At 65.1% G+C, this 115,343-nt stretch carries 96 protein-coding genes, 4 tRNA genes, 1 other RNA gene and 1 pseudogene (2 of these 102 running past the window's edge); 47 read left to right on the plus strand and 55 right to left on the minus strand.

Annotated elements, in window-relative coordinates; genetic code table 11:
• From rpoB to APT59_RS20175, 15 genes are all read right to left on the minus strand, one after another.
• Positions 1 to 1,046: the 5' end (the start) of a DNA-directed RNA polymerase subunit beta gene (gene rpoB, locus APT59_RS20105; protein WP_059316465.1), read on the minus strand. Its footprint begins 3,028 nt before the window's first position; the window shows 1,046 of its 4,074 coding nt (coding positions 1-1,046); it begins with the start codon at positions 1,044 to 1,046; its stop codon lies beyond the left edge, outside the window.
• Positions 1,047 to 1,271: 225 nt separating this feature from the next.
• On the minus strand, positions 1,272 to 1,640 hold the full coding sequence (gene rplL / locus APT59_RS20110; RefSeq protein WP_059316466.1) for a 50S ribosomal protein L7/L12: 369 nt from the start codon (positions 1,638 to 1,640) through the stop codon (positions 1,272 to 1,274).
• 79 nt (positions 1,641 to 1,719) lie between these two features.
• The gene (rplJ, locus tag APT59_RS20115) at positions 1,720 to 2,220 is read right to left on the minus strand and encodes a 50S ribosomal protein L10 (protein WP_059316467.1); all 501 of its coding nucleotides are present in this window, start codon (positions 2,218 to 2,220) and stop codon (positions 1,720 to 1,722) included.
• A 208-nt stretch (positions 2,221 to 2,428) separates the two neighbouring features.
• Positions 2,429 to 3,124, minus strand: coding sequence for a 50S ribosomal protein L1 (gene rplA, locus APT59_RS20120; RefSeq protein ID WP_007163094.1), 696 nt, complete (start codon positions 3,122 to 3,124; stop codon positions 2,429 to 2,431).
• Positions 3,124 to 3,555: a 50S ribosomal protein L11 gene (gene rplK / locus APT59_RS20125; RefSeq protein WP_007163095.1), complete on the minus strand. Its 432-nt coding sequence runs from the start codon at positions 3,553 to 3,555 to the stop codon at positions 3,124 to 3,126. The genes rplA and rplK overlap by 1 nt, the downstream gene beginning before the upstream one ends.
• A gap of 112 nt (positions 3,556 to 3,667) precedes the next feature.
• Complete coding sequence (gene nusG, locus APT59_RS20130) at positions 3,668 to 4,201, minus strand: transcription termination/antitermination protein NusG (protein ID WP_007163096.1); 534 nt, start codon at positions 4,199 to 4,201, stop codon at positions 3,668 to 3,670.
• A gap of 11 nt (positions 4,202 to 4,212) precedes the next feature.
• On the minus strand, positions 4,213 to 4,581 hold the full coding sequence (gene secE / locus APT59_RS20135) for a preprotein translocase subunit SecE (protein WP_059316468.1): 369 nt from the start codon (positions 4,579 to 4,581) through the stop codon (positions 4,213 to 4,215).
• A 35-nt stretch (positions 4,582 to 4,616) separates the two neighbouring features.
• A tRNA-Trp gene (locus APT59_RS20140) sits at positions 4,617 to 4,692 on the minus strand.
• Between the two features lie 54 nt (positions 4,693 to 4,746).
• A complete protein-coding gene (tuf, locus tag APT59_RS20145) occupies positions 4,747 to 5,940 on the minus strand; it encodes an elongation factor Tu (protein ID WP_059316463.1) in 1,194 nt (397 codons plus the stop codon).
• An 83-nt stretch (positions 5,941 to 6,023) separates the two neighbouring features.
• Positions 6,024 to 6,099, minus strand: a tRNA-Thr gene (locus APT59_RS20150).
• Positions 6,100 to 6,119: 20 nt separating this feature from the next.
• Positions 6,120 to 6,193 (minus strand) — tRNA-Gly (locus APT59_RS20155).
• 23 nt (positions 6,194 to 6,216) lie between these two features.
• A tRNA-Tyr gene (locus tag APT59_RS20160) sits at positions 6,217 to 6,301 on the minus strand.
• Positions 6,302 to 6,521: 220 nt separating this feature from the next.
• Complete coding sequence (locus APT59_RS20165; RefSeq protein WP_059316469.1) at positions 6,522 to 8,063, minus strand: phosphoenolpyruvate carboxykinase; 1,542 nt, start codon at positions 8,061 to 8,063, stop codon at positions 6,522 to 6,524.
• Between the two features lie 104 nt (positions 8,064 to 8,167).
• The gene (gene hslO / locus APT59_RS20170; RefSeq protein WP_059316470.1) at positions 8,168 to 9,061 is read right to left on the minus strand and encodes an Hsp33 family molecular chaperone HslO; all 894 of its coding nucleotides are present in this window, start codon (positions 9,059 to 9,061) and stop codon (positions 8,168 to 8,170) included.
• 106 nt (positions 9,062 to 9,167) lie between these two features.
• Complete coding sequence (locus APT59_RS20175) at positions 9,168 to 9,551, minus strand: RNA-binding S4 domain-containing protein (RefSeq protein WP_059316471.1); 384 nt, start codon at positions 9,549 to 9,551, stop codon at positions 9,168 to 9,170.
• A gap of 118 nt (positions 9,552 to 9,669) precedes the next feature.
• Between APT59_RS20175 and APT59_RS20180 the strand changes: the two genes are divergently transcribed.
• From APT59_RS20180 to rimK, 3 genes are all read left to right on the plus strand, one after another.
• The gene (locus tag APT59_RS20180) at positions 9,670 to 10,446 is read left to right on the plus strand and encodes an EAL domain-containing protein (RefSeq protein WP_059316472.1); all 777 of its coding nucleotides are present in this window, start codon (positions 9,670 to 9,672) and stop codon (positions 10,444 to 10,446) included.
• 81 nt (positions 10,447 to 10,527) lie between these two features.
• On the plus strand, positions 10,528 to 10,938 hold the full coding sequence (locus tag APT59_RS20185; protein WP_231356116.1) for an ATP-dependent zinc protease: 411 nt from the start codon (positions 10,528 to 10,530) through the stop codon (positions 10,936 to 10,938).
• Entirely contained in the window at positions 10,935 to 11,840 is a 906-nt protein-coding gene (gene rimK / locus APT59_RS20190; RefSeq protein ID WP_017639501.1) for a 30S ribosomal protein S6--L-glutamate ligase, read from the plus strand. Before APT59_RS20185 ends, rimK begins: the two co-directional genes overlap by 4 nt.
• Before the next feature lie 116 nt (positions 11,841 to 11,956).
• Here the strand turns inward: rimK and APT59_RS20195 are convergent, their stop codons facing one another.
• Positions 11,957 to 13,276 carry a HAMP domain-containing histidine kinase gene (locus tag APT59_RS20195; protein WP_059316473.1) on the minus strand — a complete coding sequence of 440 codons (1,320 nt, stop codon included), beginning with the start codon at positions 13,274 to 13,276 and terminating at the stop codon, positions 11,957 to 11,959.
• 137 nt (positions 13,277 to 13,413) lie between these two features.
• On the opposite strand from APT59_RS20195, the gene uppP reads away from it, so the two are divergent.
• Positions 13,414 to 14,286, plus strand: a complete 873-nt coding sequence (gene uppP / locus APT59_RS20200; protein ID WP_059316474.1) for an undecaprenyl-diphosphatase UppP — start codon at positions 13,414 to 13,416, stop codon at positions 14,284 to 14,286.
• Between the two features lie 40 nt (positions 14,287 to 14,326).
• Here uppP and ompR read toward each other — a convergent pair whose 3' ends face one another.
• Positions 14,327 to 15,061: a two-component system response regulator OmpR gene (gene ompR / locus APT59_RS20205; RefSeq protein ID WP_059316475.1), complete on the minus strand. Its 735-nt coding sequence runs from the start codon at positions 15,059 to 15,061 to the stop codon at positions 14,327 to 14,329.
• Between the two features lie 175 nt (positions 15,062 to 15,236).
• On the opposite strand from ompR, the gene APT59_RS20210 reads away from it, so the two are divergent.
• From APT59_RS20210 to gshA, 3 genes are all read left to right on the plus strand, one after another.
• The gene (locus tag APT59_RS20210; RefSeq protein WP_059316476.1) at positions 15,237 to 17,555 is read left to right on the plus strand and encodes a Tex family protein; all 2,319 of its coding nucleotides are present in this window, start codon (positions 15,237 to 15,239) and stop codon (positions 17,553 to 17,555) included.
• Complete coding sequence (locus APT59_RS20215) at positions 17,552 to 17,941, plus strand: PaaI family thioesterase (protein WP_167348571.1); 390 nt, start codon at positions 17,552 to 17,554, stop codon at positions 17,939 to 17,941. The genes APT59_RS20210 and APT59_RS20215 overlap by 4 nt, the downstream gene beginning before the upstream one ends.
• A gap of 211 nt (positions 17,942 to 18,152) precedes the next feature.
• A complete protein-coding gene (gshA, locus tag APT59_RS20220; RefSeq protein WP_059316478.1) occupies positions 18,153 to 19,730 on the plus strand; it encodes a glutamate--cysteine ligase in 1,578 nt (525 codons plus the stop codon).
• A 778-nt stretch (positions 19,731 to 20,508) separates the two neighbouring features.
• Here the strand turns inward: gshA and argA are convergent.
• Both argA and argE read right to left on the minus strand, forming a co-directional pair.
• Positions 20,509 to 21,807: an amino-acid N-acetyltransferase gene (gene argA / locus APT59_RS20225; RefSeq protein ID WP_059316479.1), complete on the minus strand. Its 1,299-nt coding sequence runs from the start codon at positions 21,805 to 21,807 to the stop codon at positions 20,509 to 20,511.
• Positions 21,808 to 21,970: 163 nt separating this feature from the next.
• Complete coding sequence (gene argE / locus APT59_RS20230) at positions 21,971 to 23,131, minus strand: acetylornithine deacetylase (protein ID WP_059316480.1); 1,161 nt, start codon at positions 23,129 to 23,131, stop codon at positions 21,971 to 21,973.
• Between the two features lie 171 nt (positions 23,132 to 23,302).
• On the opposite strand from argE, the gene APT59_RS20235 reads away from it, so the two are divergent.
• The 4 genes from APT59_RS20235 to APT59_RS20250 all read left to right on the plus strand — a co-directional run bounded on the left by APT59_RS20235 (position 23,303) and on the right by APT59_RS20250 (position 31,400).
• Positions 23,303 to 24,652, plus strand: coding sequence for an inorganic triphosphatase (locus tag APT59_RS20235; protein ID WP_059316481.1), 1,350 nt, complete (start codon positions 23,303 to 23,305; stop codon positions 24,650 to 24,652).
• 184 nt (positions 24,653 to 24,836) lie between these two features.
• Positions 24,837 to 26,618, plus strand: a complete 1,782-nt coding sequence (locus APT59_RS20240) for a GspE/PulE family protein (protein ID WP_059316482.1) — start codon at positions 24,837 to 24,839, stop codon at positions 26,616 to 26,618.
• 44 nt (positions 26,619 to 26,662) lie between these two features.
• Complete coding sequence (locus APT59_RS20245; protein ID WP_059316483.1) at positions 26,663 to 31,012, plus strand: PAS domain S-box protein; 4,350 nt, start codon at positions 26,663 to 26,665, stop codon at positions 31,010 to 31,012.
• A 73-nt stretch (positions 31,013 to 31,085) separates the two neighbouring features.
• Complete coding sequence (locus APT59_RS20250; RefSeq protein WP_017639490.1) at positions 31,086 to 31,400, plus strand: DUF2388 domain-containing protein; 315 nt, start codon at positions 31,086 to 31,088, stop codon at positions 31,398 to 31,400.
• 80 nt (positions 31,401 to 31,480) lie between these two features.
• On the opposite strand, the gene gcvH is transcribed toward APT59_RS20250, so the two are convergent.
• A complete protein-coding gene (gcvH, locus tag APT59_RS20255; protein WP_059316484.1) occupies positions 31,481 to 31,864 on the minus strand; it encodes a glycine cleavage system protein GcvH in 384 nt (127 codons plus the stop codon).
• Between the two features lie 77 nt (positions 31,865 to 31,941).
• Positions 31,942 to 32,985, minus strand: coding sequence for a glycoside hydrolase family 5 protein (locus APT59_RS20260; RefSeq protein WP_059316485.1), 1,044 nt, complete (start codon positions 32,983 to 32,985; stop codon positions 31,942 to 31,944).
• 453 nt (positions 32,986 to 33,438) lie between these two features.
• On the opposite strand from APT59_RS20260, the gene APT59_RS20265 reads away from it, so the two are divergent.
• The 4 genes from APT59_RS20265 to APT59_RS20280 all read left to right on the plus strand — a co-directional run bounded on the left by APT59_RS20265 (position 33,439) and on the right by APT59_RS20280 (position 37,677).
• On the plus strand, positions 33,439 to 34,773 hold the full coding sequence (locus APT59_RS20265; RefSeq protein WP_059316486.1) for a PQQ-dependent sugar dehydrogenase: 1,335 nt from the start codon (positions 33,439 to 33,441) through the stop codon (positions 34,771 to 34,773).
• Between the two features lie 133 nt (positions 34,774 to 34,906).
• Complete coding sequence (locus APT59_RS20270) at positions 34,907 to 35,581, plus strand: response regulator (protein ID WP_059316487.1); 675 nt, start codon at positions 34,907 to 34,909, stop codon at positions 35,579 to 35,581.
• Positions 35,578 to 36,954, plus strand: coding sequence for a sensor histidine kinase (locus APT59_RS20275; RefSeq protein WP_059316488.1), 1,377 nt, complete (start codon positions 35,578 to 35,580; stop codon positions 36,952 to 36,954). Before APT59_RS20270 ends, APT59_RS20275 begins: the two co-directional genes overlap by 4 nt.
• A 108-nt stretch (positions 36,955 to 37,062) precedes the next feature.
• Positions 37,063 to 37,677, plus strand: a complete 615-nt coding sequence (locus APT59_RS20280; protein WP_059316489.1) for a glutathione S-transferase family protein — start codon at positions 37,063 to 37,065, stop codon at positions 37,675 to 37,677.
• A 7-nt stretch (positions 37,678 to 37,684) separates the two neighbouring features.
• On the opposite strand, the gene APT59_RS20285 is transcribed toward APT59_RS20280, so the two are convergent.
• Positions 37,685 to 38,905, minus strand: a complete 1,221-nt coding sequence (locus APT59_RS20285; RefSeq protein ID WP_059316490.1) for an HD-GYP domain-containing protein — start codon at positions 38,903 to 38,905, stop codon at positions 37,685 to 37,687.
• A 106-nt stretch (positions 38,906 to 39,011) separates the two neighbouring features.
• Here APT59_RS20285 and APT59_RS20290 point away from each other — a divergent pair, with 106 nt between their 5' ends.
• Both APT59_RS20290 and mdtD read left to right on the plus strand, forming a co-directional pair.
• Positions 39,012 to 39,899 (plus strand): acyltransferase, encoded by an 888-nt coding sequence (locus APT59_RS20290; RefSeq protein ID WP_059316491.1) that lies wholly within the window; start codon positions 39,012 to 39,014, stop codon positions 39,897 to 39,899.
• 71 nt (positions 39,900 to 39,970) lie between these two features.
• Positions 39,971 to 41,404, plus strand: a complete 1,434-nt coding sequence (gene mdtD, locus APT59_RS20295) for a multidrug transporter subunit MdtD (RefSeq protein ID WP_059316492.1) — start codon at positions 39,971 to 39,973, stop codon at positions 41,402 to 41,404.
• Positions 41,405 to 41,490: 86 nt separating this feature from the next.
• Here the strand turns inward: mdtD and APT59_RS20300 are convergent, their stop codons facing one another.
• The gene (locus tag APT59_RS20300) at positions 41,491 to 41,700 is read right to left on the minus strand and encodes a cold-shock protein (protein ID WP_017639480.1); all 210 of its coding nucleotides are present in this window, start codon (positions 41,698 to 41,700) and stop codon (positions 41,491 to 41,493) included.
• A 390-nt stretch (positions 41,701 to 42,090) separates the two neighbouring features.
• Here APT59_RS20300 and APT59_RS20305 point away from each other — a divergent pair, with 390 nt between their 5' ends.
• Complete coding sequence (locus APT59_RS20305) at positions 42,091 to 42,783, plus strand: HAD family hydrolase (protein WP_059316493.1); 693 nt, start codon at positions 42,091 to 42,093, stop codon at positions 42,781 to 42,783.
• Positions 42,784 to 42,825: 42 nt separating this feature from the next.
• Here APT59_RS20305 and APT59_RS20310 read toward each other — a convergent pair whose 3' ends face one another.
• Entirely contained in the window at positions 42,826 to 44,043 is a 1,218-nt protein-coding gene (locus APT59_RS20310) for an NAD(P)-dependent oxidoreductase (RefSeq protein WP_237140629.1), read from the minus strand.
• Positions 44,044 to 44,330: 287 nt separating this feature from the next.
• The gene (locus APT59_RS20315) at positions 44,331 to 45,824 is read right to left on the minus strand and encodes a lipid II flippase MurJ (RefSeq protein ID WP_059316495.1); all 1,494 of its coding nucleotides are present in this window, start codon (positions 45,822 to 45,824) and stop codon (positions 44,331 to 44,333) included.
• A 317-nt stretch (positions 45,825 to 46,141) separates the two neighbouring features.
• Between APT59_RS20315 and APT59_RS20320 the strand changes: the two genes are divergently transcribed.
• Together APT59_RS20320 and APT59_RS20325 are read left to right on the plus strand one after the other, a co-directional pair.
• Positions 46,142 to 46,396 (plus strand): YebG family protein, encoded by a 255-nt coding sequence (locus tag APT59_RS20320; protein ID WP_059316496.1) that lies wholly within the window; start codon positions 46,142 to 46,144, stop codon positions 46,394 to 46,396.
• A 56-nt stretch (positions 46,397 to 46,452) separates the two neighbouring features.
• Positions 46,453 to 47,406: a nucleoside hydrolase gene (locus tag APT59_RS20325; RefSeq protein WP_059316497.1), complete on the plus strand. Its 954-nt coding sequence runs from the start codon at positions 46,453 to 46,455 to the stop codon at positions 47,404 to 47,406.
• 141 nt (positions 47,407 to 47,547) lie between these two features.
• Here APT59_RS20325 and fba read toward each other — a convergent pair whose 3' ends face one another.
• From fba to epd, 5 genes are all read right to left on the minus strand, one after another.
• The gene (gene fba / locus APT59_RS20330; RefSeq protein ID WP_059316498.1) at positions 47,548 to 48,612 is read right to left on the minus strand and encodes a class II fructose-bisphosphate aldolase; all 1,065 of its coding nucleotides are present in this window, start codon (positions 48,610 to 48,612) and stop codon (positions 47,548 to 47,550) included.
• 118 nt (positions 48,613 to 48,730) lie between these two features.
• Complete coding sequence (locus APT59_RS20335) at positions 48,731 to 49,060, minus strand: MliC family protein (RefSeq protein ID WP_059316499.1); 330 nt, start codon at positions 49,058 to 49,060, stop codon at positions 48,731 to 48,733.
• A complete protein-coding gene (locus APT59_RS20340; protein WP_059316500.1) occupies positions 49,057 to 49,254 on the minus strand; it encodes a hypothetical protein in 198 nt (65 codons plus the stop codon). The genes APT59_RS20335 and APT59_RS20340 overlap by 4 nt, the downstream gene beginning before the upstream one ends.
• A 5-nt stretch (positions 49,255 to 49,259) precedes the next feature.
• Positions 49,260 to 50,423 (minus strand): phosphoglycerate kinase, encoded by a 1,164-nt coding sequence (locus APT59_RS20345; protein ID WP_059316501.1) that lies wholly within the window; start codon positions 50,421 to 50,423, stop codon positions 49,260 to 49,262.
• Positions 50,424 to 50,450: 27 nt separating this feature from the next.
• On the minus strand, positions 50,451 to 51,494 hold the full coding sequence (gene epd, locus APT59_RS20350) for an erythrose-4-phosphate dehydrogenase (RefSeq protein WP_059316502.1): 1,044 nt from the start codon (positions 51,492 to 51,494) through the stop codon (positions 50,451 to 50,453).
• 452 nt (positions 51,495 to 51,946) lie between these two features.
• Here epd and nrdH point away from each other — a divergent pair, with 452 nt between their 5' ends.
• The 7 genes from nrdH (at position 51,947) to tssI (ending at position 60,354) form a co-directional block, all read left to right on the plus strand.
• Positions 51,947 to 52,171, plus strand: coding sequence for a glutaredoxin-like protein NrdH (gene nrdH, locus APT59_RS20355; RefSeq protein ID WP_017639470.1), 225 nt, complete (start codon positions 51,947 to 51,949; stop codon positions 52,169 to 52,171).
• A gap of 10 nt (positions 52,172 to 52,181) precedes the next feature.
• A complete protein-coding gene (nrdI, locus tag APT59_RS20360) occupies positions 52,182 to 52,586 on the plus strand; it encodes a class Ib ribonucleoside-diphosphate reductase assembly flavoprotein NrdI (protein WP_027598230.1) in 405 nt (134 codons plus the stop codon).
• Positions 52,587 to 52,627: 41 nt separating this feature from the next.
• A complete protein-coding gene (nrdE, locus tag APT59_RS20365; protein ID WP_059316959.1) occupies positions 52,628 to 54,709 on the plus strand; it encodes a class 1b ribonucleoside-diphosphate reductase subunit alpha in 2,082 nt (693 codons plus the stop codon).
• Between the two features lie 10 nt (positions 54,710 to 54,719).
• Complete coding sequence (gene nrdF, locus APT59_RS20370; protein WP_059316503.1) at positions 54,720 to 55,700, plus strand: class 1b ribonucleoside-diphosphate reductase subunit beta; 981 nt, start codon at positions 54,720 to 54,722, stop codon at positions 55,698 to 55,700.
• Between the two features lie 629 nt (positions 55,701 to 56,329).
• The gene (locus APT59_RS20375; protein WP_059316504.1) at positions 56,330 to 57,865 is read left to right on the plus strand and encodes a DNA-3-methyladenine glycosylase 2; all 1,536 of its coding nucleotides are present in this window, start codon (positions 56,330 to 56,332) and stop codon (positions 57,863 to 57,865) included.
• Positions 57,862 to 58,371 carry a methylated-DNA--[protein]-cysteine S-methyltransferase gene (locus tag APT59_RS20380; protein WP_420480529.1) on the plus strand — a complete coding sequence of 170 codons (510 nt, stop codon included), beginning with the start codon at positions 57,862 to 57,864 and terminating at the stop codon, positions 58,369 to 58,371. Before APT59_RS20375 ends, APT59_RS20380 begins: the two co-directional genes overlap by 4 nt.
• A 117-nt stretch (positions 58,372 to 58,488) precedes the next feature.
• Complete coding sequence (tssI, locus tag APT59_RS20385) at positions 58,489 to 60,354, plus strand: type VI secretion system tip protein TssI/VgrG (protein ID WP_059316506.1); 1,866 nt, start codon at positions 58,489 to 58,491, stop codon at positions 60,352 to 60,354.
• Between the two features lie 68 nt (positions 60,355 to 60,422).
• Here the strand turns inward: tssI and tkt are convergent, their stop codons facing one another.
• The 5 genes from tkt to APT59_RS20410 all read right to left on the minus strand — a co-directional run bounded on the left by tkt (position 60,423) and on the right by APT59_RS20410 (position 66,009).
• Positions 60,423 to 62,420 (minus strand): transketolase, encoded by a 1,998-nt coding sequence (tkt, locus tag APT59_RS20390; protein WP_059316507.1) that lies wholly within the window; start codon positions 62,418 to 62,420, stop codon positions 60,423 to 60,425.
• 83 nt (positions 62,421 to 62,503) lie between these two features.
• The gene (locus APT59_RS20395; RefSeq protein ID WP_059316508.1) at positions 62,504 to 63,103 is read right to left on the minus strand and encodes a PqiC family protein; all 600 of its coding nucleotides are present in this window, start codon (positions 63,101 to 63,103) and stop codon (positions 62,504 to 62,506) included.
• A complete protein-coding gene (locus APT59_RS20400; RefSeq protein WP_059316509.1) occupies positions 63,100 to 64,746 on the minus strand; it encodes an intermembrane transport protein PqiB in 1,647 nt (548 codons plus the stop codon). The genes APT59_RS20395 and APT59_RS20400 overlap by 4 nt, the downstream gene beginning before the upstream one ends.
• Entirely contained in the window at positions 64,730 to 65,371 is a 642-nt protein-coding gene (locus tag APT59_RS20405) for a paraquat-inducible protein A (protein WP_059316510.1), read from the minus strand. The genes APT59_RS20400 and APT59_RS20405 overlap by 17 nt, the downstream gene beginning before the upstream one ends.
• The gene (locus APT59_RS20410) at positions 65,368 to 66,009 is read right to left on the minus strand and encodes a paraquat-inducible protein A (protein ID WP_059316511.1); all 642 of its coding nucleotides are present in this window, start codon (positions 66,007 to 66,009) and stop codon (positions 65,368 to 65,370) included. Before APT59_RS20410 ends, APT59_RS20405 begins: the two co-directional genes overlap by 4 nt.
• 215 nt (positions 66,010 to 66,224) lie before the next feature.
• Between APT59_RS20410 and APT59_RS20415 the strand changes: the two genes are divergently transcribed.
• The 5 genes from APT59_RS20415 (at position 66,225) to APT59_RS20435 (ending at position 72,841) form a co-directional block, all read left to right on the plus strand.
• Positions 66,225 to 67,223, plus strand: coding sequence for an ArsR/SmtB family transcription factor (locus tag APT59_RS20415; protein WP_059316512.1), 999 nt, complete (start codon positions 66,225 to 66,227; stop codon positions 67,221 to 67,223).
• Positions 67,224 to 67,339: 116 nt separating this feature from the next.
• Positions 67,340 to 68,530 (plus strand): methionine adenosyltransferase, encoded by a 1,191-nt coding sequence (gene metK / locus APT59_RS20420; protein WP_059316513.1) that lies wholly within the window; start codon positions 67,340 to 67,342, stop codon positions 68,528 to 68,530.
• A gap of 170 nt (positions 68,531 to 68,700) precedes the next feature.
• The gene (locus APT59_RS20425; protein WP_059316514.1) at positions 68,701 to 69,330 is read left to right on the plus strand and encodes a phosphatase PAP2 family protein; all 630 of its coding nucleotides are present in this window, start codon (positions 68,701 to 68,703) and stop codon (positions 69,328 to 69,330) included.
• 153 nt (positions 69,331 to 69,483) lie between these two features.
• Positions 69,484 to 70,530 carry a polyamine ABC transporter substrate-binding protein gene (locus APT59_RS20430; protein ID WP_059316515.1) on the plus strand — a complete coding sequence of 349 codons (1,047 nt, stop codon included), beginning with the start codon at positions 69,484 to 69,486 and terminating at the stop codon, positions 70,528 to 70,530.
• Complete coding sequence (locus tag APT59_RS20435; protein WP_059316516.1) at positions 70,517 to 72,841, plus strand: putative bifunctional diguanylate cyclase/phosphodiesterase; 2,325 nt, start codon at positions 70,517 to 70,519, stop codon at positions 72,839 to 72,841. Before APT59_RS20430 ends, APT59_RS20435 begins: the two co-directional genes overlap by 14 nt.
• A 59-nt stretch (positions 72,842 to 72,900) precedes the next feature.
• Here the strand turns inward: APT59_RS20435 and APT59_RS20440 are convergent, their stop codons facing one another.
• The 4 genes from APT59_RS20440 to thiI all read right to left on the minus strand — a co-directional run bounded on the left by APT59_RS20440 (position 72,901) and on the right by thiI (position 79,362).
• Positions 72,901 to 74,838, minus strand: coding sequence for an autotransporter domain-containing SGNH/GDSL hydrolase family protein (locus APT59_RS20440; RefSeq protein ID WP_059316517.1), 1,938 nt, complete (start codon positions 74,836 to 74,838; stop codon positions 72,901 to 72,903).
• 560 nt (positions 74,839 to 75,398) lie between these two features.
• On the minus strand, positions 75,399 to 75,788 hold the full coding sequence (locus APT59_RS20445; RefSeq protein WP_059316518.1) for a lysozyme inhibitor LprI family protein: 390 nt from the start codon (positions 75,786 to 75,788) through the stop codon (positions 75,399 to 75,401).
• A gap of 145 nt (positions 75,789 to 75,933) precedes the next feature.
• Positions 75,934 to 77,751 (minus strand): translational GTPase TypA, encoded by a 1,818-nt coding sequence (gene typA, locus APT59_RS20450; protein ID WP_059316519.1) that lies wholly within the window; start codon positions 77,749 to 77,751, stop codon positions 75,934 to 75,936.
• 156 nt (positions 77,752 to 77,907) lie between these two features.
• Entirely contained in the window at positions 77,908 to 79,362 is a 1,455-nt protein-coding gene (gene thiI, locus APT59_RS20455) for a tRNA uracil 4-sulfurtransferase ThiI (RefSeq protein ID WP_059316520.1), read from the minus strand.
• A gap of 385 nt (positions 79,363 to 79,747) precedes the next feature.
• Between thiI and glnA the strand changes: the two genes are divergently transcribed.
• The 5 genes from glnA (at position 79,748) to ntrC (ending at position 85,148) form a co-directional block, all read left to right on the plus strand.
• The gene (gene glnA / locus APT59_RS20460) at positions 79,748 to 81,154 is read left to right on the plus strand and encodes a glutamate--ammonia ligase (RefSeq protein WP_059316521.1); all 1,407 of its coding nucleotides are present in this window, start codon (positions 79,748 to 79,750) and stop codon (positions 81,152 to 81,154) included.
• Positions 81,155 to 81,312: 158 nt separating this feature from the next.
• Positions 81,313 to 81,831, plus strand: coding sequence for a DUF4124 domain-containing protein (locus tag APT59_RS20465; RefSeq protein WP_059316522.1), 519 nt, complete (start codon positions 81,313 to 81,315; stop codon positions 81,829 to 81,831).
• Entirely contained in the window at positions 81,831 to 82,469 is a 639-nt protein-coding gene (locus APT59_RS20470) for a DUF4124 domain-containing protein (RefSeq protein WP_059316523.1), read from the plus strand. Before APT59_RS20465 ends, APT59_RS20470 begins: the two co-directional genes overlap by 1 nt.
• Positions 82,470 to 82,640: 171 nt before the next feature.
• Positions 82,641 to 83,705, plus strand: a complete 1,065-nt coding sequence (glnL, locus tag APT59_RS20475) for a nitrogen regulation protein NR(II) (RefSeq protein WP_059316524.1) — start codon at positions 82,641 to 82,643, stop codon at positions 83,703 to 83,705.
• Between the two features lie 12 nt (positions 83,706 to 83,717).
• Entirely contained in the window at positions 83,718 to 85,148 is a 1,431-nt protein-coding gene (gene ntrC / locus APT59_RS20480) for a nitrogen regulation protein NR(I) (RefSeq protein ID WP_059316525.1), read from the plus strand.
• Between the two features lie 1,309 nt (positions 85,149 to 86,457).
• Here the strand turns inward: ntrC and APT59_RS20485 are convergent.
• A complete protein-coding gene (locus tag APT59_RS20485) occupies positions 86,458 to 87,015 on the minus strand; it encodes a hypothetical protein (RefSeq protein ID WP_059316526.1) in 558 nt (185 codons plus the stop codon).
• Between the two features lie 72 nt (positions 87,016 to 87,087).
• Between APT59_RS20485 and APT59_RS20490 the strand changes: the two genes are divergently transcribed.
• Together APT59_RS20490 and APT59_RS20495 are read left to right on the plus strand one after the other, a co-directional pair.
• On the plus strand, positions 87,088 to 87,555 hold the full coding sequence (locus APT59_RS20490; protein WP_059316527.1) for a tRNA (cytidine(34)-2'-O)-methyltransferase: 468 nt from the start codon (positions 87,088 to 87,090) through the stop codon (positions 87,553 to 87,555).
• Between the two features lie 76 nt (positions 87,556 to 87,631).
• Positions 87,632 to 89,971: an FdhF/YdeP family oxidoreductase gene (locus APT59_RS20495; protein ID WP_237140545.1), complete on the plus strand. Its 2,340-nt coding sequence runs from the start codon at positions 87,632 to 87,634 to the stop codon at positions 89,969 to 89,971.
• 45 nt (positions 89,972 to 90,016) lie between these two features.
• Here the strand turns inward: APT59_RS20495 and APT59_RS20500 are convergent, their stop codons facing one another.
• From APT59_RS20500 to APT59_RS20520, 5 genes are all read right to left on the minus strand, one after another.
• Positions 90,017 to 91,390, minus strand: a complete 1,374-nt coding sequence (locus APT59_RS20500; protein ID WP_237140546.1) for a TolC family outer membrane protein — start codon at positions 91,388 to 91,390, stop codon at positions 90,017 to 90,019.
• Between the two features lie 2 nt (positions 91,391 to 91,392).
• On the minus strand, positions 91,393 to 92,718 hold the full coding sequence (locus APT59_RS20505) for an HlyD family type I secretion periplasmic adaptor subunit (protein ID WP_059316528.1): 1,326 nt from the start codon (positions 92,716 to 92,718) through the stop codon (positions 91,393 to 91,395).
• Between the two features lies 1 nt (position 92,719).
• Positions 92,720 to 94,471: a type I secretion system permease/ATPase gene (locus APT59_RS20510; RefSeq protein ID WP_059316529.1), complete on the minus strand. Its 1,752-nt coding sequence runs from the start codon at positions 94,469 to 94,471 to the stop codon at positions 92,720 to 92,722.
• A 201-nt stretch (positions 94,472 to 94,672) separates the two neighbouring features.
• Positions 94,673 to 98,641: a trifunctional transcriptional regulator/proline dehydrogenase/L-glutamate gamma-semialdehyde dehydrogenase gene (gene putA, locus APT59_RS20515; protein WP_059316530.1), complete on the minus strand. Its 3,969-nt coding sequence runs from the start codon at positions 98,639 to 98,641 to the stop codon at positions 94,673 to 94,675.
• Between the two features lie 270 nt (positions 98,642 to 98,911).
• Positions 98,912 to 99,901 (minus strand): LLM class oxidoreductase, encoded by a 990-nt coding sequence (locus APT59_RS20520; RefSeq protein WP_059316531.1) that lies wholly within the window; start codon positions 99,899 to 99,901, stop codon positions 98,912 to 98,914.
• A gap of 557 nt (positions 99,902 to 100,458) precedes the next feature.
• On the opposite strand from APT59_RS20520, the pseudogene APT59_RS23055 reads away from it, so the two are divergent.
• Together APT59_RS23055 and APT59_RS23060 are read left to right on the plus strand one after the other, a co-directional pair.
• Positions 100,459 to 101,430: pseudogene (locus tag APT59_RS23055) on the plus strand (methyl-accepting chemotaxis protein); the annotation flags it as partial.
• A gap of 198 nt (positions 101,431 to 101,628) precedes the next feature.
• Positions 101,629 to 102,333: a methyl-accepting chemotaxis protein gene (locus tag APT59_RS23060; protein WP_420480530.1), complete on the plus strand. Its 705-nt coding sequence runs from the start codon at positions 101,629 to 101,631 to the stop codon at positions 102,331 to 102,333.
• Positions 102,334 to 102,376: 43 nt separating this feature from the next.
• On the opposite strand, the gene APT59_RS20530 is transcribed toward APT59_RS23060, so the two are convergent.
• The 5 genes from APT59_RS20530 to yrfG all read right to left on the minus strand — a co-directional run bounded on the left by APT59_RS20530 (position 102,377) and on the right by yrfG (position 107,993).
• Positions 102,377 to 102,937 carry a nucleotidyltransferase family protein gene (locus APT59_RS20530; protein WP_059316533.1) on the minus strand — a complete coding sequence of 187 codons (561 nt, stop codon included), beginning with the start codon at positions 102,935 to 102,937 and terminating at the stop codon, positions 102,377 to 102,379.
• A 177-nt stretch (positions 102,938 to 103,114) separates the two neighbouring features.
• Entirely contained in the window at positions 103,115 to 105,439 is a 2,325-nt protein-coding gene (locus tag APT59_RS20535) for an FdhF/YdeP family oxidoreductase (RefSeq protein ID WP_059316534.1), read from the minus strand.
• 16 nt (positions 105,440 to 105,455) lie between these two features.
• Positions 105,456 to 106,271, minus strand: a complete 816-nt coding sequence (gene fdhD, locus APT59_RS20540) for a formate dehydrogenase accessory sulfurtransferase FdhD (RefSeq protein ID WP_059316535.1) — start codon at positions 106,269 to 106,271, stop codon at positions 105,456 to 105,458.
• 94 nt (positions 106,272 to 106,365) lie between these two features.
• Positions 106,366 to 107,259: a LysR family transcriptional regulator gene (locus tag APT59_RS20545; RefSeq protein WP_059316536.1), complete on the minus strand. Its 894-nt coding sequence runs from the start codon at positions 107,257 to 107,259 to the stop codon at positions 106,366 to 106,368.
• 74 nt (positions 107,260 to 107,333) lie between these two features.
• Positions 107,334 to 107,993: a GMP/IMP nucleotidase gene (yrfG, locus tag APT59_RS20550; RefSeq protein WP_059316537.1), complete on the minus strand. Its 660-nt coding sequence runs from the start codon at positions 107,991 to 107,993 to the stop codon at positions 107,334 to 107,336.
• A gap of 63 nt (positions 107,994 to 108,056) precedes the next feature.
• Here yrfG and nudE point away from each other — a divergent pair, with 63 nt between their 5' ends.
• Both nudE and cysQ read left to right on the plus strand, forming a co-directional pair.
• Positions 108,057 to 108,623 (plus strand): ADP compounds hydrolase NudE, encoded by a 567-nt coding sequence (nudE, locus tag APT59_RS20555; RefSeq protein ID WP_059316538.1) that lies wholly within the window; start codon positions 108,057 to 108,059, stop codon positions 108,621 to 108,623.
• Positions 108,620 to 109,462 carry a 3'(2'),5'-bisphosphate nucleotidase CysQ gene (cysQ, locus tag APT59_RS20560; RefSeq protein WP_059316539.1) on the plus strand — a complete coding sequence of 281 codons (843 nt, stop codon included), beginning with the start codon at positions 108,620 to 108,622 and terminating at the stop codon, positions 109,460 to 109,462. The genes nudE and cysQ overlap by 4 nt, the downstream gene beginning before the upstream one ends.
• A gap of 32 nt (positions 109,463 to 109,494) precedes the next feature.
• Here the strand turns inward: cysQ and APT59_RS20565 are convergent, their stop codons facing one another.
• The 4 genes from APT59_RS20565 to APT59_RS20580 are packed head-to-tail and all read right to left on the minus strand — an operon-like array spanning position 109,495 to position 113,822.
• Entirely contained in the window at positions 109,495 to 110,724 is a 1,230-nt protein-coding gene (locus APT59_RS20565; protein ID WP_059316540.1) for a 2-octaprenyl-3-methyl-6-methoxy-1,4-benzoquinol hydroxylase, read from the minus strand.
• Positions 110,725 to 110,743: 19 nt separating this feature from the next.
• Positions 110,744 to 111,925, minus strand: a complete 1,182-nt coding sequence (gene ubiH, locus APT59_RS20570) for a 2-octaprenyl-6-methoxyphenyl hydroxylase (RefSeq protein ID WP_059316541.1) — start codon at positions 111,923 to 111,925, stop codon at positions 110,744 to 110,746.
• Positions 111,912 to 113,261, minus strand: coding sequence for a Xaa-Pro aminopeptidase (gene pepP, locus APT59_RS20575; protein WP_059316542.1), 1,350 nt, complete (start codon positions 113,259 to 113,261; stop codon positions 111,912 to 111,914). Before pepP ends, ubiH begins: the two co-directional genes overlap by 14 nt.
• Before the next feature lie 6 nt (positions 113,262 to 113,267).
• A complete protein-coding gene (locus tag APT59_RS20580) occupies positions 113,268 to 113,822 on the minus strand; it encodes a UPF0149 family protein (protein ID WP_059316543.1) in 555 nt (184 codons plus the stop codon).
• 98 nt (positions 113,823 to 113,920) lie between these two features.
• On the opposite strand from APT59_RS20580, the gene APT59_RS20585 reads away from it, so the two are divergent.
• The 4 genes from APT59_RS20585 (at position 113,921) to APT59_RS20600 (ending at position 115,336) form a co-directional block, all read left to right on the plus strand.
• Positions 113,921 to 114,151 carry a TIGR02449 family protein gene (locus APT59_RS20585; protein ID WP_007161334.1) on the plus strand — a complete coding sequence of 77 codons (231 nt, stop codon included), beginning with the start codon at positions 113,921 to 113,923 and terminating at the stop codon, positions 114,149 to 114,151.
• Positions 114,148 to 114,456: a cell division protein ZapA gene (locus APT59_RS20590; protein ID WP_017639427.1), complete on the plus strand. Its 309-nt coding sequence runs from the start codon at positions 114,148 to 114,150 to the stop codon at positions 114,454 to 114,456. Before APT59_RS20585 ends, APT59_RS20590 begins: the two co-directional genes overlap by 4 nt.
• Before the next feature lie 57 nt (positions 114,457 to 114,513).
• Positions 114,514 to 114,691, plus strand: a non-coding RNA gene (gene ssrS / locus APT59_RS20595) — 6S RNA.
• Between the two features lie 9 nt (positions 114,692 to 114,700).
• Positions 114,701 to 115,336: a 5-formyltetrahydrofolate cyclo-ligase gene (locus APT59_RS20600; RefSeq protein ID WP_059316544.1), complete on the plus strand. Its 636-nt coding sequence runs from the start codon at positions 114,701 to 114,703 to the stop codon at positions 115,334 to 115,336.
• Here the strand turns inward: APT59_RS20600 and APT59_RS22600 are convergent.
• A protein-coding gene (locus APT59_RS22600) for a hypothetical protein (protein ID WP_167348572.1) crosses the window boundary here: on the minus strand, positions 115,303 to 115,343 show its 3' end. Its footprint extends 127 nt past the window's final position; 41 of the gene's 168 nt are visible here — the last part of the coding sequence; the start codon falls outside the window, past its right edge; its stop codon occupies positions 115,303 to 115,305. The genes APT59_RS20600 and APT59_RS22600 overlap by 34 nt on opposite strands.

Raw genomic sequence — 115,343 nt, forward strand, 5'->3', positions numbered from 1 at the left:
CCACAGTCGATGTCGTTGGTGTACAGCGTCTCGAACCGCACGACATTGGCCTTGGCCATCTTGGCCAGAATGTCCAGGGTCAGTTCGGTGTTGCACTCGGCGATGATCTCGCCAGTGGACGGATGCACGACGGCCTTGGCGGTGGTACGGCCAATGACGTAATCGAAGGGTACTTCCAGCTCGCTCAGACCGGACTTTTCCAGCTGATTGATGTGGCGAGCGGTCACACGGCGGCCCTGCTCCACGATCACCTTGCCGCTGCCATCCTTGATGTCGAAGCTGGCAATGTCGCCGCGCAGACGCTGGGGTACCAGCTCGAACGTCAGCATTTCACCTTTGATATGGAAGGTGTTGGTGTCATAGAACGCATCCAGCACCTCTTCGGTGCTGTAGCCGAGCGCGCGCAGCAGTACCGAGGCCGGCAGCTTGCGGCGACGGTCGATACGGACGAACACGGCGTCTTTGGGATCGAACTCGAAGTCCAGCCAGGAGCCGCGGTAGGGGATGATGCGTGCCGAGTACAGCAGCTTGCCCGAGCTGTGCGTCTTGCCGCGGTCGTGATCGAAGAACACGCCCGGGCTGCGGTGCAGCTGGGACACGATGACACGCTCGGTACCATTGATGATGAAGGTACCGTTCTCGGTCATCAGGGGGATTTCCCCCATGTAGACTTCCTGCTCCTTGATGTCCTTGATCGCCTTGTTCGACGACTCACGGTCGAAAATGATCAGGCGAACCTTGACTCGCAGCGGGACGGCGAAGGTCACGCCGCGCAGGACGCATTCCTTCACATCGAAAGCCGGCTCGCCCAGGCGATAGCCGACGTATTCCAGGGCCGCATTGCCGGAATAGCTGATAATCGGGAAAACGGACTTGAAGGCCGCATGCAGGCCGATATCGCGGAACTGGTCTTTGCCTGCGCCCGCCTGCAGGAATTCGCGGTACGAATCCAGTTGGATAGCCAGCAAATAGGGCACGTCCATGACGTGCGGCAACTTGCTAAAGTCCTTGCGGATACGTTTTTTCTCAGTGTATGAGTAAGCCATCAGCGTTCCCCAGCTTGGTCACCAGCTTGTTTGGCCTCTCCGACGGGAGCAGCCGGAAAATCGTGCAAACCCTTTGGTTTGCCGCACCCCGAGAGCGAGGTGGATACAGCGCATCTTGTCAGGCGGATATGCTCGCTCTGTACAAAACGGCAAAAGGCCGGTGGCGTTCGCCACCAGCCATCAGCCGAACGTGAAACGTTGCGGCTGTAGACGCAAGAACCGAACTTACTTGAGCTCGACCTTGGCGCCTGCTTCTTCCAGAGCCTTCTTGGCAGCTTCGCCTTCCTCTTTGGAGACGCCTTCCTTGACCACGCCCGGGGCGCCGTCAACGACAGCCTTAGCTTCTTTCAGGCCCAGGCCGGTCAGTTCACGAACGACCTTGATGACGTTCACTTTCTTGTCGCCGGTCTCGGTCAACATGATGGTGAATTCGGTCTGCTCTTCGACGACGGCAGCGGCAGCAGCCGGGCCAGCAGCGGCGGCGGCAGCAGCGGTCACGCCGAACTTCTCTTCCATCGCCTTGATCAGTTCCACCACTTGCATGACGGACATTTCGGATACGGCGTTAATGATGTCTTCGTTGGTCAGAGCCATGACTCTAGATTCCTATAACAGGGTGCGGCTTCAGGCCGCAAATAATAAGAAAGACTTGCAGGAAACGCAGCACGCACGATTAGGCGGCGGCAGCTTCCTTTTGGTCGCGAATGGCGGCGAGGGTACGAGCCAGCTTGCTGGTAGCGCCCTGGATGACACTCATCAGCTGGGACACAGCTTCGTCGTAGGTCGGCAGGGTTGCCAGTACGTCGATCTGGTTAGCCGGGATGAGCTTGCCTTCGAACGCGGCGGCCTTGATCTCGAACTTGTCCTGACCCTTGGCGAAATCCTTGAAGATACGGGCGGCGGCGCCCGGATGCTCCTTGGAGAACGCGATCAGGGTCGGGCCCTTGAAGGTGTCGTTGAGAACGTCGAAAGACGTGCCTTCAACGGCACGACGCAGCAGGGTGTTACGTACGACACGTACATAGACACCAGCCGCGCGGGCCTCTTTACGGAGTCCGGTCATGGCACCCACAGTCACGCCACGGGCATCGGCCACGACAGCGGACAGGGCACCTTGGGCAGCCTCGTTGACTTCAGCGACGATAGCCTTCTTGTCTTCGAGTTTGATTGCCACGGGTTTAACTCCTGGATGTTACCGTTTCGCCCGATGGACTGGGCGGCGTTTTGGTGTCTGACTCGGTAACCGAATCGGGAGCACCATCTGCGTAGGCTGGGGTTTCCCCGGTTTAAGACTTGCGTCCCCTACGGTCTTGGACAGCCCCCGCCAGGCAGGGACCCCAATCTTGACGCCGCGCCCGAAGGCACAGCGACTTGTATCTTGCTTAGGCTTCCAGGGAAGCCTGATCGATCTGCAGACCCGGGCCCATGGTGGAGCTCAGGGTGATGCGCTTGACGTAGATGCCCTTGGAGGTCGAGGGCTTCAGGCGCTTCAGGTCGGCCAGCAGAGCTTCAACGTTCTGCTTCAGCTTCACGGGCTCGAAATCGATCTTGCCAACGGAAGCGTGGATGATGCCGTTCTTGTCGGTACGGAAACGCACCTGACCAGCCTTGGCATTCTTGACGGCGGTAGCGACGTCCGGGGTCACGGTGCCAACCTTGGGGTTGGGCATCAGACCACGCGGGCCGAGCAGCTGACCCAGCTGGCCGACGACACGCATGGCATCCGGCGAGGCGATGACGACGTCGTAGTTCAGGTCGCCAGCTTTCATTTCAGCAGCCAGTTCGTCCATGCCGACTTTCTCGGCACCAGCGGCCAGAGCAGCTTCGGCATTGGCACCCTGGGTGAAAACGGCAACGCGAACCGACTTGCCAGTGCCGTTGGGCAGCACGGTGGCGCCACGGACGACTTGGTCGGATTTACGCGGATCCACGCCCAGGTTCACGGAGACGTCGATGGACTCCTTGAACTTGATGGTGGACAGCTCGGCCAGCAGGGCTGCAGCTTCTTCGAAGCCGTACTGCTTGCCAGCCTGGATTTTTTCGGCGATAGCCTTTTGACGCTTAGTGAGCTTGGCCATTACACGCCCTCCACATTCAGACCCATGCTACGAGCGGAACCGGCGATGGTACGCACGGCGGCGTCCATATCGGCGGCGGTGAGATCGGCATTCTTGGTCTTGGCGATCTCTTCCAGCTGGGCGCGGGTGACGGTACCAACCTTCTGGCTGTTGGGACGAGCGGAACCGCTCTGGATGCCAGCAGCCTTCTTGAGCAGCACAGAGGCCGGGGTGCTCTTGATTTCGAAGGTGAAGCTGCGGTCGCTGTACACGGTGATGATCACCGGAGTGGGCAGACCGGGCTCCATGCCCTGGGTGCGGGCGTTGAACGCCTTGCAGAATTCCATGATGTTGACGCCGTGCTGACCCAGCGCCGGGCCGACCGGCGGGCTCGGGTTGGCTTGGGCGGCCTTAACCTGCAGCTTGATGTAAGCCTGAATCTTCTTAGCCATGTGCTACTCCAATGATGGGTTCAACGCCCCGTGGGGCTCCCCAATTACTTGCTATATCCCAGTGACGACAAAACCCCGCAGCCTGGGCTACGGGGTGAGGGATGCGGACAACCTAGACCTTTTCGACCTGGCTGAACTCGAGCTCCACCGGGGTCGACCGACCAAAGATCAGTACCGCCACGTGGATACGGCTCTTTTCGTAATTCACTTCTTCGACGACACCGTTGAAGTCGGCGAACGGACCGTCCACGACTCGAACTGTCTCACCCGCCTCGAACAAGGTTTTCGGCTTGGGCTTGTCGCTGCTATCGGAGACACGACGCAGAATCGCATCCGCCTCACGATCAGTGATGGGTGCCGGCTTGTCGGCGGTACCGCCGATGAAGCCCATGACACGAGGGGTATCCTTGACCAAGTGCCAAGTCCCTTCGTTCATCTCCATCTGCACCAGGACATAGCCCGGGAAAAACTTGCGCTCGCTTTTACGCTTCTGGCCATTACGCATTTCCACCACTTCTTCGGTGGGCACCAGAATGTCGCCGAACTGGTCTTCCATTTCGTGCAGCTTGACGCGTTCGATCAACGAACGCATGACATGCTTCTCGTAACCCGAGTAGGCATGCACGACGTACCAACGCTTAGCCACGGCGAACCCTTTCAACCAACAATCGTGGAAACTAGCCAACCGAGCAGGGAGTCGAGCCCCCACAACAACAAAGCCATCACGAGCACCACGGCGACCACGATCAGCGTGGTCTGGGTGGTCTCTTGCCGAGTAGGCCAGACAACCTTGCGAATCTCGGTACGGGCGTCTTTCAGCAAACCGAAGAAGGCTTGCCCTTTGGCAGTCTGCAGGGCAACAAAGGCAGCGATAGCTGCCAACACCAACAGACCTACCACTCGATACAGGATGGACTGAGCAGCGAAGTAATGATTGGCAACAACACCGATCACCACCAGAACGACAACCACCAGCCACTTCAGCGCATCGAAGCGCGACTCTTTGGCTTCCGCCTTGATGCTCATTGCATGAATCCTGTAAGGAGTGCCAGATATAAATCTGGCAGGCCAGGAGGGAATCGAACCCCCAACCTGCGGTTTTGGAGACCGCCGCTCTGCCAATTGAGCTACTGGCCTGTAACTTGAATCAGGCCGACCATTATGCCGGCCTAACAGCCCAAGATCAATCGATTACTCGATGATCTTGGCAACCACGCCGGCGCCGACGGTACGACCGCCTTCGCGGATGGCGAAACGCAGACCGTCTTCCATCGCGATCGGAGCGATCAGGGTGACAACCATCTTGATGTTGTCGCCCGGCATCACCATCTCGACGCCTTCCGGCAGCTCGCAGTTACCGGTCACGTCAGTGGTACGGAAGTAGAACTGCGGACGGTAGCCCTTGAAGAACGGGGTGTGACGACCGCCTTCTTCCTTGGACAGCACGTACACTTCGCACTCGAACTTGGTGTGCGGCTTGATGGTGCCCGGCTTGGCCAGAACCTGGCCACGCTCGACGTCTTCACGCTTGGTGCCACGCAGCAGGACGCCGACGTTCTCACCGGCACGACCTTCGTCCAGCAGCTTGCGGAACATTTCAACGCCGGTGCAGGTGGTCTTGACGGTGGCCTTGATGCCCACGATCTCGACTTCTTCCTGGACCTTGACGATGCCACGCTCGACACGGCCGGTCACCACGGTGCCACGACCGGAGATCGAGAACACGTCTTCGATCGGCATCAGGAACGGCTTGTCGATGGCGCGCTCGGGCTCGGGGATGTAGGAGTCAAGGGTCTCGACCAGCTTGCGCACGGCAGAAACGCCCATCTCGTTGTCATCCTGGCCGTTCAGGGCCATCAGCGCGGAGCCGATCACGATCGGAGTGTCGTCGCCCGGGAAGTCGTAGGTGTTCAGCAGATCGCGAACTTCCATTTCGACCAGTTCCAGCAGCTCGGCGTCGTCAACCATGTCGGCCTTGTTCAGGAACACGACGATGTACGGAACGCCTACCTGACGGGACAGCAGGATGTGCTCACGGGTCTGCGGCATGGGGCCGTCAGCAGCCGAGCAAACCAGGATCGCGCCGTCCATCTGGGCAGCACCGGTGATCATGTTCTTCACGTAGTCGGCGTGGCCGGGGCAGTCGACGTGCGCGTAGTGACGGGTCGCCGAATCGTACTCAACGTGGGAAGTGTTGATGGTGATACCGCGAGCCTTTTCTTCCGGCGCGTTGTCGATCTGGTCGAAACCACGAGCGGAACCGCCCCAGGTGTCGGCACAGACTTTGGTCAGCGCTGCGGTCAGAGTGGTCTTGCCATGGTCAACGTGACCGATGGTGCCCACGTTCAGGTGCGGCTTGTTACGTTCGAACTTTTCTTTAGCCATCGACACTCTCTCCCTTCACGAATTGAGCAAAGCAATGCCGCCATTAAAACAAAGGCAGATATTTTCATATCTGCCTTTTAAGATGGAGCTCATGAGCGGATTTGAACCGCTGACCTCACCCTTACCAAGGGTGTGCTCTACCAACTGAGCTACATGAGCGAAACATTTGCCAGTCAAACTGGAGCGGGTAGCGGGAATCGAACCCGCATCATCAGCTTGGAAGGCTGAGGTTCTACCACTGAACTATACCCGCAGAGCCTAAGCGCTCTAGCAATCTGGTGGAGGGGGAAGGATTCGAACCTTCGAAGTCTGCGACGTCAGATTTACAGTCTGATCCCTTTGGCCACTCGGGAACCCCTCCAAAGTGAGGCGGCATTTTCTTCATCTGCCCTCCTCTTGTCAAGGATCTTTTTAAAATCTCCTTAACAATCAGTGCTTTCCCTTCGCTCGTTAGCGTTATCAGCGAAAGCGGGCGCAGTTTATGCAACCTCAGCGAACTACGCAACCCCAAACCGCAAAAAAAGCTTAAAAAACAAAGGCCGCCCTAGCGGCGGCCTTTGTCTGCAGACGATAGCCCCGAATTACAGCTGGGGACCGGCCGCCACGATGGCCTCGGAGACGCCGGAGAACTTCTTGAAGTTCTCGACGAACTTGCCGGCGAGCTCGCGTGCCGCCGCATCATAGGCCTCGCCTTCCTGCCAGGTATCGCGCGGATTGAGCAGGACGGTATCCACGCCAGGCACGGCAACCGGGACATCGAGATTGATGACCGGTACGTGGCGGGTTTCGGTACCGATCAGGGCGCCGCTCTGGATGGCGGCGATCACCGCGCGGGTGGTGGGGATGTTGAAACGCTTGCCCACGCCGTAGCCGCCACCGGTCCAGCCGGTATTGACCAGATAGACCTTGGAGCCGAAGCCCTGGATACGCTTGATCAGCAGATCGGCGTACTCGGCTGCCGGACGCGGGAAGAAGGGCGCGCCGAAGCAGGTGGAGAAGGTCGACTTGATGCCCGGGCCGGAGCCCATCTCGGTCGAGCCGACCAGGGCGGTATAGCCGGACAGGAAGTGGTAGGCCGCCTGCTCATTATTAAGGATGGAAACCGGGGGCAGCACACCGGTGAGGTCGCAGGTCAGGAAGATGACCGCATTGGGCTCGCCGCCCAGGTTGTGCTCGGCACGCTTGTCGATCAGCTCGCGCGGATAGGCTGCACGACTGTTCTGGGTCAGGCTGTCATCGGCATAGTTGGGCTGACGGGTCTGCGGATCCAGGACCACGTTTTCCAGCACGGCGCCGAACTGGATGGCTTTCCAGATGACCGGCTCGTTCTTTTCGGACAGGTCGATGCACTTGGCGTAGCAGCCACCTTCCATGTTGAAGACGGTGCCTACGCCCCAGCCATGCTCGTCGTCACCGATGAGGTAGCGGCTCTGGTCGGCGGACAGGGTGGTCTTGCCGGTACCGGACAGGCCGAAGAACAGGGTGACATCACCCTCCTCGCCCACGTTGGCCGCGCAGTGCATCGGCAGCACGTCCTTCTCCGGGAGCAGGAAGTTCTGCACGGAGAACATGGCCTTCTTCATCTCGCCCGCATAGCGCATGCCGGCGATCAGCACCTTGCGTGCCGCGAAATTGATGATGACGGTACCGTCGGAGTTGGTGCCGTCACGCTCGGGCTCGCAAACGAACTCGGGCGCGTTGATGATCTCCCAGGCCGGCTTGGACTGGGGATTGTATTCGGCCGGATTGATGAACAGGCAACGGCCGAACAGGTTGTGCCAGGCCGTCTCGGTACGCATGACGACGGGCAGGTAGTGCTCGACATCAGCACCTACATGAACGTGGGAGACGAATTGATCACGCTCGTCCAGGTAGGCGCTGACGCGCTCCCACAGCGGCGCGAACTTCTCCTCCGGGAAAGGCCGGTTGATCGGCCCCCAGTGAATGGCAGCGCGCGTGGAGGCTTCCTCGACAATAAAGCGATCAACCGGCGAACGCCCCGTGCGATGCCCCGTCTTGACGACCAGCGAGCCATTGGCGGCCAGCTCTCCTTCGCCACGTCGCAGGGACTCTTCCACTAACTGCGCGACGCTGATATCGGTATACACGTTGGCTTTCGTCATTTCGTTCCCCATGGCCCTGGGCCTTTCCTTATGCTTGTAGCTCTTACACGGCAGAACTACACGTTGCGGGATTATGCCAGAAAGCCTTCGGGCATTTGCAACGGCTAGTGGCGGGTATTTCCCGGGGTTTGCGTGCCACCGCCCGCAAAAATCTGTGCGATATCGGCGGCGTCGAACACCTGTTGCTCATTGCAAAACTGACAATCGACCTGAATTTCTCCCCGCTGTTCGTCGAGCAGCGTCTCGACTTCCGAACGGCCCATGCTGACCAGCGCATTGGCTGCCCGATCACGGGAACAGCTGCAGTTGAACGCCACCCCTTGCTCGTCGAACAGGCGCACCGTTTCCTCGTGGAACAGGCGATGCAGGATCACTTCGTTGTCGAGGCCCAGCAGTTCTTCGGCAGTGAGGGTATCGGCCAGGGTGACCACGTGCTCCCAGCTGTCCTGACGCGCCTGGGCATCCTTGATTCGCGCCGGCGGCAGTTGCTGGAGCAGCAGGCCACGGGCACGTCGCCCATCGGCGTTGAGCCAGAAGCGGGTGGGCAGCTGTTCGGACGTGGCGAAATAGCCGGACAGGCACTCGGCCAGATTCGCCCCCTCCAGCGGCACGATGCCCTGATAGCGCTGACCATGGCGGGGATCGATGGTGAGGGCCAGGATGCCGTCGGGCATGAGTTCGCCAAGAGAGGCGGACCCCGTGAGCGCCGCCTCGTCGTAGCGAGCGATGCCGCGTACCTCGCGCTCGCTGGAGCATTCGACCATGAGCAGCGGAACGGGTCCGCTGGAGCGCGCCTGGAGCACGAGCAGGCCGTCGAACTTCAGGGTGCCGCACAGCAGGGCGGCGGCGGCCAGCATCTCGCCGAGCAACTGCGCCACGGGCTCCGGATAGGGATGCTTGGCCAGCACCTCGGCATAACTGCGATCCAGGGTGGCCAGCTCGCCACGGACATCGGTTTCGTCGAACAGGAAGCGCTGGGTGAAATCGTGGGAAGTCATGAACTACCTATATAAGGAGGAAGGTCGCGAACCTTGGCGTTCGCGACCCAGGCCAGGACCATCGGGCGGACCTGGCCATTGAGAGGATCCAGCGAGTGGCGACGACTCAGTCGTCGAACGGATGGACGTACTCGCGGAACTGGTGGATCTGCCGGCGCTGCTTCTTGGTGGGACGGCCATCGGTCTGCAAGCCGAGATTGCCCGCCTTGCGCGCCGCCGCTGCCTGCTCGCGCGCCTTGATGCTTTCTGGCGTCTCGGTATAGAGCTGCTGGGCCTCGGGCGCTCCCCGGCGGTTCTGCGACAGGGCGACGATCACCACGGTCTTTTCGTCATAGCCCTGACGGATGGTGAGGACGTCGCCGATGCGCGGCTCCTTGCTGGGCTTGCAGCGCTCGCCGCGGCACTGGATCTTGCCGCCTTCGAGAGCAGCCTTGGCCAGCGCGCGGGTCTTGAAAAAACGTGCGGCCCATAGCCATTTGTCGAGGCGCATCCGTTCTTCAGTGTGATCTACTGCATACATCGAATAAAAGGTCCCCTGTTGGGTCTTAGACTCTTCTCAAGAACTCTAAACCATCGGACCGACGCTGCAAGCGTGCCTCTGGAGAGCCATGACCACATTCTTTCCTTCCGACCTGACCGGCCAGACCCGTTGCGCGGGTTGCCAGCAGTCGGAACCTCTGGGCTTCGACTTCGACTTTGCCTATCAGCCCATCGTGGATCTGGGCAAAGGCGCGGTCTTTGCCCGCGAAGCGCTGGTGCGCGGCCCTGCCGGCGAAGGCGCCCTGTCGGTGCTCAACCAGGTCACCGACAGCAACCGCTATCGCTTCGACCAGCTCTGCCGCACCAAGGCAATCGCCACCGCGGCCGCCCTGGGCCTGCGGGAGAGCTTGTCGATCAACTTTCTGCCCAATGCCGTCTATCGCCCAGAGCTGTGCATTCGCAGCACCCTGGCCGCCGCCCGGGAGCATGGCTTTCCGCTGGAACGCCTGATCTTCGAAACGGTGGAAACCGAGCATGTGGCCAGCAATCATCTGACGCATATCCTGCGTGAGTATCAGCAGTTCGGCTTCAAGACCGCCATCGACGACTTCGGTGCCGGCCATTCCGGCCTGACCCTACTGGCCGAATTTCAACCGGACCTGGTCAAGCTCGACATGGCGCTCATCCGTGACATCGACCGGGATCAGGTCCGCCGCACCATCGTGCGCAACGTGATCGTCATGTGTCGCGAACTGGGCACCCAGGTGGTGGCCGAAGGTGTGGAAACGACTGCGGAACGGGACTGCCTCCGGGACCTCGGCATCGACCTGATGCAGGGCTACCTGTTCGCCAAGCCCGCCTTCAAACAGCTCGTCGATCCGCAACATTTAGGCGGAGGCCACTGATTTCAAGGAGCAGCGATGAGCAATTCCGCCGAACCGGTCATTATCGGCCTGAGTGAGTGGGTGGCCCTCCCCGAATTGGGGGTGGTGGGCCTGAGAGCCAAGATAGATACCGGTGCCAGCACCTCGGCGCTGCACGCGACGGAAGTCCAGCCGTTCATGCGCGGCAAGGAGCGCTGGGTGAGGTTCACCGTGCACCTGGGGACGCTGGTCCAATCTCGGCATCGGCACTGCGAGGCGCCCCTGGTGGCGAAGAAGACCATCCGCAGCTCCAACGGCATCGCCCAGACGCGTTATGTCATCCGTACCCTGCTGGCCCTGGGCGAATGCCAGTGGCCGGTGGAATTTACCCTGGCCTGTCGTAAGAGCATGCGCTATCGCATGCTGCTCGGCTCCAAGGCGCTGATCGATGGTGGTCTGCTGGTGAATCCGGCCGTCTCCTATGCACAAGACAAACCCCAGCTGTCCCTCACTCCGGCTTCCGGTGCCCCATGAAAATCGCCGTTCTCTCGCGTAATCCCAATCTGTATTCCACCCGACGCCTGGTCGAGGCCGGGGTCAGCCGAGGCCATGAAGTGGTCGTGGTGGACACCCTGCGCGCGTACATGAACATCGCCAGCCACAAGCCGCAGATCCACTACCGTGGCAAACCCCTGGAGGGCTTCGATGCGGTCATCCCGCGCATCGGTGCCTCGGTGACCTTCTATGGCTGCGCGGTGTTGCGCCAGTTCGAGATGCAAGGGGTTTTTCCGCTCAACGAGAGCGTGGCCATCAGCCGTTCGCGCGACAAGCTGCGCTCCCTGCAGCTGCTCTCGCGCAAGGGCATCGGCCTGCCGGTGACCGGCTTCGCCCATTCGCCGGATGACGTGCCCGACCTGATCCGGATGGTCAACGGCGCCCCCCTGGTGATCAAGGTCCTGGAAGGTACCCAGGGTATCGGCGTGGTGCTCTGCGAGACCGAGAAGGCGGCCGAATCGGTGATCGAGGCCTTCATGGGCCTCAAGCAGAACATCATGGTGCAGGAGTACATCCGCGAGGCAGGCGGTGCGGATATCCGTTGTTTCGTGGTCGGCGACAAGGTGATCGCTGCCATGAAGCGCCAGGCGGCGCCCGGGGAGTTCCGCTCGAACCTGCACCGTGGCGGTACCGCCAGCCTGATCAAGATCACCCCCGAGGAACGCATGACCGCCCTGCGTGCGGCCCGGGCCATGGGCCTGAGCGTCGCCGGCGTGGACATCCTCAGATCCAATCACGGGCCGCTGGTGATGGAGGTCAACTCTTCGCCCGGCCTGGAAGGCATCGAGCAGACCACCGGCAAGGACGTGGCCGGGATCATCATCGAGTACCTGGAAAAGAACGCCGAGCCGGGTCTGACGCGAACCAAGGGCAAGGGCTGAGGCGCCAGCTCCCGAGTGTTGGGCTTCGCTGCGCTCAGCCCAACCTACGCACTATCGCGGCCGTGGCGGTCCGCCGATGCGGCCGCTCCTACAGGTTGCCGAAGCGCAACTCTGTGTCAGCTGGCGCTACGCGGCAGCAGCAGGCCCAGGGGCAACAGCACCCGGGCCTCCACCCCTCCTCCCTCGCGATTGCGCAGTTCGGCGCTACCGCCGTGCTGGGCGGCGATGCGCTTGACGATGGCCAGGCCCAGCCCGGAACCGCTGACGGTGCGGGCGCGATTGCCGCGGGTGAAGGGATTGAAGATGTCCTGCAGGTCCTTGGGATCGATGCCGGGGCCGCGATCCATCACGCTCAGGGCGACATAGGGCGCGGTGGCTGAGCCCGCCACCTGTCCGACCACCTCGACGCCTCCACCGCCGCCGTGGCGCAGGGCGTTTTCCACCAGGTTGGTCAGCAGCCGCTTGAAGGAAATGCGCCGCACCGGCAAGGGCGGCAGCACGTCCAGCATCAGCCGTACCCGCTCCTCCTCCTGGTTGTAGGGCGCCACCACCTGGCGGGCCAGCTCGTTGATATTGGTGAGCTCCTGCGGCTCGTCACGGCCATCGCGAACGAAGGCGAGGAACTGGTCGAGGATGGCGTTCATGTCCTCGATGTCGCGAATCATGTCCTCGGCCTCTTCGCGCTCGGCCGGTGGCATCAGCTCTACCGCCAGGCGCAGCCGGGTCAGGGGCGTGCGCAGGTCGTGGGACACCCCGGCCAGCATCAGCTCGCGCTCGCGTCCGGCCTGTTCGACGTCCTCGGCCATCTGGTTGAAGGCATGGTAGACGTCTTGGATCTCGCTGGGCGCATCGGTTTCCGGCAGGCGCACGCTGCGGCCCTTGCCCAGCTCGCGCGCCGCATGCACCAGGCGCCGTAGCGGCTGGTTGAGCTGTCGGACGAAGACCCAGGCGGCGCCGGTGGACAGCAGGCCGATGGCGAAAAACCAGCCAAGCACGCTCCAGATGTGCTGCCCGCGCAGGGGATGGGCCATGAGCGGGATCTTGATCCAGTCCGGTCCCAGGGACGGCGCCAGCACCCACATTGCCGGACCATGCTGGACCCGCACCCGCACCTCGGTCTCCTCGCCCAGCTCCTGCTTCATCTGGCGCTCGAAGATCTCGCTGTAGGGCCAGTGGTATTCCCCCGCAGGCACGGTCTCGGGTGATTCGTAGCGCAGGCCGGCGGCCTGGGCGATGCGTGGCCGTTCGGCTTCCGGAGTGGCCCAGTAGGCCCTGAGCGTCAGGGCCGCGCCATGGCTGTACTGACGATCGACCAGGACGTCCTCGTTGAGTAGCAGATAGACCAGGGTCAGCGCCTTGGAAAACAGCACCGCGAGTAGAACCATCCACAGCGAGCGGGCGAAGAAACTCTGGGGAAACCAGCTGGGCGCCTTCATTGGCCAGACTTTCCGCGCAAAACGGCGCGAAAGCCATCACAACCTCTGGGATTGCAAGGTCCAGATAGGCAACCTGGCGTGGACACATTCGGATACATTTGCTCGTCCATTTCTTCCCTTCAACCTGGAGTTCTCTCGTGTCCGACATCTGCCAGACCGGCCTGGACATCGGCTTCGCCTCGCTCAGCTACGCGCAGATCGCCTTTCTTGGCGTCGTGCAGGGTATCACCGAGCTGCTTCCCATTTCGTCCACGGCGCACATGCGGGTAGTCCCCGCCCTGCTCGGCTGGCGCGATCCCGGCTCGGCCTTTTCCGCTGCCATGCAGATGGCGGCGCTGGCGGCGGTGATCAGCTATTTCTGGCGCGATGTCAGTGGTGTGACCCGGGGCAGCCTCGCCGCGGTGCGGCAACGCAACTTCGACAGTCCGGACTTCCTGCTGGCGGTGATGATCGTGCTGGCGACCATTCCCATCTGCATCGCCGGCCTGCTGCTGGCGCCCCTGCTCAACGCCTGCGGCTCGCCACTGCGGGGCCTCAGCGTCATCGGCTACGCCTGCCTGGCCATGGCCGCCCTGCTGGCCCTGGCGGAGCGCATCTGCCGGCACAACAGAGACATCTCGCAGATGCGTCTGCGCGATGCCCTGATCGTGGGGATCGCCCAGGTCGGCGCGCTGATTCCGGGCGTGTCCCGCTCCGGCTCGACCCTGACCGCCGCCATGTTCCTCAATCTGCGCCGCGAGGAAGCCGCGCGCTTTTCCTTCCTGCTGGGCCTGCCGGCCATTGCCCTGGCCGGACTCAAGGAGCTGGTGGTGCTCTGGCACGCGCACATCCCGGCCGAAGCCTGGTCGCTGCTGCTGGTGGGCTTGCTGGTGGCGAGCCTGTCGGCCTTCGCGGCGATCTGGGGCCTGATGCGCTTTCTGGAACGCTTCTCGACCTGGCCCTTCATTATCTATCGCGCGCTACTGGGGATCTTTCTGCTGGTGGGCGTGCATCAAGGCCTGTTCGCCTGAGCCACCCCCTAGCCGGGGCGCGATGCCCCGGCTACCTGCCTTACTTGCCGGCGCCATCCGGCACGAAGACGTAACCCACGCCCCAGACGGTCTGGATATAGCGCGGCTTGGACGGATCGGGCTCGATCATCCGGCGCAGGCGCGAGATCTGGACGTCGATGGAGCGCTCCAGGGCGTCCCATTCGCGACCACGGGCCAGGTTCATCAGCTTGTCGCGGGTCAGCGGTTCACGGGCGTGATCGACCAGCGCCTTGAGCACGGCGAATTCGCCAGTGGTGAGCATGTGGGTCTCTTCGCCACGCTTGAGCTCGCGGGTAGCCAGGTGCAGGGCGTAGTCACCAAAGGTCACGATCTCGTCGGTACCAGCGGGCGCGCCGGGTACCACCGGGGCCTGGCGACGCAGCACGGCCTTGATCCGGGCCACCAGCTCCAGCGGGTTGAAGGGCTTGGCCAGGTAGTCGTCGGCGCCCTGGTCCAGACCCTGGATCCGGCTGCCTTCGTCGCCCTTGGCGGTCAGCATGATGATGGGGATGCGGTTGCCGCTCTCACGCAGCCGGCCGCAGGCGGACAAGCCGTCTTCACCGGGCATCATCAGGTCGAGAACGACCAGGTTGAAGACTTCCCGCGCCAACAGGCGGTCCATCTGTTCGGCGCTTTCGACGGTGCGCACGCGGTAACCCTGTTCGGCTAGAAAACGCTCCAAGAGGCGGCGCAGCCGGGCGTCGTCATCGACGACCAGGATCTTTTCACCTTCTGGGGCAGCAGGGGTGCTCATAATATCTCCTTGTGATCTAGCACTGGATTATGCCGTAGGCCATCCGACCGCGGCGTTGGGCCATTGTTAGCAGATTTTGCCTGGTCTTGGGCGGTGACGCTGGCGCAGGGCGTGGCAGCCAGGCGGGCTCGGGTATACTGCGGCCCGCTTTTTCTTGTGCCAGCCAGGTAGCCCGATGGATATCAATAGCCGCATCGCCGAGGAGCTCGGCGCCCGCCCGCAACAGGTCGCCGCCGCCGTGGCCCTGCTCGACGAAGGGTCCACCGTGCCCTTCATCGCCCGTTATCGCAAGGAAGTCACCGGCAGCCTGGACGATACCCAGCTGCGTCATCTGGAAGAACGCCTGCGCTATCTGCGCGAGCTGGAGGAGCGCCGCCGCGCGGTGCTGGCCTCCATCGAGGAGCAGGGCAAGCTGACCCCCGAGCTGGCCCGCGAGATCAATCTGGCCGATACCAAGACGCGGCTGGAGGACCTCTATCTGCCCTACAAGCAGAAGCGTCGCACCAAGGGCCAGATCGCCCTGGAGGCCGGCCTCGGCCCGCTGGCGGAGGCCCTGCTGCAGGACCCGACGCTGACCCCGGAGACCGAAGCGGCCGCTTACGTGGATGCGGACAAGGGCGTTGCAGACGTCAAGGCCGCGCTGGAAGGCGCCAAGTACATTCTCATGGAGCGCTTCGCCGAGGACGCCGACCTGCTGGCGCGGCTGCGCGGCGTCCTGCAACAGGACGCCATCCTCAGTGCGCGCCTGGTGCCCGGCAAGGAGACCGAAGGCGCCAAGTTCGGCGACTACTTCGAGCACGACGAAGCCTTCCGGGCCGTGCCCTCGCACCGTGCCCTGGCGATCTTCCGTGGGCGCAACGAAGGCATCCTCAGCGCCGCGCTCAAGCTCGGTGAAGAAGGCCCGGGCATCGCCCATCCCTGTGAAGGGCTGATCGCCGCGCATTTCGGCCTGAAGAACGAAGGCCGCGCCGCGGACAGGTGGCTGGCCGAGGTGGTGCGCTGGACCTGGAAGGTCAAGCTCTATACCTCCCTGGAAACCGACCTGCTCGGCGAGCTGCGCGAGAAGGCCGAGGAAGAGGCCATCGCGGTCTTCGCCCGCAACCTGCATGACCTGCTGCTGGCCGCGCCGGCCGGTCCGCGCACTACCCTGGCGCTGGACCCGGGCCTGCGCACCGGGTGCAAGATCGCGGTGGTGGATGCCACCGGCAAGCTGCTGGCCACCGACACGGTCTATCCCCATGCGCCGCGCAATCAGTGGGACCAGACCCTGGCCACCCTCGGCGTGCTCTGCACCAAGCACGGCGTGGACCTGATCGCCATCGGCAACGGCACCGCCAGCCGCGAGAGCGACAAGCTGGCGGGCGAACTGATCAGCAAGTATCCGGGCCTGGGCTTGACCAAGGTGATGGTCAGCGAAGCCGGTGCCTCGGTGTATTCCGCCTCGGAACTGGCCGCCCGGGAATTCCCGGAGCTGGACGTCTCCCTGCGCGGCGCCGTGTCCATTGCCCGGCGCCTGCAGGATCCGCTGGCCGAGCTGGTGAAGATCGAGCCCAAGTCCATCGGTGTCGGCCAGTATCAGCACGACGTCTCCCAGCTCAAGCTGGCGCGCAGCCTGGACGCCGTGGTGGAAGACTGCGTGAACGCCGTGGGCGTGGACGTGAACACCGCCTCCGCAGCCCTGCTGGCGCGGATTTCCGGCCTCAACGCCACCCTGGCGCAGAACATCGTGCAATTCCGCGACGCCAACGGCGCCTTCGCCACCCGCGAGGCGCTGAAGAAGGTGCCGCGGCTGGGCGAGAAAACCTTCGAGCAGGCCGCCGGCTTCCTGCGCGTGATGAGCGGCGCCAATCCGCTGGATGCCTCGGCGGTGCACCCGGAAACCTATCCGCTGGTACAGCGCATCGCCGCCGATACCGGCCGCGATATCCGCTCGCTGATCGGCGACTCGGCCTTCCTCAAGCGCCTGGACCCGAAGAAATTCACCGACGAGAGCTTTGGCCTGCCGACGGTGACCGACATCCTCCAGGAACTGGACAAGCCCGGCCGCGACCCGCGTCCCGAGTTCAAGACCGCGGTGTTCCAGGACGGCGTCGAGAAGCTTTCCGATCTCAAACCGGGCATGGTGCTGGAAGGCGTCATCACCAACGTCACCAACTTCGGTGCCTTCGTCGACATCGGCGTGCACCAGGACGGCCTGGTGCACATCAGCGCCCTGTCGGAGAAATTCGTCAAGGATCCCTACGAGGTGGTCAAGGCGGGCGACATCGTCAAGGTCAAGGTGATGGAGGTGGACGTGCCGCGCAATCGCGTGGGGCTGTCCATGCGCATGGGCGACACGCCCGGCGAGAAGGTCGACGGCAAGCCCGGCGGTCAGGCCCGCGGCAATGGCGGCAAGCCCCGCGCCGACAAGGGCGCCCCGCGCCAGACCCAATCGGCCCCGGCCAACAACGCCATGGCGTCATTGTTCGCCAATGCCAAGCAACTGAGGAAATGAGCATGAGTGGTTCTCCCGTAGGCAAGGACAGCGCCTTCAGCACCCTGCTGGGCATGACGATCCACAAGGCCGAGGCCGGCGAGTCCGAGGTACGCATGAGCGTGCAGGACAAGCTCATCAACCTGCACGGCAAGCTGCACGGTGGCGCCGTCTTCTCGCTGATCGACACCGCCCTGGGCCAGGCCAGCCACAGCCTGTTCGACGGCCAGCCCGGCAGCGTGACCCTGGAATGCAAGGTCAACTACGTGCGTGGCGTGAGCGAAGGCGAACTGGTCTGCCGCGCCCGGGTGATCCATCCGGGCCGCAAGACCCACGTACTGGAAGCCCAGGTGCATCAGGGCGACAAATTGATCGCCCTGGCCCAGGCGACCTTCGCCTGTCTGTGACCGGCCAGCTTGGGCGGCAGCGAAGCGGCGCATATCGCCCTTTGCCGCTGCCTGAGCTACGCTGGGAGACAACTGAGCGGGTTGCGGTCTGAGGCTTGAACCCGGACCGCAGCAGTGACTGCTGCCCCCCGCGTCGGCCCTGGCCGGCAACCCTCATTTCAGTCGGTTTCTTCTACCCTGTCCGGGGCGAGTACCGCCATAGGAAGTCAACTTGAGCGATATCCTGTCCCGCCGCCTGGCCCTGCTCGGCGCTGATCCCACCCTTCTGGCCGAATGCCTGCACGGTATCGAACGCGAGACCTTGCGGGTGGACGCCCATGGCCAGCTGTCCCGGCGCCCTCATCCGCAGGCCCTGGGATCGGCCCTGACCCATCCGCAGATCACCACGGACTACTCCGAGGCCCTGCTGGAATTCATCACCCCCACCGGCACCCGCACGCCCGAGGTGCTGGCGGCCCTGGATCGAGTGCACCGCGCCGCGGTCGCCGAGCTCGACGGCGAGCGCCTGTGGAGCGGCTCCATGCCCTGCGCGCTGCCGGCCGAGGACGAGATCCCCATCGCCGATTACGGCAGCTCCAACATCGGTCGACTCAAGCACGTCTACCGCCGCGGCCTGGCCCTGCGCTACAGCCGCACCATGCAGTGCATCGCCGGCATCCACTACAACTTCTCGCTACCGGAACCGGCGTGGGAACTCCTGCGTCAGCACGAAGGCGATTCCAGCGACGCCCGTGACCATCAGTCGGCGCGCTACATCGCCCTGATCCGCAACTTCCGGCGCTACAGCTGGCTGCTCATGTACCTGTTCGGCGCTTCGCCAGCGCTGGACGTGGGCTTCCTGCGCGGCCGGCCGCACCAGTTGCAGACCCTCGACGAGCGGACCCTGTATTTGCCCTATGCCACCAGCCTGCGCATGAGCGATCTGGGCTACCAGAGCAACGCCCAGGCCAGCCTGACGCCGGACTACAACGACCTGACCACCTACACCGAGAGCCTGAGACGCGCGGTGGGCACGCCCTACCCGCCCTATGCGGAGATCGGTACCCACCAGAACGGCGAGTGGGTGCAGCTCAACACCAACATCCTGCAGATCGAGAACGAGTACTACGCCACCATCCGCCCGAAGCGCGTCACTCGCAGCGGCGAGCGGCCGGTGCAGGCGCTGATGGCCCGTGGCGTGCAGTACATCGAGGTGCGCTGCCTGGACATCGATCCCTTCCTGCCACTGGGCATCGACACCACCGCTGCGCTGTTCCTCGACGCCTTCCTGCTCTATTGCGCCCTGGAAGGCAGCCCGCCGCTCAACGGCGAGTGCCGCGAATGCACCGACAACTTCGCCAGCGTGGTGCGTGAAGGCCGCAAGCCCGGCCTGCGCCTGCAACGCCATGGCGCTTCGGTGACCATGATCGACTGGGCGGCGGAGATGCTCGACCAGATCGAACGCTGCGCCGAGACCCTGGATGCCAGCCTGGGTGGCGATGCCCATCGCCAGGCGGTGGCAGTGCAGCGGCAGAAGCTGGCCGATGTCCGCCTCACCCCCTCGGCGCGGGTGCTGCAGGAACTGCGTGAGCGCGGCGAAAGCTTTGCCGACTTCGGCCTGCGCCAGAGCGAGGCCCATGCGGCCTATTTCGCCAGCCACCCGCTGAGCGAAGGCGAGCAGGCCTGCTATGCCCAGATGGCACGCCAGTCGCTGGACGAGCAGGCGGAGATCGAGGCGGCGCCCCAGGGGGATTTCGATACCTTCGTGGCGGCCTATCAGGCCAGCATTCTGGCGACGATCGGGGTGTAGGGTGGCGTAGGTTGGGTTGAGACGGCTTCATCGTCGAAGCCCAACGCTTTGGGTTATTGGTGCGCTAGCCGGTTACCGAGTTTTGCTGGCACTTCTTGTTTCGCTCCCCCGAGCGACTCACTTTTGCCAGTCGCGGCAAAAGTAAGCAAAAACGCTTGCCCCGGACATCCGGCCCTGCGCTTCGCTCCGGGTGACTCGCGTTGCTCGCCCTTCGGGCCAGCCTGCGGCTGTTACTTCGCTGCGCTACGTTGCGCTCACGCCAGCGCCGTTCCGGGGTCGGCCTACACGGGCCATCATGGTCCGTGTAGGCCTCTCGCCGCATCCCTGCGGCTCAACCCCTCCAGGACACTGGCGTTCGCCCTTCTGAACGGGGCGATTCGCCAGCCTGGAAATTCTGGTTGTAAAGCCGTGAATAGCCCGTAGCCCGTAGCCCGTAGCCCGTAGCCCGTAGCCCGTAGCCCGTAGCGTGGACAACGGCTAAGCCTTGTCCACTGATAGCAGCGGTGCCCCACCAGTGGAAAACGCTGCGCGGTTTTCCACGCTACGTCTCCAGACGCCAGCGGACGAATCGATGGTTGATGAGGGCGCCTTCCGATATCGATGCAGGAAGTGCCAGCTGCGCCTTGGAGCGGTTTCAGTTCGGACTGGAGCTAGCGCGGCCATGGGCCGTTCCTACAGGTGTGCCTAGAATGTGTAGGAGCGGCCCATGGCCGCGATGACGAGCGGCTTGGTAGCGTTGGGCTTCGCTCCGCTCAGCCCAACCTACGCTCACGTTCGCCTACAGGCTCTTCTCGAAGATCTTCGAATTGCGCTGGAAGTTGTACAGCGACGCCCGCGCGGCGGGCAGCCGCTCCACGCCGCTCGGCTCGAAGCCGCGTTCGCGGAACCAGTGGGCGGTCTTGGTGGTGAGCACGAACAGGGTGCCGAGGCCACGCTCGCGGGCGCGCTGTTCGATGCGCGCCAGCAGGGCGTCGCCACGGCCGCCGTGGCGGTAGTCGGGATTCACCGCCAGGCAGGCCAGCTCACCCGCGGCTGATTCGGCGATGGGATAGAGCGCTGCGCAGGCGATGATCAGGCCTTCGCGTTCGACGATGCTGAATTGCTCGATCTCGCGCTCCAGCACCTCGCGGGAGCGGCGGACCAGGATGCCCTGCTCTTCCAGCGGACGAATCAACTCCATCAGGCCGCCGACGTCGGCGATAGTCGCCTCGCGCAGGGTCTCGAAGGGTTCCTGAGCCACCAGGGTGCCGCTACCAGCGCGGGTGAAGAGCTCAGTGAGCAGCGCGCCATCCTCGGCGTAGCCGACGATGTGGCAGCGCCGCACGCCACCACGGGTGGCCTGGGCGGCGGCGTCGAGCAATTCGGCCTGGTAGGAGCTGCCCAGGCGCGCCAGATGGGTGGGGATCTGCTGCGGACCGATCTCGCGGATCAGGGCGCCATGCTCGTCCAGCAGGCCCGGTTCGGCGCCGTAGAGCACCAGCTTGTCGGCGCCCAGGTCGATGGCGGCGCGCATGGCCACGTCTTCGCAGGCCAGGTTGAAGGTCTCGCCGGTGGGGGAATAGCCCAGGGGCGAAAGCAGCACGATGGTGCGCTCGTCGAGCAGGCGACCGATACCACGCCGGTCGATGCGGCGGACTTCACCGGTGTGGTGGAAGTCGACGCCGTCCTGCACTCCTACCGGCCGCGCGGTGACCAGGTTGCCGCTGGCCACCCGCAGGCGCGAGCCCTGCATGGGCGAGGCGGCCATGTCCATGGACAGCCGTGCCTCTATGGCGCTGCGCAGGCTGCCGACCGCGTCGATCACCGCTTCCAGGGTCGGGCCATCGGTGATGCGCAGGTCGTTGTAGAAGCGCGGTTCGATGCCACGGGCGGCCAGGCGCGATTCGATCTGCGGGCGCGATCCATGCACCAGCACCAGGCGTACACCCAGGCTGTGCAGCAGGACCAGGTCGTGGACGATGTTGCCGAAGTTGGGATGGGCGACGCCGTCACCGGGCAGCATGACGACGAAGGTGGCGTCGCGGTGGGCGTTGATATAGGGCGAGGCGTGGCGGAGCCAGTTGACGTATTCGTGCATCGAGACGAAGACCCTTGGTGGATAGGCGTGAGGGTGAACGAGGGCAGGCAGGGCGTTCAGCGTCGTCGCAGCACGGAGGTTCCTCGACAGGGAGCGGATGGGCAGGCAGGGTCAGTAGACCGCCTGGAGTTTACAAAAAGTCACGTTGGGCGCGCGGGTCTGTTCATCGGACAGCCGCCGCCTCGCCCAGGCAGTAGTGGCCGATCAGTTGCTGCAGCAGCTTGACGGTAGGCGCGATCCGCGCCAGCGCCAGATGCTCCTCGGGCTGGTGCGCGCAACTGATGTCGCCGGGGCCGAGCACCAGCACCTCCTGGGTGATCGCCTGTAGATAGGGCGCCTCGGTGGCGAAGGCCACGGCGTCGGCGGTATGGCCGGTGAGGCGCTCGGCCAGGCGCACCAGCTCGGCCTCGGCCGGCTGCTCGAAGGGTGGCACGGCGGGAAACAGCGGCTGGTAGTCGATCCGTACCCCGAAGCGCTCGGCGAGCGGCAGGAGCCGCCCACGGATGGCCTGGCGCAGGGCTTCCGGCTGCATGCCCGGTAGCGGACGCAGGTCGAATTCCAGGGCGCACTGGCCGCAGATACGATTAGGGTTGTCACCGCCATGGATGCAGCCGAGGTTGAGGGTCGGCTGGGGCACCAGGAACAGCGGGTTGCGGTACTCGCGCTGCCACTGGGCGCGCAAGTCGAGCAGCTCGCCCATCACCGCCTGCATGGCGTCCAGGGCGCTGTGGCCCAGTGTCGGATCGGAGGAATGGCCACTCTGACCCAGGATGTCGATGCGCTCCATGAGAATGCCCTTGTGCAGGCGAATCGGCCGCAGCCCGCTCGGCTCGCCGATCACCGCGGCGCGGCCCAGCGGGCGTCCGGCCTCGGCCAGCACCCGGGCGCCGTCCATGGAGGATTCCTCATCGCAGGTGGCCAGCACGATCAGCGGCTGGCGCAGTTGGCGCAGATCCAACTCGCGCACCGCCTCGAGGATCAGCGCGAAGAAGCCCTTCATGTCGCAGCTGCCCAGCCCGTACCAGCGATCGTCGGCTTCGCGCAGGCGCAAGGGATCGGCCTGCCAGAGGGCCTCGTCGTAGGGCACGGTGTCGGTATGGCCGGCCAGCACCAGCCCGCCCGGACCGCTGCCCAGGGTGGCTATGAGATTGAACTTGCCCGGCGCCACCTCCTGGGTCTCGCAGGCGAAGCCCAGGGCACCGAACCAGTCGGCCAGGCGGGCGACCACCCCGGCGTTGGACTGGTCCAGCGCCGGCTGGGTGCAACTCACCGAACGCTCGGCGATGAGGGTGGCGAACAGAGCTTTCAGCGCGGGCAGAGTCATGCGGGGCCTCCTGGTCACGACCCCATCATGGCGTCATCCGCCCGGCGATGAAACCTTCATGGGCCTTGAACGCGTGGACCGGCTAAACTAGCGGCCACGTTCTCGCCGTCCGTCGTCATGACGCGCTCGGCACGGAGCCGGACCGTTCTCTTCCGGCGCCAGGATCCTGCAATGGCCAAAGAAACCGAAATCAAGCTGCGCGCCAGTGCGGCCACCCTCGACGCCCTGCGCGCTCATCCGCTGCTGAAGAAGCGCTGCAAGGAAGGCTGGCAGCGTCACGAACTCTCCAACTGCTATTACGACACCGACACCCGCGACCTGGCCCATGCCAAGGTCGCCCTGCGCGTGCGGCGTGATGGCGACCGCTACATCCAGACGCTCAAGAGCCGCGGCCAGAGCCTGGCCGGGCTGTCCGAGCGCAACGAATGGGAATGGCCGTTGGCCGATGCCACCCTGGACACCGCGCTGTTCGACGACAGCTGCTGGCCCGCTGAGCTGGCCGACCTGGACCTACGCCGCCTGCAGCCGGTGTTCGACACCGACTTCGTCCGTGACGCCGCGGAAATCGCCTGGGGCCGGGGCAAGACTCGTACCGTGATCGAGGTGGCCCTGGACCAGGGCGAGGTGCGCGCGGGCGAACAGCGCGAAGCCATCGCCGAGGTCGAGCTGGAACTGCGTCAGGGCGAACCGGCGACCCTGCTGGAGCTGGCCGAGCAACTGGCCGCCGAGCTGCCGCTGATGCCCTGCGACATCAGCAAGGCCGAGCGCGGCTATCGCCTGCACGATGCGTCGAGCTACACCCTCTATCTGTCCGCGCCGGAACTGGACGCCGAGACGCCGCTGGACGAAGCCGTCGCCCGCCTGGGTTGGCACCTGCTGGCCGGCAGTCAACGCCTGGCCGAACAGTATCGCTGGAATGGCCACTGGCGCCTGCTGGTGGACTGGGTGCACCAGCTGATCGATCTGCGTGCGCTGCTCGGCAGCCTCGGTCAGGCCGCGCCGCGCGCCACCAGTCGCGACCTGCGCCAGGCCCTCGATGAGCTGCTCGCCGATTGGCGTCCGCTGGCCGTGATCGGTCAGGACGACGAGGAAGCGCGCCGCCAGGCGCCGCAGCGCTTCGCCGCCGAACTGGAACAGCCACGCTGGGGCCTGTTCTCCCTGCGTGCCGCGCGCTGGCTGCATGAGCGCGCCTGGATCCAGGGTCGTACCGGTCGCGGCGAGCGCCAGGGCGTGACGCCGCTGGGCCAATGGCTGCCGCGCCTGCTGGCCCAGGAGGCGGCCGAACTGCCGCTGCTGCGCGCCATCACCGAACCCGAGCTGATCCAGCAGCAGCTGCCGCGCCTGGAGCGGATGCAGGTCTGGCTGCACCTGGCGCGTGGCGCCCTGGACCTGCCCGAGGCCGACCGCCTGTATGGCGAACTGGGCAAGCTGGCCCCGCTGAGCGCCCATGGCGATCTCGCCGGGGTGGCCGAACAGGCCCGCCTGGTTTACGGACTGGCACCCTGGAAAGCCCTGGCCTGAGCCGCCGGACGGCAGGACAGAGGCGCTCCTGCCGTCTACGCTGATGGCACAAGGCCGCGAGCGATTCTGTCGCACAAAGTCGCTATGCTGAAGGAGGCGACCGTCCTAGAGGTTACGGGAGGAAGGTCGCTCCCGGTCAGAGACCGGGCATCATCCGAGGCGACCACCTTTTCAAGGAGTCCAGATGTCCGCCATAGCCTCCTCTTCCGCTGATCGTTGGCTCGACCTGGGCGATATCCTGCGTGAGCTGGTCAGCCAGCGGCGGATCGACCAGCAGACCGCCGAACAGTGCCTGCTCCTGCGCCGCGGCTCGGCCAATCCGCAGCAGCATCCGCTGGAGTTCCTGGCGGCGCAGAGCGTGGACGACCTCAGCCGTCCGGGGCGCAAGCTGGATCTGGACAGCCTGACCCGCTGGCTGGCCGACTATTCGAAGCAGCCTTTCTACCGCATCGATCCGCTCAAGGTGGACGTGGCCTCGGTCACCCCGCTGATGTCCTATGCCTTCGCCCAGCGCAACAAGATCCTGGCCGTGGCGGTGAGCCCGGACGAGGTGACGGTGGCCAGCGCCCAGCCCTTCGTGCACAGCTGGGAGAGCAACCTCACCCATGTGCTGCAGCGGCCGATCAAGCGCGTGGTGGCCAGCCCCGCGGACATCACCCGCTACACCCAGGAATTCTTTCGCCTGGCCCGCTCGGTCACCGGCGCTTCGGCGGTCGAGCAGAAGAGCAGTGGCGTCGGCAACTTCGAGCAACTGGTCAATCTCGGTGCCGCCGATGGCGAGCCGGATGCCAACGACGCCCACATCGTCAATATCGTCGACTGGCTGTTCCAGTACGCCTTCCAGCAGCGCGCCAGCGATATTCACGTCGAGCCACGGCGCGAGCAGGGGGCGGTGCGCTTTCGCATCGATGGCGTGCTGCACACCGTCTACCAGTTCCCCGCCCAGGTCACCCTGGCGGTGGTCAGCCGGATCAAGAACCTCGGCCGCATGAACGTCGCCGAGAAGCGCAAGCCCCAGGATGGCCGGATCAAGACGCGCATGGCCGGCGAGAAGGAAGTGGAGCTGCGGCTGTCGACCATGCCCACCGCCTTCGGCGAAAAGCTGGTGATGCGGATCTTCGACCCGGACGTGCTGCTCAAGAGCTTCGACCAGCTCGGTTTCTCCGCCGACGACCTGCGCCGCTGGGCCGACATGACCGGGCAACCCAACGGCATCATCCTGGTCACCGGGCCCACCGGCTCGGGCAAGACCACCACCCTCTACACCACCCTCAAGCAACTGGCCACGCCCGAGGTCAACGTCTGCACCATCGAAGACCCCATCGAGATGGTGGAAGACGCCTTCAACCAGATGCAGGTGCAGCCGAACATCGAGGTGACCTTCGCCAGTGGCGTGCGGGCGCTGATGCGGCAGGACCCGGACATCATCATGATCGGTGAGATCCGCGACCTGGAAACCGCCGAGATGGCCATCCAGGCGGCCCTGACCGGCCACCTGGTGCTCTCCACCCTGCATACCAACGACGCCCCCAGCTCGGTGAGCCGCCTGATCGAACTGGGCGTGCCCTACTACCTGATCCGGGCCACGGTCCTGGGCGTCATGGCCCAGCGTCTGGTACGGACCCTGTGCCCGGCCTGCAAGACGCCCATCGAGCTGGACCCGGCCGCCTGGCAGGAGCTGACCAAGCCCTGGAACGCACCGCTGCCCACGGGGGCCATGCGCCCGGTGGGCTGCCCGGAATGTCGCGACACCGGCTATCGCGGTCGTGCCGGGGTATACGAAATCCTCACCCTCTCCGATAGTCTGCGTGAACTGGTGACGGCGGATACCGATATCACCGCCCTGCGGCGGCAGGCATTCAAGGAAGGCATGCGCAGTCTGCGGCTGTCCGGCGCGCAAAAGATCGCCGCCGGCTTGACCACCGTGGAAGAAGTCTTACGCGTCACGCCCCAGAGTGAACGTTAGCGCCTAGCGCCCAGGCCCCGCGAGCGGAACAAGGATAGCCAGCCGTGCAGACAACCGTCGTCACCCCTACGGCCCTGGATGCCGAGGACGCCGAGCAGCGCCATCGTCGCCAGGAAGCCCTGGCGGCCTATGGCCTGCTCGATGGCCAGCCGGAACCGGCCCTCGACGACCTGGTGGAACTGGCTGCGACCCTTTGCGAGACGCCCATCGCCGCGGTCAACCTGCTTGGCGAACAGCAGCAGCTGTTCATCGCCGAACGCGGCCTGGGCGTGGCGGAAATCCCCCTGGCCCTGTCTTTCTGCCAACACCTGCATGCGGCCCAGGAGGCGCGGCAGATCGAGGACCTCAGCCAGGATCCGCGCTTCGTTGACAACCCCTTGGTGACCGATCCGGCGGGCCTGAGATTCTATGCCGGTGCGCCACTGCGCACCGCCGAGGGCGTCTTTCTCGGCACCCTGTGCGTGCTGGACTGGCAACCACGCGACCTGAGCCCGGCGCGGCTGACCGGCCTCGAACGCCTTGCCCGCCAGGTACTGCGTCTGTTCGAGGCCCGACTGCCGGCGACCTCGCCCACGCGGCACAGTACCCTCGACGAGACCCACTACCGCGCCCTGATGGACGTCAACCCGCAGATCATCTGGTTCGCCCGGCCCGATGGCACCTTCGAGTACGCCAATCGCTACTGGTACGAATACAGCGGCCTGAGCCCCGCCAGCACCGTCGCCGATCCCGATCTCTGGGCCGATGCCATCCACCCCGACCACCGCCCGCACCTGTTGCGGCGCTGGCGTGAGGTGCGCCAGCAGCGCGTCGCCGGCAGTCTGGAATTGCAGCTGCGTGATGCCCAGGGTCGCTATCGCTGGTTTGAAACCCGCACCATGCCCTTCACCAACGCCAGCGGCGAGATCGAGCACTGGGTGGGCGTGGCCCAGGACATCGACAGCCGCAAGCGGGCGGAAACGGCGCTCCGCGAAAGCGAGGCCTTCGCCCACCTGCTGCTGGAATCCACCCACGAAGGCTTCTGCGCCCTGGATCGCGAGTGCCGCGCGACCCTGTGCAATCGCGCCTTCCGCCAGATGCTCGGATTGACCGAGGAGCGTGACATCCTTGGCGACCGCCTGGACACCCGGCTCAGCTCCGCCCGCAGCGAAGACGGCGCCCGGGCGCTGCAGCGCGCCGCCAGCGAAGGTGCCACCCTGCACCTCTCCGCCGACGCCCTGCTGCGCGAGGACGGCAGCCTGCTACCGGTGGAATGGCGCGCCCAGCCGCTCTGGCGTGACGGCAAGGTCCAGGGCGCCATCTGTACCTTCGTCGATCTCAGCGAGCGTATCCGCAGCCATGACCGCCAGCGCTTCCTGCTCGAACTGGGCGACCTGCTGCACGGCGTGACCAATACGGGGGAGGTCGCCTCGGTGCTGGGCGACAGCCTGGGCCATCTGCTGGCCGTACAGCGCATCGGCTATGCCCGCGTTGGTCACGACGGTAGCCTGACCATCGACAGCGACTGGCTCGAACAGGGGCGCACCCATCGCCTCAACCTGCCCAGCCTGGGCCACTGGCATACCTCGGCAGTGGAAGAGCTACGCCGCGGCATCATCGTCAGCGTGGAAGACAGCGCCCAGGACGAACGCCTGGGCGCGATGCGCAGCCAGCTGGTCGAACATGGCGTCCGAGCCGGCCTGGTGGTGCCGCTGCTGGCCGAGGAACAGCTGGTCGGCCTGCTGTTCCTCTATGCCGGCACGCCCCGCCACTGGACCATTGGCGATGTGGCCCTGGTGCGCGAGGTGGCCGAACGCATCCGCATCGTCATCGAGCGCACCGCCGCCGCCGATGCCCTGCGCCTGGCCGAGCAGCGCATCGCCCTGGCCATGGACGTGGCCGACCTGGGCGTCTGGGACTATGACATCGACCGCGACCTGATCAGCTGGGATACGCGGCTCGCCCATCTGGTAGGCGCCGCCGAAGGCCGCTGCTCCCTGCGCGGCGGCGCCCTGCTGCGCGCCCTGCACCCCGCGGATGCACCACGGGTACGTGCCTACGTGAGCGCCGCCATCCAGGACGGCGGCAATGCCTATGACCTGCGGCTGACCTTTCGCGTGCGCAGCTCGCGCCAGGGCGAGCCGGTGTGGCTCAGCATCCGCGGGCGCGAGCGCCTGGAGCCCGGCGGTCAGCGCCGCCTGGTGGGCATCGCCCGCGACATCACCCGCGAACGCCATGACGCCGATCGCATCAGCGAGACCAATCGCCAGCTGCGTCGCCAGATCGAGGAACGACGTGAAGCCGAAGCCCGCCAGCATGCCCTCATCGAGCTGGGGGATCGGTTGCGCGAAGGCGATCCGGAAAGCACGGGAGTGGCCGCCGCCCTGGAATTGGTGGGCACGCGCCTGGGCCTGCGCCGGGTCGGTTATGCGCGGCTGGAGGAAAGCCGGGGCGCCTTCGTCCCACAACAGATGTGGACGCCCAATGGCAGTCTCGATCAGGCCCTGGCCTATCCGCTGCTCGCCCCTGACAGCCTGGGCAACCAGGAAGGCGAGGCGCCCCTGGTCATCGACGACGTCAGCCAGGATCCGCGCGCCCAGGCCAATGCCCAGCGCCTGCTCGATCTGGAGATCGCGGCGCTGGTCGACATCCCGCTCTACGAGGATGGCCGCCTGCGCGCGCTGTTCGTCGCCCATGACCAGCGCGCCCGGCTGTGGACGGAAGGTGAGGTGCAATTCCTGCGCGATGTCACCGACCGGCTCTGGTCGGCCATCTGCCGACAACGCTCCCAGGACGCCCAGCGCGAGAGCGAGGGCCGCTTCCGGCTCATGGCCGACAGCGCCCCGGTGCTGATCTGGGCCTGCGATGCGGACGGCCAGCTGCAATTCGTCAACCAGCGCTTCGCCAGCGAATTCGACCTGCACGACGCCGACCTGCACGACCAGGGCTGGAGCGCCCTGCTCCCGGAGACCGAGTGCCCGGCTTTCGAGGGGACCTTCAAGCAGGCCATCGCCACCCACAGCGCCCTGCGCGCCGAGGTACGGGTGCGCAATGCCCAGGGTGAGTGGCGCTGGCTGCGCCTGGAAGGCACGCCGCGGCTGGAGCTCGACGGGGAATTCCACGGCCTGGTGGGCTGTGGCGTGGACGTGACCGAGGCGCGGCAGACCACCGACCAGCTGGAGCAGCGCATCGCCGAACGCACCCAGGAACTGGGGCGCAGCCATGCGCGGCTGATCGCCGAAATCTACGAACGCGAGCGCACCGAGGAAGCCCTGCGCCAGTCGCAGAAGATGGAAGCCATCGGCCAGCTCACCGGCGGTATCGCTCACGACTTCAACAACATGCTCACCGGCATCGTCGGTGCCCTGGACCTGATCCGCTTGCGCATTGCCAATGGGCGTACCCAGGACCTGGATCGCTACATCAACGCCGCGGTGAATTCGGCCGACCGCGCCGCTGCCCTGACCCACCGACTACTGGCCTTCGCCCGCCGCCAGACCCTGGACCCGCAACCGGTGGACGTGCACCAGCTGGTCGCCTCGCTGCAGGACCTGCTGGTGCGCACGGTGGGCGAAAACGTCGCCTTGCGCCTGGATCTCGCGCCGGTCGCCTGGCTCGCCCACAGCGATACCCACCAGTTGGAAAACGCCCTGCTCAACCTGGTCATCAACGGCCGCGACGCCATGCCCGCGGGCGGCGAGCTGTGCATCGCCACCGCCAATCTCAGCCTGGATGGCGAGGCGGCCGCACGCGAATCCCTGGCGCCGGGCGACTACGTACGCCTGAGCGTGGCCGACACTGGCACCGGCATGCCGCCGGAGGTCAAGGCCAAGGCCTTCGAGCCCTTCTTCACCACCAAGCCGGCCGGCCAGGGCACGGGGCTCGGCCTGTCGATGATCTATGGCTTCGTCAAGCAGTCCGGCGGTACCGCACGCATCGACACCGAGCAGGGCCAGGGCACCACCATCAGCCTCTACCTGCCCCGCCACCCGGAAGTGGTCGCGGAGCACGACGACAAGCCCACGACAAAAGTCGCGCCCCGCGCCGAGGCCGGCCAGACCGTGCTGGTGGTAGAGGACGAATACGCGGTGCGCATGATCGTGCTGGAGGTACTCGCCGAACTGGGCTACACCGCCCTGGAGGCAAGCGACGCCGACAGCGCCCTGCCGATCATCGAAAGCGGCCAGCGGCTGGATCTGCTCATCAGCGATGTCGGCCTGCCCGGTATGAATGGGCGCCAGCTCGCCGAAATCGCCCGTGGTCGGCGACCCGAGCTCAAGGTGCTGTTCATCACCGGCTATGCCAAGAATGCCAAGGTGCGCGGCGAATTCCTCGGCGAGAACATGGACATGCTGATCAAGCCGTTCGACATCGACGCCCTGGCCGAACGTATCCACAGCATGATCCAGCGCTAGGCTGATGCAGCGGCCTGGAACTCAGCGGACGTCTGAGCTCTCTATAGGAGACCTCAAGAAGGAGATCTCATCCATGCGCCTGAAGAAGCTTGCTCTGGTTTCCCTGATCGGTCTGCCGCTGCTGGCCGCGACCACCGCCGCCAATGCGGATGCGCGGTTCTGGCGGCATGCCGCGACCCTGGGGGCGACCTCCGGCTCGTTCTATACCACCAGCCGTGACGACCACAAGATCGTTGCCGCCACCCAGGACGACGCCAGCTCCTACCTGGCCAGCAACGGCCAGATCCGTGGCCCCTACCTGGAAGCCGCGCTGCGCGACATGCGCGCCGCCGAGCCGGGCCTGCAGGCCAGCGACAATGATCTCGCCATGCGCATCCTGACCCAGTAAGGGCCAGGCAAAAAAGAACCCCGCCGGTCATGCCGTGCGGGGTTCTTTTTTGCCTGTTGCCTGGGCGTGAGGCTGTCGCCTCAGCTCTCGCTGGCCTGGCGATAGCCTTCGGCATCGAGCAGCTTATCCAGCTCGGCCGGATCCTGCGGCTTGAGCTTGAAGAACCAGGCACCATAGGGCTCGCCGTTAACCTGCTCGGGAGCGTCGGCCAGGGCATCGTTGATGGCGATGACCTCACCGCTCACCGGAGCGTAGATGTCCGACGCTGCCTTGACCGACTCCACCACCCCGGCCTGCTCGCCAGCGCCCAGGGTCTTGCCGACTTCCGGCAGTTCGATGAACACCACATCGCCCAAGGCCTCCTGGGCATGATCGGAAATGCCGACGGTAACGCTACCATCGGCTTCCAGGCGCGCCCATTCGTGGCTGGCGGCATAACGCAGGTCGGCGGGAATCTGGCTCATGAGGGGTCCTCGGGACTGGCACGGTTAAAACTCAAGGGTAGCCTGCCGACCCCGAGGACCGCCATCGCTGGCTGGGGTTAATTGGGCCCGATTCGTGTGCAGCTGCTGTTGTCGACGTACTTCTTAAGCGTCGCCCACTGGGGGCGATCCACGCCATTGATGGGCTCCACCGCCAGGTTGTAGTTGCCCCAACCCGGGCCGGCGGCCCAGTAGCTGGCCGGGATGCAGTGCTGCTTGAGATAGGCCAGTATGTTGTCCATGGCCACCAGCCAACGCGGATCGTCATCGGGTACGCCGAATTCGCCGATGTAGCCCTGCTTGCCGTTCTTCTTCAGCCAGTCGACGAAGGGCTTGACGCGATTCACCCCGACCATGGGATCGAAGCCGCTCATGTCCTTGCTCGCATACTGGCCACCGCCGTCGTTGTCGAAATAGACGTGGGCGGAAAAGATCAGCTTGTCCGCCGGGTCCTTGAGCGCCAGCAGCGGATCGTTCCACTGTGGCCAGCGCGAGGCGCTGGACCAGCCATTGCCCTCGACGATGATGGGATGGACGCTGTCCATGGTGCGGATGCCGTTGATGCCATGCTGGGCGGCGGTCGGCCAGAAGGCCACGGCGTCGTGGGGCTCGTTCATGATGTCGTAGCCGTAGAGCGCCGGATGCTTGCCGAAGCGAAAGGCCAGGCGATAGGTCACATCCCAGTAGTTGAAGTAGGTGACCTTGCCGGCGCCGATGACTTCGCCGCGATACCGCGCATAGTTGTGCAGGTCGAGGATCACCTTGACGCCGTACTTCTGCGCGTAATTGAGCGTCTGGGTGACCAGCGCGCCATAGTCCGGATCCAGCATTGAGTTCAGCTTGGGTTGGATACGCTCCCAGATGATCGGAAAGCGCACCAGCTTGATGCCCTTGGCGCTCCAGTCCTTGAAGTGCTGCTCGCTGGGAAAGATGTAGTTGCGGTTGTTGATACCGGGCAGCACCTGGCTGGCGAAGCCGGCACCGGAAAAGTTCAGACCGACCAGTTCGACCGCCTGGGCCGAACCGAAGAGGGCGCTGCTCAGGGCCAGGGTGCCGGCCAGACGCAGGGAAAACTGGCGCAAGCGCCGGGTAAGGGATTGCATGACTGCACCTGTGAAAAGAAATGCGCCCCGCCCCCGCAACCTAGCGAGTTCTGGCATGAGCGAGCTCAGGCGGCCGCGTCCTCCTGCGGCGCCGCGTGGTGCGACTTCGTCGTCATTGTTGGAGGTAGCTATCGGCGTCAGCACCCGCAGCTTGAGTGAATATTTCCTTTCAAAAACAATTGGTTGCCGATGTATTTGTGTCAGATTGCCGGCGCTTTGCAGCCGTATTTGCCGCAGGGGAGCTAACGCCTTGAATCAACAGGACTTTCTGTATCCACAAAAAGACAGAAGGGCCTGGATAGTCCTCAAAAAGACCAGCAATGTGGATACAGTCATTTTTCAAATCGCCTACCCTAATCACTTCAGAGGCTCAGCAGGCCTCCACTACCCCTGGCCCGGAACGTTCTCCTGACCCTGGGCTCTACCCCTGCGAGCCCCCGCGAGAGCCCTGCCATGCCCCTTAGCGCGCCCTACCCCGCTCATACCCTGACCCTGACACTGGCCTTGGTGACCGCTACCCTGCTCGGCTGCGGCGAGACCGCCCAGTTGCAGCGCGACGCCGGCTATGGCCCGACGCCGACCCTGCCGGCGCCACACAAGACCCTGCTGCCGACAGTCAACGTGGCGCCAGCGGTCGGCTGGCCCGAGGGCGGCAAGCCCATCGCCGCGCCGGGCACCCAGGTCCAGGCCTTCGCCCGCGGCCTGGACCATCCGCGCTGGCTCTATGTACTGCCCAATGGCGATGTGCTGGTGGCGGAAAGCAATGCCCCCAAGCGCGACGACTTTCCCGGCATCAAGGGCTGGATCGCCGGTCTGTTCATGAAGAAAGCAGGCGCCGGGGTGCCCAGTGCCGACCGCATCACCCTGCTGCGTGATGCCGACGGCGATGGTGTCGCCGAGACCCGCACCCTCTTCGCCGAGCACCTCCATTCGCCCTTCGGCATGGCGCTGGTGGGCGAGGACTTCTATGTCGCCAACGCCGATGCCCTGGTGCGCTTCACCTATCGCCCCGGTGCCACCCACCTGGAAGGCCAGGGCACCAAGGTCACCGACCTGCCGGCCGGCATCAATCACCACTGGACCAAGAACGTCATCGCCAGCCGCGATGGCCAGAAGCTCTACCTCACCGTCGGCTCCAACAGCAACGTCGGCGAGAACGGCCTGGATATCGAGCAGGGGCGCGCCGCCATCTGGGAGCTGGACCGTGCCTCGGGCCAGAAGCGTCTGTTCGCCACCGGCCTGCGCAATCCCAACGGCCTGGACTGGGAGCCCACCACTGGCAAACTCTGGACGGTGGTCAACGAGCGCGACGAAATCGGTAGCGATCTGGTGCCCGACTACGCTACCTCGGTGCAGGACGGCGGCTTCTATGGCTGGCCCTACAGCTACTGGGGTCAGCACCTGGACAGCCGAGTGCAACCGCCACGACCGGACCTGGTGGCCAAGGCCCTTACCCCCGACTACGCCCTGGGCAGCCACACCGCCTCCCTGGGACTGGCCTTCGCCAGCGCTGACACTCGGTTCCCCGAGGCTTTCCATCAGGGCCTGTTCATCGGCCAGCATGGCTCCTGGAATCGTGATCCCAAGAGCGGCTACAAGGTCATCTTCGTACCCTTCCAGGACGGGAAGCCCAGCGGCCCACCACGGGACCTGCTGACCGGCTTCCTCAACGCCAAGGAAGAGGCCCAGGGGCGCCCGGTCGGGGTGGTCAACGACGGCCGCGGCGGTCTGCTGGTGGCCGACGACGTCGGCAACACGATCTGGCGGGTCAGCGCCCCGCCACGCTAGGCGCTACCCCTTTGTTAATCCGTCCTTAAGCGCCTCGGACTAATCTTGAGCCTGACCATCCTGGGGGATGGTCACCGCTCTTGCCGTGGCAGGCCCGGAGCGGTACAACCGCTCCACCGCCTGGGAAAATCCGATGAGAATACTGCTGGCCGAAGACGACATGCTGCTGGGCGACGGCATCCGCGCCGGCCTGGCCCTGGAAGGCGACACCGTCGACTGGGTGACCGATGGCCAGGCCGCCCAGGCCGCGCTGGAGACCGATCCCTTCGACTTGGTGGTGCTCGACATCGGCCTGCCCCGCCGCTCGGGACTGGAGGTCCTGGCCGGCCTGCGCAAGCGCGGCGACGCCACCCCGGTGCTGATCCTCACCGCTCGGGACAAGGTCACCGACCGGGTCACCGGCCTGGACACCGGCGCCGACGACTACCTGACCAAACCCTTCGATCTCGACGAACTGCTTGCCCGCGTGCGCGCCCTTACCCGGCGCAGCGCCGGTCGGGCGCTGCCGCACCTGGAGCACAACGAGCTGCGCGTCGATCCGGCCACCCACCGGGTGACCCTGGCTGGCCAGCCCGTCGAGCTGGCACCACGGGAATACGCCCTGCTGCGCCTGTTGCTGGAAAACATGGGCAAGGTGCTCTCGCGCAATCGCCTGGAGCAGGCCCTTTACGGCTGGGATGGCGATGTCGAGAGCAACGCCATCGAGGTTCATATCCATCACCTCAGGCGCAAGCTCGGCACCAGCCTGATCCGCACCGTGCGCGGCATCGGCTATGGCATCGACCAGCCCGAGCGGCCGGCGCCGTGAACGACGGTCCGGCGATCTCGCTGCGGCGGCGCCTGCTGACGCTGCTACTGTGCGGGATCTTCGCCTGCTGGCTGATCGCCGCCCTGGTAACCTATCAGTTGGTCCTGCGCCAGGTGAATCGCCTGGCAGACGAGGACATGCTCGACTTCGGCGCGGCGGCGCTGCACCTGGCCACCCTTGGCGAAGGCAATGACCATACCCTGCCGCCCGAGGCCCGCGCCCTGGAGCGCAGCCGCACGGCCATCGCCGATCTGCCACTGTTCAAGCGGCGCAATGCCCTGGGCTATCTGCTGCAGGCCGGCGACCAGCGCCTCGGCACCCTGGCCCCGCCAGCCGGTCTGGTGAATCAACCGGCCGGCTTCAGCAGCCTGCTGGCCGAAGGACAACACTGGCGCGTGCTGCGCCTGAGCAGCGGCGACGGACGCATCTGGATCTACGAAAACCTGGCCGATCGCCGCGGGGCCACCAACCTGCTGCTGCTCGGCTCGCTGTTCCCCCTGGCCTTGGCCCTACCGGTGCTGGCCGCGCTCATCTGGTTTGGCGTCACCCGTGGGCTCGATCCGCTGCGCCAGCTGGCCGCGCAGATCAAGCAGCGCTCCGCCCAGCGGCTGGAGCCGCTGCCGCTGAATCGCGTACCTTTGGAAGCCGCGGTCCTGGTCGAGGAGATCAATGCCCTGCTGCAACGCCTGGACGGTGCCCTGGAAGCCGAGCGCCGGCTGACCAGCGACGCCGCCCACGAAATTCGCACGCCCTTGGCCAGCCTGCTGACCCACACCCAGGTGGCCCTGCGTTCCAGTGATCCCCAGGCCCACGCCCGGGGCCTGGTGCAGGTGCGCCGCAGCGCCGAACGCATCAGCCAGCTGATGGAGCAGATCCTGCTCCTGGCCCGCCTGGACAGTGGCGCCTTGCAGGAACAGTTCATTCCCGTCCACCTCGGACGCCTGGCGGCGGATACCCTCTCGGAACTCGCACCGCTGGCCATCGACAAGAACATCGACCTGGTCCTGGAGGATCAGGAGGTCCAGCTGTCCGGCATTCCCACCTGGCTGGGGGTGCTGCTCACCAATCTGGTCGGCAATGCCATCCGCTACACCCCGAGCGGTGGCCAGGTGCTGGTGCGGGTCGTCGAGGATGTGCCCGGGCGGGTTCGGATCGATGTCTGTGACAGCGGACCCGGCGTCACCCCGGAAGAGCGGGCGATGATCTTCACCCGCTTCTATCGCAGCGAGAGCGCCGGTCAGAACGTCGGCAGCGGCCTGGGCCTGCCCATCGTCAAGCGCATCGTCGAAATCCATGGTGGCACTCTGCATCTGGGCGAAGGCCTGCAAGGACGCGGTCTGGGCGTGCATATCGAGCTGCCTGGGCTGGTCTGAACCAGCCGCCTACGACCAAGGCCATCTTTTATCCGGGCCGGCCTAGGGCTTACAGTGAAGGGATTCGTCAAAAGCGAATGCAGTCCTGCACCCTGGAGAGCCCGGCCCATGTCCATGATCCTGTACCACACTCCCGCCTCGCCCTTCGGTCGCAAAGTCGTGGTGATGCTCCACGAAACGGACCTGATCGAGCAGGTCGAGGTGGAAATCGTCCAGCAGACGCCACTCAATCCCAATCGCGACGTGCTCGATACCAATCCGGCCGGCAAGATTCCCGCCCTGCGCCTGGCCGATGGCACCTGCCTGCACGACAGTCGCGTCATCCTCGAATACCTGGATACCCTACACGAGCGCACCCCGCTGATCCCGCGTCAGGGCCCGGAGCGCTGGCGCCGCCTGACCCTGGCCTCGCTGTGCGACGCCATGATGGAAGCCGCGGTACAGATCCGCTACGAAAGCTTCATGCGCCCACCGGGCATGCAATGGAAGCTCTGGCTGGACAACCAGCAGGAAAAGATCGCCCGGGCGCTGGACTACTTCGAGCGCGAGGCCATCAGCGAGCTGGACGACGAATTCGACGTGGCCAGCCTCGGCATGGCCTGCCTGCTCGGCTATCTGGACTTCCGCATCCCCACCTTTGCCTGGCGCAGCGACTGCCCGCGGATCTCAGCCTGGTACGCCCGCATTAGCGAGCGGCCGTCGCTGCAGACCACGCGCCCCTGAACCAGCGCTAGGCCTGCTGCCAGAGACGCTCCAGATTGCGAAACCCCCACTCCTCCGGGTCCTCCCGCCGCACGATGCGTTCGTCGGCGGGGGGCCGGGCGAGGTCCAGCAGGCGCTGCGGCAGGGGCGTGCGCGAGCGGGCGGAAAAGAACACCCGGACCCGGGGCGTCAACAGGCTGTCCGGATGCTGCTCGACCACCACCGCCAGTTGCTCGTTGCTCAGCCGCACCAGGGAGCCGATCGGATAGATGCCCAGGGTCTTGACGAAGGCCTGGAACACCTGGGGATCGAAATGTCCCTTCCACTCCGCCATGCGCCGGATCGCTTCGGCCGGACTCCAGGCCGTCTTGTAGGGTCGCGTCGAGGACACCGCGTCGTAGACGTCGCAGACCGCCGCGATACGCGACAACAGGCTGATCTGCGTACCGGCCAGACCACGGGGATAGCCGCTGCCATCGAATTTCTCGTGATGGTGCAGACAGACGTCGATGACTTCCGCCGCCGCGCCCCACTGCCGCAGTAGGGCGACGCCGTCTTCGGGGTGCCGCCTCATCACCGCGAACTCCGCATCGGTCAGCTTGCCCGGCTTGTTGAGCACCTCAAGGGGCGTGTGCATCTTGCCCACGTCGTGCAGCAGACCGGCCTGTCCGGCCAGCCATACCTGCTCCGCCGGCAGCTCCATCTGCCGCGCCACGGCCGTCATCAGGGCGCAGACCGACACGGAATGGATGTAGGTATACTCGTCGGCCGTGCGCAGTCGCGTCAGGCTGATCAGCGCCGTGGGATGCCGCAGCACCGATGCCGAGATCTGCTCGACCACGGTCGCCACTTCGCTCAGCTCGATGGCCTGCCCCAGGCGCACGTCCTGGAACAGCCGCGCCACCTCCTGCTTGGCATGGGCGCTCACGGCGGAAGCCTGCGCCAACTCCCGAGGGCAGTTGAGGGCCGCACCCGGGGCGGTAGCGTCGGCCGTGCTGATGGGCGGCGCGGCAGCCGACGTGGGGATCGCTTCGGGCTCCACGGGCATCGGTGGCTTGGGCTGGCAATCCAGCCCCTTGGCGATATCGATCCACACGGCGGTCACGGCGCTGTCCTGGATCTTCTGCAGATCGCGCTGTTCCTGGAGCAGAAAGCGCGCCTTCCAGAACGGATGGTCGATCCAGCTGCCTTCGAACCTGTGGATGTACATGCCGAGGCAGACTTCGGCACTGGTAACCTTTTTGAGCATGGCGTTCACTTCGCAGCTTATCGGCAGCAGCCATTTGGAAGCAGATGATCGCAAACTGCCATGGCACGCTAAAGACTATCGCCCCAAGTTCTAGACGAGAGAATCCATGCACCTCCTGACCGGTATTGCCGTCTCCCTGCTACTTCTGCTGAACACCCTGGTCATGATAGGTCCGCTGATGGTGTTTGCCCTGATCAAGCTGCTGCCCAACGTCGCGCTACGCGACGTCTGCTCCCGATTGGTCACCGCCATTGCCGAAGCCTGGGCGGAAATAAACAAAGTCATCTTCGCCCGACTGACCCCGACCGTCTGGGATATCCGCGGCGCCGAAGTGCTCAGGCGTGACCGCTCTTACCTGGTCATCTGCAACCATCAGTCCTGGGTCGACATCCCCGCGCTCATCGAGACCTTCAATGGCAAGGTGCCCTACTTCAAGTTCTTCCTGAAGAAGGAACTCATCTGGGTGCCCTTCCTGGGCCTGGCCTGGTGGGCGCTCGATTATCCCTTCATGAAGAGATACACCCGGGCACAGCTGGCGCGGCGGCCGCAACTCAAGGGCGCGGACCTGGCCATCACCCGCCGTGCCTGCGAGAAATTCCGCCGCCAGCCGGTGACCATCGTCAATTACCTGGAAGGGACCCGCTTCACCGCCGCCAAACATGCCGAACAGGATTCGCCCTATCGGCACCTACTCAAACCCAAGGCCGGTGGCATGGCCTTCGTCCTCGCGGCCATGGGCGAGCAACTGGACACCCTGCTGGACGTCACCCTGGTCTATCCGGACGGACGTGTGCCCGGCTTCTGGGACCTGCTCTGCGGCCGCGTCAAACGCGTTATCATCGATATCCGCGCGCGACCGCTGGATCCGGCGCGCTGGGCGGGCGACTACAGCGAAGACGCGGAATTTCGCGCCGACTTCCAGCAGTGGGTCAGCGAGCTCTGGGCAGAAAAGGACCAGCGGATCGAGGCGTTACAAGATTCCCGCTCGCGTTGAACGAGCGGGGCACCCTGCGGCCTGCAGACAGTCAGAGTGCGGGTAGTCGGCTGTCTCGACAAGGATCTCTCATGCCCACCCCGACGCTGGACACCACCACGACCCGCTGGCTTCCCTGGCTGATCGCCGTCGCCTTCTTCATGCAGTCGCTGGACGCGACCATCGTCAACACCGCCCTGCCGCGCATGGCCGCCGACCTCGGCGAGAATCCCCTGCGCATGCAGGGGGTGGTGATCGCCTACCTGCTCACCGTCGCCCTGCTGATCCCCGCCTCAGGCTGGATCTCCGATCGCTTCGGCAGTCGCCGCGTCTTCTTCACCGCCATCGCCCTCTTCACTTTCGGCTCGCTGCTCTGTGCCCTGGCACCCAGCCTCAACCTGCTGATCGCCGCCCGGGTGATCCAGGGACTGGGAGGCTCGCTGATGCTGCCCGTGGGGCGGCTGGTGATCCTGCGTGTCTATCCCCGCAGCGAACTGGTGCGCATCCTCAGCTTCATCACCATTCCCGGCCTGGTCGGCCCCCTGGCGGGCCCGGCGCTGGGTGGCTGGCTGGTGGAAGCCGTGTCCTGGCACTGGATCTTCCTGATCAACCTGCCGGTCGGGATCCTTGGCTGCCTGGCCACCCGCCGCCTGCTGCCGGACCTGCGCAGCCCCCTGCCCCAGCGCTTCGACGGCCTGGGCTTTCTGCTCTTCGGCACCTCCATGATCCTGATCAGCATCGCCCTGGAAGGTCTCGGTGAACTGCACCTGCCCCATGTGCGGGTGGTGCTGCTGCTGATGGGTGGCATGGCCTGCATGGTCGCCTACTGGCTGCGCGCCCTGCACCACGATCAACCGCTGTTCTCGCCTGAGCTGTTCCGCATCCGCAGCTTCGCGGTGGGCATCTTCGGCAACCTCTTCGCCCGCCTCGGCAGCGGTGCCCTGCCCTTTCTCATCCCATTGCTGTTCCAGGTGGGCCTTGGCTATTCGCCGACCCAGGCCGGTCTGCTGATGATGCCCCTAGCCCTGTCCGCGATGCTCGCCAAGCCCATCGCCGGCCCGCTGATCGGCCGTCTCGGCTATCGTCGCCTGCTGGTGGGCAATACCCTGCTGCTGGGCTGCCTCATCGCCAGCCTCGCCCTGATCGGCCCTTCCACGCCCTTCGTCTGGCTGCTCATCCACCTGGGTATCCTCGGCGCGGTGAACTCCATGCAGTTCACCGCCATGAACACCATCACCCTCATCGACCTGCACGACCAGCAGGCGGCCAGCGGCAACAGCCTGCTGTCGGTGGTGATGCAGCTGGCCATGAGCTTTGGCGTCGCCTGCGCCGCCGCCCTGCTGGGCGGTTTCCAGGACGACTATGGCGATACCGAGGTGCTCTCGGCCTTCCGGGCGACCTTCCTCAGCGTTGGCGCCCTGTCGATGCTGGCGGCGGCGATCTTCCTGCAGGCCTCACGCGAGACCGGTCGACGGATCAAGCCATTGGCCACGGAGCCGGAAAAGAGCGCGCAGAACGTGGAGTGAGAGGCCGGTCGCGCCGATCGGTACGCCAGAAACGAAAAACCCCGGCCAGGCCGGGGTTTTTCGTGAGCTTCGGGCGACGTCAGGTGTCAGATGACCTGTACGCGCTCTGCCTGCATGCCCTTCTGGCCTTGCACGACTTCGAAGCTGACCTTCTGGCCTTCAGCCAGGGTCTTGAAACCAGTGCCTTCGATGGCGCGGAAGTGCACGAACACGTCCGGACCGCTTTCGGGAGTAATGAAGCCATAGCCTTTGGTTTCGTTGAACCACTTGACGGTGCCGTTCTGACGATTCGACATGACGGGTGTTGCTCCTTGGAATAACGGGTTTGTTATTGACACATGCTGGCGCGGCAGTGCGTTGCATAGACCAGACGCCCGGTACTGAGTTGCAAGGAGTAACAAGAATCGAGCAGCAAGGGGTGGACGAAGAGCCTACCGCCTCAGGTCACGATCGACGGCGACCCAAGCAAACACAGTTCTCGAACTCTACGCCATATTTTTCTGGAAAGCGATTACCCTCCGGAGGTCGAATTTGTTTTGTAAAAAGGGTGCTACAGCGCCGATTTTCGACCCATCGAACACCTCTCGCCTACCCGTTCGAAAGGCCTCGCTTCAGCCTGCTCGTCGAAACCGGCACGTAAGGCAGAAAGGCATCCAGGCCCTGAAATCCCCCAGCAAGGAATACCGATGAACGTTACCCCTGTGGAACTGCTGATCAGCGATTGCGATGGCGTACTGGTCGACAGCGAAATCCTCGCCGAACGCGTCGTTCTCGACGGCCTGGCCGTCCATGCGCCACGCGCCGAACTGCAAGCCCTGCTGCACGGCACCTTCGGCCTGACTACCCGGGACATCTTCAACCTGGTCGAGCAGCGCTTCGGCATCACCCTGCCGCCGGCGCTGTTCAGCGACCTGCGCGCCGAGGCCGAAGCCCTGATTTCCACCAGTGTCGAGCCCATTCCCGGCGTGAAGCGCGCCCTGGAAAGCATCGACTTGCCACTGGCGGTCGCTTCCAACAGCCTTAGGCACAGCGTCGAATCCTCGGTCAGGCGCGCCGATCTGGTGGCGCGGGTGGCGGGCCACATCTTCAGTGCCGACATGGTGCCGCAGCCCAAGCCGGCGCCCGATGTCTACCTGCTCGCGGCCAAGACCATGGGCGTCGCGCCGGAGCGCTGCCTGGTGATCGAAGACAGCGCCACGGGCGTCCGGGCAGCCCTGGCCGCGGGCATGCGCGTCATCGGTTTCACCGGCGCTAGCCATATTGCGCTGAGCCACGGCGACACCCTGAGCGCGCTGGGCGTGACCGCGCTGATCGCCCACATGGACGAACTCCCCGAGACCGTTGCCCGGCTACGCGCAGCCGCCACCGGCCAGCAATGAAAAAGGGGCCCTAGGGCCCCTTTTCTTCCTGCGTTACCGGAATCAGGACAAGACCGAACCGACCACCTTGGGCAGCGCCGCCACCGGTGCCATTTCGGCGACCGCGTTCCAGGCCGGTTCGCTGAGCTGGGTTTCCAGCAGCTGGCGGTGGATCGTCTCGCGATGCTGTTGCAGCACGATATCCAGGGCGCGGCTGGGCGTCAGTTCCACATCGTCGAAGGTGACGATCTGGCCGGGCTCCATCGCCCGCTTGAGCACGCTGTGCTTGAGCAGTCCGATCGGCAGGTGATCCGGGCACTCGGCGATCTTCACGGCTTCGCCGCGCACGCTGTAGCCGCCGATACCGCGCTCGATGATGTCGCCAGCCGCCATGGGCTTCTTCATGATCGCAGCCACGCTCAGGGTCGGCGTGGTGGAGTTGTTCAGCAGGATCTTGCCGCCGGCGATGACGCGACGCAGGGTCTTGCCGACTTCCAGGGAGCAGAGGTGGAAGGGGCGTACCAGGACATAGTATGGCCCCTTGCCCAGCTTGAAGTACTCGATGGCGCCGGCCTGGTCTTCGTCATGCCGACCAACCACGAAGACGCCACCCGCCGAGTAGCCACTCGGGATCACGTAGTCGACGATGGGCGTGCCCAACTGCTCGGCCATCTGCGCCAGGATGTTCGCGCTGTCCTGCAGATTGGTCGAGTTCAGGCCTTCGAGACCCTGACGGGTGATGGTGGCGCCATAGTTGTTGCCCACCACCACCTGCTCGATCTGCACCTTGGTGCCATCGGTGAAGGAGGTGGTCTGGTCGACGCTGGTGCCCTGGCGCGCGGACCAGTAGGCCATGTCTTCCGGGGTCGGGTTGTGGTTCAGATAGCCCTTCATGTTGCCGTAGACCAGCGGCTTGAAGCCCATCTGCACGGCTTCTTCATGCAACGCCGCCAGCGAACCCGGCTGGTCGCCCTCGGCCTCGGTCAGGAATCCCTTGCCCGCCAGGTAGGAACCCGTAGTCACCTGCAGCTCGGCATTGATGGTAACTACCTTGATCCCTGCCTCGAAGGCACGTTCGATGATCTCGGTACCGTGGTAGGGGTCGCCACTGCACTCCACCAGTAGATCGCAATGATCGATGAGATCCGCGACCGACTGGGTAAGCGCTTCGGTCAGGGGATAGTCGGTGACCGTGGCGATGGGCCGGCGGGTCAGGACGCGGGTCACGGTCATGTCGTCATAGTGGCGGCTGATGAGGCGAGCCAGGCAGCGCGAGATCATGCCGGTACCGACGATGCCGATACGGGTGACAGGGGATTGGGAGGACATAGGATCGATTCCTTTCAAAGAGAATGTCGGTAGCGAGCAAAGCCACCATGCAAAGTGCCGACCCCAACTACGTGTCCGATCTCTTACAAATGGAAGAACGGCTTCCATCAGAAATTCTTTGACTGGGATCAATCTTTCCGTGCGACTCGAAGCCAAATCAAAAATTCATGACTTCGTAACAGATAGCGACCAATGGCTGCAGATCGCTACCTTTTTTCTTGCCGTCCAGCGACGGCCGTTCAACTCGTCGGTTCTGCACGCTCCGTAACTGCGTTACCGCGCGCCCAATAGCCACGGCGGAACAGGTCACGTTCGCCCAGGACCAGCAACAGCACCAGGAAGCCCAGCATCGCCACGCTGATGCTGACGATCAGCTCCAACAGACCGACCGGCTTGGGCAACAGGAAACTCAGCAGGGCCACCGCGCTGCCGGCGCTGAACCAGCGCAGCAGCAGCGACAGATGCAGACCGGCGAGGGAATGACGATAGAGCGCCACGGCCATGAACAGCGCCTGCAGGAAAGCCCCGGTGGTAAAGGAATAGGCCAGACCCTGGGCGCCGAACGGCTGATAAAGACAGGCATCCAGGGCCACGGTGATGAAGGAACTGGCCAGGGTGGCATAGAGGAAGGTCTTGGCGCGCTGCTGCGACAGCAGGGCCCGGCCCCACAGCAGGGCCAGCCCCATCCAGGGCAGACCTAGGGCATAGGCCACTACCAGGGTCGCGGTCGCCGCACTCTGCTCGGCGCCAAAGGCACCGCGCTCCAGTAGGACCTTGACCACCGGTTCCGAATAGCTGAACAGCACCACCGAGGCCGGTACCAGGAACAGCAGGGTGCCGAGCAGCGCCTTGCGCATCAGCGCGGCGTACTTGTCGGCATTGCCCTCGTTCCAGCTGCGGGTCAGCTCGGGAAAAATCATGGCCAGGATGGACAGCGCATAGAGCGTGAGCGGAATGGTCACGATGCGGTAGGAGAAGGACAGCATGGTGATGTTGCCCTCCGCCAGCAGCGAGGCGAAGAAGCGCTCCGCCAGCATGCAGCCCTGCTGGGCGCCGGCGGCGAGCAACACGGGGGCGAAAGTCACCGCGAAGGGGCTGCCCTCGGGCTTTTCCATCGCCACCGAACGCTGGCTGAGATAGCCGAGGCGACGATGCTGGATGACGATCAGCAATACCTGAGGCAGCAGCATGCCAGTGAACAGCGCGATACCACTCGGCTGCAGGATTACGATGGCCAGGATGGCACCCAGATTGAGCATCAGCGTGCGAGTCATCGGCAGGATGAAGATGCGATCCAGGTTGAGCAGCGCGCCTTGGCAATAGAGGATGGCCTGGACGCAGATCAGCAGGGTACCGACGGCGAAGACCAGCTTGCCCGTCTCGACCTGCTCATCGCTCCAGCCCGGCGCCAGGGCGTGCATCAGCCAGGGACTGGCGAGGACGCCGATCACCGACAGCAGGAGACCGAACAGCCCGATGCGCCAGTACAGCCAGCGGCCGACCTGCTCGTACTGGGCATTGCACCTGTCGCGGATGCGCTGCAGATAGGGAATCATGGCATCGCGCAAGGCGAGGCCGAAGAAGCTCTCGAAGAACACCGGCAGAATGAGGGCGACGAAGATGAGGTCGGCTTCCCAGCTCACACCGAATTGCCGGGCGATCAGCAGGTCGCGCAGGAATCCCAGCAGGAAGCTGGCGACGGTGATGGCCAGGATGATAAGCGTCGAACTCACGCCCGCACCTCGATTGGCCGGGACAGGCCAAGCGCAGTAATACGCAGACGGATAGGGAAGGCGTGCATTGAGCGGTCTCGTTCCGTGAGCCGGAGGTGATCCGGATAAAGGCGGGCAGAGCTGCCCGTTTGGTCCAGACTCAGAGACCAGCTTCCGCGCTTAAGTTTCCCGATGCAATTCCAGAGACATGCAGAAATGTCGAACGATTGGCAAATTGCCATGACTGACCAGGTCCTGACCGCCGAGCGGTAGCCCTTGCAATCCTGCGGCAAGCCAACTACTGTATATATAACCAGATACAGAATACGAGGTGACGCATGGCCGTCGAAGTGTTGTATCGCAGCAGCCGAGATCCGGAGCGCCTGTTCATGGATAAAGCCGAAGCCGATCGTCACGATAAAATGTTGGAGCTGGCCGAGTCGCTCGCCAGCGTGCTGGACAAGGCCGTCCCCGGTCTTGCCGAGAAGCAGTGCGAGGACCTGGGCCTGTTCATGGCCCGCAATCGAGAGATCTTCGCCCGGGCGTTCCGCAATCAGCCCGACGCCCTGGGCGAGCTGGACCTGCCCAGCTAGCAAGGGGCGGCGTCACTCGGTTAGCCTGGGAAGAGATCTGAGCCGGAGAAAGCCTCTTGTCCCTTCCCATCATCTTCGATACCGATCCTGGCGTGGACGACGCCCAGGCCATCGCCCTGCTGTTTGCCGATCCCGAATTCGAGGTGATCGGCCTGACGACGACCTTTGGCAACGTGCCGGTCGCCACGGCGACCCGCAACGCCCTGCTGCTCACCGAGCTGGCCGGACGGGACACGCCCGTCGCCGCGGGTGTCGCCGAACCCCTGATCAAGCCGGCCGGCAACCATGCCCTGCATGTGCATGGCCAGGATGGCCTGGGCAACCAGCAGCTCCCCGAGCCAAGCCAGACGCCCCATGCCCTGGACGCCGCGCGTTTCATCGTCGAGCAGACCCGCCTGCGACCGGGTGAGATCACCCTGGTGGCGGTCGGGCCGCTGGGTAACCTGGCCCTCGCCCTGGCGCTGGATCCCACGGTCGCCGATCGCGTCCGTGAGGTCGTGGTGATGGGCGGCGCCATCGTCGAGCCAGGCAACGTCACGCCCGTGGCGGAAGCCAACATCTTTTCCGACCCCCATGCCGCGGCGCGGGTGTTCGGCGCTTCCTGGCCGCTGACCCTGGTCGGCCTGGATGCCACCCACCGCGCCGTGCTCGACCCGCCACGCCTGCAACGCATCGCCGCGTGCCAGGGCGCTCTGGGTGAGGTACTCGCCCGGAGCTATGACTTCTATGCGGACTTCTACCGCAGCGTGAAGGACATCGACGGCTGCCATCCCCACGACAGCTGCGCCCTCGCCTATCTGCGGCGACCCGAGCTGTTCCATACCGCCCGCGGCCACCTCAGCGTCGGTACCGAGGGCCTGGCGGAAGGCCAGACCTTTTTCGCGCCCGAAGGTCGGGTCTACCAGGATGGACGCTGGTCCGGCAATCCACCGATGACCGTCTGCCTAGGCATGGACGGCGCGGCCATGGTGGCCTGGATGGAAGAGGTCCTGACCGCAGCGGCGCAGTAACCAGTCAAGCATCCAAGGCCGTGCGCGCCGCCTTGCAGCGCGCGCACGGCAGCCTGCGCCAGGCGACTGGCAGCTCTGCCCCGCCCAAGCGTTCAGCAGGCATAAAAAAGGCCCCGCAAGGGGCCTTTTCTACATCCCGGATCAGTTGACCTTGGGATCCAGTTCGCCGCGGGCATAGCGCTCGAACATGGCATCCAGGGAGATCGGCTTGATCTTGGAGGCCTGGCCGGCGGTGCCGAAGGCTTCGTAACGGGCGATGCAGACTTCGCGCATGGCGGTCACGGTCTTGGCCAGGTATTTGCGCGGATCGAACTCGCTACGGTTCTTGGCCATGAACTCGCGGATGGCACCAGTGGAGGCCAGACGCAGGTCGGTATCGATGTTGACCTTGCGGACGCCGTACTTGATGCCTTCGACGATCTCTTCGACCGGCACGCCGTAGGTTTCCTTGATGTCGCCACCGTACTCGTTGATGATCTTCAGCCACTCCTGGGGCACCGAGCTGGAGCCGTGCATGACTAGGTGGGTGTCCGGGATGCGCGCATGGATTTCCTTGATGCGCTGGATAGACAGGGTGTCCCCGGTCGGCGGCTTGGTGAACTTGTAGGCGCCGTGGCTGGTGCCGATGGCGATGGCCAGGGCATCGACCTTGGTGGCCTTGACGAACTGGGCGGCCTCTTCCGGATCGGTCAGCAGCTGGCTGTGATCCAGGGTACCTTCGGCGCCCACGCCGTCTTCTTCACCGGCCATGCCGGTTTCCAGGCTGCCCAGGCAACCCAGCTCACCTTCCACGGACACGCCACAGGCATGGGCGAAGGCCACGGTCTGCTGGGTAACGCGCACGTTGTAGTCGTAGTCCGACGGCGTCTTGCCGTCGGCCATCAGCGAGCCGTCCATCATCACCGAGGAGAAGCCCAGCTGGATGGAGCGCTGGCAGATGTCGGGGGTGGTGCCGTGGTCCTGGTGCATGACCACCGGGATGTGCGGGAATTCTTCCACCGCGGCCAGGATCAGGTGACGCAGGAAGGGAGCGCCGGCATACTTGCGGGCACCGGCGGAGGCCTGAACGATGACCGGCGAATCGGTCTTGTCGGCGGCTTCCATGATGGCGCGCATCTGCTCGAGGTTGTTGACGTTGAAGGCCGGGACGCCATAGCCGAATTCGGCGGCGTGATCCAGCAGCTGACGCATGCTGACGAGTGCCATTGGTGATTATCTCCCTACAAAGGCGGTGGTGGCGCCAGCCTGCATGAGCGGCTGGCAGGGTTCAAGCGGCCGACCCCTGGCCGCTGTGGATTAATCGGTTCAGCTGACATTCGCCGCTTCAAGGCGTCCGGCAGCCACGGCCGATGAGGTCGTTGTTGGCGATCCAGTAGACAAGTCCCTGGTCGCCACGAATATGGAAAGCCACCAGCCCATCGGTATAGGACTGGCCATCGGTGGCCGGTTCGCGGTTGAGATGACGGATCAGGCCATCGCCTTCCAGCTTGAGGTCGACGATGGACTGGCTGCGATCCACATAGCGCCAGTCGAAGGCCGCCTTGGAATCGCAGACCCAGTGCGTCCAGCCGCCGGTCTGCTGCGCACCGCGGCCGGCACAGCCGGCCAACAGGGCGAGACTCAGCAGACCGAGGGCGAACGTACGCCCCTTCACTGGGCGCAGCCGCTGGTGGGACGACCGGCATTGGCGTTGCCGGTGAGCGTGTCCACGCGCTCGTTGTTCTGTGCCGTCGGGGTAGCGGCGGACACCGGCGGCGGCGAGAACACCGCGCAGGCCTTGTCGGCATTGCCGCCGGCACAACCGGCCAGCACGAATACAGCGGAACACACGAGCAGCGGCGTACGCATGGCGATTACTCCTGGGCGCGTTGCTGGAGGACTTCCACGGCCGGCAGGACCTTGCCCTCGACGAATTCGAGGAAGGCGCCGCCACCGGTGGAGATATAGGAGACCTTCTCACCGATGCCGTACTTGTCGATGGCGGCCAGGGTGTCGCCACCGCCGGCAATGGAGAAGGCGTCGCTGTCGGCGATAGCCTGGGCCAGGGTGCGGGTGCCTTCGCCGAACTGATCGAATTCGAAGACGCCTACCGGCCCGTTCCAGAGGATGGTCTTGGCCGACTTCAGCAGGTCGGCGAATTGCTGGGCGCTGACCGGGCCGATGTCGAGGATCATGTCGTCGTCGGCCACGTCGTTGATGGACTTGGTGACGGCTTCGGCGGTCTCGGCGAATTCCTTGGCGACCACCACGTCCACCGGCAGTGGCACGCTGACCTTGGCGGCGATGGCCTTGGCGGTGTCCACCAGATCGGCTTCATACAGCGACTTGCCGACCTTGTAGCCGGCCGCGGCCAGGAAGGTGTTGGCGATGCCACCGCCGACGATCAGCTGGTCGCAGATCTGCGCCAGGGAGTTGAGCACGTCCAGCTTGGTGGAGACCTTGGAGCCAGCGACGATGGCGGCCATGGGGCGGGCGGGGTTGCCCAGCGCCTTGCCCAGGGCATCCAGCTCGCCGGCCAGCAGCGGACCGGCCGCGGCGACCTTGGCGAACTTGGCCACGCCATGGGTCGAGCCCTCGGCGCGATGGGCGGTGCCGAAGGCATCCATGACGAAGACGTCGCACAGGGCGGCGTATTGCTTCGCCAGCTCGTCGGCGTTCTTCTTCTCGCCCACGTTGAAGCGCACGTTTTCCAGCAGCACCAGCTGGCCCGGCTCGACCTGGACGCCGCCCAGGTAATCTTTCACCAGCGGCACCTCGCGGCCCAGGGCCTTGCCCAGGTAGGCAGCGACGGGCGCCAGGCTGTTTTCCTCGCTGAATTCGCCCTCGGTGGGACGGCCCAGGTGCGAGCAGACAATCACCGCGGCACCCTTTTCCAGGGCCAGCTTGAGGGTGGGCAGGGCGGCGACCAGACGGGCATCGCTCTTGATCTGGCCTTCCTTCACCGGAACGTTGAGGTCTTCGCGAATCAGGACGCGCTTACCCTTCAGATCGAGGTCGCTCATTTTCAACACGGACATACAGGCAATCCCTTAGTTGTGCTTGTTTCAGGTGGGCTTGGCGATGCGCAGCCAATGGCCGGCGACGTCGAGCATGCGGTTGGCGAAGCCCCATTCGTTGTCGAACCAGACCAGCAGGTTGACCAGCCGGGGGCCGGAGACGCGGGTCTGGCTGCCATCGACGATGGCGGAATGAGGATCGTGGTTGAAATCGCAGGAGGCGTGGGGCAACTCGGTGTAGTCGATCAGCCCGGCCAGGGGGCCGCTCTGCGCGGCGTCACGCAACAGGGTGTTGAGCGCTGGAGCGTTGGTGTCCTGGCCGACGATGCAGGTGATGTCCAGACAGGAGACGTTGACCGTGGGCACGCGCACGGCACGGGCCTGGATGCGCCCGCCGAGCTCCGGCAGCAGGCGCTCGATGCCTCGCGCCAGGCCGGTCGCCACCGGAATGATCGACTGGAACGCCGAACGCGTCCGCCGCAGATCTTCGGCATGGTAGGCGTCGATCACAGGCTGGTCGTTCATGGCCGAGTGAATCGTGGTGATGGAGACGTACTCCAGACCCAAGGTCTCGTGCAAAAGTTTCAGCACCGGGACGCTGCAGTTGGTGGTACAGGAGGCATTCGAGACCAAGGCCTCGTCACCGCGCAGGGTCTGCTGGTTGACCCCGTAGACCACGGTGGCGTCCACGTCGGTCTCGCTGACCATGGGCTGGGAGAACAGCACCCGCGGGGCGCCAGCGGCCAGAAAGCGCCCGGCCTCGACGCGGGTGCTGAAGGCACCGGAGCATTCCAATACCAGATCGACGTCCAGCGCCGCCCAGTCGACCCGCTCGGGCTCGGCCTCGCGGCGGATCTCAAGGGCCTGGTCGCCGATGCGTAGTCGCTCGCCGTCCAGCGCTACCCGGCCGGGAAAGCGGCCATGGGTGGAATCGAAGCGGGTCAGGTATTCGAGGCTGGGCCGGTCGGCCAGGTCGTTGAGGGCAACGATGCTCAGCTCCGTCGTCGTGCCCCGCTCGTGCAGGGCACGCAACACGCAACGACCGATACGACCGTAGCCGTTGAGAGCGAGGCGATAGCGAGCGGAACTCATGCGTGAACGGACTCGGGCGCAAGCGAAAGGCCGATTATGCGGCGGTTCGACGACGAATGGGAGTCGCCAGGGTAGCCCACCTGCCTTTCTCACTACAAAAAAGCGCCCTCCTTGGCAGACGCAGAAAAATTCCGCCGTCTGGCTTGGACGTCCTGCGGTATCCGGGTCGGAACGCTGTCTGCCGTGAATGGGCAGAGGTAGCTCCCAGGGAAGCCCCTGCCTGCGATGCCCTAGCGGAAACGGTCATCGAAGGCTGATAGAGCAGAGCCATGACCTGGATCAAAAACCCTACTTGTTGTGCTGTAGAAATTAGAAAACACCATATGTAGTATCTGGACCGAACTTGAGGCCCAAGCCGCACTCGAAGGAAAAGACCCGCATCGCCACGGCGAACGCCGGCTGGCGCTAGGCTTTTTCCCTTGAGTTCGCCCCATTAAGGACAGGAGTCAGCCATGACCATCACCATCTACAGCAAGCCCGCCTGCGTGCAGTGCAACGCCACCTATCGCGCCCTGGACCGTCAGGGGATCACCTATGAGGTGGTGGATATCGAGCAGGATGCCCAGGCGCGCCAGACCGTGGAGTCCCTGGGCTATCGCCAGGTGCCGGTGGTGGTGGCCGGTGATGACCACTGGGCCGGTTTCCGCCCGGACAAGCTCGGTCAGCTGGTGGCCTGAGGCCAGGGCCATGGGTGAGCTGCTGTATTTCTCCAGCACCTCGGAGAACACCCACAGATTCGTCGAGAAACTCGGTCTGCCGGCGCGGCGTATCCCTCAGGATCCCGCCGCCGAACCGCTCAAGGCCCGCGAGCCCTACATCCTGGTCTTGCCGACCTATGGCGGCGGGGGCAGCAAGGGCGCGGTGCCCAAGCCGGTGATCCATTTTCTCAACGATCCGCACAATCGCGCCCTGATCCGCGGCGTCATCGCCGCCGGCAACACCAACTTCGGCGAGGGCTACTGCCTGGGTGGACGCATCGTCGCCCAGAAATGCGCGGTGCCCCTGCTCTACCAATTCGAATTGCTCGGCACGACGGAGGACGTCGACCGGGTGCGCACGGGAGTGAACGACTTTTGGCAACGTCAGGCCTGACCCCGACCGGCAGCGACGCGGACTATCACGCACTCAATGCCATGCTCAATCTCTATGGCCCCAATGGCGAGCTGCAGCTCGACAAGGACCGCCAGGCGGCGCGGCAATACTTCCTGCAGCACGTCAACCAGAACACGGTGTTCTTCCATAACCTGGACGAGAAACTTGGCTATCTGGTGGACAAGGGCTACTACGAGGCGGCGGTGCTGGAGCAGTACGCCCCGGCCTTCGTGAAGGCGCTGTTCGAGCGCGCCTATGCCTACAAATTCCGTTTCCAGAGCTTTCTCGGCGCCTTCAAGTACTACACCAGCTACACCCTCAAGACCTTCGACGGCCAGCGCTACCTGGAACGCTACGAGGATCGGGTGTGCATGGTCGCCCTGAGTCTGGCGCGTGGTGACGAACGCCTGGCCGAGTCCCTGGTGGACGAGATGATCAGCGGGCGCTTCCAGCCGGCCACCCCGACCTTTCTCAACGCCGGCAAGCGCCAGCGCGGCGAGCTGGTGTCCTGCTTCCTCCTGCGCATCGAAGACAACATGGAGTCCATCGGCCGCGCGGTTAATTCGGCGCTGCAGCTCTCCAAGCGCGGCGGCGGCGTGGCCTTCCTGCTGAGCAACGTGCGCGAGGTCGGGGCACCGATCAAGCGCATCGAGAACCAGTCCTCCGGCATCATCCCGATCATGAAGCTCCTGGAAGACGCCTTCTCCTACGCCAACCAGCTGGGGTCGCGCCAGGGCGCCGGGGCGGTCTATCTCAACGCCCACCATCCGGACATCCTCAGGTTCCTCGATACCAAGCGCGAGAACGCCGACGAGAAGATCCGCATCAAGACCCTTTCCCTCGGCGTGGTGATTCCCGACATCACCTTCGAGCTGGCCAAGCGCAATGCCGACATGTACCTCTTCTCGCCCTACGACGTGGAGCGGGTCTATGGCGTGCCCTTCGCCGACATCAGCGTCAGCGAGAAATACGCGGAGATGGTCGCCGATGCGCGCATCCGCAAGCGCAAGATCAACGCCCGGGAATTCTTCCAGACCCTGGCGGAGATCCAGTTCGAGTCCGGCTACCCGTACCTGATGTTCGAAGACACGGTGAATCGCGCCAACCCCATCGCCGGGCGCATCAACATGAGCAACCTCTGCTCGGAGATCCTGCAGGTCAACACCCCCAGCCGTTTCGACGAAGACCTGGGCTACGAGCACATCGGCCAGGACATCTCCTGCAACCTGGGCTCGCTGAACATCGCCCGCACCATGGATTCACCGGACCTGGGCCGCACCGTGGAAACCGCCATCCGCGGTCTCACCGCGGTCTCGGAGATGAGCGACATCCGTTGTGTGCCCTCGGTGGCCGCCGGCAACGCCGCCTCCCACGCCATCGGCCTGGGACAGATGAACCTCCATGGCTACCTGGCCCGCGAGCATATCCACTACGGTTCGGCGGAAGGCCTGGACTTCACCAACCTCTATTTCTACACCGTCACCTACCACGCGGTGCGCGCCTCCAATCGCCTGGCCATCGAACGTGGCCAGAGCTTCCAGGGTTTCGCCGATTCCAAGTACGCCAGCGGCGAGTACTTCGATCAGTACACCGAGGGCGACTTCACCCCGCGTACCCCGCGGGTGGCAGAGCTGTTCGAGATGGCCGGCATCCGCCTGCCGACCCGCGCTGATTGGCAGGAACTCAAGGCCTCGGTGATGCAGCACGGGCTGTTCAACCGCAACCTCCAGGCCATCCCGCCCACTGGGTCGATCTCCTATATCAACCACTCCACTTCGAGCATTCACCCCATCGTTGCCAAGGTGGAGATCCGCAAGGAAGGCAAGCTGGGCCGCGTCTACTACCCGGCGCCCTACCTGGCCGACGACAACCAGGAGTATTACCAGGATGCCTACGAGATCGGCCCGGAAAAGATCATCGACACCTATGCCGAGGCCACGCGCCATGTCGACCAGGGGCTGTCGCTGACGCTGTTCTTCCGCGACACCGCCACCACCCGCGACATCAACCGGGCGCAGATCTATGCCTGGAAGAAAGGCATCAAGACGCTCTATTACATCCGCCTGCGCCAGGCCGCCCTGGAAGGCACCGAGGTGCAGGGCTGCGTGTCCTGCAGCCTGTGAGGAAATCGCCATGAACGCACCCGTCAACGCGCCGCGCCTGAATCGCATCAACGCCATCAACTGGAACCGTATCCAGGACGACAAGGACCTGGAAGTGTGGAACCGTCTGACCGGCAACTTCTGGCTGCCGGAAAAGATCCCGCTGTCCAACGACATCCCCTCCTGGGCGACCCTGACGCCCAAGGAGCAGCAGCTGACCATCCGCGTCTTCACCGGCCTGACCCTGCTGGACACCATCCAGAACGCCGTGGGCGCCCCGACCCTGCTGGCCGATGCCGTCACCCCCCACGAAGAGGCGGTGATCGCCAACATCGGCTTCATGGAAGCGGTGCATGCGCGCTCCTACAGCTCGATCTTTTCTACCCTCTGCTCGACGCCGGATGTGGACGAGGCCTATCGCTGGAGCGAGGAGAATCCCTATCTGCAGACCAAGGCCGACCTGATCCTGGCGCGCTACCACGCGGACGACCCGCTGCTGCGCAAGGTGGCCAGCGTCTTCCTGGAGTCCTTCCTCTTCTATTCGGGCTTCTATCTGCCGATGTACTGGTCCAGCCGCGCCAAGCTGACCAACACCGCCGACCTGATCCGCCTGATCATTCGCGACGAGGCGGTGCACGGCTACTACATCGGCTACAAATTCCAGCAGGCCCTGGCCAAGGAAAGCCCGGAGCGCCGCCAGCAGGTCAAGGACTTCGCCTACGAACTCCTGCAGGACCTCTACGACAACGAGGTGGCCTACACCGAGGACCTCTACGACAGCGTCGGCTGGAGCGAGGACGTGAAGAAATTCCTCCACTACAACGCCAACAAGGCGCTGATGAACCTGGGCTTCGAGGCGCTGTTCCCCAGCAGCATGACCGACGTCAGCCCGGCGATCCTAGCCGCCCTGTCGCCCAGCGCCGACGAGAACCACGACTTCTTTTCCGGCTCGGGCTCGTCCTACGTCATCGGCAAGGCGGTGAGTACCGAAGACGAGGATTGGAATTTCTGAGCTAATTCGCTGCTCCAGCAAGCCCCTTTCTCCCTGGGAGAGGGCTGAGGTGAGGGCGCCCCTCGCGACGAAGTCCTCAGCGGAAAAGGCTGCGCCGTTTTCCACGCTACGGCGTTGAACCGGCCGCCTGCTCCGAAAACTCCCTCTCCCTCTGGGAGAGAGTTGGGGTGAGGGCGCGCCTCGCGACGAGGTCCTCAGCGGAAAAGGCTGCGCCGTTTTCCAGGCTACGGCGTTGAGCCGGCCGCCTGCTCCGAAAACTCCCTCTCCCTCTGGGAGAGGGTTGGGGTGAGGGCGCGCCTCGCGACGAGGTCCTCAGCGGAAAAGGCTGCGCCGTTTTCCAGGCTAAGGCGTTGAGCCGGCCGCCTGCTCCGAAAACTCCCTCTCCCTCTGGGAGAGGGCTGGGGTGAGGGCGCCCCTCGCGACGAGGTCCTCAGCGGAAAAGGCTGCGCCATTTTCCAGGCTACGGCGCTGATGCCTGATCGCGGCCATGGGCCGCTCCTACAGAAGCTTGACGTTCCTGTAGGAGCGGCCGCATCGGCGGACCGCCATGGCCGCGATAGATCTCTACCTCAGCGGTCCTGTCCGAAAACGGCCAGTCACCCCTACCCGGCCGGTGCTAACCTGCCGCCATGAACGCCTTCCCCGACATTCCCGCCTTCGAACGTGCCCGCCTGGCGCGGGACCCGCGTTTCGACGGCCTGTTCTATACCGCGGTGCTCACCACCGGCATCTATTGCCGACCGGTGTGCCCGGCGCAACCGCCACGCCCGGAAAACGTCAGCTACTACCCCAGCGCCGCGGCCGCCGAGGCCGCCGGCTATCGCCCCTGCCTGAGATGCCGCCCGGAACTCTCCCCTGCCGGCGGCCACTGGCAACGCGGCGACGCCACCCTGGCCCGCGCCCTGCGGCTGATGGACGAAGGCCTGGAGGACGGCGGTCTTCCTGCCCTCGCCGCCCGGCTCGATCTCAGCGAACGCCAGTTGCGGCGACTGTTCGTCGAACGCCTGGGCGCCGCGCCCCTGGCGGTGCTGACCACCCGCCGACTCCTGTTCGCCAAGCAGTTGCTCAGCGAGACCCGGCTGCCGATCACCGAGGTGGCCCTGGCCGCCGGCTTCGGCAGCCTCAGGCGCTTCAATACCGCCTTTCGCGACGCCTACGACCTGGCCCCCAGCCAGGTGCGCAAGGGTCAGGCCGCGCCTTCGCCAGTGCTGGTCCTGCGTCTGGCCTATCGTCCGCCCTACGACTTCGCCGCCCAGCTGGATTTTCTCCGCGGTCATGCGCTGCCCGGCGTCGAGGTGCTGGACGACAGCAGCTATGCCCGGGTGATCGGCACGCCCGAACAGCCCGGCTGGCTGCGCGTTTCGGCTTGGGATGCCGACACACCGGCGCTGCGTCTGGAGCTGCACGGCGCCGCGCCCGGCGAGCTGCAGGCCGCGGTGGCACGTATCCGCCGCATGTTCGATCTGGATGCCGATCCGGAAGCCATCGCCCAGGGCCTGGCGGTCGATCCGACCCTGGCCGAGCTGGTGGCGCGCCGGCCGGGCCTGCGCCTGCCCAGTGGCTGGGACGGCTTCGAGATCGCCGTGCGCGCCGTCATCGGCCAGCAGGTCAGCGTGGTGGCGGCCACCACCATGACCGCCCGGGTGGTGCAGCGCTTCGGGCGTCCCTGGGGCGAGCCCGGCCATGAGGCCAGTCGTCCGCCGGCCGGCCTGCACCACTTCTTTCCCACAGTGGAGGCCCTGGCCGAGGCCGCCTTGGAAGACCTCACCGGCCTCGGCCTGATCCGCGCCCGCGCCGGCACCCTGGGCACCGTGGCCCGGGCCTTGCGCGCCGGCGAGGTGGACTTCGACACCGGACGCACCTTGGACGACTTCACCCGGCGCTGGATCGCCCTCAAGGGCATCGGCCCCTGGACCGCCCAGTACATCGCCCTGCGCGCCCTGGCCCACCCCGATGCCTGTCCGGTGGAAGACCTGGTGCTGCAGAAACGCCTGGCACCGCCCGGCGAGCGCCTGACCGCCAAGGCACTGTATGCCCGAGCAGAGGCCTGGCGGCCCTGGCGCGCCTATGGGGTGATGCAGGTCTGGCGCGAAGCCACCTGGAAGGCCCCCGCCGACACTCCCGCCGAACCCGTCCCCACCCATCTCGCCAAGGAGTCGCCCTGATGATCGCCTATTGCCTGTTGGACAGCCCCATCGGCCCTATCACCCTGGCCGCCGACGACAGCGGTCTGCGCGTGGTGGAATTTCCCGAGAATCGCTACCTGGCCAAGCGCGACAGCAGCTGGGTCGCCGCCGACCATCCGATTCTGGCCCTGACCCGCACGCAACTTGGCGAGTATTTCGCCGGCCGACGCCAGCGCTTCGAGCTACCCCTGGCGCCGCGCGGCACCCCCTTTCAGCTGGAGGTCTGGCAGGCCCTGGCGGAGATTCCTCACGGCCAGACCTGGAGCTACGGCCAACTGGCCAGCCATCTGGGCCGGCCCCAGGCGCGGCGCGCGGTGGGCGCTGCCAATGGCCGCAACCCATTGCCCATCGTGCTGCCCTGCCACCGGGTGATAGGGGCGTCCGGCGCCCTGACCGGCTTTGGCGGGGGGTTGCCGACCAAGCAATTCCTGCTGGAACTGGAAGGAGCCTTGCCACCGCAGCAGGATCTCCTCGCCTTGGGCTAGACCGCTACTGCGCCAGAATTCGCCTGTGAAATCGCTCTAGAATGCGCCTCTTGCAGCTTGAACCTATGCAGTCTGGCTGATCACATGGGAGTTTTCGATTCGCAAGGATGCGATCCGATGTTCACTCCAGCCGATACCCCTCAGTTCACCCTGACGCTGGACGGCGTCGCCCATGATTTCCAGATCCTCGCCTTCGAGGGCACCGAGGCCATCGGTAGGCCCTATCGCTTCCAGCTGGAGCTGGTCAGCGAACGACCGGACTGGCCGCTGGAATCGCTGCTGCATCGCCGCGCCTTTCTCGGCCTGGGCCCGGGGGACGCGGGTATCCACGGTCAGATCGCCGCCGTCGCCCAGGGGGATTCCGGCCACCGCCTGACCCGTTATCGCATCGAACTGGTGCCGCGCCTGGCCTACCTCGCCCACCGGACCAATTCCCGCATCTTCCAGGGGCTCAGCGTCCCCGAGATCCTCGCCCAGTTGCTCCAGGAACACGGCATCCTCGAAGGCGACTATCGCTTCGCCCTGGGTCCGACGGTCTATCCGACGCGCGACTACTGCGTGCAATACGGCGAAAGCGATCTCGCCTTTCTCAATCGGCTTTGCGAAGAAGAGGGCCTGCACTATCACCATCAACAGCGCCGCGACGGCCATGTGCTGGTGTTTGGCGATGATGCCACCTGCTTCCCACGGCTCGGCGCCACCCGCTATCTACCCAGCAGCGGGCTGGTGGCGGACGAAGCGGTGATCAGCCATTTCGCGGTCGGCCTGCAGACCCGTAGCAGTGCCGCCACCCTGCGTGACCACGACCCTCTGCAGCCGCGGCTACGCCTGGAAAGCCGGGCGGACGCGACTTCACCACCCGCCCTGGAACACTATGGCTTTCCCGGTCGTTTCATCGATCGCGAAACGGGCAAGCGCCTGAGCGCACGGCGTCTGGAGAGCCTGAGGCTCGACGCCCACCAGGCACAGGGCACGAGCGATCGAGCAGGCCTGCTGAGTGGTCACTTCCTGCCGCTGGAGCAGCATCCCCATGGCGACTGGAACCAGCTCTGGTTGCTGACCGAGATCCACCATCAGGGGCGCCAGCCCCAGGTACTGGAAGAAAGCCTGCCCAACCCGTCTGTGGAGGATGGCTTGCGCCAAGGCTATCGCAACACCTTCGTCGCCCTCCCCTCGACGGTGCCCTTTCGCCTGCCCCGCTGTCATCCCAGACCGACCGTGCTGGGCGCCCAGACTGCCGTGGTGACTGGCCCGGCCGGCGAGGAGATCCACTGCGACGCCCTCGGCCGAATCAAGGTGCAATTCCACTGGGATCGCCAGGGCCAGGCGGATGAGCGCACCAGCTGCTGGCTGCGCGTCGCCAGCGGCTGGGCCGGGGCGGGCTACGGCGCCCTGAGCGTGCCGCGGATCGGCATGGAGGTGCTGGTGGGCTTTCTCGAAGGCGATCCCGACCAGCCGCTGGTGATCGGCTGCCTGCATCACGCCGAACACCGACCGCCGCTGGGGCTGCCCCGGGACAGGACCCGCAGCACCTTCAAGAGCCTGAGCAGCCCGGGAGGCAACGGTTACAACGAACTGCGCCTGGAGGATCGCCAGGGCCAGGAGGAAATCCACCTCCATGCCCAGCGCGACTGGGACGAACGTATCGGTCATGACCACCGCAGCGAGATTGGCCACGAGCGCCATCAGCGGATCGGCGCCAACAGCTACAGCACCTTCCACGCCGAGGAGCACCGCATCACCCATGGCGAACGCCGCACCGAGGTGCGCGCCGATGACCACCTGGACGTCAGCGAGAGTCAGCACCTGCGCCTGGATGGCGGCCTGTTCGTCGAAGCCGGTAGCGAAATCCAGCTGCAAAGCGGACAGAAGATCGTCCTCGAAGCCGGCGCCCACCTGACGCTCAAGGCTGGCGGCAGCTTCGTCCAGCTGGATGCCGGGGGCGTCACCCTGGTGGGGCCGAGCATTCGGGTGAATCCCTGAGCGCCTGCTGAATGTCAGGCATGAAAAAGCCCCGCCTAGGCGGGGCTTTTCGTATTACCGCGGCACACTCAGTCTTCCAGCAACTCGCCGGCGACAGCCAGGACGTTGTCCAGGGTGAAGCCGAAGTGCTCGAAGAGCGCCGCCGCCGGAGCGGATTCGCCGTAGGTGTGCATGCCGATGATACGACCGTCGAGACCGACGTACTTGTACCAGAAGTCGGCGATGCCGGCCTCGATGGCGATGCGCGCGCCAACTTCCACCGGCAGGACCTGCTGGCGGTACTCGGGGCTCTGGCGGTCGAAGACGCTGGTGCTGGGCATGGAGACCACGCGCACCTGGCGACCTTCGGCGGTCAGGCGGTCATAGGCCTGCACCGCCAGACCCACTTCGGAACCGGTGGCGATGAGGATCAGCTCGGGTTCGCCCACACAGTCCTTGAGCACGTAGCCACCACGGGCGGCGTTGCCCAGGGTGGCTTCGTCGCGCACGCTGTGGATCAGGTTCTGGCGGGAGAAGATCAGCGCGCTGGGGCCGTCGCGACGTTCCAGGGCCGAGGTCCAGGCGATGGCGGATTCCACCGCGTCGGCCGGACGCCAGGTGTCCAGGTTGGGGGTGTAGCGCAGCGAGGCCAGCTGCTCCACCGGCTGGTGGGTGGGGCCGTCCTCGCCGAGGCCGATGGAGTCGTGGGTGAAGACATAGAGCACCCGCTGCTTCATCAGCGCCGACATGCGCACCGCGTTGCGGGCGTATTCCATGAACATCAGGAAGGTGGCGCCGTAGGGCACCAGGCCGCCGTGCAGGGCGACGCCGTTCATGATGGCGCTCATGCCGAATTCACGCACGCCGTAGTGGACATAGTTGCCGCTGGCGTCTTCGGCGGTGACGCCCTTGGCGCCCTTCCACAGGGTCAGGTTGGAGCCGGCCAGGTCGGCGGAACCGCCGAGCAGCTCGGGCAGCAGCGGACCAAAGAACTGCAGGGCGTTCTGGCTGGCCTTGCGGCTGGCGATGGTCTCGCCCTTGCTGGCGACGTCCTGGATGAAGGCGGCGGCGCGCTCGGCGAAATCGGCGGGCAGGTCACCGGCCATGCGGCGCTTGAACTCGGCGGCCAGCTGCGGATGGGCCTGGGCGTAGGCGGCGAAACGCTCGTTCCACTCGGCCTCGGCGGTGGCGCCGCGCTCCCGGGCACTCCACTCGGCATAGATGTCGGCGGGGATCTCGAAAGGCGCATGGGACCAGCCGAGCAATTCGCGCGCGGCCTGGATCTCGTCGTTGCCCAGGGGGGCGCCGTGGCACTCTTCCTTGCCCTGCTTGTGTGGGGCGCCGTAGCCGATCACGGTCTTGCAGCAGATCAGGGTGGGCTTGTCGCTCTTGCGCGCGGTGTCCAGGGCGGTCTGGATCTCGTCGGCGTCATGGCCGTCGACGTTGCGGATCACCTGCCAGCCATAGCTCTCGAAGCGCTTGGGGGTGTCGTCGGTGAACCAGCCCTCGACCTCGCCATCGATGGAGATGCCGTTGTCGTCGTAGAAGGCGATCAGCTTGGACAGGCCCAGGGTGCCGGCCAGGGAGCAGACCTCGTGGGAGACGCCTTCCATCATGCAGCCATCGCCCAGGAAGGCGTAGGTATGGTGGTCGACGATCTGGTGGCCATCGCGGTTGAACTGGGCGGCCATGACCTTTTCCGCCAGGGCGAAGCCCACGGCGTTAGCGATGCCCTGGCCCAGCGGCCCGGTGGTGGTCTCGATACCCGGGGCGTAGCCGTACTCGGGGTGGCCCGGGGTCTTGCTATGCAGTTGACGGAAATTCTTCAGGTCATCGATGGACAGGTCGTAGCCGGACAGGTGCAGCAGCGAATAGATGAGCATGGAGCCGTGGCCGTTGGACAGCACGAAGCGGTCACGGTCGGCCCACTGGGGATTGCCAGGGTTGTGCTTGAGCTGATCGTGCCAGAGCACTTCGGCGATATCGGCCATACCCATGGGGGCGCCGGGGTGGCCACTGTTGGCCTTTTGCACGGCATCCATGCTGAGGGCACGGATGGCGTTGGCTCGATCACGACGGCTGGGCATTGCGGTGTCTCCTGGCAGAGGCAGAGCGAAAGGGCGGCCATTTTCGCTCAGCCAGGGCACTTCCAGCAATCGGCGCGGTCGCCTCAGCCCGCCGGGCAGATCGTATTGCCGTCGGCCACGAAGGCACGCGCCACCGGCTCGATGCGCTTGGCCAGGGCGCTCAGCGCCTGGCGATGCGCCGCGACGACCTCGGCATAGGAGCCGCCAGCGGGTTGGCTGATCCGGCTGCCGCAGGTAAGCACACGCTCGCCCCCGGGCTCGGCCAACCGCAGGGTCCAGAGCGCATCCTGCTGGACCCCACGCCCGGGCTGCGAATCGAAGCGCTGCAGGTCCACCTTGATGCGCAGCACCGGTGCGCCGCTGCCACGGGGGGCATCGCCCAGGTCCAGGGTGCCCAGGTCCTGGGACAGGTCGGCGGACAGGGCACTGCGGACCTCGTCGGCCAGAGGGGCGATCCAGCGCTCGTTTTCCAGGAGCGCGATGCCCTCGCCCTGGCGGATCACCAGCTGCGGCTGATCCACCTGCGGCGGGACCGAGACGCCCTGCAGCGCGAAGCGAAAGCTGGCCGCGTGACCACTGGCAGCGGGCTCCGCGGCGCTGGTGAGGGTGTGGTAGTTGAGCGGCGCCTTGGACGAACAGGCGGCCAGCAGCAGGGGCAGAGCCAGGCAGGTCAGGCGCTTCATTGCAGTTTTCCTTTGGCGGGATCGCGGGAGCCCGGCTCGAACTTGGGCGGCGGATCGGTCACCAGGCCGCGGATCAGGGATTCCGGATGGCGGCCCAGGTAGTCGCCGAACACGCGCAGGGAGCGCGCCATGCGCTGCATCTCTTCGAGCGTCTGGGTCAGGTTCTGCTGCACCGGCGAGTCGGTACCCAGACTCTGGCTGGCGCTGCCGGTGAGCTGCTGCACGCCCATCAGGGTGGTGGTCAGCTGCGGCAGGACGCCCGCGTTGAGCTGCTTGAGAGTGCCACTGAGCTGCGCCAGGCTGGTGTCGAGATTCTTGCCGATGGAATCGAAGGGAATCTTGTCGATCTTGTTGACGATGCCAGCCATCTGCTCCTGCAGGCGATCGAAACTGCCGGTGACGGTGGGAATCGACAGCGGCTTGGCCTTGGGATCGAAGGCCACCTTGGGCGCGTTGGGCACGAAGTCGACGGAGATGTACAGCTGACCGGTCAGCAGGTTGCCGGTACGGGCCTGGGCGCGCAGGCCGCGGGCCACCCAACCGGCGAACAGCTTGCCATCGCGGTCCTTGGTCTCGATGCGCTTGCCGACGTCACCCAATCGCTGGGGATAGATGACGGCGCCGACGATCAGCGAGAAGCGATCCTGGGCATCGTCGTAATCGGGGGTCAGGGAGACCACCCGGCCCACGTTCATGCCGAGGAATTCCACCGGCGCGCCGGTGGCGAGGCCACGCAGCGACTGCTGGAATCTCATGCGCACATAGATGGGCTCGCCGTCCGGCGGAGCCAGGGCGCTGGTCTGATCGTCGAACAGGGTGAAGCCCTGGTCTTCCTGGGCCGCCTCCGGGTCCTTCGGCCACTCCGGGGTGACGAAGGCGATGCCGCCCGCCACCACCGTGGCCAGCGACTGGGTGTTGAGCTTGAGTCCGGACGCGCTGAGCGAGACGTCGACCCCGCTGGCGTTCCAGAAGCGGCTATTGACGGTGACGAAGCGGTCGTAGGGCGAATCGACGAAGATCTGGGCGCTGACGCCCTTGCCGTCCGGGTTGAGGTGGAAGGACACCACCCGGCCGACCTGGATGCGCCGGTAATAGACCGGCGAGCCCACGTCCAGCGAGCCGATGTCGTCGGCGGTGACGATGAATCTCTTGCCCGAGGCGCCATGGATCAGCGCCGGTGGCTGCTCCAGGCCACGGAAGTCGCGATGGGATTCTGTGGAGTCGCCGATATCGGCGCCGATGAAGGCGCCCGACACCAGGGTGTCGACCCCCGAGACGCCATTCACGCCGAAGCGCGGCCGCACCACCCAGAAACGCGCGTCCTTGGTGGCGAAGCCCTCGGCGGACTTCTCCAGCTCGATGGTGGTGATCACCCGATTGCGATCCGGCGCCAGCTGGATGTCGCTGACGGTGCCGATCACCACGTTCTTGTACTTGACCTGGGTCTTGCCGGCTTCCAGGCCCTCGGCGGTAAGAAAGGTCACCGTGATGGTCGGTCCGCGCGAGGCCCAGCTGTGGATCACCATGGACAGCCCGATCAGGGCCGCCACGATGGGCACCAGCCAGATCAGCGATACGCTCCAGCGACTGCGGCGTACCTCGGGGGTAGGCGCCAGGGCGTCGGGTTCATGCCTGTCCGTCATCGTTCACCTCTGCATCCCAGATCAAGCGGGGATCGAAACTCATCGCGGCGAGCATCGTCAGCACCACCACGAAACCAAAGAACACGATGCCCAGGCGCGGCGCTGCCGAACTCAGGGCACCGAAATGCACCAGCGCCGAGACCAGGGCCACCACGATCACGTCGAGCATCGACCAGTAGCCGATCAGCTCGACGAAGCGATAGAGCCGGGCGCGCTGGGCGGTGGCCCAGTCGCTGCGCCTCTGGCAGGTCACCAGCAGGGTGCCGAGCACCAGGAACTTGATGGACGGCACCGCCACGCTGGCGATGAAGATGACCAGGGCAACGCCCCAGGAGCCGTTCTCCCAGAATTCGATCACCCCTTCGAGGATGGTGCTTTCCGTGCCGCGGCCCAGGGTACCGGTGAACATCACCGGCAGGGTATTGGCCGGGATGTAGAGGATGAGCGCGGCCAGCAGGTAGGCCCAGGTCTTGGCATAGACATTCGGCTTGCGCCGGTGCAGCGCCGAGCCGCAGCGCGGGCAGCCGGCCTTGTGGCGACGGGGCGCCGTGCAGACGTTGCCGCAGACATGGCACAGGCACAGGCCGAGCTCGTCGGCACGCGGCGGCAGCGGGGGCGCACTCATGGCTGGCGCGCTCCGACGGCGTCCCACAGCGGGTGCAGGTCGCGCTTGGCGATGATCAGCAGGACCACCATCAGTCCGACCATGCCGAACAGGCCCAGGCCCACCACCACGTGCAGCAGGCCGGCCAGCTTGATCACCGCCACCAGGGCGCCGAGCACGAAGACCTCGATCATGCTCCAGGGCCGCAGGTAATGCAGGGTCACCATGGCCGTGGCGAAACCGGGAGCGCGACGGCCGGCCTGGGCGAAGCCGAGCACCCAGAGCAGCAGCAGGATCTGCAGCAGCGGCACCACGAACAGGGTCATGGCCACCACCAGCGCCATGGGGCCGGCGAAGCCGCGACTCATGGCGATCACCGATTCCAGCAGGGTTGCCTCGCTGTGCAGGCCGCGAAAGCTCAGTTGCAGGATGGGGCCGACGTTGGCGATGACGAACAGCACCGCCGCAGCGATCGCCAGGGCCAGCAGGCCCTGGATGTCGAGGCGGCTGGCGCGATAGAGCAAGGCGCCGCAGCGCAGGCAATGCGCTCGCTCACCGACGGCGAGCGGCTCCAGGCGATGCACCGAATCGCAGTGCTCGCAGATCACCAGGCGCGTGCCAGCGGCAGGCGCGGAAGGGGATGTTGGCTGGACGGACATGAGGCTACCCGGGTGGCGCTCCTGGAGGGGGCTGCACGTTGGACGCGCGAGGCTCGCGGTCGTTACCGCAGGCCCATGACGACTGCCGGCCAAACGGCCCCGGCATCTTACCTACATCTACGGACGTATGCGCGAGTCGATGCCTCGGACAAGTATCAAAACTTTTTGATGCTTTTCTTGCGAGCCCAGGAGCGGGTCTCTAGACTAGCGCCCCTATGACCCCGCTACGTGTGCCGGCGCTCGGCCGAGACCCAGGTGACACCCTCGCCGCCCTGTGCAAGGCCGGCGGCGATCCCCTGCGCCTGAATGTCCTGCGCGCCCTGCACAGCGCCTCCTTTGGCGTGCTGGAGCTGGCGCAGATCTTCGCCACCGGCCAGTCCGGCATCAGCCACCACCTCAAGGTGCTGGCCCAGGCCCAGCTGGTGGCCACTCGCCGCGAGGGCAACGCCATCTTCTATCGTCGCGCCCTGCCCCGCCCCGGCAGCCTGGGCGGCGCCCTGCACGCCGCCCTGCTCGAGGAGGTGGATGCCCTGGCCCTGCCCAGTGCGGTGCAGACGCGCATCGGCGAGGTGCATGCCCAGCGCGCCGCGGTGAGTCGCGATTTCTTCGCCCGGGTGGCGGAAAAATTCCAGGCCCAGCAGGACCTCATCGCCAGTCTGCCGCAGTATCGCGACGGCCTGCTCAGCCTGCTGGACGCCCTGGCCCTGGATCCGCGTGGCTGCGCCCTGGAGGTGGGCCCGGGCGACGGCGCCTTCCTGCCGGACCTGGCGCGGCGCTTCGCCCGAGTGGTGGCGGTGGACAACAGCCCGGCCATGCTCGAACTGGCGCGTCAGCGCTGCCAGCGCGACGGCCTCGCCCATGTCGAACTGCAACTGGCCGATGCCCTCGCCGAGCCGCTGCCCCAGGCCGACTGCGTCGTCCTCAACATGGTCCTGCACCACCTGGCCGCCCCGGCGGAGGCCCTGCAGCAGCTGGCCCGCCGCGTGGCGCCGGGGGGCAGCCTGGTGATCACCGACCTCTGTCCCCACGACCAGACCTGGGCGCGTGCCGCCTGTGGCGATCTCTGGCTCGGCTTCGACCAGGACGAACTGGCGCGCTGGGCCCAGGCGGCCGGCCTGCAGGCGGGCGAGAGCCTCTACCTCGGCCTGCGCAATGGCTTTCAGATCCAGGTGCGCCAGTTCGCGCGCCCGGATCAGGGAAACACCCCGTCATGAGGCCAACTGGCCAGTGGCGGGCGGACCCGACGCTCAAGGGCGTCATGTCCAGCAAGGAAACTGCTGTCTCGACCGGCCTGCGGGCCCCTACCCCCTGGTAATTTAGGAACCATTCGATGAGCGAATATTCCCTGTTCACCTCCGAGTCCGTGTCCGAAGGCCATCCGGACAAGATCGCCGACCAGATCTCCGATGCCGTGCTCGACGCCATCATCACCCAGGACAAGCACGCCCGCGTGGCCTGCGAGACCCTGGTCAAGACCGGTGTGGCCATCGTCGCCGGTGAGGTCACCACCTCCGCCTGGGTCGACCTGGAGCAACTGGTCCGCGATGTCATCGTCGACATCGGCTACGACAGCTCGGACGTCGGCTTCGACGGCGCCACCTGCGGCATCGTCAACATCATCGGCAAGCAGTCGGTGGATATCGCCCAGGGCGTCGATCGCAGCAAGCCGGAAGACCAGGGCGCCGGTGACCAGGGCCTGATGTTCGGCTATGCCTGCAACGAAACCGATGTGCTGATGCCTGCGCCCATCACCTTCTCCCACCGTCTGGTGGAGCGCCAGGCCGAGGCACGCAAGTCGGGCCTGCTGCCCTGGCTGCGTCCGGACGCCAAGTCCCAGGTGACCTGCCGCTACGAAGGCGGCAAGGTGGTCGGCATCGACGCCATCGTGCTGTCCACCCAGCACAACCCCGAGGTCAAGTACGCCGACCTGCGCGAAGCCGTGATGGAGCTGATCGTCAAGCACGTCATCCCCGCCGAGCTGCTGCACAAGGACACCCAGTTCCACATCAACCCGACCGGCCAGTTCATCATTGGCGGCCCGGTGGGTGACTGCGGCCTGACCGGCCGCAAGATCATCGTCGACAGCTACGGCGGCATGGCCCGTCACGGCGGTGGCGCCTTCTCCGGCAAGGACCCGTCCAAGGTCGACCGCAGCGCCGCCTACGCCGGACGCTACGTGGCCAAGAACATCGTCGCCGCGGGCCTGGCCGATCGTTGCGAGATCCAGGTGTCCTACGCCATCGGCGTGGCTCAGCCCACCTCCATCTCGATCAACACCTTTGGCACCGCCAAGATCAGCGACGAGAAGATCGTGCAGCTGGTGCGCGAGCATTTCGACCTGCGCCCCTACGCCATCACCACCATGCTCGACCTGCTCCATCCGATGTACCAGGCCACCGCGGCCTACGGTCACTTCGGTCGTCATCCCCAGGAAATCACCGTGGGCGATGACACCTTCACCACCTTCACCTGGGAGCGTACCGACCGCGCCGCCGCCCTGCGCGCCGCTGCCGGCCTGTAAGACGCCTCCCGGTAAAAAGCCCCGCCACCGCTGGTGCCGGGGCTTTTTTCTGGGTCTGCCATCGGAATCCCAGCGCTTTCTTGCGCCAGTCCACAGGCTGGCATGCTCGATGCAACCTCTGGGCATCTGGTGGTCAGAATGCCTCGTCTTCTCCAGGAGTCTGCTTATCCATGTGGCTGTTCATCACCAACTTCGGCGATTCTTCGGTGATGCTTCCCTGCGCCGTCCTGATCGCACTCTGGCTGCTGGCCGGCCTGTCCGCGCGAGCGGCGTTGTTCTGGCTGCTGCTGTTTGGTGCCGCCGGCCTCGCGGTCGCCCTGTCGAAGATCGCCTTCTTCGGCTGGGGCCTGGGCATTCCCCGCCTGGATTTCACCGGCTTCAGTGGCCACTCCATGCTGGTGGGCAGCGTGCTGCCGATCCTTGGCTGGCTGCTGGCCAGTCGGGCGCGGCCGTCGCTACGGCTGACCGCAGCCGCCGTCGGCGCCGCTTGCGCCCTGCTCATCGCGGTCTCGCGGGTGGTGCTGGGCTATCACTCGATCTCGGAAGTGGTGACCGGCCTGCCCATCGGCTATGCCGCCAGTGGCGGTCTGCTCTGGCTGCTGCGTGGCCAGGAGGTCAATCTCAAGCCACGCCAGGCGGCCCTGGGTGCAAGCCTGCTACTCCTGCCGCTGCTGTTGCTGCATGGCACCAACGCGCCGACGCAACGGGTGCTGGAACGCCTGGCGGTGAAATTCGCCGACGAGCAGAAGCCCTGGACCCGCGCCCACCAGCGTGCCGGGGTCGCCCCCTTGCAGAACTGAGGCGCATCGCTCGGCGCGCGCAATAGATGACGCATTGGCTGGCGAATACAGGCAGGCCTCCTAGACTGGCAGAAGCCCTGCGTTTCCTGGGGTGAACGTCCGGGTCCTTCGGCCCCTCCTATTGAAGTCAGCCCTTGCCGCCGAGTCGTCCGCATGCGCTACTGCCTGTTCCTCTGCAGCCTGGTGCTCACCGGTCTGCCTGCGTCACCCGTGGCGGCTGCCGAGCCCTTGCGGCTCTATACCTGGGAAGGCTATTTCAGCGATACCCTGCTGCAGCACTGGGCCAAGAGCCATCCGCCGCTGCAGGAGATCCATTTCGACAGCAGTGACGTGCGCGACGCCACCCTGGCGCGCGGCGATGCCACGCTCGACCTGGTGGTCATCAACGAAGTCAGCGCCACCCGTCTCGGCCAGGACGGCCTGCTGACGCGCATCGAGCCACACAGGCTGCCGCACCTGGCAGAACTCGACCCGCGCTGGCGTCACAGCTGCGGCGACTATGCCGTACCCTACGTATGGGGCACCCTGGGGCTGCTCTACCGCAGTGATCGCCTGGCCAAGGCACCAGACTCCTGGCAATCACTGCTGCAACCCGCCCCCGCCCTGCGCGGCCACATCGCCATGGTCGAAGACCATGACGACCTGCTGGTCGCTCCCCTGATCACCCTGGGGGGCGCGATCAACAGCAGCGATCCCGACCTGCTCAGACGCAGTTTCGCCCTGCTCAAGGCTCAGGCACCGGCGGTGCTGACCTATCAGTACGTGGTCAGCGCCCTGCGCAATCCGGCCTACAGCGACCTCATCGACCTGGCGCTGGGCTACAGTGGCGATCAACACCTGCTCAATGCCACCACGCCCGGACAGCCCTGGCGCTTCGTCACGCCCCGCGAGGGTAGCCTGCTCTGGGTGGACTGCCTGGCGGTGCCGAGCAATTCCCCACATCAGGCTGCCGCCGAGCGCTTCATCGACTTTCTCAACGAGCCGCATAACGCCCTGCTGGCCACGGAGGAACTGCACCTGGGGACGCCCAACGCCGGTGCCGCGCGCCTGTTGTCGGCGGAGCTGCGCCAGGACCCCAGTCTGTTTCCTCCCGAAGACGTCCTCGCCCACAGTCAGCTCTTTCGCGAAGGTCCGCCAGATACCTTCCAGACCCGGCAACGTATCGGCAGTGCACTGGTGAGTCGCCATGAATCTCAATAGGCGCGTCCTGCTGCTGATCCTGCCGGTCGCCCTGCTCTGCAGCCTGACCCTGGTGGGACTGGGCTACACGGTGCAGCGCGAGGCGGTGATAGGGCTCGAACGCTCCCGGGTCAATCACGACCTGGCGGCGCTCGAAACCACCTATCGCGAGTACGATCAGTTCAGTCGCAATCTGCTCTATGCCCTGGCCAACAGCGCGGCGCTGGGCAACTTCCTGCGGCAGACCGACGTGCCCTATCGCAACGAAGCCCTGGGTACCCAGCTGCAACTGGCGGTCCAGCGACTGGTCGGCAACGATGCTCCCAGCCGCATCTCGCTGACGATCGCCCGACCGGACCTGAGCCTGGCCTACTACTACGAACGCAGCGATGATCCCTTCGCCCAGTTGGGCAGCCGGCAGCGGCAGCTGCTCGAACGCCTGGCGCGCGCGCCGGACGGCCCGCTGGAGCGTCGAGACTACCTGATCGACGAACAGGGCCAGTCGCTACTGGTGGCGACGACCGCGCTGCTGCCCAGTACGGCCGGGCCGCCTCTTCCAGGCCAGCGCGACCTGGCGATGACGCTGCAGTTGGCGGTCAGCCCGGAGCGGGTGGAAACCCTGCGGCGGACCCTCGAACAGACCTATGGCGCACCGCTGGAATTCTCTCGCACGCCGCCCGTACGGACTTCGGCATTCACGGCCGTCGAACGCCTGGCACCGGATCTCTATGTTCGTCTGAGTCCGGACCCACAGCACCTGCACGAGCAATTGCGCAGCCTGGCAGTGGCCTATTTCAGCGGCGGGCTGCTGGTGACCCTGGCCTGCATCCTGGTGCTGGTGATCCTCATTCGCCGCCATATCACCCTGCCCATCGCTCGCCTGGACAGCCAGCTCACCGAGGTCCTGGAAGGTCAGCGCCTGGCGCTCGAAGACAGCCGCGAGCCGGGCGAGATCGGCCATCTGGGCGCCAACATGAAGCGCCTGCACGACAACAACCTGGCCATCCTGGCGCAGCTGCGCACGGCCCTGCGCACCGACGTCCTGACCCAGATCGGCAACCGCCGCTACTTCCAGCTCATGGGCGAGTCCTGGCTGGCAGGAAAGCCGGATGGCCGTACCATCGCCCTGCTCTATTTCGGGCTCGACCATTTCAAGTCGGTGAACGACAGATTCGGCCACGAAGTGGGCGATGAATTGCTGCAGGCGATGGCCCGGCAGACGCAGCAGCTGCTCGCTGCCTATCAAGAGCGCAACGAAGTGGTCTTCACCCGTCTGGCTGGCGATGAGTTCGCCATCCTGCTGCGCGGATCGGCAGCGGCAACCGATGCCCTCGCCCTCGGTGAGGAACTGCAACGAAATTACGACAGCGGTACCCTGGTCGGCGAGCGGCGCTATGCCGTGACCCTGAGCATCGGCCTGGCCGCGCCCGAGGCCCCGCTGGACCTGGCCGACCTGCTGGCCCAGGCCGCCCTGGCCCTGGACCGGGCCAAGAGCGAAGGCGGCAATCGGCTGGTGCATTTCACTCCGGCGCTGGCCGCGCGCCAGCGTCGCCAGGATCTGCTGGACGAGTACCTGCGCCACCTCAACCCGGACGAGGAGTTTCACCTGGTCTACATGCCGGCGGTCGACAGTGCCGGTCAGGTACGCTCCGCCGAAACCCTGCTGCGCTGGAATTCGCCACGCCTCGGCGCCGTGTCGCCCGCGGAATTCATTCCCATCGCCGAGCGCCAGGGACATTTCCGCTGGATCGACCGCTGGGTCGTGGACCAGGCCTGTCGTGAGTATCCGGCCCTGCAGGAGATCCTGGGCAATGACTTGGTGCTGTCCGTCAACCTGTCGTCCGCGCAGCTGGACCAGGCCGATATCGTGCCCTACCTGCGCGAGCGGGTGCGCCACCACGGCGTCGATCCGGGCCACCTGGAGCTGGAATTCACCGAGACCTTCGCCGCCGAGCTGAACGAGCGCACCCTGGGGCTGCTGCACGAGCTGCGCGCCGAGGGCTTTCGCGTGGCCATTGATGACTTCGGCGTGGGCTACACCTCCATCCAGCAGGTCACCGACTATCCCGCCGACACCATCAAGTTCGACCGCCTGATCGTCGAACGCCTCAGCCAACCCGGGAACCAGGCCAGCCTGGATGCGCTGGTCGCCTTCTGCCATGCCCGCGACGCCCAGGTCATCGCCGAAGGCGTGGACACCGAGCAGAAGCAGCTCTGCCTGCACCAGGCCGGCTGCGATCTCCTGCAGGGCTTTCTGGTCTGCCCGCCGCGGCGACTGGACGAGCTGGGCGAATGGCAGCGCCAGCGACTGGGCAATCCCAGCCCGGTCTAGGGCTAAAGGGCAGCCCGCTGCCGCAAGGTCGGCGGGCTATCCCCGGGTTGGGCCCGTGCTTAGAAATCCAGCGACAGGCCCAGCCCTACGCCCTGCTGATGGGTATCACCCGCGCCGGCATAGCTGTAGCCGCCGCGCAGGGTCAGCTCCGGGGTCAGGCGCTGGACCACGCCCAGACTCAGGCGCGTACGGTCGCTGTCCGGCTGGTAGCCATCCAGGGTGTAGTCCAGACCCGGCACGCTGTTCAGGCGCATGGTCACATCGCGAGTGCCGTCGGCGAATTCCCGTTCGCGGCCCACATCGGCGAACAGCGCCGTGGCCGGTGCGAGTTGCCAGCGGCCCTGCAGGCCCAGCCCGAGGCGCCGCGAGGTGCTCGACTGGTCGTCGAACTCCAGCGCCGTGGCATCGCTGCCGCGCTCGCGATAGCCATCCACCTGGACGCGGGCATAGTCGGCGCTCACGTAGGGGCTCAGGTGCCAGGGACTGCCAGCCGCGGCCAGGTCATAGCCCAGGCGCGCCGAGAGGGCACGCAGATCACCATCGGTATCGCCCTGCTCGCTGCGCGTGGTCGGGCCGAGGGCGAAGCGCCGGCTCAGGTCGTCATAGTCCAGGCGGCCACCGGTGGCGGTGAGATCGCCCCAGAGGCGCTCGCCCTGGTACTGGGCGAAGGCGCTGAGCAGATAGCTGTTGAGGCGATAGTCGGAATCGGCCGCACCGGGCTCCAGGTGCTGCCGCGCGACCCCGGCGGCGACACCGAGGCGCCATTCCTCACTGAGTCGATAGCTGCCGCCCAGGTCCAGGCTGTAGCCGTTGCCATCGCCACCGGCGGTGCTGCGCTGGTCGTCGACGTCCAGCCGCCGCGCGCTGGTATCCACATAGCCCTGCCAGCGCCCCACCGGCTGCCAGGCGTGCCAGTCGCCCAGCCAGCGCTGGTGCAGGCCGTCCTGGTGCGCCCTCAGGGTGGACTGGGCCATCTCCGGCAGCAGGGTGACCTCCCAAGGCGCCGCCAGCAGCGAATAGGCGTAGTCGGCGATCAGCCGCTGCCCCGTGATGGTCGGGTGCACGCGATCGTTGAACAGCAGCTGGCTGGGATCGGCCGCGGCGGCGCCTAGCCCGTAGGTGGTATTGCGGGTGCAGTTGTCGCCACTGAAGCAGGTGCCGGTGAGATTCTGCCCGGTGGCCAGCCCATAGCGTCCGGGTTCCGCCACCACCTCGGCGAGCAGTTGTGGCACGTTGAGACCGATGATCTCCGCGTCGATGCCCGCCAGCCGCGTCACCAGGGCCTGGTTGTAGACCCGGCTCAGGGCCGAAGTGGCCGCCTGCTGCGGCGAACCGGCCAGGGCCGGGGTCTGGCCGATGTCGGGCAGCAGCCAGACCACCAGATGGCGGGCCCCGGCCTGCTGCAACGCAGCGACGCCGTCACCCAGACGATTGGCCGCGGCCGCGGCGGTCGCCGGCGAGGTGACCAGCCCTTGGAGGAAGTCGTTACCGCCACCGCTGATATAGAACAGGGTGTTGGGATCCAGGCTCAACCCCTGGCTGGCAAGACCGGGCAGATAGCCATCGCGGCTGCGCAGGGTCAGGCCGCCAACCGCCACCGTCGAGCCGTTGGCGGCGGTGATCGAATCGCGGATCTGCGCCGTGGTGTAGCCACCCACCGCCCAGTTGTCGCCGTCGCTGAGCCCCAGCAGCCGATTGATCACCGAGGTCGAGGCGTCCAGAGTGCGGGCATCGAAGCCCAACTGCTGGCCAAGCAGGATCGAGGACACCGGGCCGGTCACCGCGCCGCTCGCCGGGCTGTAGCCGGGGCCGACACGATTGGTGAACCTGAGGCTGGCGCCATTGACCCCGGTATCGGGAAATTGCCCGGCGTCCAGCAGGCTGTCGCCGAACACGGTGAAGCCACTGTAGGGATTGGGAGCCGCCTGCACGGTTGCCGCGAGCGTCGTCGCCAGGGCGATGGCCAGCGGCAGGCGTTGCCTGAGGAAAGATGTCATGCCTGCATCCTGATTGTTGTTATGGAAACACGCGTCAGGGCGTGTAGCCCCACGCTAGACGGTTTTTGTGACGTTGTATCTGGGTGTGAACAAAAACTTGCAAGACGTTCATGCCGTCTGGACGGCATGCCAGACGGCTGTCGATAGTTCGACTAGGGCGGCCCGCCATGACTGTCGAGTCTGCTGATCAACCAGTGGCAGCACTCATGGGGTGATGACGCTGAGCGTCCGCTCGAATAGCACCCTCTCCCTCTGGGAGAGGGTTGGGGTGAGGGTTTCTGACAGCGAACCCCAGTGGAAAAGGCTGCGCCGTTTTCCACGCTAAGATTTTCTCCGGGCGATGACGCTGAGCACCCGCTCGGATAGCCCCCTCTCCCCCAGGGAGAGGGTTGGGGTGAGGGTCCCTTGCCAGTGAGCCCCTAGTGGAAAAGGCTGCACCGTTTTCCACGCTACGGTTTTCTCCGTGGCGACGGCGCTGAGCGCCCGCTCGTATAGCACCCTCTCCCTCTGGCAGAGGGTTGGGGTGAGGGAACGGCGAGATCCCTATCCCGCCAGCTACCTCACTGCCCCAGCTTGCCGGCCTCGCAGCCGGTGCTGGCGCACTCGCGCAGACGCTCCTTGAGCGTCTCCACACGGCTTTCGGTCAGGCTGACGGCGCAGTCCAGGTTGACGAAGTAGCCATCGGCCTCCTCGCGGGCGCACTGGCTGTCGCGCTGCTTGATCCAGGCGAGTTGCCCCTGCTTGAGCAGCGCCTGCTGATCGGCCGGCAGTTGCTTGCGCAGTTCGCCATAGGTCTGATTCAGCGACTTGTCGCTCTGGGCGAACAGGGTGCTCGCGCAGTAGACGGTGTCGAAGGCGTTACGGGGCGTCCCGCACCCGGCGGCTTGGGCATTGGCGAGCGCGAAGAGACTCGCCAGCGTCAGGGTGGCGACAAGGGTGGGTTTCAACATGGCAGCATCCTGCAAGGGGGCCGTCCGGAGTGGCGCGGCCATGAGACCAAAGCTAGCAGAGCCGCCGGTTGCGCGCGTGGCGCCTGCTGAAAAACAGCCAACAAAAAAGCGCCCGAAGGCGCTTTCCTGTACTACCCGAGCGGGATCAGACCTTGGAGCGCTCGAAGCGCTTGCGGTCGTTCTCGTTCAGGTACTTCTTGCGCAGGCGGATGGACTTGGGCGTCACTTCCACCAGCTCGTCGTCGGCAATGAATTCCAGCGCCTGCTCCAGGGTGAACTTGATCGGCGGCACCAGGGCGATGACTTCGTCCTTGCCCGAGGCGCGCATGTTGTCCAGCTTCTTGCCCTTGGTGGGGTTGAGCACCAGGTCGTTGTCACGGCTGTTGATGCCGCACAGCTGGCCTTCATAGATCTCGTCGCCCGGAGCCAGGAACAGCTTGCCGCGGCTCTGCAGGGTTTCCAGCGAGTAGGTCAGCGCGGTACCGGTGGCCATGGAGACCAGCACGCCGTTCTGACGGTTGCTCACTTCACCGGCCTTGATCGGGCCGTAGTGGCTGAAGGTCGAGGTCAGGATGCCGCTGCCCGAGGTCAGGGTCAGGAAGTTGTTACGGAAGCCGATCAGGCCACGCGCCGGGATGGTGTACTCCAGGCGGATACGACCCTTGCCGTCGGGGATCATGTTGGTCAGATCGCCCTTGCGCAGACCCATCTGCTCCATCACCGAGCCCTGGTGCTGCTCTTCGATGTCGATGGTGACGTTCTCGTAGGGCTCCTGCTTCACGCCGTCCTTCTCGATGATCACCACTTCCGGACGGCCCACGGCCATCTCGAAGCCTTCGCGGCGCATGTTCTCGATCAGTACCGACAGGTGCAGCTCTCCACGGCCGGAGACCTTGAACTTCTCGGCCGACTCGCCCGGCTCGACGCGCAGGGCCACGTTGTGCAGCAGCTCCTTGTCCAGACGGTCCTTGATGTTGCGGCTGGTGACGAACTTGCCTTCACGACCGGCGAAGGGCGAGTCGTTGACCTGGAAGGTCATGCTCACGGTGGGCTGGTCGACGGTCAGCGGCGGGCGGGCTTCGACGTTCTGCGGATCGCACAGGGTGTCGGAGATGAACAGCTCGTCCATGCCCGAGACGCAGACGATGTCGCCGGCTTCGGCTTCGGCCACTTCCACGCGCTGCAGGCCGGAGTGGCCCATGATCTTGAGGATACGACCGTTGCGCTTGCTGCCGTCGTCGCTGATGGCCACGACCGGGGTGTTGGCCTTGATGCGGCCACGGGCGATACGGCCGATGCCGATCACGCCCAGGAAGCTGTTGTAGTCCAGCTGGGAGATCTGCATCTGGAAGGGACCGTCCAGATCGACCTGGGGGGCCGGAACGTGGTCGACGATGGCCTGGAACAGGGCATCCATGTTGTCGTCCATCTTCTCGTGGTCCATGCCGGCGATGCCGTTCAGGGCACTGGCGTAGACGATCGGGAAGTCCAGCTGCTCATCGGTGGCGCCGAGGTTGTCGAACAGGTCGAAGATCTGGTCGATGACCCAGTCCGGACGCGCGCCGGGACGGTCGATCTTGTTGACCACCACGATCGGACGCAGGCCGGCCTTGAAGGCCTTCTGGGTCACGAAGCGGGTCTGCGGCATGGGGCCGTCCTGGGCGTCGACCACCAGCAGCACGGAGTCGACCATGGACATCACGCGCTCCACCTCGCCACCAAAGTCGGCGTGGCCGGGGGTGTCGACGATGTTGATGTTGTAGTCCTTCCACTTCAGCGCGGTGTTCTTGGCCAGGATGGTAATGCCACGTTCCTTTTCCTGGTCGTTGCTGTCCATCACCCGCTCGTTTTCCGCTTCTTTGCGGTCCAGGGTGCCGGACAGGCGCAGCAGCTTGTCGACGAGGGTGGTCTTGCCATGGTCGACGTGCGCGATGATGGCGATGTTGCGTAGATTCTCGATCACAGTGGTGTTCTCGGTATAGAAATGAAGGAGCTTCAGCCAGCAGGCTGACAGCCGGAGATTGCAAAGGCGCGAAACGCGGCCGACCGGTATGTGGCCGGCGGCTAGGAGAGGTCGGGAGGGCGGTGGCGGATACTGCCACCCAACAGGCCCGGCTGCTTAGGCCGGACGATAAACGCGCACATTGGCGTGCCCTTCGGTGAGCAGGTGATGGGCATGCAGCCGGCTCATCACCCCGCGGTCGCAATAGAGAAGGTACTGGCGATTCTCGTCCAGTTCCTTGAAACGGCTGTTCAGCGCGAAGAACGGCATGGTCTGCACCTCGATGCCGGGCAGCTCCAGCGGCAGGTCTTCCTGGGCGTCGGGATGGCGAATGTCCACCACGATCTGCCCGGGCAGCGGCTGGTCCACCTCTTCCACCTGCACGTCCTTGCCCAGCTCCTCGATCACCTTGTCGACGGTGATGAAGCGGGCGCGCTCCAGCGCGGCGTCGAGCACCGCCATGTCGAACTTGCCTTCCTCGTGCTCCACCCGCAGGGCCTTGGCCTTGGTGGTGGGATTCACCGAGATGATGCCGCAGTACTCGGGCATGTGCTTGGCGAAGTCGGCGGTGCCGATGCGCTGGGCGGTATCGATGATGTCCTGCTTGTGGCTGGCCAGCAGCGGGCGCAACACCAGGGTATCGGTGGCCTTGTCGATCACCGCCAGGTTGGTCAGGGTCTGGCTGGAGACCTGGGAGACGGCTTCGCCGGTCACCAGCGCCTCGATCTGCAGCTGCTCGGCGATGCGACTGGCCGCACGCAGCATCATGCGCTTGAGGATCACGCCCATGTGGCTGTCGTCGCACTGGGTGAGGATCTGCCCCACCACTTCCTCGAAGGGCACGCTGATGAACAGTACCCGCTGGGAGCGCCCGTACTTCTCCCAGAGATAGTGGGCCACTTCCATCACGCCCAGCTCGTGGGCCCGCCCGCCGAGATTGAAGAAGCAGAAATGGCTGACCATCCCGCGCCTCATCATCTGGTAGGCGGCCACGGTGGAGTCGAAGCCGCCGGACATCAGCACCAGCACCTGCTCCAGGGCGCCCAGCGGATAACCGCCCAGGCCTTCGTGATGCTCGTCGATGATGAACAGCTGCTGGTCGCGAATCTCCAGGCGGACGTTCACCTCGGGATTCTTCAGGGCAATGCCGGCGCCGCCGCAGCGCTCGCGCAGGCCGCCGCCGACATAACGCTCCACGTCCATCGAGGAAAAGTCGTGTCGACCGGCGCGCTTGCAGCGTACCGAGAACACCTTGCCGCGTACCCGCTCACCGAAGTGGCGCTCGCACAACGAAAGGATGGTCTCGAAGTCACCCAGCGGATACTCGTGCACCTCGAGGAACTGGCCGATGCCAGGGGTGCAGGCCAGGCGCTGCTTCATGTCCGCCAGCACCCGTGGCTCGCTGATCGCAGTCTCGAGCGAGATGTTGTCCCAGACCCCCTCCACGCGGACATCCGGATCCAGATCGCGCAGCACGACACGAATGTTCTTCACCAGTTGGCGAATGAAATTCTTGCGCACCGGGCGACTCTTGATGGTGATTTCCGGAAAGACCTTGATGATGAGCTTCATGAGCGGGAAACGGGGGGCGGGTAACGCGAAAGAAAAGGGCGAATATCATACCTGAAAACCATCGAGCACTCGAATTCAACCGACAAAATCACCTCTGGCGCCATTTGAGTGCAGAGACGGATTTTGATGCACTATTTTGGTGCAAGGATACGGCCTCGACTGGCCTGAAAACGGCATGGGAGGCGTCAGGAAGGCCCTCCAGCCCATTTGGGGGCACTGGCATACAACTTGCTCTCTTGTGAGGCAGCCGCCCCTGGGCCAGCATAGGGCGCTTTTCGTGGAACGCCGGTCATGGACCAGGCAATACGGGAGCGCCCCTCAAGGGCACAGCTGATACCGGGAGTACCGCCAACCGCTCCCGGCCGAAATTCCTCTGGAGGAAACCATGTCGAAGGCTGTTCAACTGATCAAAGAAAACGACGTGAAGTGGGTAGACCTGCGCTTCACCGACACCAAAGGCAAGCAGCAACACGTCACCATGCCGGCGCGTGACGCGCTGGACGAAGACTTCTTCGCCCACGGCAAGATGTTCGACGGCTCCTCCATCGCCGGCTGGAAAGGCATCGAAGCCTCCGACATGATCCTGCTGCCCGACGACAGCACCGCCGTTCTGGATCCCTTCACCGAAGAGCCGACCCTGATCCTGGTCTGCGACATCATCGAACCCTCCACCATGCAGCCCTACGAGCGCGACCCCCGTGGTATCGCCCGTGCTGCCGAGGAGTACCTGAAGTCCACCGGCATCGGCGACACCGTGTTCGTCGGCCCGGAGCCCGAGTTCTTCATCTTCGACGAAGTGAAGTTCAAGTCGGACATCTCCGGCTCCATGTTCAAGATCTTCTCCGAGCAGGCCTCCTGGAACACCGACGCCGACTTCGAGTCCGGCAACAAGGGCCACCGCCCGGGCGTCAAGGGCGGCTACTTCCCCCTGCCGCCGGTCGACCATGACCACGAAATCCGTACCGCCATGTGCAACGCCCTGGAAGAGATGGGCCTGGTCGTGGAAGTTCACCACCACGAAGTGGCGACCGCTGGCCAGAACGAGATCGGTGTGCAGTTCAACACCCTGGTCAAGAAGGCCGACGAGACCCAGACCCTGAAGTACGTCGTGCACAACGTGGCCGATGCCTACGGCAAGACCGCCACCTTCATGCCCAAGCCCCTGTACGGCGACAACGGCTCCGGCATGCACGTGCACATGTCCATCTCCAAGGATGGCAAGAACACCTTCGCTGGCGAAGGCTATGCCGGCCTGTCCGACACCGCCCTGTATTTCATCGGCGGCATCATCAAGCACGGCAAGGCGCTGAACGGTTTCACCAACCCGTCCACCAACAGCTACAAGCGTCTGGTGCCCGGCTTCGAAGCACCGGTCATGCTGGCCTACTCGGCCCGTAACCGTTCCGCCTCCATCCGTATCCCCTATGTGTCGAGCCCGAAAGCCCGCCGCATCGAAGCCCGCTTCCCGGATCCGGCTGCCAACCCCTACCTGTGCTTTGCCGCCCTGCTGATGGCCGGCCTGGACGGTATCCAGAACAAGATCCACCCCGGCGATGCCGCCGACAAGAACCTGTACGATCTGCCGCCGGAAGAAGGCAAGAAGATCCCGCAGGTCTGCGGCAGCCTGAAGGAAGCCCTGGAAGCCCTGGACGCCGGTCGTGCGTTCCTGACCAAGGGCGGCGTCTTCACCGACGAGTTCATCGATGCCTACATCGAGCTGAAGTCCGAGGAAGAGATCAAGGTGCGTACCTTCGTGCACCCGCTGGAATACGATCTGTACTACAGCGTCTGATCCCGCTGCGGTAAGCGAAAGGCCTCCCTCGGGAGGCCTTTTCTTTGCGCCACGAAAAGCCGTCGCGACCGACGCAGCGCCACGCACGCCAAGTTGCCTACCGGCGCACGCGGCGCGCCTGCTACCCTTGGTATCCATCGCCCGGCCGAGATCCTGCCATGCCTCGCCTGCTTGCCTGCTGTCTGCTCTGCCTCGCCTGCTCCGCCCAGGCCGCGATCTACAAGTCGGTGGATGCCGAAGGCAACACGGTGTTCAGCGACCAGCCCTCGGCCAATGCCAAGCCCGTGCAGGTGGCGCCCACCAATACCGTGGACAATCCGCGACCGGCGCCGCCCATCCCCAATGCCCCCACGCCGTCGACACCCGCGGGCCCGGCCTTCAGCCGCCTGGAGGTCAATGTGCCCGACGATGAGGCCATCCGCGCTAACAACGGTACCTTCTCGGTGGGCGTGTCCGTGGAGCCGGGCCTGGGCCCGGGGCAGTCGCTGCAACTGCTGGTGGATGGCGCGCCCTATGGCAGCCCCGGTCAGAGCACCCGCTTCGGCGTGGCCAACCTGGAGCGTGGTGAGCACCGCTTCGCCGCCCAGGTGCTGTCCGGCACGGGCGAGGTGATCCAGACCAGTGCCGAGAAGACCGTTACCGTGCAGCGCATCAGCGTCAACAGCCCGGCCCGCTGATGCGTTCGCTCCTGACCCTGTTGCTGCTGTGCCTGCTGCTGCCTGCCCAGGCGGCGGTCTATAGCTACGTCGACAAGGAAGGCAATCGGGTCTACACCGATCAGCCGCCCAAGGGCGTGAAGGCTACGCCGGTGCCACTGAGCACGCCCAACAACCTCAACCAGCAGGGCCAGCCGACCCGCAAGCTGAGTCCGACTCCCACCGCGCCGGTGGCCAGGACGCCCAAGGCCGCGCCCTTCCGCTACCAGATGCTGCGCATCCTGGTACCCGAGCCCGACGCCACGGTGATCGATCAGCAAGGGCAGCTCATCGTCAGCCTGGTCAGCGAGCCGGAGCTGCAGCCGGGTCACAGCTACCGGCTGCTGGTGGATGACAGGGAAGCCGGCGTCGGGCGCAGTCCGGTGTTTCCCCTGGACAACCTGGATCGTGGCACCCATAGCCTGGTGGCGGAGATCCTCGCCGCCGACGGCAATGTGCTGGAGCGTACGCCGGCCCAGCCCTTTCACCTGCGGCGTCCCTCCCTGGAGCAGAAGCGCCGCGCCCATCCCTGCACCGACAAGGATTGGGGCAAACGTCCGGAATGTCCGCTGGACATGAAACCGCCCGAAGCCAAGAAATCCTGGCTACCTTTCCTCTAGCGCACCTCTTTGGTGCGCTTTTTGTCCATGCACCATCTTGATACAAATCCTGCAGGGACTACCGGCCCGCGCGGCGGCTGTTAGTGCACGTTGCAGGCATCTGCCCTAACTCGGGGCGTCTTGGTTTGCTTCTTGCATTTTCCTATCGTCCCTATAGCGCTGTGGCCCCTCATGCCTACCGACGTCATCCACCGGCTCCTGCTCGACAACCTCACGACCGCGGTCATCCTGCTCGATGCGGAGCTGCGTCTGGAGTACATGAATCCGGCGGCCGAGATGCTGTTGGCCATCAGCGGCCAGCGCAGCCACGGCCAGTTCATCAGCGAGTTGTTCACCGAGTCGCCCGAGGCCCTGCAGGCGCTGCGGCAGGCGGTCGATCATGCCCACCCCTTCACCAAGCGCGAGGCGCTGCTGGTCTCCACCTCGGGCAACAGCCTCACGGTGGACTATGCGGTGACCCCCATCTTGGACCGCCACAACACCCTGCTGCTGCTGGAAGTCCATCCGCGCGATCGGCTGCTGCGCATCACCAAGGAGGAGGCACAGCTCTCCAAGCAGGAGACCACCAAGCTCCTAGTGCGCGGCCTGGCCCACGAGATCAAGAATCCCCTGGGTGGCATCCGCGGCGCAGCCCAGTTACTGGCCCGCGAGCTGCCCGAAGAGTCACTCAAGGACTACACCAACGTCATCATCGAGGAAGCGGACCGGCTGCGGAATCTGGTCGACCGCATGCTCGGCTCCAACAAGCTGCCGAAGCTTTCCACCACCAACGTCCACGAGGTGCTCGAACGGGTCTGCAGCCTGGTGGAAGCGGAAAGCCAGGGGCTGATCAATCTGGTACGCGACTACGATCCGAGCATCCCCGACCTGATGATTGATCGGGAGCAGATGATCCAGGCAGTGCTCAACATCGTGCGCAACGCCATGCAGGCCATCTCCCAGCAGAATGAACTGCGCCTGGGCCGGGTGACCCTGAGAACCCGTACCCTGCGCCAGTTCACCATCGCCCATCACCGCCATCGCCTAGTGTGCAAGGTGGAGATCATCGACAACGGTCCGGGCATTCCCCAGGACCTGCAGGAAACCATCTTCTATCCCATGGTCAGCGGTCGCCCCGACGGCACCGGCCTCGGGCTCGCCATCACCCAGAACATCATCACCCAGCATCAGGGGCTGATCGAGTGTGAAAGCCATCCTGGCCACACCGCCTTCAGCATCTTCCTGCCGCTGGAATAACGAGGAGTACGCATGAGCCGTCAGGAGACCGTCTGGATCGTCGACGACGACCGTTCCATCCGCTGGGTCCTGGAAAAAGCCCTGCAACAGGAAGGCATGACCACCGTCGCCTTCGACAGCGCCGATAGCGTCATGACCCGCCTCGGTCGTCAGCAACCGGACGTGGTGATCTCGGACATCCGCATGCCGGGGACCAGTGGCCTGGACCTGCTGTCGCGCATCCGCGAGATGCACCCACGGCTGCCGGTCATCATCATGACCGCCCACTCCGACCTGGACAGCGCCGTGGCTTCCTACCAGGGCGGCGCCTTCGAATACCTGCCCAAGCCCTTCGACGTCGACGAGGCCGTGGCCCTGGTCAAGCGCGCCGGGCAGCATGCTCAGGAGCAACAGGGCTTCGCCGAGCCGGAGCACCTGACCCGCACCCCCGAGATCATCGGTGAAGCACCGGCGATGCAGGAGGTGTTCCGCGCCATCGGCCGCCTCTCGCACTCCAACATCACGGTGCTGATCAACGGCGAATCCGGTACCGGCAAGGAGCTGGTCGCCCACGCCCTGCACCGCCACAGCCCGCGCGCCGCCGCGCCCTTCATCGCCCTGAACATGGCCGCCATTCCCAAGGACCTGATGGAGTCCGAGCTGTTCGGCCACGAGAAGGGTGCCTTCACCGGTGCCGCGGCCCAGCGCCGTGGGCGCTTCGAACAGGCCGACGGCGGCACCCTGTTCCTCGACGAGATCGGCGACATGCCGGCCGACACCCAGACCCGCCTGCTGCGGGTCCTGGCCGATGGCGAGTTCTATCGTGTCGGTGGCCATACCCCGGTCAAGGTGGACGTGCGCATCATCGCCGCCACCCACCAGAATCTCGAAGGCCTGGTGCGCGAGGGCAAGTTCCGCGAAGACCTCTTCCACCGCCTCAACGTCATCCGCATCCACATCCCCCGCCTGGCCGACCGTCGCGAGGACATCCCCGCCCTCGCCCGCCACTTCCTCGCCCGCGCCGCCCAGGAGCTGGCCGTGGAACCCAAGACCCTGCGCAGCGAGACCGAGGAATACATGAAAGGGCTGCCCTGGCAGGGCAACGTGCGCCAGCTGGAGAACACCTGCCGCTGGATCACGGTGATGGCCTCCAGCCGCGAGGTGCTGATCGACGACCTGCCACCAGAGCTGCTCAACCAGCCCCAGGACGCCGCCCCTGCCGCCAACTGGGAACAGGCGCTGCGCCAGTGGGCCGACCAGGCCCTCACCCGCGGCCAGTCCAGCCTGCTGGACAACGCCGTGCCGGCCTTCGAACGCATCATGATCGAGACCGCCCTCAAGCACACCGCCGGCCGCCGCCGCGACGCCGCCGTGCTGCTCGGCTGGGGCCGCAACACCCTGACCCGCAAGATCAAGGAGCTGGGCATGAAGGTGGATGGGCCGGATGAGGAGGGGGAAGACTGAGGCTCTCTACCGAGCCGTAGGTTGGGCTGAGCGATAGCGAAGCCCAACGCTTTGTTTTGGCTTAGGGTAGGGTTAGGTTGCCCTCACTGATTATCGTGCTTTGCTGATGGCTCTTGTTTCGCCTGGCCGGCGACTCATTTTTCTTTGCTTGCGGATCGCCGCCCGGTGCAAAGAAAAGTAAGCAAAAGAAAGCACACCCCACGTTTCGGCCCTCCGTTTCGCTCCGGGTGATTCGCTTCGCTCACCCTTCGGGCCAGCCTGCGGCTGTTACTCCGCTTCGCTACGTTTCCCTCGCCCCGGCGCCGCTCCAGGGGCACGGCACGAAGGGGCCTCCTGCCCCTCGCGCCTTGCTCGGCGTCCTGCCTCGCATTTCCCTCCACGACACCTATGCTCGACCTCACTGACGGGGACGGGCGCCAGCCTGAGAGTTAGGTATTTCCAGTATCTGTAGCGTGGAAAACCGCGCAGCGTTTTCCACTGGCGCGTAACGCCGATCCCTGTGGACAAGGCTTTGCCGTTGTCCACGCTACGGGTCACAGCTCTTCGTACTTCTTCAACCAACACTTTCAGGCTGGCGAATCGCCCCGTTCAGAAGGGTGAACGCCAGTGTCGTGGAGTGGGTCGAGCCGCAGGGATGTGGCGAGAGGTCCAGTGAGCCATGGACGGCCCATCTGGACCGACCCCGGAACGGCGCTGGCGTGAGCGAAGCTTAGCGAAGCGGAGTAACAGCCGCAGGCTGGCCCGAAGGGTGAGCGCAGCGAATTACCCGGAGCGCAGCGGAGGGCCGGATGATCGGGGCAAGCGTTTTTGCTTACTTTTGTCCGGGACGCGTAGTCCGGGACGCGCAGCCGCGACTGAAAAAAGTGAGTCGCCCGGGTGGGCGAAACAAGAGGCACCCACAACACTCGGTAAACAGCCTTAGCACCTAGCACCTAGCACCTAGCTAGCACTGGCTTCACATTGTTGGGCTTCGGCGATGAAGCCGCCTCAACCCAACCTACGAATCCTCCAAAATCATCCAAGCCAAAACTTGGCACACCTCCTGCAATATCCCAGGTAACTACCCTTTTGGGGACCTCGGTACAGGCAGGCTGGGGAATCCCCTCTTTTCTTCCTGAGGCCATCACTCACGGTGATGGCCTCTTTTTTTCGCCCGCGAAAAGCTGCAAACCCCAGGCTAGAGCGCCTCCTGCTCTATAGCCAAGACAAGGGGACTGGCAAAGGCAGCCGAAGCGTCAAGGCACCTCGGCGCTCCACCCCGTTCCGCTCTGGTGCAAACAGCCAGCCTCTTGCCTGATAACGGGGCATTTCAGGGCGTCAGCGGGACCTGGACGTGAAGCACCCAGTCCTCGCCTTCTTCCACGATTCGGTCGCTGGCCTGCAGCGCGCCGCCGACGCCTACCAGCAGCACCTTAAGGTCCTGCCCCTCCTGGCGTACCGTCCAGGAAAAGCTGCCGCCCGGACGCACCACCCGTCCCTGGCGTTCGCCACCGTCCCAGCGGGCCCGGGGCAGACGCAGGCTGAGCGCGCCTTCGGGGCGATAGCGTTCGTAGAACAGCGAGCGATCGGCGGTGATCAGCAATTCGAAGCGGCCGGCTTCCTGGCGACTGTCTACTCCCAGGATGACCGGGCGGCGGGCCTCGGCCGACCAGGGATCGGGATGGGTGCGCTGGTACACCAGTTGGCCGATGATCATGCCGAACAGGCCGGCACCCAGGGCCGCCGAGGCCAGCCAGAGCGTCAGGCGCTGGCGCTGGCTGCGCCATTCGGCCTTGAGCAGCTCGGGATCCTCCACCCGCGCCAGTTCGTCCCGGCGGGCGCGCTGTTCGCGCAACAGCCAGTCGAACAGCCGGCGCCAGAGGCTCATCGCCCTGCCTCGCTCGCGACGCCGCGTCGGCGGCGCAGTACCATAGGCGCTTTGCCAGGCGCCCTGCCCTTCATGTTCGACATCATCCTCTACCAACCGGAAATTCCGCCCAATACCGGCAACGTCATTCGCCTGTGCGCCATCACTGGCTGCCGCCTGCATCTGATCGAGCCGCTGGGCTTCGCGCTGGACGACAAGAAATTGCGCCGCGCCGGCTTGGACTATCACGAGTGGTCCAGCGTGCGGACCCATGCCAGCCTCGCGGCCTGTATAGCAGATTTGCAGCCGCCGCGACTGCTGGCCTTCACCACCAAGGCCAGCCACCCCTTCACCGAGATCGCCTATGCGCCGGGCGACGCCCTGCTGTTCGGCCCGGAAAGTCGTGGTCTGCCGGCCGAGGTGCTGGATTCCCTGCCGCCCGAACAACGGCTGCGCCTGCCCATGTTGCCCAACCGGCGCAGCCTCAACCTGTCCAACACCGTGGCCGTGGCCGTCTATGAAGGCTGGCGCCAGCTGGGCTTCGCTGCACCGCCTGGCTGACCGCCAGAACCTTACTGCCAGACGCGCCGTCCCATGACCTACAGGCACATCGCCAGACCGTCACACGAGGCGCATCATGAGCAAGATCGGCAAACCCAAGGTTGAACGCTACGACGCGCCCTCGGGTGGCTGGGGCTCGGCGCGCTCGGTGACCGAGATCGTCTTGCGCGAGCGAGTGCCACTCAAGTCCGGTGCCCTGCTGGCCCGGCAGAACAAGCATGGCGGTTTCGCCTGCGTGAGTTGTGCCTGGGCCAAGCCCGGCAAGCCCCACCCACTGGAATTCTGCGAGAACGGCGCCAAGGCCACGGCCTGGGAGGTCACCAGCAAGAGGTGCGGACCGGAATTCTTCGCCGGCCATTCCCTCACCGAACTGCGCGGCTGGCGCGACTACGATCTGGAAGAGGTCGGACGCCTGACCCACCCCCTGCGTTACGACGCCGCGAGCGACCGCTATCGCCCGGTGAGCTGGGCCGAAGCCTTCGCCGACATCGGCGCCGAACTCAAGGCACTGGATCCGGATTCGGTGATCTTCTACGCCTCGGGTCGCGCGGCGCTGGAGACCTCCTACCTCTATCAGCTCTATGCCCGCCTGTACGGCACCAACAATCTGCCGGACAGTTCCAACATGTGCCACGAGAGCACTTCGGTGGCTCTGCCCAAGAGCATCGGCGTGACCGTGGGCACCGTGACCCTCAACGATTTCGATCAGGCCGACTGCCTGCTGTTCTTTGGCCAGAATCCTGGCAGCAACAGCCCGCGGATGCTGCATGACCTGCAGGAAGCGCGCAAACGCGGCGCGCCCATCATCACCTTCAATCCCTTGCGCGAGCGTGGCCTGGAGACCTTCGTCAATCCGCAGTCGCCGGTGGAGATGCTGACCGATCACCCCACCCAGATCAGCACCCAGTACCACCAGCTCAAGCCGGGTGGCGACATCGCTGCGCTCACCGGCATGTGCAAGGCCCTGCTGACCGCCGATGACCAGGCCCGCGAGCAAGGCCAGCCCGCCGTGCTCGACCATGCCTTCATCGCCGAGCACTGCCATGGCTTCGCCGAGTTCTGCGAATGGCTGCAACGCCAGGAATGGCCGCAACTGGAGCGCCAGTCAGGCCTCACTCGTAGTGCCCTGGAAGCGGCCGCTGCCGTCTACGGACGTTGTCAGAAAGTCATCGGCATCTATGGCATGGGGCTGACCCAGCATCGCTATGGGGTGGAAACCATCCAGATGCTGGCCAACCTGCTGCTCATGCGCGGCAACATCGGCAAGCCTGGCGCCGGCATCTGCCCGGTGCGGGGTCATTCCAATGTCCAGGGTCAGCGCACCGTGGGCATCACCGAGAAACCGGAACTGGCGCCGCTGGAGCAGCTCGGCGAGCGCTTCGGCTTCACCCCGCCACAGGACAAGGGGCGCAATACCGTGGAGGCCTGCGAAGGCATCCTCGATGGTTCGGTAAAGGCCTTCATCGGCCTGGGCGGCAACTTCCTGCGCGCCATTCCCGAGACCAGTCTGATGGAACCGGCCTGGCGCACCCTGCGCCTGTCGGTGCAAATCGCCACCAAGCTCAATCGCAATCACCTCGTCCCGGCGGACAAGGCCTATCTGCTGCCCTGCCTGGGGCGTACCGAAATCGATCGCCAGAACGGCGTGGAGCAGGCTCACAGCACCGAGGACAGCACCGGCTGCATCCACGGCTGGCGCGGTGTGGCCGAGCCGCCCGAGGGCGAACTACTGTCCGAGCCGGCCATCGTCGCTGGCCTGGCCAAGGCCACCCTGCCGGACAACCCCAAGGTCACCTGGGATGCCTGGGTCGCTGACTATGGCCTTATCCGTAACGAGATCGCCCTCTCCTTCCCGGAGATCTTCCACGACTTCAATGCCAGGATGTGGGAGGTAGGCGGCTTTCATCGCCCGCTGCCAGCGGCCAAGCGCGAGTGGAAGACCGAAACCGGCAAGGCCAATCTCATCGTGCCGCGCAGCCTGGAAGAAGACCCGGACATGCCCGCCACCGGACGGGATGTCTTGACCCTGATGACGCTACGCAGCAACGACCAGTTCAACACCACCATCTACGGTTATCACGACCGTTTTCGTGGGGTGAAGGGCACGCGCGCGGTGCTCCTGATGAATCACAACGACATCGAACGCCTAGGCCTGGCCGAGGGCGACAAGGTGCAGGTGTCGACGGTGGCCGATGACGGCGTGCGGCGCGAGGTAGGCCCGCTGCGGGTCACGCCCTACAACATTCCGGAAGGCGCCTGTGGCGGCTACTACCCCGAGTGCAACGCCCTGATCCCGCTCTGGCACCATGCCGAAGGCAGCAAGGTACCGGCAGCCAAGGCCATTCCGGTGCGCCTGAACAAGCTGATCACGGCGAATGGCGGCTTTCCGGTGGAGCCGGAGGGATATGGAAACTGAATAGTCGCCAGGAGGTAGAGCTGGCACCCGAAACGGTGCCAGACACTATCTTTTACCCTTCCCAACGGCATTAGCGGTTAGCGATGGTGAAAGCCAGCCATTGATTCGCTGAATATCTTTCGCAGAAAACTCTCCGCTCCACCTCAGCAATACGAGTTGGTTGGTGACAAAGCCATATTGCGCCCTGAGATAGTCCCGGCGGCTGAGGTATTCCTGGCGAACGGCATTGAGGATGTCTACGCCAGTGACAGTGCCATAGGCAAAGGACTTTTCCGTAATCTCTCGGGACTTAACCGCAGACTCCAGAGCTTTGTGCGCCGAGACGATCTTGCGCAGATTGGCATCGCTTTGGAGATAGGCAGTTTTGGTTTCCTTGACTACCTGTCGACGCAAGGCTTCGTATTCTTGCTCGGCCACATCGCGTGCGCCATACAGACCCTGGGTACGAGCACTGATGGACCCACCGCTGTAGAGTGGAATCTGTAGATTCACACTGGCAGAAAGGGTATCTACTTTATCCGCCGCTAGGACGTTGTCGTACACGAAGTCACTACGTTGTGCCCCGAAGGCCAGGCTCAAGGTAGGAAGGTGAGCTGCCTTGGCTTCGCTGATCGCCAGCTCCGAGGAATTCAGCGCACTCTGCTTGGCTTGTAACATAGGATTGTGAGCGATTGCCGAAGCTACCCATTCCTCCTCGGCACCTGGCAAAGAGGCGAACAGCGCCCCCTCGTCAATCCGCTTCAGCGGTTGATAAACCTCTTGCCCCAACAGCTCGGCCAGCGCCTCGCGAGCAATCTGAATCTGGTTTGTAGCTTCGATTTCTGCCGTTTCGAGACTGTCCACTCGAGCAGCCAGCTGCAACTTATCGGTAATCGTCGCTAACTGACGCTCGAATAACGCCGAGACCTGATCGAGACTACGCTGCGTAGCTTGGCGTTCGGCCTTGGCCAGTGCGAGTTCATCTTCAGCGGCCAGGACTGCGAAATAACGTTGAACGAGATCGACCGCAGACTGGATACGTGCGTCTTCTGCCTGGGATCGATACTGCCGCGTAAGCTCAGAGTACTTCTTGAAACCACGCCAGGCTGCGGGATTATAGAGCACCTGAGTCAAACTCAAGTTATAGGTTTGCCCGTCATAGAAGAGTGTCCGAGCTCCCTCGGATCTTTTGATACGGCTACTGGCAGCCCCGCCCTTGAGCTGTGGCAGTAACTGCCCCAAGGCTTCGCGTTCCTGGCCAGTTCCAGCCCGGATCTGTGCGTCGGCGCCGAGGATGCGCGGATCAGACGCAACGGCTCTTTGATAAAGCTGCCAAAGATCAAGTGGACTGGAGTCCTCCGTCGACGCCACGGCAACAACTGGTCCGATGCACATCAGAAACGTGATGGCGCACCTTCTTAAGCTGGCCCGATGAAGCATCCCTACTCCTCTATCATCGAACGCGCCATGGCGTTACGAGCGGGCTTGAGAAGGTAGTTGAGCAGCGTACGATCACCTGTATTGATAAGTACCTCGGCCGGCATCCCTGGCTGCAATTCACGGTGCCCCAGTTCCTGCCGCCCCCGATCAGTCAAGGCCACCCGCGCCAGATAATAGGGCGCCCCACTCTTTTCATTTATGAAGCGATCTGCGGAGACGTACACCAGTTCGCCTTCCAATACGGCCGTGGTCGCACCCTTGAAAGCACTGAAACGAACCTCGGCAAGCTTGCCCTGGGCGACCCTATCTATGTCGGCCGGTTGAATCTCCACCTCAACCAACAGATCCGCCCCACCTGGGACGATATCCAGCAGATGACTACCTGGTGCGACCACGCCGCCCAGGGTATGGACGGCTAGCCCCATCACCATGCCGTCCACTGGTGCCTTGATCACCTTTCGGTCAAGCGTATCCTGCTGCCCTCTTAGCTGTTCACGAAGCTCATAGAGGCGGGATTGGGTGTCCGCTAACTGGCTGGCGACTTCCGCCTTGAACCTCTGATTTGCCTGTAGGATCTGCAACTGAGTTTCGCCACGCTGAACGCGCGCCCGAGCAATGGCTGAGCGTTGATCGGCAATCTCGGCCTGTAGCCGAGAGAGGCTGCGTTCCTGATCGCGCAACCGCTCGTTGCTGACAAACCCCTGTTTGAGCAGGTCACTCAAATCCTTGATCTCGCCTTCGTAGGATTTGGCCAGGCTCACCTTGCTCTGGATGTTCGCTTCGAGTCCGCGAATCTGCTGCTCCAGCTCGACATCCCTATTTCTAAGTACCGCGACCTCCCCCCGCCTGGCCGCACGCCGGGCCGCGAATATCTGACGCTCACTGCCGCGCGCCTCTCGAACACGTTGATCATCGACGGCAAGGTCGTCTGCGGTGAAAAAAACATCGCCAAGGTCGTCGCGCTCGGCGATCAACCGGGCTTCGAGTGCCTGGGCCGCAACACGCTGGCTGCGTATTGCTTCGAGCTGGACGCGATCCTGAGTATCGTCGAGGCGCATGAGCACCTCTCCGGCATGTACCCGATCACCGTCGTGCACTCGCAACTCTTGAAGAATGCCTCCCTCCAGATGCTGTACGGTCTTGCGCGAACTCTTCACGGTCACGGAGCCCTGTGCAAGCACGGCGCTGCTCAAGGGCGCCAGTGCTGCCCAAAGACCGCCCAGGCCAAACACCACGAGAAGAATGGCGAAACCAAGCCTACGGATAGGCTGATCGGATACCTTGAGGCCTTCGGCTTCAGCATCGACAAGGGCAGCATGCCTCAACATGTCATACCTCCCGCCCTGACGGGTGGATGCCATTGCCTGCCAAGCCGTCAGGCTCAGCAGACGCCTGCTGCTCCGTGCGGCCTTGCAAATGTGCCAGTACCTTATCGCGTTGACCTGATAGAACGATCTGCCCTTCGTTGAGTACCAGAAGGTTTTCGACATAGGCCAGGGCGCTGACGCGATGAGTCACGATGAGCAGCGTGGTTCCGCTTTGCTTGAGCCGGGTCAAGGCGACGCCGAGTGCACGCTCGCCGTGCTCGTCCAGATTGGAATTTGGCTCGTCCAGCACCACCAAGCGGGGCCGGCCATAGACGGCCCGGGCCAGACCTATTCGCTGCCGCTGCCCTCCGGAAAGGGAGCCGCCCTGAGCACCGATGAGCGTGTCGTACCCCTGGGGCAATCGCAGGATCATCTCGTGAACGCCGGCGAGCTCGGCCGCGTCCACCACGGCCTTGGGATCCACCGGACCGAAGCGCGCGATGTTGTCGCTGATACTACCCTCGAAAAGTTCTATGTCCTGCGGCAGGTACCCCAGGTGCGGCCCCAGGTCACTCCGTGGCCATTGGGCAATATCCGCACCATCGAGACGAATCTTGCCAGTCTGTGGCAGCCAGATCCCTAGCAGTGCGCGGGCGAGCGTCGACTTACCGGCCGCACTTGCCCCCAGGATGCCAACCGAGGCACCTGCAGCTACGGTGAACGTGAGCCCCTTGAGCACAGGCTGAGTGGCTCCGGGGGGTGTCAGAACGACCTGCTCGACGGCCAGACTGCCCCTCGGCTCGGGCAGAGGCATCCGCTGCGGTTCGGCTGGTATCTGGTGCAACAGTTCGTTGAGGCGCCCATATTGACCCCGCGCAGTAACGAATCCCTTCCAGCTGCCGATCATCAGATCTATAGGTGCCAGCGCTCGGCCCAACAGCAGGGAGCCAGCTGTCATCATGCCCGGTGTGATCTGGTGATCGATAACCAGCCAGGCCCCGAGCCCCAGGATCAGCGACTGCAGGATCATCCGCAAGGTTTTGGAAAGGATGCTGAGGGTACCACCCCGCTCGCTGGCTCTAGCCTGGAGTGTCAGTACACGGTTATTGCGGCGATGCCAACGTCCGAAAAGGCTGGGCAGCATGCCCATTGCGGTCACTACCTCTGCATTGCGCAGATTCTTACTGGTGAATTGCGTTGCCCTGGCATGCTCCTGGTTAGCGTCGGCCAGGTGCCTGTTCGTCAAGCGCTCATTGGCATAGGCCAACGCGATCAGCATCACCGCACCGACGACGGTAAAAACCCCAAACAGCGGATGAAAGAAGAACATCACCGCGATGTAGATCGGCAGCCAGGGTGCATCAAAGAAGGCGAACAGCCCTGCGCCGGTAAGAAACTGGCGTAAACCGGTCAGGTCGTGGAGCGCCTGGGCCGAAGTCAAGGCGCCTCCGCTATAGAGCGCCTGCTTGAAACTTGCCTCATAGAATCGCTGATTCAGCAACAGGTCGAGTCGCGTGGACACCCGAATCAGGATGCGCGACCGAACCCACTCCAGAGCACCATAGGTGCTCATCAAGAGCAGCATGATCAGGGTCAGCATGATCAGCGTGGTGACGCTGTAGCTGGAGAGTACCCGATCATAAACCTGCAGCATGTAGAACGCAGGAACCAGCAGCAGTAGGTTGATGAACAGGCTGAAGAAGCCGACCGTCAGGAAGCTACCCTTGCTCTCGGCCAGTGCCCGCTCAAGATCCGTCTTATCGTTGTAATGCATGCAGGTACCAGCTGGAAATCGAAGCGCAAAACCGTGGCCGCCGGACTCTAGCACAGCGCTTGATCGCGCCTGCTGCCAAGGCGATCAAATGAGAGTTGGCCAATAAAAAATCCCGATCCTTCCGGCTGGAAGGATCGGGATTCTAAATGAGCCAAACGATAGGTCTGACAAACGCCTGGGGGCGACGCCTAGTTCGAGCCCTTAGCCGATGGTCATCAGACTGGCATTGCCGCCGGCGGCTGCCGTATTCACGCTCAGGGCGCGCTCGATGAGCAGGCGCTCCAGCGGAATGGCGGTCTCGCCGCGGGCCAGGCCCTGGACGCCGACGATGGGGCCGTTGCGCTTGGCTACCAACTGGCAGATCTGACGCAGTTGGTCGGAGTCACCGTGGTGCAGGACCGCCTCGAAGGCGACTTCATCCTTGCGCCAGTCGGCGGTGGCCTGCACCCGCGACCGCACGGCTTGCGGCAGGCGATTCAGGGTGGCCTTGTGCGCCTCCTCGACCAGCGCGGTGCTACCCACCGCCATGACCGCCGCCAGCTGTAGCAGCAGATCGCTTTCGTCCGCCGCCAGGCACAGGACCCGGCTGCGCGGCAGCAGGCTGTAGCTGTTGCGCTCGCCCGTCGGGCCGGGCAGCAGGCGGGTCAGGCCGCTCAGGGACTCTTCGGCGAATCTCAGGCAGGCCTGTTCCAACTCGCCCAGGCCCTGCTGCTTGGCCCAGTCCTGCAGGGCCCCCAGCGGATTGCCGGCCTGCTGGCGCAGGGCGTCACGCACCTGCCATTCGGTCTCGCCAGCGCTGCCCTTGGCCAGGGCCACGGCGGGATCGCCATCCGGACGGGTGCTGAGCAGGCGGTAGAGATACAGCGGGCCACCGGCCTTGGGACCGGTACCCGAGAGGCCTTCGCCACCGAAGGGCTGCACCCCGACCACCGCGCCGACCATGTTGCGGTTGACGTAGAGGTTGCCGGCATGGGCGCGCTCCACCACCTTGGCGATGGTCTCGTCGATACGGGTATGCACCCCGAAGGTCAGGCCATAGCCGGTGGCATTGATCTGGTCGATGACCTTGTCCAGGTCCTTGCGAGCGTAGCGCACCACGTGCAGCACCGGACCGAAGACCTCGCGGCCCAGCTCGGCCAGGCTATCCAGCTCGATCAGGGTGGGCATGACGAAGGTGCCACGGTGGATGGCATCGCCCTCCACGCGCCCGCCCTGGTGCACCCGACGACCTTTACCTCTCAGTGTCTGGATATGCTTGTCGATGGTGGCCTTGGCCTCGCCATCGATCACCGGACCGATGTCGATGGCCAGGTTTTCCGGGTTGCCCAGCCGGCATTCGGCCATGGCGCCCTTGAGCATCTCCAGCACACGGTCGGCCACGTCGTCCTGCACGCAGAGCACGCGCAGGGCCGAGCAGCGCTGACCGGCGCTGTCGAAGGCGGAGGCGACCACATCGGCCACCACCTGCTCGGCCAGCGCCGAGGAGTCGACGATCATGGCGTTCTGGCCGCCAGTCTCGGCGATCAGCGGGATCGGTCGGCCCTGGGCGTCCAGGCGCCCGGCGATGTTGCGCGCCAGGATCTGGGCCACTTCGGTGGAACCGGTGAACATCACCCCCTTGACCCGCACATCGTTGACCAGGGCGGCGCCGATGGTGGAACCCTCACCCGGCAGCAGTTGCAGCACGCCTTCGGGGATGCCGGCTTCCAGCAGGAGGCGCACGGCCTGGGCCGCGATGAGCGGAGTCTGCTCGGCCGGCTTGGCCAGCACGGTGTTGCCAGCGGCCAGGGCCGCGGCGATCTGGCCACTGAAGATGGCCAGGGGGAAGTTCCAGGGGCTGATGCAGACCACCGGACCCAGCGGACGGTGGCTGTCGTTGGCGAAGTCGCGACGCACCAGGGCGGCGTAGTAGCGCAGGAAGTCCACCGCCTCGCGCACCTCGGCGATGGCGTTGGCGTAGGTCTTGCCGGCTTCGCGCACCAGCAGGCCCATCAGCGGCTGGATCTGGGCTTCCATCAGCTCGGCGGCGCGATCCAGGGCAGCGGCGCGTTGCTCGGGCGGGGTGGATTGCCAGATGGGTGCAGCGGCCAGGGCCTCTTCCAGGGCGATGTCGACATCGGCACGGGTAGCGTTGCTCACCTGACCGACGCGGTCGCGGCGATCGGCCGGGTTGAGCACCGGCTGCGGAATCGACGGCTCACTGGCGCGCCCCAGCAGCGGTCGGGCTTCCCAAGCGGTGTTGCCACTCGCCAGCAGCGCGGCTGACAAGGAACCCAGGCGGTGTTCGCTGGACAGGTCCAGGCCGCTGGAATTGCAGCGCTCGGCGCCGTACAGGGCACTCGGATGGGGAATGCGCGGATGCGGTAGGCCGATGCCGCCTTCGTTGGTGGACTGCTGCTCGATCTGCACCACCGGATCGGCCACCAGCTCGTCCAGGGAGATGGAGTGGTCGGCGATGCGGTTGACGAAGGAGGTGTTGGCACCGTTTTCCAGGAGGCGACGGACCAGATAGGCCAGCAGGGTCTCGTGGGTGCCCACCGGGGCATAGATACGGCACGGCCGCGCCAGCTTGCCGTCTTTGATGCTGCCCACCACCTGCTCGTACAGCGGCTCGCCCATGCCGTGCAGGCACTGGAATTCGTACTGGCCGGGATAGTAGTTCTGGCCGCCCAGCTGGTAGATGGCCGCCAGGGTGTGGGCGTTATGGGTGGCGAATTGCGGATAGATGGCTTCCGGCGCCGCCAGCAGCTTGCGGGCACAGGCCAGGTAGGCCACGTCGGTGTAGACCTTGCGGGTATAGACCGGATAGCCCTCCAGGCCTTCCATCTGGGCCCGCTTGATCTCGCTGTCCCAGTAGGCGCCCTTGACCAGGCGGATCATCAGGCGGCGACGGCTGCGGCGCGCCAGGTCAATCAGGTAATCGATCACCAGCGGGCAGCGCTTCTGGTAGGCCTGGATGACGAAGCCGATGCCGTTCCAGCCCGCCAGCTGCGGCTCGAAGGACAGCCGCTCCAGCAGATCCAGGGAGATTTCCAGGCGATCGGCTTCCTCGGCGTCGATGTTCAGGCCGATGTCGTAGCGCTTGGCCAGCAGGGTCAGCTCCAGCAGGCGCGGATAGAGCTCGCTCATCACCCGGTCGTACTGGGCGCGGCTGTAGCGCGGGTGCAGGGCCGAGAGCTTGATGGAGATGCCCGGGCCTTCATAGATGCCGCGACCGTGGGAAGCCTTGCCGATGGAATGGATGGCCTGCTCGTAGGAGGCCAGGTAGCGGCGGGCATCGGCTTCGGTCAGGGCCGCTTCACCCAGCATGTCGTAGCTGTAGCGGAAGCCCTTCGCCTCGAACTTGCTGGCGTTGGCCAGGGCCTCGGCGATGGTCTCGCCGGTGACGAACTGCTCGCCCATCAGGCGCATGGCCATGTCCACGCCCTTGCGGATCACCGGCTCGCCGCTCTTGCCAATGAGACGGTTGAGCGAACTGGTGAGGCCGGCTTCGTTGTGGGTCGAGACCAGGCGACCGGTCAGCAGCAGGCCCCAGGTGGCGGCATTGACGAACAGCGAAGGGCTATTACCCAGGTGCGGCTGCCAGTTGCCGGTGCTGATCTTGTCGCGGATCAGGGCATCGCGGGTGCCCTTGTCGGGAATGCGTAGCAGGGCCTCGGCCAGGCACATCAGGGCCACGCCTTCCTGGGACGACAGTGAGAACTCACGGAGCAGACTCTGCACCATCCCGGAGCGCCCGGTTGCACCCTTGGCGTTGCGAAGCTTTTCGGCGATGCGGTGGGCCAGCTCGTGGGTGGCCTTGGCCTGGGCAGCGGGCAGGCGCGCCTGCTCCAGCAGCAGCGGCAGCAGCTCTTCTTCTGGGCGGCGATAGGCGGCGGTGATGGCCGAGCGCAGAACCGATTGCGGCAGGATGCTTTCGGCGAATTCCAAGAAGGGCTGATAGACCGGATCGGCCAGGGCTTCCACCGCCTCGTTGTCCCCCTCGGCCAGCCGCTGGGCGATGCCCTGCAGATCGGCCAGGGTCGCACCGCTTTCCAGGGTTTCCAGATAGGTGAAGATGGCCTGCTTGATCAGCCAATGGGGCGTCCGATCGATACGGCGAGCCGCTTCCTTGAGGCGATCGCGAGTGGCTTCGTCGAGCTTTACGCCCAGGGTGGTAGTGGTGGCCATGCGCAGGTCCTCAAGCAAGAAGGCATCGAAATTCGGCGCAGCTTAGCGCCGCTCGAAAGAAAAGTGCAACCAAGTGCAACCCAGCAGGTTCTACCGTCGATCCGGTTGCACCAATGGCAAGGTAACAGATCGCAAAACTATGCAGAGATCAGGCCAAGGGTTGCGACCTGGTCGAACCCCCGCCACAGAGGAATCGCGCATTCGAATGACGACTTGGGAAAGTCGTTAGCCAGGCAAGTGTTACCTGGCTTCACACGGGCGCCGGGCCTTTCACTGCAGGGAAGGAAAGTGCGGCAGCACGAACTCGCCCAGCTCCTGAACGACTTCGCTGGCCGGACGGCGCGAGGGACGCAGATTGAGCGCCAGGTGATTGACGCCCGCCTCCTGCAATTGGGTGAGATAGTCCACCAGCGCTCGCCGCCCACAGGACAGGCCGGCATGGATGGGCCGCGGGGGCTGGTCCGGATCACTGGCCAGCTCGAAGAACAGGCCCTGAGCGAAGGGCTTGAACAATTCGCGCCCGCCGATTTCGTTCAGCGCCTCGCGCCAGACCCGCGTCAGCGCCGGGACATGTTCGGCAGGCACGAAGTAATAGAACCAGCCATCGGCCTTGGCGGCGATCCAGTCCACCGTCTGCCGACTGCGCCCGGTCACCAGCGCCGGGATACGACCGTGCACCGGTTTGGGCACCAGATCGGCCAGCCCCTGCAGATCGCCGAAACGGCGGAATTCACCCAGGGGAAAATTGGTTTCGCCGGCCAGCCGGAACATCTCGAAGGCATCGCGAAAGCGCTCGCCCCGTCGCTCGAACTCGCCTTCCAGGCCGAACGCCGGGTATTCCACCGGGCGATCGCCGGAGGCTACTCCCAACACCAGGCGACCATCGCTCAACTGATCGACCGAGGCCGCCATCTTGGCCAGATGCAGGGGATGCCGCAGGGTGATGACGGCACTGCCGGTTGCCAGGGTCAGGTGTTGGGTGATGCCGGCCAGATAGCCGAGATAGGTGAAGGGTTCGAATACCTGGCCGGCATCGTTGAAACCAGGATCATAGAAGGGCACGTCGCGTGCCCAGAGCGCGGCGAAGCCCAACTGGTCTGCCAGCCGCGCCAGGCGCGCATGGTCGCGCAGGGTCGGCATGGGATCATCGGGATAGCCCTCCAGCGGTAGCAGGAAGCCCAGGGTCAGGCGACCGGGTGCGAACAGCCGCGAAAAACCCGGATGCTGAAGGAAGGCGCGGCGACGCTCCGTGGTGGACATGGGGATTCCTTGCCAGAGAGGGAAAGCGAATGACCTTTCTATGGAGTCTAGCGGCATTCCAGGGTTCGCCGAGTGCCGGCTCGCTCATCCTCGACCCGCCCCCTTGCGACCCAGCGCGCCACGGACTGCGCATTCTCCGCCGCTCCGGCAGCCTGTATCGACCTTGGCACTCTCCGTATGCGGTCTTCTTACACCCCACTCTGGCAAGTCATTCTTTCAGAAACATTATTTAACCTACTTTCTTCATATAAAGACAGACTATTAGTAAGGATAAACTTTTAGCTCCTTACTTTTATCAACTGCGCGAAATAGTGCTCAAGTATCGCTATAGCTGAAACAAAACGGCTTTTCTTGCAGACGGTGGTCAGCCAAGCCCCCAAGCAGAGCTTGAAGGGGCACTCCATAAATAGATTTACCAATTTGGCGCATCTTCTTCGAAGCGGAAAATGCTCATCCCAGAGCCTTTCCAGCTGGTTTAAGATCTTTCCCTTTTTCTTTCCCTTGGCTCCGGAACATTTTTCCGAACATCAGGAATAGCATCCATGCAGTTGCACAATATGAGTGTTCGTACAAAGCTTTTTTCCGGTTTCACCGCCTTGATCATCCTCACACTGGCCATTGCCTACGCAGGCTGGTCTGGCATCCAGGCCTTGGGCCGGCGCGGCAATCTCATCGAGCAGTTCACCCAGATCGGCCTGCTCACTCGCGACATGCGCAATGCCCGCGGGGCCTTCGCCCTACTGCCGGAAACGGAGCAGGCCAATCGCTGGAAGCTCTCCATCGACGCCCTCGAAAAGCAACTGCAGGAAGCTCGCCCGCTGTTTCGACGCCCCCAGAGCCAGGCGCTGCTCGCCCGCACCGAGCAAACCCTCCAGGAATATCGTGACCTCTATCAGCAGACGCTGAAGGTGACCCAGGACCGCGATGCCACCATCCAGAGCATAAGAGAGACTGGCGATACGCTAGACAAGCAGCTTCAAGACGCCTCCAGCGCGCTGGATAGCCAGATCGACCATGGCGGCGTGCAATTCTCGTCCCTGCTGGCGGCCCTGCAAAAACTGCGAATCGACTTCCGCGTCTATGTGCTTAAATCCGCCGGCCCGCAGCAGGAAGCCCTGCAGACCTCACTGGGCAAGGTCGGTGCCGTACTTAAGGCTCTGCCGGCCAGCAGCGCCTCGACCACGAGCCTGCAGCGACTGCCAGAACTCTTCGACCAGTATCAGCGCCAGATACAGCAGCTGTTCACCATTCAGAAGCAGTTCGAACAAGCCGACGACGGCCTGGACCAGCGCATCCTGGCGCTGCTCAAGACCGCCGACGAGATGAAGCAGGTGCAGAACCAGTTCCGTCTCGGCGATATCCGCGATGCCAAGCTGATGCTCTTTGGCGGCCTGCTCCTGGCGGTGCTGCTGAGCCTGGTCGCCGCCTGGATCATCACCCGCTCCATCGTGACGCCACTGCGCCAGACCCTCGGCACCGTGGAACGGATCGCCGCGGGCGACCTGACCGTCGAGACCCAGGCCGACCGCAAGGACGAACTCGGCCTCCTGCAGGCGGCCATGCAACGCATGATCGTCAATCTGCGCGAGCTTATCCGCGAGCAGAAAGACGGCGTCGTCCAGGTCGCCAGCGCCGCTGAAGAGCTCTCCGCCATCACCCAGCAGACGCGGGCGGGCGCCACGGCGCAAAAGGTGGAGACCGAGCAGATCGCCACCGCCATGCAGCAGATGACCGCCACCATTGGCGAGGTGGCCCGCAATGCCGAGCAGGCCTCCATGACCGCCCGCGAGGCCACGCTCAAGACTCGCGAAGGCGATGAGATGGTCAACCAGGTCGCCACCCAGATCGAAACCCTGGCGCAGGAAGTGGACAGTACCCAGGTGACCATGGAGCTGCTCAAGCAGGACGCCGACCGCATCGGCGGCGTGCTGGACGTGATCAAGGCTGTCGCCGAACAGACCAATCTGCTGGCGCTCAATGCGGCCATCGAGGCGGCCCGTGCCGGCGAGGCAGGTCGTGGCTTTGCCGTGGTGGCCGACGAGGTACGCGGGCTGGCGCAGCGCACCCGCTCTTCCACCGATGAAATCGCCAGCCTGATCACCAGCCTGCATGGCAGCACCGACAAGATGAGCGAGGCGCTGGAGCGCAACATCCAGTTGACCGGCGACAGCGTCGGCCTGACCCGCCAAGCCGGCGTGGTACTGGCCAGTGTCAGTAGCGCGGTGGGCGAAATCGAGGCCATGAACGAGCAGATCGCGGCTGCCGTCGAGCAGCAGAGCGCGGCGGGTGAGAACATCAGTCGCAGCGTGGTCAAGGTTCATGAGGTCGCCGACCAGACCGCCGCCGCTACCGAGGAAACCGCCGGTTCCAGTACCGAGCTGGCCCGCCTGAGCCTGCAACTGCAGGAGCTGACCGCACGCTTCAAGGTCTGACGCCAGCGCCGAAGCGGTTCGCCACCCGCTTTGGCGTTTGCCATCAATCCCGCTCGGCAAACCCAGGCTTCTGCACGTGCAAGCGTGGCCAGCGCGTCAGCCAGCCTTTGCTCGACAGGCGCTGGCGAAAGGCGTCGAGCCGGGGCCGCCAGGGATTCGGCGTCAGGTGCAAGGCGAAGAGCCCATCCTGGACGAAGGGGCTGACCACCTCGAGTTCGCCCGTCTCGGTGAGGCGCGCGGCCAGCGCGGACTCCACCTCGACCCAGAAACGCATGGCATCCAGGCTATCGGCATAGGGTGCATCGTCGTTGCGTAGATGCATGGCAGCCTGGTTGCGCACCGACCAGGGCCACCCCGGCGCCCGCTCCGCCAGCGCCATCTCGATGGCCCTGTCCCGTTCGGGCCGGCAGTCGATTACATCGAAATAGATGACATCCAGATCCACCAGCGGTGTCGGCACGGTATAGCCGTGCAGCCGATCCCAGACCAGATTGCGCACGAAGCCGGCCGCCAGCCAGGCATCGGGCAGTTGTAATCCCGCAAGAACGGCAAGCAGCTGGCAGCGGACCGGATCCTCGCCGAGCCAGGTGGCGATGCGTTGCATCGCTGTCCTCCCCTCGGAGCCTGTTGAAAGGCTGCTGTGCGTTGGCCAAACGGCGTTGGAAAGGCTTCGGATGCTCATTTACCAGTCGTAAACTCCGCTTCCTCAGCCCTTTTCGTCTCGTTTGGCTCTAGCTCGCGAGACTTTGTACAGACTTTCCCATAGGACAGCCTACCCCGGTCAGGCGACCGAGGCGATGCGGTTGCCGGCGCTGGCCTTCTCGACCTTGATGGCGACGAACTTGGAAGTGGGCGTGAAGCTGCCCTCGCCATAGCTTTCCAGGGGCACCAGCGGGTTGGTCTCTGGATAGTAGCCGGCGGCCTGGCCAACTGGGATGTCGAACGGCAGCGCGGTGAAGCCGCGGACCCGGCGTTCGATGCCGTCGTCCCACAGGGCGACCAGATCCACCTTCTCGCCAGCCGTCACGCCCAGGCGATCCAGATCAGCCTGGTTGACGAAGACCACGTCGCGCTGGCCCTTCACGCCGCGATAGCGGTCATCCAGGCTGTAGATGGTGGTGTTGTACTGGTCGTGGGATCTCATGGTCTGCAGGATCAGATCCGGCTTCACGCCCTGGCGGCGGACCGCGTCCGGCAGCAGGTCATGGAGCAGTGCATTGGCGGCGAAATTAGCCTTGCCAGTGGCAGTGTTCCACTCCCGGCGCCCGGCCTTGTTACCCAGGTAGAAACCACCGGGGGCGGCCAGGCGAGCATTGAAGTCCTGGAAGCCGGGGATGACGTCGGCGATCAGGTCGCGGATGCGGTCGTAGTCCTCGATCAGCCAGTCCCAGTCCACCGGATGGTTGCCCAGCACGGCCTTGGCCAGACCGGCGACGATGGCCGGCTCGGACTTCATCTGCGACGACAGCGGCCGCAGGATGCCGGCGGATGCATGCACCATGCTGAAGCTGTCTTCCACGGTGATGGCCTGCTTGCCGCCCTTCTGCACGTCCATCTCGGTGCGACCCAGGCAGGGCAGGATCAGCGCCTGCTGGCCGGTCACCAGGTGGCTGCGGTTGAGCTTGGTGGCGATGTGCACGGTCAGCCGGCACTTGCGCAGCGCCTTGTGGGTGCGTGGAGTGTCCGGGGTGGCCTGAGCGAAGTTGCCGCCCAGGGCGATGAACACCTTGGCCTGGCCCTGCTCCATGGCGGCGATGGCCTCCACGGTGTTGTGACCGCGATTGCGCGGCGGTTCGAAGGCGAAGCGCTTGGCCAGGGCATCGCTGAGCCAGGCCGGGGCCTTCTCGTCGATGCCCATGGTGCGGTCGCCCTGGACGTTGCTGTGGCCGCGCACCGGGCAGAGACCGGCGCCAGGCTTGCCGATCTGGCCGCAGAGCAACTGCAGGTTGGCGATCTCCTGCACCGTGGCCACCGAATGGCGGTGCTGGGTGATGCCCATGGCCCAGCAGATGATGACCTTCTCGGCGCGGGCATACATGCGCGCGGCCTGCTCGATCTCGTGCAGCGACAGCCCCGACTGGCGCTCGATCAGCTCCCAGGAGGTGGCATCGACCTGAGCCAGGTAGTCGTCCATGCCCAGGGTATGGGCGGCGATGAACTCATGATCGAAGATACGCTTGGCGCCCTTGGCAGCGGCCTCGCGCTCCCACTGCAGGAGATACTTGGCGATGCCGCGCAGTGCGGCCATGTCACCACCCAGAGCCGGACGGAAATAGGCGGTGTTGGTCGGCCGCGAGTCGTTGGTGAGCATCTCCAGCGGATTCTGCGGATGCTGGAAGCGCTCCAGGCCACGCTCCTTGAGCGGGTTGAAGCAGACCACCTGGGCACCGCGCTTCACCGCGTTGCGCAGGGTCTCGATCATGCGCGGGTGGTTGGTGCCCGGGTTCTGGCCGATGACGAAGATGGCATCGGCCTCGTCCAGGTCGTGATAGGTCACGGTGCCCTTGCCGACGCCGATACTGCGACCCAGGCCGACGCCACTGGCCTCGTGGCACATGTTCGAGCAGTCGGGGAAGTTGTTGGTGCCATAGGCGCGCACGAACAGCTGGTAGAGGAAGGCCGCCTCGTTGCTGGCACGACCCGAGGTGTAGAACTCGGCTTCGTCGGGACTAGCCAGGGCCTTGAGCTCCTTGGCGATGAGCGCGAAGGCCGCGTCCCAGGCGATGGGCACATAGCGATCGGTGGCCGCGTCATAGCGCAGCGGCTCGGTCAGCCGGCCCTGGTATTCGAGCCAGTAGTCGCTCTGCTCCTGCAGCGAGGTCACGCTGTGGCGGGCAAAGAAGGCCGCATCGACACGGCGCTTGGTGGCTTCCCAGTTGACCGCCTTGGCGCCGTTCTCGCAGAACTTCACCAGGCCGTTTTCCGGCGCCTCGCCCCAGGCACAGCCCGGGCAGTCGAAGCCGTGGTCCTGGTTGGTCTTAAGCAGCGTACGCAGATTCTTGAAGGCGTTGCCGCTGTCGAGCCAGAAGTGCACCACGCTCTTCAGGGCGCCCCAGCCGGCGGCGGGGCCTTGATAGGGTTTGAAGGACTGCTGAGGTTTGTTCATGGCGATTCCCGTGGGATCAAGGGGCAACGGGCGCCGGGGCATAGACCCGCGGTGGCGACCGATGCGGCAGGTGGATCAGATTGAGGCGATGGCGACGCGCCCATTCCACGGCGAGCCCGGTGGGTGCCGACAGGGTGATGAGGGTGGCGAGCCCGGCGCGTACCGCCTTGTGGATGAGTTCGAGACTGCAGCGGCTGGTGACCACCACGCAGCCCTCGCGTACCGGCTGGCGCTGGCGCAGCAGGGCCCCGATGAGCTTGTCCAGGGCGTTGTGACGGCCAATGTCTTCGCGGCACAGGGTCAGTTCGCCCTGACCGTCGACGAACAGCGCGGCATGCACCGCCCCGCTGCGCTGACCGATATCCTGGGCGGCGTCGATACGTTGGCGCAGGTCGTGCAAGTGGGCGGCCGGTGGCAGCGGCACCTTGCGCAGGCGATCCAGCTGCGGCAGCGCCTGCTCCAGTGCCTCAACCCCGCACAGGCCGCAACCGCTGGTACCGGCCAGCTGCCGACGTTGTTGCTTGAGCGCCCAGAAGGTACGGCTGCTGATCTCGACGTCGACATTGAGGGCTTCACCGACCCGGCGCACCTGGATGCCATAGATGTCATCGATGGCATCGACGATGCCCGCGCTGAGGCTGAAACCGACCACGTAGTCTTCCACGTCGGCCGGCGTCGCCATCATCACCGCATGGCTGATGCCGTTGTAGGCGATGGCCAGCGCCACCTCCTCGGCCAAGAGCTGTTCGCCACGCACGGCAGGCTGCTCCAGCTCGGCGAAAAGATAGCCAGCGGGCAGCGAGGCGACGGGAACGGGCGAGTCCTGGGACATGGGTAAAAACGACCTGCGGCGGTTTGACACAGATCAAAGATTAACCAGCATATCCCAGGGCGTCTAATCGCTATCCCCAATGCCTTGATAAGCGCTATCTATCACTCTCGGCATAAAGCGCCTTGACGGCCTGGAAACAGGCATCGGCCACCGCCAACCGGGGTTCGGTGCGCCGGATGAGCAAACCCAGCGGCGCCAGGGTGCGCGCCGTGTCGATGGGAATCAGCCGGGCATGGGGCGTAAGACGATCGAAGCCACCGGCCAGGGGCACCACGGCGCAGCACAGACCGGCATTGACGGCCTGCAACAGCAGATAGACGGCATCGGTCTCCAGCACCGGCTGCGGCGTCAGCCCCAGGCTGCGAAAGCCGTGGTCCACCGATTGACGGAAATGCATGGCGCCGGTCAGCAGGCCCAGCGGCAGCCCGGCCACCGCCTGCCAGTCCAGCGCGGCCTGGTCGAAGGTGAAATGGCGCTCGTCATAGAGCAGCCCCATGCGTGTCTCGGTCAGGGTCAGGCTGTCGAAGCGGGCCGGATCCAGATGCTCCAGGTAGGAGATGCCCAGCTCCAGCCGATTGCTGGCCACCGCCTCGAGAATGCGCTCGGTGCTCAGCACCTGCAGCTGGAAGTGCAGCTTGGGGTGCAGCTGGCGCAGGTGCTGCAGCAGCGGCATGGGATCGAAGCTGGCCAGGGGCACCAGGCCGACCCTCAGGGTACCTACCAATTGCCCCTGGAAGGCCTGGGCCTCGGCATAGAGACCGTCGTGGGCGGCCATTAGGGTACGTGCCCAGGCCAGGATGCGCTGACCGGCCTCGGTGAAGCCCTCGAAGCGCTGGCCGCGGCGCACCAGCTCCACACCCAGCTCCTCCTCCAGGCCACGCAAGCGCATGGACAGGGTCGGCTGGGTCACATGGCAACGCGCCGCCGCCTGGCCGAAATGGCGCGTCTCGTCCAGGGCGATAAGAAAGCGCAGTTGCTTGATGTCCACGGGTTACCTCCAGGCGCTCTGCCCTGCTTGGTCTCCTCTCCCCCTGGGAGAGGGCTGGGGTGAGGGTCTTCTGTTCAGGCTGGCAGCAGCTCCCGATAATCCCGCACCGCCTCGAACTCCTCGCTGTCCTTGGGCCCGCGGCGGCTGTCCGGCTCGTGGATCGCCAGCAGGTGGGCTATCCCATAGTCACGGGCGCTGCGCAGGACCGGCAGGTTGTCGTCGATGAACAGGGTGCGTGCCGGATCGAAGGCGAAGTCGGCCTGCAGGGCGTGCCAGAACTGCTGTTCTTCCTTGGGGAAGCCGTAGTCGTGGGAGCTGATCAGCCGGTCGAAATAGGGCGCCAGGTCGATGCGCTCCAGCTTCAGCGACAGGGAATCGCGGTGGGCGTTGGTGATCAGCGCCACCCGCTTGCCGGCGCGCTGCAGGGCGCCAAGAAAGGTGTCGGCGTCCGGGCGCAGGGCGATCAGGTGAGCGATCTCCTCCTTGAGCTCGCGCATGGAAAAGCCCAGCTCGGCGCTCCAGAAGTCCAGGCAGTACCAGGTCAGCTTGCCCTGATGGCTGAAAAACAGCGGCTCCAGCTCGGCCTTGGCCAGCGCCAGGGACTGGCCATGGCGCTCGGCATAGCGCTGCGGCAGGTACTCCAGCCAGAAATGATTGTCGAAGTGCAGGTCGAGCAGAGTGCCGTCCATGTCCAACAACACGGTGTCGATACGGCTCCAGTCGAGAGGGGTCATGGTGACTCCGGATAATGTAACAAGCGGGTTATCATACCCGTCCGCCCAGCCCAGGAGCCGTCCATGCGCCAGAAACCCACTGTTCTCGCCCGACAGATCGTGGCCAAGAGCCGTCTGTTCACCGTCGAGGAGATGCAGTTGCGCTTCGCCAACGGCGAGGAGCGCACCTACGAACGCCTGGCCAACAAGGGCACCGGCCATGGCGCGGTGATGGTGGTCGCCCTGCAGGATGCCACGCGCGCCCTGCTTATCGAGGAATACTGCGGCGGCGTGGAAGACTACGAGCTGTCGCTGCCCAAGGGCCTGGTTGAACCGGGCGAAGAAATCCTCGACGCCGCCAATCGCGAACTCAAGGAAGAAGCCGGTTTCGGGGCGCACCAGCTGGAATACCTCACCGCCCTGTCACTGAGCCCCGGCTACATGAGCCAGCGTATCCATGTCGTGCTGGCTCGCGACCTCTACCCCGAGCGCCTGCCCGGTGACGAGCCCGAGCCCCTGGAGGTCAGCAGCGTCGACCTGCGCGAGCTGTCGCAGCTGGTGCAGAATCCGCGCTTTTCCGAAGGCCGTGCCCTGGCCGCCCTCTATCTGGTGCGCGACCTGCTCACCCAACGCGGAGAACTGCCGGCATGATGGCGCCCGTTTCCATTACCGCCCCCCTGGTGCTCAACGTCATCGACCTGGTGCGCCAGGCTGGCGCAGCGATCCTGCCCCATTGGCGCCAGAACGTGGCGGTGCGGCAGAAGAGCGATGATTCGCCGGTGACCGCCGCCGACCTCGCCGCCCACCGGGTGCTGGCCGAGGGCCTGGCCCGCCTGACCCCGGACGTCCCGGTGCTGTCGGAAGAGGCCTGCGACATTCCCTTCGCGGCACGCAGCGCCTGGGACGTCTGGTGGGTAGTCGATCCCCTGGACGGCACCAAGGAATTCATCGATGGCAGCGAGGAATTCACCGTCAACGTAGCCCTGGTCGAGCGTGGCCAGGTGATCTTCGGCGTGGTCGGGATACCCACGCGGGATGTCTGCTTCAGCGGCGGCCGTGAACTAGGCGCCTGGCGCATCCAGGGTGAAGACGGCGTCGAGATCGGCGTGCGCAACCAGCCGGAAGACGCCTTCACCGTGGTCGCCAGCCGCCGTCACGGCAGTCCGGCCCAGCAACGGCTGCTGGACGAGTTGGGCAATACCCTCGGCGAACCCAAGTTGGTGAGCGTCGGCAGTTCGTTGAAGTTCTGCCTGCTGGCCGAGGGCCTGGCCGACTTCTATCCGCGCCTAGCCCCCACTTCCCAGTGGGACACCGCCGCTGCCCAGGGCGTGCTGGAAGGCGCCGGCGGCGAGGTCCTGACCCTGGACGGCCAACCCCTCGGCTACGAGATGCGCGAATCCTTCCTCAACCCGCACTTCCTCGCCCTGCCCCGCGACGCCGAATGGCGCGCCCAGGTACTGGAGCTGGCCGGAACGCTGAGCGAGGCCTGAAAGGTGCCTGCGCTCGGCGACCTTGGAAAACCTTAGGCGACTACCCGCGCCAGCTCCGGCACATCGCCCGACAGCCCGAGGGCGCGGCGCACGAACAGCGCCTTGGCCTCGAAGTGGCGATCGACCTGCTTGAGTGCGGCGTTGCGCAGCCAGCGCAGCGGTAGACGATCGTCCTGGAACAGCCGCTGGAAACCTTCCATCGCCGCCATCATCGCCAGGTTGTGCGGTATGCGGCGGCGCTCGTAGCGTTCCAGCACCCGCTGTTCGGCGATAGATTCACCGCGGGCCTGGGCATGGCGCAGCTCCTCGGCCAGCACCGCGGCGTCGAGAAAGCCCAGGTTGACGCCCTGCCCGGCCAGCGGATGGATAACATGGGCGGCATCGCCGATCAGCGCCAGGCCAGGCTCCACGTAGCGCTTGGCATGGCGCTGGCGCAGCGGGATGCACAGCCGCGTGTCGCTGCACTCCACCTTGCCCAGGCGATGCTCGAAAGCCTCGCCCAGGGCCTGGCAGAAGGCCGCGTCGTCCAGGGCCATCAGCCGCTCGCCCTGCTTGGGCGTGCAGGACCAGACAATGGAGCACCAATTCGTGTCGCCGCCGCGATCCAGCGGTAGGAAGGCCAGCGGCCCGTCGTCGGTGAACCTCTGCCAGGCGGTGCGCTGGTGCGATTCGGCGCAGCGTACGCTGGTGACGATGGCATGGTGCAGGTAATCCCACTCGCGGGTTTCCAGACCGGCCAGGCGGCGCACGGCAGAGGTGGCGCCATCGGCGGCCACCACCAGCGGGGCGCGAATCTGGCGATCGCCGGCCAGCTGCACCAGCCACTGGTCGCCGGAGCGACGCAGCAATTCCAGGCGCGCCTCCGGTAGGAGCAGGACGTTGGCCTCGGCCAGGCGTTCGAGCAGAGCGTCCTGCACCACGCGATTTTCGACGATATGGCCCAGCACTTCGGCGTGCACGCTGGCGGCATCGAAATGCACGGCGCCGGTGCCGGAGCCATCCCAGACATGCATCGCCTGGTAGGGACTGACGCGGCGCGCGAGGATGCCATCCCAGGCACCCAGGCGCTGCAGGATGCGCTGGCTGGCCAGCGACAGGGCACTGACCCGGGGCTCGAAGGGCAGGTCGCCCTCGGTCGCGCCGGGTGTGAGCGGGCCGCGGTCGAGCAGCACCACCGACAGGCCGCTGTCGGCCAGGGCCAGGGCCAGGGCGCTGCCGACCATGCCGGCACCGACGATCACCAGATCCGCATGGGTCAGCATGCTCGTTTCTCCTCGCAGGTCAGGGACGGGTACCCAGGCCCATGGCCTGGCGGGCGAAGGCGCTTTTGGCCGGAGGGCACAGCTCCAGGCCGACCAGGCCCAGGTTGCGTCCGGCACTGAGCCAGGGCCGGCTGTTGGAAAACAGCCGGGTGATGCGATCGGAAAAGCCGATGGTCAGCTGCTGGTCCAGGCGCTGACGCTGCAGGTACTCCTGCAAGGTGGCGAAGTCACCGGGCGCCGCAGCGCTCTCCAGCAGGCACTCGGCCAGACTGTCGACATCGCGCAGGGACAGGTTGAAGCCCTGGCCGGCGATGGGGTGCAGGCTGTGGGCGGCATTGCCCAGGACCACCAGATGCGGGCGGACCTGCTCGCTGGCTTCCAGCAGGGTCAGCGGATAGGCATGGCGGGTGCCGACCTGGGTGAAGCTGCCCAGGCGATAGCCCACCGCCTGCTGCAATTCGTCGAGAAAGACCGCGTCCGGTGCCCGTTGCAGGCGCAGCGCTTCGCTGTCCGGCTGGGTCCAGACCAGGGCACTGCGCTTGCCCAGCAGGGGCAACAGCGCCAGGGGGCCATGGGGCGTGAAGCGCTCGAAGGCGCGGCCGCCATGGCCCAGATTGGTCGAGACGTTGGCGATCAGCGCGGTCTGCTCGTAGAGGGTGCGGCGCACCTCGATACCGAGGGACTCACGTAGTGCCGAGCGCCCGCCGTCGGCCAGCACCGCGAGACCACATTCCAGGGTCGCGCCGTCATCCAGTTCCAGGCGATAGCCGTCGGCCATGGCGGTGAGGCTGCGCACCTCGGCCGGGCAGCGCCAGTCCACCACCTCGCGATCCAGTGCCTGCCAGAGCACCTGGCCGATCCAGGCGTTTTCCACCACATAGCCCAGCGCCGGCAGATTCTCGTTTTGGGCAAGCAGCTGGGTCACGCCGAAGCGGCCCTGATCCGACACCTGGATCTCCCGGATCGCCTCGGCATGGTCGGCCAGGGCGTCCCACACGCCCAGGCGCTGGTAGATCAGCCGCGAGCCGTAGGACAACGCCGAGGAGCGGGCGTCGTAGCTGGGCTGATAGTTGTCGCCAGGGGCGAAAGGCTCCACCAGCAGGATGCGCCAGCCGCGCGCCTTGGCGCCGGCCTGCAGGGCCAGGGCCAGGCTGGCGCCGACCAGGCCGCCGCCGATGATGGCGATATCAGGACGTTGCATGAGCGTTCTCCCGGCAGCCGCTCGCGGCTGCCATCAAGCCTTCGATCTCCGCGGCCGCCTTGGGCAGGCCGGCGGTCAGCACCTCGCAGCCACTGCGCGTCACCAGTACTTCGTCTTCGATGCGGATGCCCAGGCCGCGCCATTTGCGCGGCACCTCGGCGTCCGGCGGGATATAGAGTCCGGGTTCCACGGTCAGCACCATGCCGGGCTCCAGCATCCGCCACTGGTCGCCGATGCGGTATTCGCCCACGTCATGGACATCCAGCCCTAGCCAGTGACCGGCGCGGTGCATGTAGAACTCGCGACAGGCGCCTGCCTCGATCAGGTCGTCCAGGGCGCCCTGGAGCAGACCCAGTTTCAACAGGCCCTCGGTGATCACCCTGACCGTGGCCTCATGGGGTTCGTTCCAGTGCCGCCCAGGCGCCACGCAAGCAATGGCGGCCTGGTTGGCCGCCAGCACGATGTCGTACAGCTGCCGCTGCTCCGGCGAGAAGCGACCACTGACCGGAAAGGTACGGGTCACGTCGCTGGCATAGCACTCCAGCTCGCAGCCGGCATCGATCAGCACCAGGTCACCGTCGCGCAGTGGCGCATCGTTGGCCTGGTAATGCATCACGCAGGCGTTGGCCCCCGCCGCGACGATGGAGCCATAGGCCGCCAGTCGGGCACCACCCTGGCGAAAGCAATAGTCCAGCTCCGCCTCCAGGTGATACTCGCGCAGCCCCGGCCGGCAGGCCTGCATGGCACGCAGGTGAGCGGCGCAGGTCAGCTCGGCCGCGGCCTTGAGCAGACGCACCTCGGCGGCTGACTTGTACAGCCGGCTGTCGTGCAGCAGGGTATCCAGCGCCAGCAGCTCCCGTGGCGGCGAGGCGCCCTGGTCGGCCTTGGCGCGGATCAGTTCGATCCAGTTGAGCAATTGGCGCTCGAATTCCGGATGGGCACCCATGGCGTAGTAGACCCGCTCGCGGCCTTCGAGCAGGCCGGGCAGGATGTCGTCCAGATCGCCGATGGGAAAGGCGTCGTCCGCGCCATAGTCGGCCAGCGCCCCTTCCTGACCCGCGCGCCGTCCCTCCCAGCGCTCCATTTCCGCGTCCCGCTCGCGGCAGAACAGCAGGTATTCACCATGGGCACGGCCGGGAATCAGCACGGCCAGGGCTTCCGGCTCGGGAAAACCGGTGAGGTACTGGAAGTCGCTGTCCTGGCGATAGGGCTGCTCGATGTCACGGTTGCGCAGGCACACCGGCGCAGCAGGCAACAGGGCGATGCCGCCGTGGCCGATCTCGGCCATCAGGGCGCGGCGGCGACGGGCGAATTCGGCCTTGTGGATCCGCGGCATGGCCGCTCAGTGCACCAGGGGTGCGGGTTCGGGGATGGGGCCGCGGCCGTATTCGCCATAGAGCAGCAGCGGGGCCACGCGCAGGTATTCGGTGACTTCCATGAAGTCGTTCTCACCCTCTTCGCCTTCCTCGGCGGGTTCCTGAATCTGCGCGATGGCTGCCAGGTCTTCGAGTACCTCGCGCGCCTCGCCGGAGACCTCGCCCGTACGCCCGGACAGGCCGAAGCCGGCCAGAAAGCCCTGACACCACTGACCGAGGGCGGCGGTGCGCTCGGCAAGGGGGAATTCGTCCGGTGGCAGCATCAGCACCAGGGCCACCTGCTGGCCGGCGAATTCCTGCTGCACCATGCCCAGCAGCCCCGAGAGCGCCGCCTGCAAACGCTCGCCCGGCGCGCCACCGAGCAGCTCGCTGGCGGCGGCCAGCCAGTCGTTCTCGTCGAAGCCCGCGCCCCCGCAGACCCGCCCGAGCAGGTGACCGTGGAGTTCGGCGGGCGAGACCGGCAAAGCGGCCTCGGCGAGCAGGGTGGAGAAGGCGGCGTAGGCGGATGCTGAGCTGGACATGGCGTCGAGGTGAGGCGCTGGCTAGAATGAAGCCTTATCCTACGCGCTGACCCCGCCGGCGGCCAATCTCGTTGCACCCTTCTGGAGCTGTAGCCCTCATGCGCGAGTCTCGCGACACGCCCCTCGACGCCGATCTGGAAGCCCTCGGTGACCGTGTGGAGCGCCTGCTCCTGCGTCTTGAGGAATTGCAGCGGCAGAATCGACAACTGCGCCAAGGCGAGCGCAACTGGCGCCAGGAGCGCGCCGAGTTGATCGAAAAGAACGAATTGGCCAGATCGAAGGTCGAAGCGATGATTTTACGCCTGAAAGCCTTGGAGCAGGACTCATGAGCATCGAGACCGTGACCGTCCAGATAATGGAAAAGGAATATCGCATCAGCTGTCCCGCTGACGAGCGTGCCAACCTGGAGAGCACCGCCCGTTACCTGGACGGCAAGATGCGCGAGATCCGCGCCAGCGGGAAGGTCATCGGCGCCGACCGCGTGGCCGTGATGGCCGCCCTCAACATCACCCACGAACTGCTGCATCGCCAGGATGATGTCAGCCTGGAAGTGAGCAGCACCCGCGAACGGGTTCGCGACCTGCTGGATCGCGTCGACCGCGCCCTGATCACCGAACACGACACCACTGCCTGACAGCCGACCGAGATAGGCGGGGGTTTGCATCCCGGCTCAGGGGCGTATACTGGAGATCACTCTCTGGTGTGTGCGCCAGTCGGTCATGTCCCCGAGCCGATAAGCAACACCCCGGGGGTTGCTCGTAAGACTGGTGTGCATGTCCGCTACGGCGGAAAGCCTAAAGGTCTACGACTTCTCCCACCTTGAACCAAGGGTTCAAGGGCTACACCGGCAGCGGCATTCCGGAGAGCTCATTTCTTTCATGTCCATCCCGCCCTCTTCCGACCTCAGTCGGCCCGCGCTGCGCAAGCTACTGCGCCAGCGACGTCGCGCCCTCACGCCCATCCAGCAACGCCAGGCCGCCCGCGAACTGTATCGCCAGCTTGCCCAGCATCCGCTGTTTCGTCGCGCCCGCCATATCGCGTTCTACCTGCCCAGCGATGGCGAGATCGATCCGCGCCCGTTGCTCGAAGAAGCCCAGCGCCGCGGCAAGGCCACCTACCTCCCGGTACTCTCCCGCTGGCCGCGCACGGCGATGATCTTTCAACGAGTCGGCCGCGGCGAGTCTTGGGTGCGCAATCGCTTCGGCATCGCCGAGCCACGCCCTGATCGGCGTCTTGGTCGACCGACCTGGGCGCTGGACCTGATCCTGATGCCGCTGGTGGGCTTCGATCCCCAGGGCGGACGCCTGGGCATGGGCAAGGGCTTCTATGACCGCAACCTGGCCTATCTGGCGCGGCGACGGCAGTGGCACAGCCCGCAGCTGATCGGCTGTGCCCATGAATGTCAGAAGGTGGAGCGATTGACCCTGGCGGCCTGGGACGTGCCCATGGCGGCCGTGGTGAGCGATGGTGGCTGGTACGGTCAGCGCGCGGGCGAGACGCCCCGCGTCGACTGAACGTCGC

It is taken from the genome of Pseudomonas oryzihabitans (assembly GCF_001518815.1).
Classification (GTDB): Bacteria; Pseudomonadota; Gammaproteobacteria; order Pseudomonadales; family Pseudomonadaceae; genus Chryseomonas; species Chryseomonas oryzihabitans_E.

Coding starts and splice junctions, on each gene's coding strand:
- rplL (WP_059316466.1), bottom strand. CDS start 1,640: ATGGCTCTGACCAACGAAGACATCATTAACGCCGTATCCGAAATGTCC.
- rplA (WP_007163094.1), bottom strand. CDS start 3,124: ATGGCCAAGCTCACTAAGCGTCAAAAGGCTATCGCCGAAAAAATCCAG.
- rplK (WP_007163095.1), bottom strand. CDS start 3,555: ATGGCTAAGAAGATTCAGGCTTACATCAAGCTGCAGGTTAAGGCCGCC.
- secE (WP_059316468.1), bottom strand. CDS start 4,581: ATGAGCATCAAGGCGGAAGCCAAAGAGTCGCGCTTCGATGCGCTGAAG.
- tuf (WP_059316463.1), bottom strand. CDS start 5,940: ATGGCTAAAGAAAAGTTCGAACGTAACAAGCCGCACCTGAACGTGGGC.
- APT59_RS20165 (WP_059316469.1), bottom strand. CDS start 8,063: ATGACGAAAGCCAACGTGTATACCGATATCAGCGTCGCGCAGTTAGTG.
- hslO (WP_059316470.1), bottom strand. CDS start 9,061: ATGACTTCCCACGATTTCACCCAGCGCTTCCTGTTCGACGAAACCGAT.
- APT59_RS20175 (WP_059316471.1), bottom strand. CDS start 9,551: ATGCGCCTCGACAAATGGCTATGGGCCGCACGTTTTTTCAAGACCCGC.
- APT59_RS20180 (WP_059316472.1), top strand. CDS start 9,670: ATGACCACATTCTTTCCTTCCGACCTGACCGGCCAGACCCGTTGCGCG.
- rimK (WP_017639501.1), top strand. CDS start 10,935: ATGAAAATCGCCGTTCTCTCGCGTAATCCCAATCTGTATTCCACCCGA.
- APT59_RS20195 (WP_059316473.1), bottom strand. CDS start 13,276: ATGAAGGCGCCCAGCTGGTTTCCCCAGAGTTTCTTCGCCCGCTCGCTG.
- ompR (WP_059316475.1), bottom strand. CDS start 15,061: ATGAGCACCCCTGCTGCCCCAGAAGGTGAAAAGATCCTGGTCGTCGAT.
- APT59_RS20210 (WP_059316476.1), top strand. CDS start 15,237: ATGGATATCAATAGCCGCATCGCCGAGGAGCTCGGCGCCCGCCCGCAA.
- APT59_RS20215 (WP_167348571.1), top strand. CDS start 17,552: ATGAGCATGAGTGGTTCTCCCGTAGGCAAGGACAGCGCCTTCAGCACC.
- argA (WP_059316479.1), bottom strand. CDS start 21,807: ATGCACGAATACGTCAACTGGCTCCGCCACGCCTCGCCCTATATCAAC.
- argE (WP_059316480.1), bottom strand. CDS start 23,131: ATGACTCTGCCCGCGCTGAAAGCTCTGTTCGCCACCCTCATCGCCGAG.
- APT59_RS20235 (WP_059316481.1), top strand. CDS start 23,303: ATGGCCAAAGAAACCGAAATCAAGCTGCGCGCCAGTGCGGCCACCCTC.
- APT59_RS20240 (WP_059316482.1), top strand. CDS start 24,837: ATGTCCGCCATAGCCTCCTCTTCCGCTGATCGTTGGCTCGACCTGGGC.
- APT59_RS20250 (WP_017639490.1), top strand. CDS start 31,086: ATGCGCCTGAAGAAGCTTGCTCTGGTTTCCCTGATCGGTCTGCCGCTG.
- gcvH (WP_059316484.1), bottom strand. CDS start 31,864: ATGAGCCAGATTCCCGCCGACCTGCGTTATGCCGCCAGCCACGAATGG.
- APT59_RS20260 (WP_059316485.1), bottom strand. CDS start 32,985: ATGCAATCCCTTACCCGGCGCTTGCGCCAGTTTTCCCTGCGTCTGGCC.
- APT59_RS20265 (WP_059316486.1), top strand. CDS start 33,439: ATGCCCCTTAGCGCGCCCTACCCCGCTCATACCCTGACCCTGACACTG.
- APT59_RS20270 (WP_059316487.1), top strand. CDS start 34,907: ATGAGAATACTGCTGGCCGAAGACGACATGCTGCTGGGCGACGGCATC.
- APT59_RS20280 (WP_059316489.1), top strand. CDS start 37,063: ATGTCCATGATCCTGTACCACACTCCCGCCTCGCCCTTCGGTCGCAAA.
- APT59_RS20285 (WP_059316490.1), bottom strand. CDS start 38,905: ATGCTCAAAAAGGTTACCAGTGCCGAAGTCTGCCTCGGCATGTACATC.
- APT59_RS20290 (WP_059316491.1), top strand. CDS start 39,012: ATGCACCTCCTGACCGGTATTGCCGTCTCCCTGCTACTTCTGCTGAAC.
- mdtD (WP_059316492.1), top strand. CDS start 39,971: ATGCCCACCCCGACGCTGGACACCACCACGACCCGCTGGCTTCCCTGG.
- APT59_RS20300 (WP_017639480.1), bottom strand. CDS start 41,700: ATGTCGAATCGTCAGAACGGCACCGTCAAGTGGTTCAACGAAACCAAA.
- APT59_RS20305 (WP_059316493.1), top strand. CDS start 42,091: ATGAACGTTACCCCTGTGGAACTGCTGATCAGCGATTGCGATGGCGTA.
- APT59_RS20310 (WP_237140629.1), bottom strand. CDS start 44,043: ATGATCTCGCGCTGCCTGGCTCGCCTCATCAGCCGCCACTATGACGAC.
- APT59_RS20320 (WP_059316496.1), top strand. CDS start 46,142: ATGGCCGTCGAAGTGTTGTATCGCAGCAGCCGAGATCCGGAGCGCCTG.
- fba (WP_059316498.1), bottom strand. CDS start 48,612: ATGGCACTCGTCAGCATGCGTCAGCTGCTGGATCACGCCGCCGAATTC.
- APT59_RS20340 (WP_059316500.1), bottom strand. CDS start 49,254: ATGCGTACGCCGCTGCTCGTGTGTTCCGCTGTATTCGTGCTGGCCGGT.
- APT59_RS20345 (WP_059316501.1), bottom strand. CDS start 50,423: ATGTCCGTGTTGAAAATGAGCGACCTCGATCTGAAGGGTAAGCGCGTC.
- epd (WP_059316502.1), bottom strand. CDS start 51,494: ATGAGTTCCGCTCGCTATCGCCTCGCTCTCAACGGCTACGGTCGTATC.
- nrdH (WP_017639470.1), top strand. CDS start 51,947: ATGACCATCACCATCTACAGCAAGCCCGCCTGCGTGCAGTGCAACGCC.
- nrdI (WP_027598230.1), top strand. CDS start 52,182: ATGGGTGAGCTGCTGTATTTCTCCAGCACCTCGGAGAACACCCACAGA.
- nrdE (WP_059316959.1), top strand. CDS start 52,628: ATGCTCAATCTCTATGGCCCCAATGGCGAGCTGCAGCTCGACAAGGAC.
- nrdF (WP_059316503.1), top strand. CDS start 54,720: ATGAACGCACCCGTCAACGCGCCGCGCCTGAATCGCATCAACGCCATC.
- APT59_RS20375 (WP_059316504.1), top strand. CDS start 56,330: ATGAACGCCTTCCCCGACATTCCCGCCTTCGAACGTGCCCGCCTGGCG.
- tssI (WP_059316506.1), top strand. CDS start 58,489: ATGTTCACTCCAGCCGATACCCCTCAGTTCACCCTGACGCTGGACGGC.
- tkt (WP_059316507.1), bottom strand. CDS start 62,420: ATGCCCAGCCGTCGTGATCGAGCCAACGCCATCCGTGCCCTCAGCATG.
- APT59_RS20395 (WP_059316508.1), bottom strand. CDS start 63,103: ATGAAGCGCCTGACCTGCCTGGCTCTGCCCCTGCTGCTGGCCGCCTGT.
- APT59_RS20400 (WP_059316509.1), bottom strand. CDS start 64,746: ATGACGGACAGGCATGAACCCGACGCCCTGGCGCCTACCCCCGAGGTA.
- APT59_RS20405 (WP_059316510.1), bottom strand. CDS start 65,371: ATGAGTGCGCCCCCGCTGCCGCCGCGTGCCGACGAGCTCGGCCTGTGC.
- APT59_RS20410 (WP_059316511.1), bottom strand. CDS start 66,009: ATGTCCGTCCAGCCAACATCCCCTTCCGCGCCTGCCGCTGGCACGCGC.
- APT59_RS20415 (WP_059316512.1), top strand. CDS start 66,225: ATGACCCCGCTACGTGTGCCGGCGCTCGGCCGAGACCCAGGTGACACC.
- metK (WP_059316513.1), top strand. CDS start 67,340: ATGAGCGAATATTCCCTGTTCACCTCCGAGTCCGTGTCCGAAGGCCAT.
- APT59_RS20425 (WP_059316514.1), top strand. CDS start 68,701: ATGTGGCTGTTCATCACCAACTTCGGCGATTCTTCGGTGATGCTTCCC.
- APT59_RS20430 (WP_059316515.1), top strand. CDS start 69,484: ATGCGCTACTGCCTGTTCCTCTGCAGCCTGGTGCTCACCGGTCTGCCT.
- APT59_RS20435 (WP_059316516.1), top strand. CDS start 70,517: ATGAATCTCAATAGGCGCGTCCTGCTGCTGATCCTGCCGGTCGCCCTG.
- APT59_RS20440 (WP_059316517.1), bottom strand. CDS start 74,838: ATGACATCTTTCCTCAGGCAACGCCTGCCGCTGGCCATCGCCCTGGCG.
- APT59_RS20445 (WP_059316518.1), bottom strand. CDS start 75,788: ATGTTGAAACCCACCCTTGTCGCCACCCTGACGCTGGCGAGTCTCTTC.
- thiI (WP_059316520.1), bottom strand. CDS start 79,362: ATGAAGCTCATCATCAAGGTCTTTCCGGAAATCACCATCAAGAGTCGC.
- glnA (WP_059316521.1), top strand. CDS start 79,748: ATGTCGAAGGCTGTTCAACTGATCAAAGAAAACGACGTGAAGTGGGTA.
- APT59_RS20465 (WP_059316522.1), top strand. CDS start 81,313: ATGCCTCGCCTGCTTGCCTGCTGTCTGCTCTGCCTCGCCTGCTCCGCC.
- APT59_RS20470 (WP_059316523.1), top strand. CDS start 81,831: ATGCGTTCGCTCCTGACCCTGTTGCTGCTGTGCCTGCTGCTGCCTGCC.
- glnL (WP_059316524.1), top strand. CDS start 82,641: ATGCCTACCGACGTCATCCACCGGCTCCTGCTCGACAACCTCACGACC.
- ntrC (WP_059316525.1), top strand. CDS start 83,718: ATGAGCCGTCAGGAGACCGTCTGGATCGTCGACGACGACCGTTCCATC.
- APT59_RS20485 (WP_059316526.1), bottom strand. CDS start 87,015: ATGAGCCTCTGGCGCCGGCTGTTCGACTGGCTGTTGCGCGAACAGCGC.
- APT59_RS20490 (WP_059316527.1), top strand. CDS start 87,088: ATGTTCGACATCATCCTCTACCAACCGGAAATTCCGCCCAATACCGGC.
- APT59_RS20495 (WP_237140545.1), top strand. CDS start 87,632: ATGAGCAAGATCGGCAAACCCAAGGTTGAACGCTACGACGCGCCCTCG.
- APT59_RS20500 (WP_237140546.1), bottom strand. CDS start 91,390: ATGCTTCATCGGGCCAGCTTAAGAAGGTGCGCCATCACGTTTCTGATG.
- APT59_RS20505 (WP_059316528.1), bottom strand. CDS start 92,718: ATGTTGAGGCATGCTGCCCTTGTCGATGCTGAAGCCGAAGGCCTCAAG.
- APT59_RS20510 (WP_059316529.1), bottom strand. CDS start 94,471: ATGCATTACAACGATAAGACGGATCTTGAGCGGGCACTGGCCGAGAGC.
- putA (WP_059316530.1), bottom strand. CDS start 98,641: ATGGCCACCACTACCACCCTGGGCGTAAAGCTCGACGAAGCCACTCGC.
- APT59_RS20520 (WP_059316531.1), bottom strand. CDS start 99,901: ATGTCCACCACGGAGCGTCGCCGCGCCTTCCTTCAGCATCCGGGTTTT.
- APT59_RS23060 (WP_420480530.1), top strand. CDS start 101,629: ATGACCGCCACCATTGGCGAGGTGGCCCGCAATGCCGAGCAGGCCTCC.
- APT59_RS20530 (WP_059316533.1), bottom strand. CDS start 102,937: ATGCAACGCATCGCCACCTGGCTCGGCGAGGATCCGGTCCGCTGCCAG.
- APT59_RS20535 (WP_059316534.1), bottom strand. CDS start 105,439: ATGAACAAACCTCAGCAGTCCTTCAAACCCTATCAAGGCCCCGCCGCC.
- fdhD (WP_059316535.1), bottom strand. CDS start 106,271: ATGTCCCAGGACTCGCCCGTTCCCGTCGCCTCGCTGCCCGCTGGCTAT.
- yrfG (WP_059316537.1), bottom strand. CDS start 107,993: ATGACCCCTCTCGACTGGAGCCGTATCGACACCGTGTTGTTGGACATG.
- nudE (WP_059316538.1), top strand. CDS start 108,057: ATGCGCCAGAAACCCACTGTTCTCGCCCGACAGATCGTGGCCAAGAGC.
- cysQ (WP_059316539.1), top strand. CDS start 108,620: ATGATGGCGCCCGTTTCCATTACCGCCCCCCTGGTGCTCAACGTCATC.
- APT59_RS20565 (WP_059316540.1), bottom strand. CDS start 110,724: ATGCTGACCCATGCGGATCTGGTGATCGTCGGTGCCGGCATGGTCGGC.
- ubiH (WP_059316541.1), bottom strand. CDS start 111,925: ATGCAACGTCCTGATATCGCCATCATCGGCGGCGGCCTGGTCGGCGCC.
- pepP (WP_059316542.1), bottom strand. CDS start 113,261: ATGCCGCGGATCCACAAGGCCGAATTCGCCCGTCGCCGCCGCGCCCTG.
- APT59_RS20580 (WP_059316543.1), bottom strand. CDS start 113,822: ATGTCCAGCTCAGCATCCGCCTACGCCGCCTTCTCCACCCTGCTCGCC.
- APT59_RS20585 (WP_007161334.1), top strand. CDS start 113,921: ATGCGCGAGTCTCGCGACACGCCCCTCGACGCCGATCTGGAAGCCCTC.
- APT59_RS20590 (WP_017639427.1), top strand. CDS start 114,148: ATGAGCATCGAGACCGTGACCGTCCAGATAATGGAAAAGGAATATCGC.
- APT59_RS20600 (WP_059316544.1), top strand. CDS start 114,701: ATGTCCATCCCGCCCTCTTCCGACCTCAGTCGGCCCGCGCTGCGCAAG.